Origin of the sequence: Achromobacter sp. UBA2119, from assembly GCF_002331005.1 — a bacterium.
Taxonomy (GTDB): Bacteria; Pseudomonadota; Gammaproteobacteria; order Burkholderiales; family Burkholderiaceae_B; genus Achromobacter; species Achromobacter animicus.
Genome location: NZ_DCYD01000018.1, coordinates 1 through 110,792, shown reverse-complemented (window position 1 = coordinate 110,792; position 110,792 = coordinate 1). Strand labels below are relative to the sequence as shown.

The 110,792-nt window shown below is 65.6% G+C and carries 112 protein-coding genes and 1 tRNA gene (1 of these 113 running past the window's edge); 55 read left to right on the top strand and 58 right to left on the bottom strand.

The window, feature by feature from the left end:
• From B3098_RS21360 to B3098_RS21320, 10 genes are all read left to right on the top strand, one after another.
• On the top strand, positions 1-408 hold the 3' portion of the coding sequence (locus B3098_RS21360) for a hypothetical protein (protein WP_286898834.1). Its footprint begins 84 nt before the window's first position; the window shows 408 of its 492 coding nt (coding positions 85-492); the start codon falls outside the window, past its left edge; the stop codon is at positions 406-408.
• Positions 405-548, top strand: a complete 144-nt coding sequence (locus tag B3098_RS21355; RefSeq protein ID WP_286898832.1) for a hypothetical protein — start codon at positions 405-407, stop codon at positions 546-548. Before B3098_RS21360 ends, B3098_RS21355 begins: the two co-directional genes overlap by 4 nt.
• A gap of 2 nt (positions 549-550) precedes the next feature.
• Complete coding sequence (locus B3098_RS21350; RefSeq protein ID WP_286898830.1) at positions 551-2,437, top strand: DNA cytosine methyltransferase; 1,887 nt, start codon at positions 551-553, stop codon at positions 2,435-2,437.
• Entirely contained in the window at positions 2,434-2,613 is a 180-nt protein-coding gene (locus tag B3098_RS21345) for a hypothetical protein (RefSeq protein ID WP_286898829.1), read from the top strand. The genes B3098_RS21350 and B3098_RS21345 overlap by 4 nt, the downstream gene beginning before the upstream one ends.
• A complete protein-coding gene (locus B3098_RS21340) occupies positions 2,610-3,125 on the top strand; it encodes a hypothetical protein (RefSeq protein WP_286898828.1) in 516 nt (171 codons plus the stop codon). The genes B3098_RS21345 and B3098_RS21340 overlap by 4 nt, the downstream gene beginning before the upstream one ends.
• A complete protein-coding gene (locus tag B3098_RS21335) occupies positions 3,115-3,471 on the top strand; it encodes a hypothetical protein (protein ID WP_286898827.1) in 357 nt (118 codons plus the stop codon). Before B3098_RS21340 ends, B3098_RS21335 begins: the two co-directional genes overlap by 11 nt.
• Positions 3,464-3,688, top strand: coding sequence for a hypothetical protein (locus tag B3098_RS21330; protein WP_286898826.1), 225 nt, complete (start codon positions 3,464-3,466; stop codon positions 3,686-3,688). The genes B3098_RS21335 and B3098_RS21330 overlap by 8 nt, the downstream gene beginning before the upstream one ends.
• Entirely contained in the window at positions 3,681-4,028 is a 348-nt protein-coding gene (locus B3098_RS21325; protein ID WP_286898825.1) for a hypothetical protein, read from the top strand. The genes B3098_RS21330 and B3098_RS21325 overlap by 8 nt, the downstream gene beginning before the upstream one ends.
• 338 nt (positions 4,029-4,366) lie before the next feature.
• Positions 4,367-4,651 carry a DUF4224 domain-containing protein gene (locus tag B3098_RS29190; RefSeq protein ID WP_414631299.1) on the top strand — a complete coding sequence of 95 codons (285 nt, stop codon included), beginning with the start codon at positions 4,367-4,369 and terminating at the stop codon, positions 4,649-4,651.
• Positions 4,539-5,687, top strand: a complete 1,149-nt coding sequence (locus tag B3098_RS21320; RefSeq protein WP_286898823.1) for a hypothetical protein — start codon at positions 4,539-4,541, stop codon at positions 5,685-5,687. Before B3098_RS29190 ends, B3098_RS21320 begins: the two co-directional genes overlap by 113 nt.
• 86 nt (positions 5,688-5,773) lie before the next feature.
• On the opposite strand, the gene B3098_RS21315 is transcribed toward B3098_RS21320, so the two are convergent.
• From B3098_RS21315 to B3098_RS21285, 7 genes are all read right to left on the bottom strand, one after another.
• Positions 5,774-5,850: transfer RNA gene (locus tag B3098_RS21315), tRNA-Arg, on the bottom strand.
• Between the two features lie 117 nt (positions 5,851-5,967).
• Positions 5,968-6,552, bottom strand: coding sequence for a helix-turn-helix domain-containing protein (locus B3098_RS21310; protein ID WP_175124382.1), 585 nt, complete (start codon positions 6,550-6,552; stop codon positions 5,968-5,970).
• 85 nt (positions 6,553-6,637) lie between these two features.
• Positions 6,638-7,930, bottom strand: coding sequence for an NAD(P)/FAD-dependent oxidoreductase (locus B3098_RS21305; RefSeq protein WP_175124383.1), 1,293 nt, complete (start codon positions 7,928-7,930; stop codon positions 6,638-6,640).
• A gap of 9 nt (positions 7,931-7,939) precedes the next feature.
• Positions 7,940-8,629 carry an amino acid ABC transporter permease gene (locus B3098_RS21300; RefSeq protein WP_175139291.1) on the bottom strand — a complete coding sequence of 230 codons (690 nt, stop codon included), beginning with the start codon at positions 8,627-8,629 and terminating at the stop codon, positions 7,940-7,942.
• A 2-nt stretch (positions 8,630-8,631) separates the two neighbouring features.
• Entirely contained in the window at positions 8,632-9,324 is a 693-nt protein-coding gene (locus B3098_RS21295; protein WP_191579537.1) for an amino acid ABC transporter permease, read from the bottom strand.
• Positions 9,325-9,342: 18 nt separating this feature from the next.
• Entirely contained in the window at positions 9,343-10,134 is a 792-nt protein-coding gene (locus tag B3098_RS21290; RefSeq protein WP_175124386.1) for an ABC transporter substrate-binding protein, read from the bottom strand.
• Between the two features lie 86 nt (positions 10,135-10,220).
• A complete protein-coding gene (locus tag B3098_RS21285) occupies positions 10,221-10,970 on the bottom strand; it encodes an amino acid ABC transporter ATP-binding protein (protein ID WP_286899280.1) in 750 nt (249 codons plus the stop codon).
• 206 nt (positions 10,971-11,176) lie between these two features.
• On the opposite strand from B3098_RS21285, the gene B3098_RS21280 reads away from it, so the two are divergent.
• The 8 genes from B3098_RS21280 to cynS all read left to right on the top strand — a co-directional run bounded on the left by B3098_RS21280 (position 11,177) and on the right by cynS (position 20,429).
• Positions 11,177-12,679 carry an aldehyde dehydrogenase family protein gene (locus B3098_RS21280; protein WP_286898820.1) on the top strand — a complete coding sequence of 501 codons (1,503 nt, stop codon included), beginning with the start codon at positions 11,177-11,179 and terminating at the stop codon, positions 12,677-12,679.
• A gap of 247 nt (positions 12,680-12,926) precedes the next feature.
• On the top strand, positions 12,927-14,213 hold the full coding sequence (locus B3098_RS21275; protein WP_286898819.1) for a phospholipase A: 1,287 nt from the start codon (positions 12,927-12,929) through the stop codon (positions 14,211-14,213).
• Between the two features lie 832 nt (positions 14,214-15,045).
• Entirely contained in the window at positions 15,046-16,188 is a 1,143-nt protein-coding gene (locus B3098_RS21270) for a sensor histidine kinase (RefSeq protein WP_191578795.1), read from the top strand.
• 13 nt (positions 16,189-16,201) lie between these two features.
• Positions 16,202-16,840 carry a response regulator gene (locus B3098_RS21265; RefSeq protein WP_056563872.1) on the top strand — a complete coding sequence of 213 codons (639 nt, stop codon included), beginning with the start codon at positions 16,202-16,204 and terminating at the stop codon, positions 16,838-16,840.
• Positions 16,841-16,972: 132 nt separating this feature from the next.
• On the top strand, positions 16,973-18,334 hold the full coding sequence (locus tag B3098_RS21260) for a CmpA/NrtA family ABC transporter substrate-binding protein (RefSeq protein ID WP_286898817.1): 1,362 nt from the start codon (positions 16,973-16,975) through the stop codon (positions 18,332-18,334).
• A complete protein-coding gene (ntrB, locus tag B3098_RS21255; protein ID WP_175124391.1) occupies positions 18,334-19,176 on the top strand; it encodes a nitrate ABC transporter permease in 843 nt (280 codons plus the stop codon). Before B3098_RS21260 ends, ntrB begins: the two co-directional genes overlap by 1 nt.
• A 5-nt stretch (positions 19,177-19,181) precedes the next feature.
• Entirely contained in the window at positions 19,182-19,976 is a 795-nt protein-coding gene (locus B3098_RS21250; protein ID WP_286898816.1) for an ABC transporter ATP-binding protein, read from the top strand.
• Positions 19,977-19,985: 9 nt separating this feature from the next.
• Complete coding sequence (gene cynS, locus B3098_RS21245; protein WP_056324548.1) at positions 19,986-20,429, top strand: cyanase; 444 nt, start codon at positions 19,986-19,988, stop codon at positions 20,427-20,429.
• Between the two features lie 32 nt (positions 20,430-20,461).
• Here cynS and pdxK read toward each other — a convergent pair whose 3' ends face one another.
• The 6 genes from pdxK to B3098_RS21215 all read right to left on the bottom strand — a co-directional run bounded on the left by pdxK (position 20,462) and on the right by B3098_RS21215 (position 24,829).
• Positions 20,462-21,325, bottom strand: coding sequence for a pyridoxine/pyridoxal/pyridoxamine kinase (pdxK, locus tag B3098_RS21240; RefSeq protein ID WP_286898815.1), 864 nt, complete (start codon positions 21,323-21,325; stop codon positions 20,462-20,464).
• Between the two features lie 31 nt (positions 21,326-21,356).
• Positions 21,357-21,722, bottom strand: coding sequence for a cupin domain-containing protein (locus B3098_RS21235; RefSeq protein WP_175185756.1), 366 nt, complete (start codon positions 21,720-21,722; stop codon positions 21,357-21,359).
• A 45-nt stretch (positions 21,723-21,767) separates the two neighbouring features.
• A complete protein-coding gene (locus tag B3098_RS21230) occupies positions 21,768-22,322 on the bottom strand; it encodes a helix-turn-helix domain-containing protein (protein WP_056563890.1) in 555 nt (184 codons plus the stop codon).
• 78 nt (positions 22,323-22,400) lie between these two features.
• The gene (locus B3098_RS21225; RefSeq protein ID WP_279974874.1) at positions 22,401-23,183 is read right to left on the bottom strand and encodes an aldolase; all 783 of its coding nucleotides are present in this window, start codon (positions 23,181-23,183) and stop codon (positions 22,401-22,403) included.
• Between the two features lie 10 nt (positions 23,184-23,193).
• A complete protein-coding gene (locus B3098_RS21220) occupies positions 23,194-23,838 on the bottom strand; it encodes a glutathione S-transferase family protein (protein ID WP_286898814.1) in 645 nt (214 codons plus the stop codon).
• Between the two features lie 28 nt (positions 23,839-23,866).
• Entirely contained in the window at positions 23,867-24,829 is a 963-nt protein-coding gene (locus tag B3098_RS21215; protein ID WP_286898813.1) for a Bug family tripartite tricarboxylate transporter substrate binding protein, read from the bottom strand.
• A gap of 233 nt (positions 24,830-25,062) precedes the next feature.
• Between B3098_RS21215 and B3098_RS21210 the strand changes: the two genes are divergently transcribed.
• On the top strand, positions 25,063-25,896 hold the full coding sequence (locus B3098_RS21210; protein WP_286898811.1) for a PhzF family phenazine biosynthesis protein: 834 nt from the start codon (positions 25,063-25,065) through the stop codon (positions 25,894-25,896).
• Between the two features lie 58 nt (positions 25,897-25,954).
• Here B3098_RS21210 and B3098_RS21205 read toward each other — a convergent pair whose 3' ends face one another.
• The 7 genes from B3098_RS21205 to B3098_RS21175 all read right to left on the bottom strand — a co-directional run bounded on the left by B3098_RS21205 (position 25,955) and on the right by B3098_RS21175 (position 34,159).
• A complete protein-coding gene (locus B3098_RS21205; RefSeq protein WP_286898810.1) occupies positions 25,955-27,184 on the bottom strand; it encodes an MFS transporter in 1,230 nt (409 codons plus the stop codon).
• Positions 27,185-27,325: 141 nt separating this feature from the next.
• Entirely contained in the window at positions 27,326-28,537 is a 1,212-nt protein-coding gene (locus B3098_RS21200) for a PepSY-associated TM helix domain-containing protein (RefSeq protein WP_286898809.1), read from the bottom strand.
• Between the two features lie 6 nt (positions 28,538-28,543).
• Positions 28,544-31,075 (bottom strand): TonB-dependent siderophore receptor, encoded by a 2,532-nt coding sequence (locus B3098_RS21195; RefSeq protein WP_286898808.1) that lies wholly within the window; start codon positions 31,073-31,075, stop codon positions 28,544-28,546.
• Positions 31,076-31,139: 64 nt separating this feature from the next.
• Positions 31,140-32,132 (bottom strand): FecR family protein, encoded by a 993-nt coding sequence (locus tag B3098_RS21190; protein ID WP_286898806.1) that lies wholly within the window; start codon positions 32,130-32,132, stop codon positions 31,140-31,142.
• Positions 32,120-32,641, bottom strand: coding sequence for a sigma-70 family RNA polymerase sigma factor (locus tag B3098_RS21185; RefSeq protein ID WP_286898804.1), 522 nt, complete (start codon positions 32,639-32,641; stop codon positions 32,120-32,122). Before B3098_RS21185 ends, B3098_RS21190 begins: the two co-directional genes overlap by 13 nt.
• 280 nt (positions 32,642-32,921) lie before the next feature.
• A complete protein-coding gene (locus tag B3098_RS21180; protein WP_286898803.1) occupies positions 32,922-33,506 on the bottom strand; it encodes a lysozyme inhibitor LprI family protein in 585 nt (194 codons plus the stop codon).
• Between the two features lie 215 nt (positions 33,507-33,721).
• On the bottom strand, positions 33,722-34,159 hold the full coding sequence (locus B3098_RS21175) for a rhodanese-like domain-containing protein (RefSeq protein ID WP_286898802.1): 438 nt from the start codon (positions 34,157-34,159) through the stop codon (positions 33,722-33,724).
• A gap of 124 nt (positions 34,160-34,283) precedes the next feature.
• Between B3098_RS21175 and ftrA the strand changes: the two genes are divergently transcribed.
• Positions 34,284-35,252, top strand: a complete 969-nt coding sequence (gene ftrA / locus B3098_RS21170; protein ID WP_286898800.1) for a transcriptional regulator FtrA — start codon at positions 34,284-34,286, stop codon at positions 35,250-35,252.
• 33 nt (positions 35,253-35,285) lie between these two features.
• Here ftrA and B3098_RS21165 read toward each other — a convergent pair whose 3' ends face one another.
• The 9 genes from B3098_RS21165 to B3098_RS21125 form a co-directional block, all read right to left on the bottom strand.
• Complete coding sequence (locus tag B3098_RS21165) at positions 35,286-36,023, bottom strand: hypothetical protein (RefSeq protein ID WP_286898799.1); 738 nt, start codon at positions 36,021-36,023, stop codon at positions 35,286-35,288.
• Between the two features lie 174 nt (positions 36,024-36,197).
• The gene (locus B3098_RS21160; RefSeq protein ID WP_175125286.1) at positions 36,198-36,797 is read right to left on the bottom strand and encodes a BPSL1445 family SYLF domain-containing lipoprotein; all 600 of its coding nucleotides are present in this window, start codon (positions 36,795-36,797) and stop codon (positions 36,198-36,200) included.
• Positions 36,798-36,865: 68 nt separating this feature from the next.
• The gene (locus B3098_RS21155; protein ID WP_239214211.1) at positions 36,866-37,336 is read right to left on the bottom strand and encodes a YMGG-like glycine zipper-containing protein; all 471 of its coding nucleotides are present in this window, start codon (positions 37,334-37,336) and stop codon (positions 36,866-36,868) included.
• Between the two features lie 563 nt (positions 37,337-37,899).
• Positions 37,900-38,625: an amino acid ABC transporter ATP-binding protein gene (locus B3098_RS21150; protein WP_175139317.1), complete on the bottom strand. Its 726-nt coding sequence runs from the start codon at positions 38,623-38,625 to the stop codon at positions 37,900-37,902.
• The gene (locus B3098_RS21145) at positions 38,622-39,338 is read right to left on the bottom strand and encodes an amino acid ABC transporter permease (RefSeq protein WP_286898797.1); all 717 of its coding nucleotides are present in this window, start codon (positions 39,336-39,338) and stop codon (positions 38,622-38,624) included. Before B3098_RS21145 ends, B3098_RS21150 begins: the two co-directional genes overlap by 4 nt.
• A gap of 2 nt (positions 39,339-39,340) precedes the next feature.
• Positions 39,341-40,042 carry an amino acid ABC transporter permease gene (locus B3098_RS21140; RefSeq protein WP_286898796.1) on the bottom strand — a complete coding sequence of 234 codons (702 nt, stop codon included), beginning with the start codon at positions 40,040-40,042 and terminating at the stop codon, positions 39,341-39,343.
• A 28-nt stretch (positions 40,043-40,070) separates the two neighbouring features.
• Positions 40,071-40,898 carry an ABC transporter substrate-binding protein gene (locus B3098_RS21135; RefSeq protein WP_279974864.1) on the bottom strand — a complete coding sequence of 276 codons (828 nt, stop codon included), beginning with the start codon at positions 40,896-40,898 and terminating at the stop codon, positions 40,071-40,073.
• Between the two features lie 44 nt (positions 40,899-40,942).
• Positions 40,943-42,160 (bottom strand): aminotransferase class I/II-fold pyridoxal phosphate-dependent enzyme, encoded by a 1,218-nt coding sequence (locus tag B3098_RS21130; RefSeq protein WP_286898795.1) that lies wholly within the window; start codon positions 42,158-42,160, stop codon positions 40,943-40,945.
• Positions 42,157-42,831, bottom strand: a complete 675-nt coding sequence (locus tag B3098_RS21125; RefSeq protein ID WP_286898794.1) for an RraA family protein — start codon at positions 42,829-42,831, stop codon at positions 42,157-42,159. Before B3098_RS21125 ends, B3098_RS21130 begins: the two co-directional genes overlap by 4 nt.
• Positions 42,832-43,045: 214 nt before the next feature.
• Here B3098_RS21125 and B3098_RS21120 point away from each other — a divergent pair, with 214 nt between their 5' ends.
• Entirely contained in the window at positions 43,046-43,945 is a 900-nt protein-coding gene (locus B3098_RS21120) for a LysR family transcriptional regulator (protein ID WP_175139322.1), read from the top strand.
• A gap of 151 nt (positions 43,946-44,096) precedes the next feature.
• On the opposite strand, the gene B3098_RS21115 is transcribed toward B3098_RS21120, so the two are convergent.
• Positions 44,097-45,584, bottom strand: coding sequence for an SEL1-like repeat protein (locus tag B3098_RS21115; RefSeq protein ID WP_286898793.1), 1,488 nt, complete (start codon positions 45,582-45,584; stop codon positions 44,097-44,099).
• A gap of 191 nt (positions 45,585-45,775) precedes the next feature.
• Between B3098_RS21115 and B3098_RS21110 the strand changes: the two genes are divergently transcribed.
• Complete coding sequence (locus B3098_RS21110) at positions 45,776-46,219, top strand: DUF695 domain-containing protein (protein WP_286898791.1); 444 nt, start codon at positions 45,776-45,778, stop codon at positions 46,217-46,219.
• A gap of 57 nt (positions 46,220-46,276) precedes the next feature.
• Here B3098_RS21110 and B3098_RS21105 read toward each other — a convergent pair whose 3' ends face one another.
• The 4 genes from B3098_RS21105 to B3098_RS21090 form a co-directional block, all read right to left on the bottom strand.
• Entirely contained in the window at positions 46,277-47,668 is a 1,392-nt protein-coding gene (locus tag B3098_RS21105) for an FAD-binding oxidoreductase (protein ID WP_286898789.1), read from the bottom strand.
• Between the two features lie 228 nt (positions 47,669-47,896).
• A complete protein-coding gene (locus tag B3098_RS21100; protein ID WP_175125271.1) occupies positions 47,897-48,136 on the bottom strand; it encodes a hypothetical protein in 240 nt (79 codons plus the stop codon).
• A gap of 34 nt (positions 48,137-48,170) precedes the next feature.
• Positions 48,171-48,368, bottom strand: a complete 198-nt coding sequence (locus B3098_RS21095; protein ID WP_175125320.1) for a hypothetical protein — start codon at positions 48,366-48,368, stop codon at positions 48,171-48,173.
• Between the two features lie 47 nt (positions 48,369-48,415).
• A complete protein-coding gene (locus B3098_RS21090; RefSeq protein WP_286898787.1) occupies positions 48,416-49,237 on the bottom strand; it encodes a BON domain-containing protein in 822 nt (273 codons plus the stop codon).
• Positions 49,238-49,790: 553 nt separating this feature from the next.
• On the opposite strand from B3098_RS21090, the gene B3098_RS21085 reads away from it, so the two are divergent.
• A complete protein-coding gene (locus B3098_RS21085; RefSeq protein ID WP_286898786.1) occupies positions 49,791-50,315 on the top strand; it encodes a CinA family protein in 525 nt (174 codons plus the stop codon).
• Here B3098_RS21085 and B3098_RS21080 read toward each other — a convergent pair.
• The 7 genes from B3098_RS21080 to B3098_RS21050 are packed head-to-tail and all read right to left on the bottom strand — an operon-like array spanning position 50,264 to position 58,448.
• Positions 50,264-50,995 (bottom strand): glycosyltransferase, encoded by a 732-nt coding sequence (locus B3098_RS21080; RefSeq protein WP_279975208.1) that lies wholly within the window; start codon positions 50,993-50,995, stop codon positions 50,264-50,266. The two genes, B3098_RS21085 and B3098_RS21080, sit on opposite strands and share 52 nt — an antisense overlap.
• The gene (locus B3098_RS21075) at positions 50,992-51,597 is read right to left on the bottom strand and encodes a class I SAM-dependent methyltransferase (RefSeq protein ID WP_286898785.1); all 606 of its coding nucleotides are present in this window, start codon (positions 51,595-51,597) and stop codon (positions 50,992-50,994) included. The genes B3098_RS21080 and B3098_RS21075 overlap by 4 nt, the downstream gene beginning before the upstream one ends.
• Positions 51,585-52,625, bottom strand: coding sequence for an acyl-CoA dehydrogenase (locus tag B3098_RS21070; protein ID WP_286898784.1), 1,041 nt, complete (start codon positions 52,623-52,625; stop codon positions 51,585-51,587). Before B3098_RS21070 ends, B3098_RS21075 begins: the two co-directional genes overlap by 13 nt.
• Positions 52,626-52,682: 57 nt before the next feature.
• A complete protein-coding gene (gene pdeM / locus B3098_RS21065) occupies positions 52,683-53,354 on the bottom strand; it encodes a ligase-associated DNA damage response endonuclease PdeM (protein WP_286898783.1) in 672 nt (223 codons plus the stop codon).
• Positions 53,338-55,800 carry a ligase-associated DNA damage response DEXH box helicase gene (locus tag B3098_RS21060; RefSeq protein ID WP_286898782.1) on the bottom strand — a complete coding sequence of 821 codons (2,463 nt, stop codon included), beginning with the start codon at positions 55,798-55,800 and terminating at the stop codon, positions 53,338-53,340. Before B3098_RS21060 ends, pdeM begins: the two co-directional genes overlap by 17 nt.
• Positions 55,797-57,401, bottom strand: a complete 1,605-nt coding sequence (locus B3098_RS21055; RefSeq protein WP_286898781.1) for an ATP-dependent DNA ligase — start codon at positions 57,399-57,401, stop codon at positions 55,797-55,799. The genes B3098_RS21060 and B3098_RS21055 overlap by 4 nt, the downstream gene beginning before the upstream one ends.
• Before the next feature lie 42 nt (positions 57,402-57,443).
• Positions 57,444-58,448, bottom strand: a complete 1,005-nt coding sequence (locus B3098_RS21050) for a ligase-associated DNA damage response exonuclease (protein ID WP_286898779.1) — start codon at positions 58,446-58,448, stop codon at positions 57,444-57,446.
• 300 nt (positions 58,449-58,748) lie between these two features.
• On the opposite strand from B3098_RS21050, the gene B3098_RS21045 reads away from it, so the two are divergent.
• Positions 58,749-60,152: a 3-deoxy-D-arabino-heptulosonate 7-phosphate synthase gene (locus B3098_RS21045; RefSeq protein ID WP_286898777.1), complete on the top strand. Its 1,404-nt coding sequence runs from the start codon at positions 58,749-58,751 to the stop codon at positions 60,150-60,152.
• Here B3098_RS21045 and B3098_RS21040 read toward each other — a convergent pair.
• A complete protein-coding gene (locus tag B3098_RS21040) occupies positions 60,131-61,096 on the bottom strand; it encodes a LysR family transcriptional regulator (RefSeq protein WP_286898776.1) in 966 nt (321 codons plus the stop codon). The two genes, B3098_RS21045 and B3098_RS21040, sit on opposite strands and share 22 nt — an antisense overlap.
• Before the next feature lie 104 nt (positions 61,097-61,200).
• Between B3098_RS21040 and B3098_RS21035 the strand changes: the two genes are divergently transcribed.
• From B3098_RS21035 to B3098_RS21020, 4 genes are all read left to right on the top strand, one after another.
• Positions 61,201-62,412: a CaiB/BaiF CoA transferase family protein gene (locus B3098_RS21035; protein ID WP_286898775.1), complete on the top strand. Its 1,212-nt coding sequence runs from the start codon at positions 61,201-61,203 to the stop codon at positions 62,410-62,412.
• A complete protein-coding gene (locus tag B3098_RS21030; protein WP_286898774.1) occupies positions 62,412-63,485 on the top strand; it encodes an NADPH:quinone oxidoreductase family protein in 1,074 nt (357 codons plus the stop codon). Before B3098_RS21035 ends, B3098_RS21030 begins: the two co-directional genes overlap by 1 nt.
• The gene (locus tag B3098_RS21025) at positions 63,425-64,420 is read left to right on the top strand and encodes a Bug family tripartite tricarboxylate transporter substrate binding protein (protein ID WP_286898773.1); all 996 of its coding nucleotides are present in this window, start codon (positions 63,425-63,427) and stop codon (positions 64,418-64,420) included. Before B3098_RS21030 ends, B3098_RS21025 begins: the two co-directional genes overlap by 61 nt.
• Before the next feature lie 145 nt (positions 64,421-64,565).
• Positions 64,566-65,585, top strand: a complete 1,020-nt coding sequence (locus B3098_RS21020; protein WP_286898772.1) for a histone deacetylase family protein — start codon at positions 64,566-64,568, stop codon at positions 65,583-65,585.
• Positions 65,586-65,691: 106 nt separating this feature from the next.
• Here the strand turns inward: B3098_RS21020 and B3098_RS21015 are convergent, their stop codons facing one another.
• Both B3098_RS21015 and B3098_RS21010 read right to left on the bottom strand, forming a co-directional pair.
• Positions 65,692-67,335, bottom strand: a complete 1,644-nt coding sequence (locus B3098_RS21015; RefSeq protein ID WP_286898771.1) for a GGDEF domain-containing protein — start codon at positions 67,333-67,335, stop codon at positions 65,692-65,694.
• A gap of 190 nt (positions 67,336-67,525) precedes the next feature.
• Complete coding sequence (locus B3098_RS21010; protein ID WP_286898770.1) at positions 67,526-68,074, bottom strand: GNAT family N-acetyltransferase; 549 nt, start codon at positions 68,072-68,074, stop codon at positions 67,526-67,528.
• A gap of 153 nt (positions 68,075-68,227) precedes the next feature.
• On the opposite strand from B3098_RS21010, the gene B3098_RS21005 reads away from it, so the two are divergent.
• From B3098_RS21005 to B3098_RS20995, 3 genes are all read left to right on the top strand, one after another.
• On the top strand, positions 68,228-69,361 hold the full coding sequence (locus tag B3098_RS21005) for a metallophosphoesterase (RefSeq protein WP_286898769.1): 1,134 nt from the start codon (positions 68,228-68,230) through the stop codon (positions 69,359-69,361).
• Positions 69,362-69,670: 309 nt separating this feature from the next.
• Entirely contained in the window at positions 69,671-70,546 is an 876-nt protein-coding gene (locus tag B3098_RS21000) for an RNA ligase family protein (protein WP_286898768.1), read from the top strand.
• Positions 70,543-71,679, top strand: a complete 1,137-nt coding sequence (locus B3098_RS20995) for an AAA family ATPase (RefSeq protein WP_286898767.1) — start codon at positions 70,543-70,545, stop codon at positions 71,677-71,679. Before B3098_RS21000 ends, B3098_RS20995 begins: the two co-directional genes overlap by 4 nt.
• Positions 71,680-71,695: 16 nt before the next feature.
• On the opposite strand, the gene B3098_RS20990 is transcribed toward B3098_RS20995, so the two are convergent.
• Positions 71,696-72,601, bottom strand: coding sequence for a LysR family transcriptional regulator (locus tag B3098_RS20990; RefSeq protein ID WP_286898765.1), 906 nt, complete (start codon positions 72,599-72,601; stop codon positions 71,696-71,698).
• 71 nt (positions 72,602-72,672) lie between these two features.
• Between B3098_RS20990 and B3098_RS20985 the strand changes: the two genes are divergently transcribed.
• From B3098_RS20985 to B3098_RS20975, 3 genes are all read left to right on the top strand, one after another.
• A complete protein-coding gene (locus tag B3098_RS20985) occupies positions 72,673-73,920 on the top strand; it encodes a CaiB/BaiF CoA transferase family protein (protein WP_286898763.1) in 1,248 nt (415 codons plus the stop codon).
• Complete coding sequence (locus B3098_RS20980) at positions 73,917-74,396, top strand: MaoC family dehydratase (protein WP_175125232.1); 480 nt, start codon at positions 73,917-73,919, stop codon at positions 74,394-74,396. The genes B3098_RS20985 and B3098_RS20980 overlap by 4 nt, the downstream gene beginning before the upstream one ends.
• A gap of 87 nt (positions 74,397-74,483) precedes the next feature.
• Positions 74,484-75,449, top strand: a complete 966-nt coding sequence (locus B3098_RS20975) for a Bug family tripartite tricarboxylate transporter substrate binding protein (RefSeq protein WP_175185795.1) — start codon at positions 74,484-74,486, stop codon at positions 75,447-75,449.
• 86 nt (positions 75,450-75,535) lie between these two features.
• On the opposite strand, the gene B3098_RS20970 is transcribed toward B3098_RS20975, so the two are convergent.
• The 5 genes from B3098_RS20970 to B3098_RS20950 form a co-directional block, all read right to left on the bottom strand.
• A complete protein-coding gene (locus tag B3098_RS20970; protein ID WP_286898762.1) occupies positions 75,536-75,910 on the bottom strand; it encodes a tautomerase family protein in 375 nt (124 codons plus the stop codon).
• Positions 75,911-76,035: 125 nt separating this feature from the next.
• Complete coding sequence (locus tag B3098_RS20965; RefSeq protein WP_286898761.1) at positions 76,036-77,319, bottom strand: quaternary amine ABC transporter ATP-binding protein; 1,284 nt, start codon at positions 77,317-77,319, stop codon at positions 76,036-76,038.
• Complete coding sequence (locus B3098_RS20960; RefSeq protein WP_175125230.1) at positions 77,316-78,173, bottom strand: ABC transporter permease; 858 nt, start codon at positions 78,171-78,173, stop codon at positions 77,316-77,318. The genes B3098_RS20965 and B3098_RS20960 overlap by 4 nt, the downstream gene beginning before the upstream one ends.
• 292 nt (positions 78,174-78,465) lie before the next feature.
• A complete protein-coding gene (locus tag B3098_RS20955) occupies positions 78,466-79,467 on the bottom strand; it encodes an ABC transporter substrate-binding protein (RefSeq protein WP_191578745.1) in 1,002 nt (333 codons plus the stop codon).
• 494 nt (positions 79,468-79,961) lie between these two features.
• Positions 79,962-81,227: a class I SAM-dependent methyltransferase gene (locus tag B3098_RS20950; RefSeq protein WP_286898760.1), complete on the bottom strand. Its 1,266-nt coding sequence runs from the start codon at positions 81,225-81,227 to the stop codon at positions 79,962-79,964.
• Positions 81,228-81,384: 157 nt separating this feature from the next.
• On the opposite strand from B3098_RS20950, the gene B3098_RS20945 reads away from it, so the two are divergent.
• The 6 genes from B3098_RS20945 (at position 81,385) to B3098_RS20920 (ending at position 87,415) form a co-directional block, all read left to right on the top strand.
• On the top strand, positions 81,385-82,584 hold the full coding sequence (locus B3098_RS20945; protein ID WP_191578743.1) for a Bcr/CflA family multidrug efflux MFS transporter: 1,200 nt from the start codon (positions 81,385-81,387) through the stop codon (positions 82,582-82,584).
• A 327-nt stretch (positions 82,585-82,911) separates the two neighbouring features.
• Positions 82,912-83,148, top strand: coding sequence for a 50S ribosomal protein L28 (gene rpmB, locus B3098_RS20940; RefSeq protein WP_076515521.1), 237 nt, complete (start codon positions 82,912-82,914; stop codon positions 83,146-83,148).
• A 37-nt stretch (positions 83,149-83,185) separates the two neighbouring features.
• Positions 83,186-83,353, top strand: coding sequence for a 50S ribosomal protein L33 (rpmG, locus tag B3098_RS20935; RefSeq protein WP_003810296.1), 168 nt, complete (start codon positions 83,186-83,188; stop codon positions 83,351-83,353).
• A gap of 185 nt (positions 83,354-83,538) precedes the next feature.
• On the top strand, positions 83,539-84,774 hold the full coding sequence (locus B3098_RS20930) for an ABC transporter substrate-binding protein (RefSeq protein WP_175139356.1): 1,236 nt from the start codon (positions 83,539-83,541) through the stop codon (positions 84,772-84,774).
• Positions 84,774-86,651: an ABC transporter permease gene (locus B3098_RS20925; RefSeq protein WP_286898757.1), complete on the top strand. Its 1,878-nt coding sequence runs from the start codon at positions 84,774-84,776 to the stop codon at positions 86,649-86,651. The genes B3098_RS20930 and B3098_RS20925 overlap by 1 nt, the downstream gene beginning before the upstream one ends.
• A complete protein-coding gene (locus B3098_RS20920; protein ID WP_279975232.1) occupies positions 86,648-87,415 on the top strand; it encodes an ABC transporter ATP-binding protein in 768 nt (255 codons plus the stop codon). The genes B3098_RS20925 and B3098_RS20920 overlap by 4 nt, the downstream gene beginning before the upstream one ends.
• Positions 87,416-87,486: 71 nt before the next feature.
• On the opposite strand, the gene B3098_RS20915 is transcribed toward B3098_RS20920, so the two are convergent.
• The 4 genes from B3098_RS20915 to B3098_RS20900 form a co-directional block, all read right to left on the bottom strand.
• The gene (locus tag B3098_RS20915) at positions 87,487-89,256 is read right to left on the bottom strand and encodes a SulP family inorganic anion transporter (RefSeq protein WP_286898756.1); all 1,770 of its coding nucleotides are present in this window, start codon (positions 89,254-89,256) and stop codon (positions 87,487-87,489) included.
• Positions 89,257-89,359: 103 nt separating this feature from the next.
• Positions 89,360-89,908, bottom strand: a complete 549-nt coding sequence (locus tag B3098_RS20910; protein ID WP_279975236.1) for a hemerythrin domain-containing protein — start codon at positions 89,906-89,908, stop codon at positions 89,360-89,362.
• 25 nt (positions 89,909-89,933) lie between these two features.
• Entirely contained in the window at positions 89,934-91,094 is a 1,161-nt protein-coding gene (locus B3098_RS20905; protein WP_286898753.1) for a D-alanyl-D-alanine carboxypeptidase family protein, read from the bottom strand.
• Positions 90,976-91,233, bottom strand: coding sequence for a hypothetical protein (locus tag B3098_RS20900; RefSeq protein ID WP_286899301.1), 258 nt, complete (start codon positions 91,231-91,233; stop codon positions 90,976-90,978). The genes B3098_RS20905 and B3098_RS20900 overlap by 119 nt, the downstream gene beginning before the upstream one ends.
• A 280-nt stretch (positions 91,234-91,513) precedes the next feature.
• On the opposite strand from B3098_RS20900, the gene B3098_RS20895 reads away from it, so the two are divergent.
• The 9 genes from B3098_RS20895 (at position 91,514) to B3098_RS20855 (ending at position 101,115) form a co-directional block, all read left to right on the top strand.
• Positions 91,514-91,972 (top strand): HU family DNA-binding protein, encoded by a 459-nt coding sequence (locus tag B3098_RS20895; RefSeq protein WP_063954526.1) that lies wholly within the window; start codon positions 91,514-91,516, stop codon positions 91,970-91,972.
• A gap of 176 nt (positions 91,973-92,148) precedes the next feature.
• Positions 92,149-92,661 carry a MarR family winged helix-turn-helix transcriptional regulator gene (locus B3098_RS20890; RefSeq protein WP_175125202.1) on the top strand — a complete coding sequence of 171 codons (513 nt, stop codon included), beginning with the start codon at positions 92,149-92,151 and terminating at the stop codon, positions 92,659-92,661.
• Positions 92,662-92,761: 100 nt separating this feature from the next.
• On the top strand, positions 92,762-93,922 hold the full coding sequence (locus B3098_RS20885; RefSeq protein WP_279975252.1) for an MFS transporter: 1,161 nt from the start codon (positions 92,762-92,764) through the stop codon (positions 93,920-93,922).
• A gap of 87 nt (positions 93,923-94,009) precedes the next feature.
• Entirely contained in the window at positions 94,010-96,667 is a 2,658-nt protein-coding gene (gene leuS, locus B3098_RS20880) for a leucine--tRNA ligase (protein WP_286898751.1), read from the top strand.
• A gap of 11 nt (positions 96,668-96,678) precedes the next feature.
• Positions 96,679-97,338, top strand: coding sequence for an LPS assembly lipoprotein LptE (gene lptE / locus B3098_RS20875; RefSeq protein WP_175125200.1), 660 nt, complete (start codon positions 96,679-96,681; stop codon positions 97,336-97,338).
• A gap of 3 nt (positions 97,339-97,341) precedes the next feature.
• A complete protein-coding gene (gene holA, locus B3098_RS20870) occupies positions 97,342-98,397 on the top strand; it encodes a DNA polymerase III subunit delta (RefSeq protein WP_056564119.1) in 1,056 nt (351 codons plus the stop codon).
• A 130-nt stretch (positions 98,398-98,527) separates the two neighbouring features.
• Positions 98,528-99,808 (top strand): glutamate-5-semialdehyde dehydrogenase, encoded by a 1,281-nt coding sequence (locus B3098_RS20865; RefSeq protein WP_175139363.1) that lies wholly within the window; start codon positions 98,528-98,530, stop codon positions 99,806-99,808.
• A 136-nt stretch (positions 99,809-99,944) separates the two neighbouring features.
• Positions 99,945-100,325, top strand: coding sequence for a hypothetical protein (locus B3098_RS20860; protein WP_175185805.1), 381 nt, complete (start codon positions 99,945-99,947; stop codon positions 100,323-100,325).
• Positions 100,326-100,329: 4 nt separating this feature from the next.
• Complete coding sequence (locus B3098_RS20855) at positions 100,330-101,115, top strand: 2-keto-4-pentenoate hydratase (RefSeq protein WP_286898748.1); 786 nt, start codon at positions 100,330-100,332, stop codon at positions 101,113-101,115.
• Positions 101,116-101,188: 73 nt separating this feature from the next.
• Here B3098_RS20855 and B3098_RS20850 read toward each other — a convergent pair whose 3' ends face one another.
• Together B3098_RS20850 and B3098_RS20845 are read right to left on the bottom strand one after the other, a co-directional pair.
• On the bottom strand, positions 101,189-102,604 hold the full coding sequence (locus B3098_RS20850; protein WP_286898747.1) for an amidase family protein: 1,416 nt from the start codon (positions 102,602-102,604) through the stop codon (positions 101,189-101,191).
• Between the two features lie 84 nt (positions 102,605-102,688).
• Complete coding sequence (locus B3098_RS20845) at positions 102,689-103,558, bottom strand: LysR family transcriptional regulator (RefSeq protein WP_286898746.1); 870 nt, start codon at positions 103,556-103,558, stop codon at positions 102,689-102,691.
• A gap of 118 nt (positions 103,559-103,676) precedes the next feature.
• Here B3098_RS20845 and B3098_RS20840 point away from each other — a divergent pair, with 118 nt between their 5' ends.
• Positions 103,677-105,074 carry an MFS transporter gene (locus B3098_RS20840; protein WP_286898745.1) on the top strand — a complete coding sequence of 466 codons (1,398 nt, stop codon included), beginning with the start codon at positions 103,677-103,679 and terminating at the stop codon, positions 105,072-105,074.
• Between the two features lie 20 nt (positions 105,075-105,094).
• Here the strand turns inward: B3098_RS20840 and B3098_RS20835 are convergent, their stop codons facing one another.
• Positions 105,095-105,721: a hypothetical protein gene (locus tag B3098_RS20835; protein ID WP_286898744.1), complete on the bottom strand. Its 627-nt coding sequence runs from the start codon at positions 105,719-105,721 to the stop codon at positions 105,095-105,097.
• Between the two features lie 109 nt (positions 105,722-105,830).
• Between B3098_RS20835 and B3098_RS20830 the strand changes: the two genes are divergently transcribed.
• The 3 genes from B3098_RS20830 to B3098_RS20820 all read left to right on the top strand — a co-directional run bounded on the left by B3098_RS20830 (position 105,831) and on the right by B3098_RS20820 (position 108,042).
• The gene (locus B3098_RS20830; protein WP_286898743.1) at positions 105,831-106,901 is read left to right on the top strand and encodes a 3-hydroxyacyl-CoA dehydrogenase NAD-binding domain-containing protein; all 1,071 of its coding nucleotides are present in this window, start codon (positions 105,831-105,833) and stop codon (positions 106,899-106,901) included.
• A 410-nt stretch (positions 106,902-107,311) separates the two neighbouring features.
• Positions 107,312-107,584, top strand: a complete 273-nt coding sequence (locus tag B3098_RS20825) for a GNAT family N-acetyltransferase (RefSeq protein ID WP_175139369.1) — start codon at positions 107,312-107,314, stop codon at positions 107,582-107,584.
• A 38-nt stretch (positions 107,585-107,622) separates the two neighbouring features.
• Positions 107,623-108,042 (top strand): YchJ family protein, encoded by a 420-nt coding sequence (locus B3098_RS20820; RefSeq protein ID WP_279975246.1) that lies wholly within the window; start codon positions 107,623-107,625, stop codon positions 108,040-108,042.
• A gap of 9 nt (positions 108,043-108,051) precedes the next feature.
• Here the strand turns inward: B3098_RS20820 and B3098_RS20815 are convergent, their stop codons facing one another.
• Positions 108,052-108,921, bottom strand: coding sequence for a LysR substrate-binding domain-containing protein (locus tag B3098_RS20815; protein WP_286898742.1), 870 nt, complete (start codon positions 108,919-108,921; stop codon positions 108,052-108,054).
• A gap of 151 nt (positions 108,922-109,072) precedes the next feature.
• Here B3098_RS20815 and B3098_RS20810 point away from each other — a divergent pair, with 151 nt between their 5' ends.
• Together B3098_RS20810 and B3098_RS20805 are read left to right on the top strand one after the other, a co-directional pair.
• Complete coding sequence (locus B3098_RS20810; RefSeq protein WP_279975247.1) at positions 109,073-109,783, top strand: haloacid dehalogenase type II; 711 nt, start codon at positions 109,073-109,075, stop codon at positions 109,781-109,783.
• A 30-nt stretch (positions 109,784-109,813) separates the two neighbouring features.
• A complete protein-coding gene (locus tag B3098_RS20805) occupies positions 109,814-110,554 on the top strand; it encodes an aldolase (protein WP_286898739.1) in 741 nt (246 codons plus the stop codon).
• The last annotated feature ends 238 nt before the right edge of the window (positions 110,555-110,792 follow it).

Sequence of the window (110,792 nt, the reverse complement as noted above, 5' to 3'; positions counted from 1 at the left end):
CCTGCCCGTCTGCCCATGCTCATCAAGACCCAGCAGACCCTGGCGCCGCTGGAAGCCATCATCGACCAGATCGAGCGCGACGGCACCGTGACGGTGGACGCGCGCGGCGTGCCGATCTTCCACTGCGTCGCGGACGGCGAGTGGTACGCCAGCGCGCCGGCTATCGCAGGCATGGCGGACTTCTTCGACATGTGGGCTACGCGGCACGGCAGCCCGTTCAAGGCTACAGCGCTTCGCCAGCTCGCCAAGCGGCTGGAAGTAGGCATGCCGATCGACCGGCCGCTGATGGTCGCGCTGCACGCAGAGATTCCCGCGCTGCGCCGCATCGGCGCCGGGCTGACCCAGGCCGACGCGTCCGATCTGCTGCGCCAGACGCAGATCCTGGCCGAAATGGAGGCCCGCCCGTGATCAACGACTACTGCGACCCGCTCGACGACGACGCCGAGCGCACCTTTCACCGCCGGATGCTGTGGCGCCTCGGCGCCCTGACCGCCGCCGCGCTGGCGATCGTCCTGTACTTCCTCTATCCCATCATCACCGGAGCCTGAGCATGCTGAGCCCGCAGTTTGTCCTCGGACTGAACAACAAGATTGTGGTCGACATCTTCGCCGGCGGCGGGGGCTGGTCTACCGCCTACGAACAGGCCACCGGCCAGCACGTGCACATCGCCATCAACCACAACCCCGATGCACTGAGCATGCACGAGGTGAACCACCCGCAGGCCCGGCACTACATCGCAGATGTGTGGGAAGTCTGCCCGCGCCAGGCTACCGACGGCATGCCGGTGGGCTGGCTACACCTATCCCCGGACTGCACCGACCACAGCCAAGCCAAAGGCGGGCAGCCGCGCCGCAAGAACATCCGCGCGCTGGCCTGGGTGACTGTGCGCTGGGCTGGGACCGTCACGCCCGACATCATCAGCCTGGAGAACGTGGTCCAGATCCTGAAGTGGGGCCGACTCATCGCTAAGCGCGATCCTGCGACCAGGCACGTCGTGAAGCTGGACGGCACAGTTGCCGCGCCGGGCGAGCGCGTACCGGTGGAGCAGCAATACCTGGTGCCCGACCCCAAGCAACAGGGCAAGCACTGGCACCGCCTGGTGGCGATCCTGCGCGGGATGGGCTACATCGTGGAATGGCGCGAGCTCAACGCCGCCGACTACGGCGCAGGCACGACGAGAACGCGCCTTTTCATGATGGCGCGCCGGGATGGCCTGCCGATCATCTGGCCGCAAGCGACGCACCACAAGAAGCCCGCCAAGGGCCAGCGCGGCTGGCGCCCAGCTGCGGAAGGCATTGACTGGAGCATCGAGGGCAAGACGATCTTCGGCCGAAAGAAGCCGCTGGCCGACGCCACCATGCGCCGCATCGCGCGCGGCTTGAAGCGGTACGTCCTGGATAGCGCAGACCCGTTTATCGTGCCGATCGCCAACTGGAGCCGCGACGGGTCGCATTCCACGCGGCAGCCGATCAGCACCATCACGGCAAAGCCGCGCGGCGGCGCTCATGCTGTCGTGGCGCCCGCGCTGGTGCCGGCGACGCATCACGGCGCGGACCGTGTTTACGATCTGCGTGAGCCTGCCAAGACTATTACCGCAGCTCACCGCGGCGAATTCATGCTGTCTGCACCTGTCCTGATCCAGGCCGGATACGGGGAGCGAGAAGGCCAGGCCCCCCGCGCGCTGGATCTGCATCAGCCGCTGGGCACCGTCACTGCGGGCGGCATCAAGCACGCCATGGCGTCAGGCTTTATGGTGCAGGCCAACGGCGGCTACAACGCCACACGCGCGCACGATCTGCGCCGGGCCGCGTCGACCATCACGAACAGCGGCAGTCAGCAGCAGCTCATCACTGCGCACCTGACGACGCTGCGCCGGCACAGCACCGGCACCGATGCCAGCGAGCCGCTTGCAGTCATCGCGGCGCGGGGCCTGCACCATGGCCTGGTGGCCGCGCACCTGACCGCGATGAGCCAGAACGTCATTGGCTCGGACATGCGCGAGCCGGCGCAGACTGTCTTGGCTGGCGCTGCGCGCTTTGGCCTGGTGCAGTACGACTTGGCATCTGAAGACGAGGCCGGAGCCCTCCAGGTGGCGGCGTTTCTGATGCGCTACTACGGCGAAGGCGGCCAGTGGGGCGACCTGCGCGAACCGGCCAGCACGCTGACCACCCGCGACCGCCTGGCGCTCGTCACCGTCCATATCCAGGGCACGCCTTACGTGATCGTGGACATCCGCCTGCGGATGCTCACGCCGGCCGAACTGTATGACCTGCAGGGGTTCCCCCCGGGATACATCATCACGCATGGTCACGACGGCCGCGTCTTCACGAAATCCCAGCAGGTCCACATGGTCGGCAACAGCGTCAGCCCGCCGCCTGCCGTTGCGCTGATCCAAGCCAACGCCCCGCACGAACTTCTTTTGAGGAAAGCAGCATGAATCTCACCATCCAATGGTGGTCGATCCCCGCGCTGCTGACTGTCTTGAGCGCCGTATGCCTCGTCTGGCCGTCAAGGGCCGTGAGCGTCTGGAATGAGATGGTGGCGCTCGTTGTCACCCTCTGCGTCATCGCCGTGAATCTCGCCGTATGGCTAATAGGAGCGCTGCTCAAATGACCACACCCAACACCAACGCCCCTGCAATGCATGGCGCGATCGAAGCGCTGCGCGACCTGCGCCTGGGCGTCGAAATGGACCGCCACAATCTGGACGACGGCGACGCCAAGATCCAGGCCCTCGATGCTGCTATCGAGGCGCTGTCCAAGCTGCGCGCCCCTGTAGCCGGGGAGGCGAAGCCGGTCCCAAAGTGCGAACGCTGCGGAAACTTCGGACACGAGCCGAAACGATGCACGGGACGCACCGACCATCCCGGCCCGCTCTATGCCGCGCCCCAGGCCAGCGAGGCGGTCGGCATAGAAGAAGCGTTCGCCGGGCTGGATGATCGCCTTGATGCCGCGCGCTGGCGTATGGCTGTCGGCCTGTGGCGAATAAAGCGCGTCGAGGTGTTTGATGGCGTTCATTTGTCCCACACGAGCGGCATCCCGTGGGCAGACCTGAAGCGCCAGATAGACGCCGCCCTGTCCGCGCAACCGGGCGCGCAGAAGAGCGGAGGCAGCGATGCAGAGTGACCGCGAATTGCTGGAGCTGGCGGCGAAGGCGGCTGGATATTCGGACTTTACCTACTGCGAACTGTGTGGCGGGTCTCCTGCCCTGTACCTGAAGGAAGCTCACCTTGGAATCTGGGCACCGCTCACCGACGACGGCGACGCGCTCCGGCTCGCTGTAAAGCTGCGCATAAGCGTCGCGCATTGGAAGGAAGACGTCTCGGCTTTGCATCCATCGACCAACAGAGAATTCCCCGAGGCCTGCGCGTCGTGCCCCTACGCCGCCACCCGGCGCGCCATCGTCCGGGCCGCTGCAAAGATCGGCGCCCAGGCCCACCCCGACCACAAGGACGGAGGCGCAGATGAATGAGCTGATGAAGTATGACCCGGCCACCGGCTGGAGCAAGCCCTATCCGAGCCACGCTGCCCAATGGCGAGAGCATCACGGCAAGACCGCGTGGCTGTTCAACCCATGGACCGGGGAGAGACGCACCGCCCAAGACGTAGGCTCCGACCCGTTCGGGCATCTGATCCACCCCGGCGGGGATATTGCTGCACACAAGGATGGAGGGAACGTGTATGGCTGAGAAATGCAAATGCACGTTCGCGATCCTCATGGCCGGCGATGGCTGCCGGTACTGCCAGCCTCAGACGTATATCGACCACCTAGAGATGACAGCAAAGGACTACCAGGAATACACAGACGGCTTGGTAACGCAGCGGGATCGCGCTCTAGCCCAGCTGCGCGAGTGCGCCGAAACCCTCGGGGCCGACCAGATCGACGAGCAGCGCGCCATGCGGGCCTATGCAGACTCGATGAAGCTGCTGGAGGAAATGCCTCATATATCGCACACTCCGAGCGGCAGTGCATCATTAAAGGAGCGCCAACGCCTCCGTGGACGGGGTAAAGTACAGCCTCCACATTAGGACGACCAACCATGATCAAAGAATTTCTATCCCAACCGACCTGGGTGCTTATGGTGTGGTGGGCCGCTCTCGGAGCGATCGGGACGGCTATTTACGACGCCCTCGGCCGTCGGCGCTTCGACCGAATCGAAAGTCTTTCCGACTTTTTGAAGTCTTGCCCCGCGTACTTGATTACAGGCCTCTTCATAGGGCCTGCGATGCTTATCCCGGGCGCTGTTCGCCTGATCATCGCAGCCAGGCGATCGCTTAGGAAAAGCTGAGTCGCAAGACCGACCAGTCCAAGTCAACAAAGTAAAAACTTAAGCCCGCCTAGTGCGGGCTTCGTTTTGGAGGACCAGATGAACGAATATCTCTCGGCGTCTGACCTGGCCGAACTGGTCGGGTGCAAGCCAAACCAGAGGGCGATGATGGCGCGCTGGCTCAGTCGCCACGGCTGGCGCTATGTCGTGGACAAAAATGGCGTCCCGCGAGTGCTGCGGGCGTATCGAGATAAGAAACTGGGAGCAGTAGATGGCCAGCAAAAAGCCGGTCTCACGTCAGGCCCGAATCGCCAAGCCTTCGCCCGCGTGGGAGAAGACGGGCGTGGCCAGGCTGTACAAACGTGTCGGCAAGCAGCGCATTAGCTGGATATACAAGCATGTGGACGGGCGGAGCCAAACCCTGGCCTCGTCCGTCGTTGGTGATCGCGCTGCGCGTTTTGACGCTGAGCGCTTGGCGACGAAGCTCGCTGTCGAGATTCAGCAAGGTGTCGTAGTGGCCGGCTCTGTGTCCGAAATGATTGAGCGGTTCGAACTCAAGGAAGATCCTACGTACTATCAGGACCAGTCGAAGGACGGGAAGAAAATTCGCACGGGCATGTACACCAACCTGACGAAATTCTTTGGCAGGATGGCGCCGTCCCAACTGACGGCTCAGCATGGCTACCAGTACCTCGAGGATCGCGCAGCCGCCGGCGCGCCGATCAAAGCCAACAAGGAGCTGAGCCAGTTCTCAGTCATCTGTCACTTCGGCGTGAGATGGGGCCTGTTGGCCGCGAATCCCTTCGTCAACATGATGAAGAATCGTTCGGATAACAAGGCGAAGATCATCGACCGACGGCAGGTGCTGCGCTTCTATTTATGGTCCGTGAAGCAGCGAGAAAACTACCGGACAATGGGCTGCGCCGCGATGTTTACCTATCTGACCGGGTTTCGCTCATCGGAGGCTCGCCCGTTTCTCAAGTCAGGCCTGACGCATGAAGGTGTGACCGTGCTGTCCACAAAGAGGAAGAAGGGCCAGCTCGAAGTCTTGAAGGTGCGCGAGTGGTCGAAGCGGCTGCGCGTGGTCGTGGCCCGTTCGCTTGACCGCAAGAACACCAGCAGCCCCTATCTGTTCGCGCCGACGAAGCGCTCTGATTCGTACACGCGACATGGCTGGGCGTCGAGTTGGAAGGACGCGCAACTGGCGTGGATTAGGACGCTTGACGAAGGCGTAACGGAGCAGACCCTGACGGAACATGCGCTCTACTTCAGCCTGCAGGATGTGCGCCCCGCTGCGATCACGACCAAGATCCAAAACCGTGACCACGATGCGTATGATTTCGCTGCTCATGCGAACCCGGCAACAACGCACAAACACTACGACCGACGGGTGGTGAAGAAGGCCTCTGCGACAGAGTGACGTTCTAACGCAGGCATTTTTATTCTAATGATTGCGTCGTTAACGAACTTCAATGTCACACAATGGCTTGATTTTCCTAGCTATTTTGGCGCGGCAGGAGGGGCTCGAACCCCCGACCTCAGGCTTAGAAGGCCCGTGCTCTATCCAGCTGAGCTACTGCCGCGCGATGTGGTGACGCCCGGAACCCGTCCGGGCCGCGCATTTTACCCTGTTGCGGAAAAAGCGGCTCGGCCCCCAGCGAGCGGCTCGCCCCAGGCGGGCCGTCCCAATAAGTCGCCCCCTACTCCTCGCCTATATCCGTATGCGTGGACACCCACAACACAATCGCATCCTCCGGACTGAGGCTGATCACCCGGTGCCCCATCCGGCTATCTATATAGAAGCTCTCACCCGCCTTCAGCCGGGCCGGTTCATAGAACTCGGTATAAAGCTGAACCTCTCCCTCCAGCACATACACAAACTCCTCCCCCCCGTGCCGGCTCCAGTCCTGGAACTCGTCAAAGGCGCGCGCCTTGACGCGGGTATGAAACGGCATCATGCGCTTGTGCGATAGCGCAGTGCATAGCAACCGATGATCGTAATACGGCGTTTCGTACTGCCGGCCTTCGCCCTGGCGGCTCAGGCTGCGACGGCCGGTGCCCATGTGGGCGTCGGAGGCAGTGAAGAGTTCGGCCACGTCCAGGTCCAGGCCCGCGGCAATCTTGATCAGGTTGTCATAGGTGGGGGACAGCAGGCTGTTCTCGATCTTTGACAGGGTGGACGCGGACACGCCGGTGGCCTCGGCCGCCTGCTTCAGAGTCCACGCGCGCGCCTGGCGCAAGGCTCGCAGCCGTTGTGCCAATGCGCTCTGTTTGTTGCCTTGCATCTGTATACCCTGTCATGCCCGCAGTAGTCAGGCCCGCAATACTCAGACCCGAACCCTCAGGCCCGAATTCTCAAGCCCGCAATAGTCAGCCCCGCGATTGACGCTCACGCCACCAATCGCGCGCCTGGTAAGACCAATAAGTCAGTTGAACCGCCGCCGTGCCCAGGCTTCCGCCGTTCCAGGCCAACCCGAACGGTTCGAAAAGCTTGTAGCGCTGCGTGTCGCCGGTAATGCCCTCGGCCACGACGCGTCCGCCCACGGACGTGGTGTTCATGCCGTGTCCGCCGAACGCAGTGCAATACCAGACATTCCGACCCAGCAGGCCGATCTGCGGCATCAGGTGCCGCGCGTAGGCCATGCGTCCTGACCACGCTGCCTCCACGCGCACCCCTTGCAATTGGGGGTAGACGCTGAGCAGTTCGCGGCGCAGGGACTCGGCCAGATCGGGCGGGTCATCGACACGGGTGGTGATTCTACTGCCCCAGCCGATGCGGCCGCCATCCAGGACGCGGTAATAGTTGCCGGCGCGCCGGTCGTCGCCGATGGCCGCATTGCTGCGGATGGCTTCGCGCACGCGGTCGCCCAGCGGTTCGGTCAGCATGATGTAGGTGGCGATGGGCAGCATTGCGCGGCGCAGGGCCGGCACGACGTCGCCCGTGTAGCCGCCGGTGGCCAGCACGACGGTGGCGGCGTCGATCTGGCCTTGTTCGGTCTTCAGGTGCTTGACCGCGCCGTCGAGCGTGGCCTGCACGACGGGCGAATCCTCGTGGATGCGCACGCCTAGCCGCACGCACTCGCGGGCCAGCGCGCGCGCGTAGTTCAGCGGATGGAAGTGAAAGGACGAGGGGTCTTCGATGCCCTGGTGGTAGACGTCGGACACCAGCCGTTCGCGAACCTGGCTGCGCGAGAGCAACCGCACGTCGCGCCCGAAGTCGCGCTGCTGGCTGTCGCACCACTGGCGCAGCGCGTCGGTGGCCTCGTAGCGTACGACGCGCAGCCGTCCGTCGACCTTGTGGGCGTCGGCGATGCGCAGGTCGCGGATGTTGTCGCGGATGATCTCGACGCCCTCCATCGACAGGCGGTAAAGCTGGCGGTAGTGGTCTTCGTCGACGTGCTTGCGGATGGCGTCGGCGCCCGCGGAAAACGCCGGCGACACCGATCCGCCGTTGCGGCCCGAGGCGCCCCAGGCGATCCGCCGCGCTTCCAGCAGAGTCACGTTGCGGCCGCGCCGGGCCAGTTCCAGCGCCGTCGACAGTCCGGCCAGCCCCGCTCCGATCACGCAGACGTCGGCGCTGGCCGCGCCCGCCAGCGGCGGATAGTAGGTGTCGCCGTCGGCGATCGTGCGCTTGTAGTAGGTGTCGATGTACTCGGAGACCATGGTGTCGGCTCAGTGCAGGCCCGCGCCTTGCAGGCCCCCGGTCAGGCGCTTTTCCAGCCAGTTGGCCAGGCGCAGGAGCGGGTAGCAGTAGATGAAGTAGATGGCGGCGATCATGCCGTAGATGAACAGCGATTTGGCCGGGAAGGTGATGATGAAGACTTCCCCCTGGCGGGTCAGTTCGGTGATGCCGACCACCGAGAGGATGGCGGTGCTTTTGATCAGCATGACGTACACGCCGCTCATGGGCTGCACGATCAGGCGCATGGCCTGCGGCAGGATCACCAGCCACAGAATCTGCAAGGGGCGCAGGCCCAGCGTCATTGCGCCTTCGGTCTGGCCGCGCGGCACGGCCTGGATGGCGCCCATGACAATTTCCGCCACGTAGCAGGACGTGTACACCGACAGCGCCACGAAGGCCGCGGTGCCGGAATCCCAGTGCAGCAGCTCGATACCCGAACTGGGCAGCACGAAGTAGACGATGTAGAGCTGCACCAGAAACGGGGTGCCGCGCAGGATGTGGATGTACAGCCCCAGGATCTGATGCACGCCACGGATGCGATAGCTGCGGATCACGCCGATCACAAAGCCCAGCAGCGAGCCGGCAATGATGGCTACAAACGAGATCTTCAGCGTCTCCCAGAAGCCCTTGAGCAGAAAAGGCAGCACGACGCCGGCGGTGGAAAGATAGGAGTCCAGCATGATTACCTCGCGTTCCAGGCCGGGCCGGCCAGCCACAGGCTGACGCCCTTGGACAGCAGCAGCATGACGCAGTAGATCAGCAGATAGCCTGCCGCGATGGTCAGGAAGGCTTCGTTGGGCACGATGCGTTCGCTGTTCATCTGCACGCCCGCGGCAACCAGTTCAAAGACCGTGATCAACGACAGCAGCGACGTGTCCTTGATGAGTACGGCGGTCTGGCCCAGCAGCGGCGGCAGCGTATTGGCGAATGCCTGCGGCAGCACCACGTAGCGCAGACGCTGGTGGTAGTTCATGCCGCAGGCCTTGGCGCCTTCGATCTGGCCGCGCGGCACGGACTCGATGCCGACGCGGATGATTTCGCTCATGTAGGCCGCGTGGTGCAGGGTCATGGCGAGGATGCCCAGCACCATCTCGCTCCAGCCCTTGGCGCCCGGCACAAGATAGGGCACCGCGTAATAGACCAGGTAGATCTGCACGAGCAGCGGCGTGGAGCGCACGAATTGCACATACGCCGCCACCGGGCGCCACACCACGCCGCGGGACGACATATGGGCAAGCGCCAGCGGAACCCCGGCCAGCACCGACAGCACCAAGCTTGCGCCCGCTGCGATCAGGGTATTGGCCAGGCCTTCGGCAAATTGGCCCGTGTACTGGCTGACGATGCGCCAGTTATAGAAATCGATCAGCCAGTCCATGGGCGGTCCCGTCTCCGATCAGTGGTCTTTCTTCCAATCGGTGGAATACCAGTACTGGACCAGTTCCGGCAGCGAGTTGTCAGCGGTCTTCAGCGTTTGCCAGTTGTCCAGCCAGAACTTCAGGCGGAACGCGTTGGGGCCGACGGCAAACGCCAGGGGCTCGCGCACCATTACGCCCTCAAGCACGCGCAGGTTGCCGAAGTCGACGAGAAACTGGTTGGCGGTGGACAGCGACATGATGCCGGCATCCAGCCGGCCGCTGGACAGCGCCTGACCAACCGGCGCGCTGCCGCCCGAGAACTCCTTGAGCGTGGCCGTGGGCAGCATCTTCTTGCCGACTTCGGCGTAGGTGCTGGCGCCCAGCGCGCCGACGGTGACGCCGGACTTGTTCAGTTCGGCGTAGTTCTTGTATGGCGAATCCTTGGGCACCACGGCGACGGTGTCGGCGTAGAACATGGGCAGCGAGAACAGCACCTGCGCGGCGCGCTGCGGCGTGGGCGTCATGTCGGCGGCCACCATGTCGGCCTTGCCCGACAGCAGCGCGGGCAAAAGGCCCTTCCATTCATAATCCTGCAGCACCAGCTTCACGCCCAGGTCGTCGGCCATGCGCTTGGCGACTTCCACGGCCAGCCCCGTGCGCTTGCCCGTCTTGTCCATGAAGCTCATCAGCGGCCCGGAGGTCTGCACCGCCACGCGCAATTCACCGCGCTTGATGATGTCGGAAAGTTCGTCCGCCTGTGCCGGCAGGGCCACGGTGGCGGCCGCCAGGGCGACGCTGGCCACGCCCAGCCATTGTTTGATTTTCAACATTGCTAACCCCTTTGGTGATTGGACCCATATCGTTCCGGGCAAGGCACATCGCGCCGGCAGCGCCCGGATAAGCCGGACCGGCGGGACTACAGAATCTTTTCCAGGAAGGCGCGGGTGCGCGCCTCTTTGGGGCGGCCGAACACTTCGTCGGGCGTACCCATCTCCACGATGCGGCCCGCGTCCATGAAGAGCGCGCGGTCGCCGACGTCGCGGGCAAAACCCATTTCGTGCGTCACCACCGCCATCGTCATGCCGTCGCGCGCCAGGGCGCGCATCAATTCGAGAATGCCGCCCACCGTCTCCGGATCGAGCGCCGACGTGGCCTCGTCGAACAGCATCAGTTGCGGGTCCATCGCCAGCGCGCGCGCGATCGCCACGCGCTGCTGCTGGCCGCCGGACAACTGGCTGGGATAACGATCACCGAATTCGGCCATGCCGACGCGGCCGAGGAGCTCGCGGGCGTAGCGTTCGGCATCGGCACGGCTGCGGCCGCGCACCACCCGCTGGGGTAGCGCCACGTTGTCGAGCGCAGTACGGTGCTGGAACAGGTTGAAGTGCTGGAACACCATGCCGACGTCGGTGCGCCAGCGGTTGACGTCGGTGGCCGGATCCGTCAGCGACGCGCCATTGACGCGGATCGTGCCGCTGTCGATGCTTTCCAGGCCGTTCAGGGTGCGCAGCAAGGTGCTTTTGCCCGAGCCGGACGGACCGACCACGACCATCACTTCGCCGCGTTCAAGCTGGCAATCGATGCCGTCCAGCGCCAGATGCGGGGGATGCCCGTCGCGCTGATAGGTCTTTTTGACTGCCTGAACAACGAGCAACGGTTCCGCCACGAATTCACCTTCAGGTGCAGTGCGCACGGGGCTGACTGAGGATCTGCCGCACGCACTGGCGTTTCAAGGAGGCCAGCAAAGGGCGCCTCAAAAATATTTCGCATTTCACGTCATAGTTTCGTATAGTAAATTTTTTTCCAGAATCGCCACTTAGGCATAACCCTTAAGCGAAGGCGCTGACTTCGCAAGGCCTCGAAGGAACCGGCATGGACACTCCTCAAGACATCCTGCGCAATCTCGGACTCACCTCCAGTGCGCTCACCGGCGGCACCCTGATCGCCCGCAGCCCGATCGATGGCGCCGAACTGGCGCAGGTGCATGAGCACACGGTGGCCCAGGCCCACGCCGCCATCACCCGCGCGCGGCAAGCCAGCCTGGCTTGGCGTGACGTCCCCGCCCCCCGCCGCGGCGAACTGATCCGCCTGTTCGGCGAAACCCTGCGCCAGCACAAACAAGAACTCGGCCGCCTCGTCAGCCTGGAAGCCGGCAAGATCGTTGCCGAAGGCGAAGGCGAAGTACAGGAAATGATCGACATCTGCGACTTCGCCGTCGGCCTGTCGCGCCAGCTCTACGGCCTGACCATCGCCTCCGAACGTCCCGGCCACCGCATGATGGAAACGTGGCATCCGCTGGGCGTCGTCGGCGTCATCAGCGCCTTCAACTTCCCCGTCGCCGTCTGGTCCTGGAACGCCGCGCTGGCGCTGGTCTGCGGCAACGCCGTCGTCTGGAAGCCTTCGGAAAAGACCCCCCTCACCGCGCTGGCCTGCCAGGCGCTCTTCGCGCAGGCCGTGCAGCGCTTTGGCGACGCGCCCGCCGGCTTGTCCGAAGTCCTGATCGGCGGCCGCGAGATCGGCGAAGCCCTGGTCGACTCGCACACCGTCGCACTGGTGTCCGCCACCGGCTCCACCCGCATGGGCCGCCAGGTCGGTCCGCGCGTTGCACAACGCTTCGGCCGCGTCCTGCTTGAACTGGGCGGCAACAATGCCATCATCGTCGGCCCCACCGCCGACCTCGACATGGCCGCCCGCGGCATCGTCTTCGGCGCCATCGGCACCGCCGGCCAGCGCTGCACCACCACCCGCCGCCTGATCGTCCACGAAAGCGTCGCCGACGAACTGGTCCAGCGCCTGCACAAGGCATACGCCAGCGCCCCCATCGGCAACCCGCTCGACAGCGGCAACCTCGTCGGCCCCCTGATCGACCGCGCCTCCTTCGACGCCATGCAGGCCGCGCTGACCGCCGCCCGCGAACAGGGCGGCAAGGTCACCGGCGGCGAACGCGTCCTGGCCGACCAATACCCCGACGCCTGGTACGTGCGCCCCGCCATCGCCGAAATGCCCGGCCAGACCGACGTCGTCTGCCACGAAACCTTCGCGCCCATCCTCTACGTCATGCGCTACAAGGACTTCGGCGACGCCCTCGCCATGCAGAACGGCGTGCCGCAAGGCCTGTCGTCCGCCATCTTCACCAACGACCTGCGCGAAGCCGAAACCTTCCTGTCCGCCGCCGGCTCCGACTGCGGCATCGCCAACGTCAACATCGGCACCTCCGGCGCCGAAATCGGCGGCGCGTTTGGCGGCGAAAAGGAAACCGGCGGCGGCCGCGAGTCCGGTTCGGACGCCTGGCGCAACTACATGCGGCGCGCGACCAACACCATCAACTACTCGCGCAATCTGCCGCTGGCACAGGGCATCAAGTTCGGGGAATAACCCCGACGCGATGCCACGCGCGGCGCTTGCAGCAAGCCCGCGCGTGGCATCGCATCGAGCCCCGCAGGCCCGGCCCGCTGGACCTCGATTCCCGCACCACAACCGGCTCAAAAAGCCCCGCGCATTGTCGACAACGCGCGGGGCTTTTCGCATTTTTTACAGCCCACACATACGATTAGTCTGATTTACAAACTGTTGCCAGAGTCGGTGCTACATTGCCTGATCACAAAAATCAGATACATCCTCAATGACCTCCCGCCGTCCTTTTCACCGCTCTCCCACCCCCCGCCTCCTTGCCGCCGTCCTGGCCCTGAGCGCGGCCGGCTCCGCCGCGGCAGGCGTGTCATACCGGCTGGACCGCCCCTCCGCGGCGCCCGGCGAAACCGTCACCATCGAGGCCGTATTCTTCAACGAAGGCGGCTCGCGCGTCGATTGGCAGGCCCCGCCCGAACTCGTCCTGCAGTGGCGCAGCCCCGACGGCCAGATCGTCCGCAGCCTCGCCAAACTGAAAAGCGGCCGTGACAACTACAGCGTGCCCGTCAACAACTTCGCGCGCATGTCCTGGTCCGCCGAAGTGCCCGCCACCGCACGCGGCCTGCAAGCCGTCTCCATCGAAGGCCAACCGTCCATGATGGCGCTCGACGCCACCGGCCGCGACAGCGGCACCCTGGCCACCACGCCCGCCCAGACGCCCGTCGTCGACCCACGCAGCGGCCAACCCGTCCCGCCCGCAGCCGTCGCCGCCGCAGGCGCCTCCCCCGAAGCCGGCCCCGCCCCCGCCGCCACCATCGAACCCACCGTCGAACAGGCCGCCTTCGACAAATTCCGAAGCGCCTTCTCCGCCTACAAGCCCGTCTACTTCGCCGTCGGCACCCGCGGCCTCACCACCGCCCGCTTCCAGATCAGCGCCAAATACCGCCTGATCAGCCCGCGCGGCGGCGAAGACACCTGGCACGACGACTTCTACCTGGGCTACACCCAGACCTCGCTGTGGGATCTGGAAAGCGACTCCAAGCCCTTCATCGACACCACGTTCAATCCCAGCGTTTTCTGGATGACCGACGACATCTGGAAATCCGAGAACCAGAACTGGCGCTTCGGCATGAACACCGGCGTCGAACACGCCTCCAACGGCAAAGACGGCGAAGACTCCCGCTCCCTCAACGACGGCTACATCGAACCGCGCTTCCACTACCGCTTCGACAGCGGCAGCACCCTCACCTTCGCCCCCAAGGTCAAGGCCTACTTCGCCGTCGCCAAGGAAAACAGCGACTACGCCGACTACGCCGGCCATGTCGACTGGCAACTGCGCTGGGCCCAGGACAACGGCGCCGTCGTCTCGGCAATGTACCGCCAGGGAGATCAGAAGCGACGCACGACGCAGCTGGATTTCGCGTGGCCGCTGCGCCGTACGTTCTTGAATTGGAACGGGTATCTGCATTTGCAGTATTTCAACGGCTACGGCGAGACGCTGCTGGGGTACAACCAGCGCAACGAAAGCCAGTTCCGCGTGGGGTTGTCGCTGATTCCGTAAGCGCTCAATGCGGCAAGCAAGCGTCAAATGAAATCGCCGGCCTGACAGGCCGGCGTTTTTCTTTGCGCGCACTTCAATGTGTCGCATCCGTCAGCGGGCCGGTGTCAGACACCCAGGTAGCAGGATCGTCAGTCCGTAAGACCGGCTCAGCGGGTGTCAGACACCTCGATTCTCGAAAAATTCAGCGAACAACCTATACGCCACGGGTGTCAGACACCTTGATTTGAAGCCGTCGACGCAAGCCCCCCGAACGCCAGATAAGGCCGCCCGCGCGGCCGACATCTGGCAGCCCCGCAAGATCTTCCGGCCACCAACAAACCTACAAAAGAAGGCCAAGCAAGCCGCCCTCCCCGCCGACCGCACGACCTCATACGACGCAGCCCGGTGCGGCGGTGGCCTGGGTGCGCGGGGCGTGTAGATGCGCCCGAGGGAATCGGAAGGCAGTCGCCGAAGGCGACAACGACGATGACGACGGGGTAGTCCGGAGCGAAGGCTCCGGACCGCAATCGTAGCCCCGCGCACCCAGGCCACCGCCGCGCCGGGCGTCTTAAGAACCCGCACCCGTCGCAACCGCACCGAGCGCCTGAAGAACCCGCATCCGTCGCCACCGCGTCGAGCGCCTAAAGTTCCCGCACCGAACCCACACTGGACGTCCTAAAAACCCTACCCGCACCGCACCTGCCCCAACCCATAACGAAGAAGGGATTTCCCTCACTCCCCCCGCAACTCCCACCCACTCCCGTAAACTCCGCGCAAAAGCGCAACCAAAAACCCGCGCACCAAGGGGATCCGGGGCAACTCCCCGGCAGATTCAACAAGCACCAGGCCATTCATGTTCGCCGACCTGAAGCACCTCTCGCACCACGCCGCCTGGCGCCGTCAGCTTGAAATGCTGCTGGAATCCGCCGGCGAAGGCATCTACGGCATCGACCTGCGCGGCAGATGCATCTTCATCAACAGCGCCGGCGCCGACATGCTCGGCTACACCCCCGATGAGCTCGTCGGCCGCAACATGCACTACCTCATCCACCACTCCCACGCCGACCGCACCCTCATGCCGGTCCACGACTGCCGCATCTTCAAAGCCTTCCGCGACGGCCGAGGCGAACGCGCCGACGACGAAGTGCTCTGGCGCCGCGATGGCACGTGCTTCGACGCGCAATACGCCTCGTACCCCATCCGCAACGACCAGGAAGTCGTAGGCGCCGTCGTCACCTTCTCCGACATCACCGCCCGCAAAGGCATCGAACGTGAGCTTCAAAACACCCAGGCCCTGCTAGAACGCCGCGTCGGCGAACGCACCGCTGAACTCAGCGCCGCCCACGAATCCCTGCGCCGCCTGTCTTCCCACCTGAGCACCCTGCGCGAAGAAGAACGCGCCCACATCGCCCGCAACATCCACGACGACCTCGGCGCCTCCTTCACCGCCCTGCAACTGGATTTGAACTGGCTGCGCCGCCAGCTAAGCGCCACCCCCGCCCTGCAGACGCACCTCGACCGCATGCTCGAGGTCACCCAGACCGCCATGGGCGCCACCCGCCGCATCCTCAACGACCTGCGCCCCGTCGTCCTTGACCATCTTGGCCTCTGGGCCGCCCTCGAAGCCCTGCTGCAAGACCTGCAAACCCGCAGCGGCCTCCAATGCCGTTACCTCTGCCCCCCCGACACCGAAAGCCTGCGCCTCGACCGCAACGCTGAAATCGCCATCTACCGGATCGTCCAGGAACTGCTTACCAACGTGCAGCGGCACGCCCGCGCACGCAGCGTCAGCGTCAGCGCCGCCTGGGGCGCCGACGGCCTCGTCCTCACCGTCGAAGACGACGGCGTCGGCATGCAGTTGCCCGAAGACCGCCACACCTTCGGCATCCTGGGGATGCGCGAGCGCGCCCGCGCCATCGGCGGCGACCTTGCGCTGGACAGCGCCCCCGGCGCCGGCATGCGCGCCCGCCTGCGCCTGAACCCACTGGCCGCATGAAGGAAACCCTCCCATGCCCCTGAACCTGCTCATCGTCGACGACCACCTCATCATCCGCCGAGGCCTCGCCCGCATCCTAGAAGAAGACCCGCGCGTCGCCCTCGTCCACGAAGCCGCCGACGGCCCCGCCGCTCTGCGCGCCCTGCGCCAGGCGCATTACGACGCCATCGTCCTGGACGTCGCCCTCGGCGAACGCGACGGCCTGGACGTGTTGAAAAGCGTGCGCGCCGACCACCCCGGACTCGGCGTCGTCATGCTGTCCGTCTACCCCGAATCCCAGTTTGCGGTCCGCGCCCTGCGCGCCGGCGCGCACGCCTACCTCAACAAAGGTTGCGAACCCGAAGAACTGCTGGCCGCGCTGACCAACGCCGCCGCCGGCAAGATGTACGTCACCCCCACCGTCGCCGAACTGCTCGCCCACACCGTCCGCCAGGACAGCTCCCGCCCACCGCACGAACTTCTGTCCAACCGCGAATTCCAGGTCCTGCAACTGCTCGTCGCCGGCCGCTCCGTCTCGGCCATCGGTGAACAGCTGGCGCTGTCCGTCAACACCATCTCCACCTACCGCAGCCGCATCTTCGAAAAGCTCAACGTCCGCACCCTGGTGGAACTGGTCTCCTACGCCAACACGCACCAGTTGGGTGCGATCTGAGCGCGCACGCACTACCGCGGCGCACCGCGCGCACCACGTAGTAAGTCCCCTACACGCGTATCGTTGAACCGGCGATACCGGCTGCCGCCACGCAGCCCCATGATGGCTCCATTCCCGATCGAAGGAGCCACCATGTCCCTCTTCAGCAATCCGTTCGACGCCAACAGCCGCCTTGCCTGCGGCTGCGGCCGCCACGCCTCGCAGGCCGAACACGAACGCGCCGCGCAAGCCGGTCTGACTGGCGACAACGCCGCCAGTGCCGTCGAGCAGGCCGTCATGCGCGCCCTGTTCCCGCAGGATGCGCTGCGCCGGCGCTTCCTGCGCGCCGTCGGCAGCGGCACCGCCATGGCAGCCATTGCGTCGATCTTTCCGCTGGCCGCCGCCAAGGAAGCCTTCGCGCAGACCGCCGGCCCGCTGGAGAAGCAGAAACTCAAGGTCGGCTTCATCCCCATCACCTGCGCCACGCCCATCATCATGGCGCACCCCATGGGCTTCTACGGCAAGCAGGGCCTGGACGTCGAAGTCGTCAAGACCGCCGGCTGGGCGCTCATCCGCGACAAAGCCATGTCCGGCGAATACGACGCCGCGCACATGCTGTCGCCCATGCCGCTTGCCATCTCGATGGGTGTCGGCGCCAGCCGCGCCGTGCCGTGGACCATGCCCGCCGTCGAAAACATCAACGGCCAGGCCATCACGCTGTCCATAAAGCACAAAGACCGGCGCGACCCGAAGGACTGGAAGGGCTTCAAGTTCGCCGTCCCCTTCGACTACTCCATGCATAACTACCTGTTGCGCTACTACCTGGCCGAGCACGGCCTGGATCCCGACACCGACGTGCAGATCCGTTCCGTGCCGCCCCCCGAAATGGTGGCCAACCTGCGCGCCGACAACATCGACGGCTTCCTGGCGCCCGATCCCGTCAACCAGCGCGCCGTGTACGACGGCGTCGGCTTCATCCACACCCTGTCCAAGGCCATCTGGGACGGCCACCCCTGCTGCGCGTTCTCCGCCAGCAAGGAGTTCGTCACCACCATGCCCAACACCTATCAGGCCCTGCTGAAAGCCATCATCGAAGCCACCGCCTACGCCCGCAATCCCGCCAACCGCAAGGAAATCGCCACCGCCATCGCTGCGCCGAACTACCTGAACCAGCCCGTCACGGTGGTGGAACAGGTGTTGACCGGCACCTACGCCGACGGCCTGGGCAAGGTGCTGACCGATCCCAACCGCATCGACTTCGATCCCATGCCATGGCAGTCGTTCGCCGTGTGGATCCTGACGCAGATGAAGCGCTGGGGCCAGGTCAAGGGTGACGTGGACTATCAGAAGATCGCCAGCGACGTCTTCCTGGCGACCGACGCCGTGCGCCTGATGCGCGAGGCCGGGCTGACCCCGCCTGCCGAAACCGGCAAGACCTTCAGCGTCATGGGCAAGCCCTTCGATCCCAGCCAGCCCGAGGCCTACCTCGCCAGCTTCAAGATCCGGAGGACCTGATGGGGTCCGTGCAACACTGGCGGGCCACGTTCCTGTCCGTCGCCCTGTTCCTGGCGTTTCTGCTGCTGTGGCACGCCGCCACCCGCCCCGATGCGGGCGAGGCGACGGTGGATCCGGCCTACGCCGCGCTGGTCGGCAATGCCGCGGCCAGCGGGTCCAAGACGCCGTTTCCCGGTCCTGCCGAGGTCGGCGCGCAGTTGTGGCAGCACCTGAAGGACCCGTTCTATGACCGCGGACCGAACGACAAGGGGATCGGCATCCAGCTGGGTTACTCCGTCGCGCGGGTGCTGACTGGCTTCGGCCTGGCCGCGCTGGTCGCGATTCCACTGGGGTTCCTGATCGGCATGTCCCGGACGGTGTACCGCGCGTTCGATCCCTTCATCCAGGTGCTCAAGCCGATCTCGCCGTTGGCGTGGATGCCGCTGGCGCTCTACACCATCAAGGACGCCAACACCTCCGCCGTCTTCGTGATCTTCATCTGCTCGCTGTGGCCCATGCTGGTGAACACGGCGTTTGGCGTGGGCGCCGTGCGGCAGGACTGGCTGAACGTGGCGCGCACGCTGGAAGTGTCGCGGCTGCGCACGGCGCTGCAGGTCATCCTGCCCGCCGCGGCGCCCACCATCATGACCGGCATGCGCATCTCGGTCGGCATCGCATGGCTGGTGATCGTCGCTGCCGAAATGCTGATCGGCGGCACGGGCATCGGTTACTTCGTCTGGAACGAGTGGAACAACCTGTCCATCTCCAACATCATCTGCGCGATCTTCTTCATCGGCCTGATCGGCATGCTGCTGGACAACCTGCTGGCGCGCGCCGCCCGGCTGGTGAGCTATCGGGAGTAACGCGCATGAGCCAATCTTTCCTGCAGGTCCAAGGGCTGGGCAAGCGCTATCCCGGACGCGATGGCCGTCCGCAGCCGCCCGTGTTCGAGAACATCAACTTCCAGATCGACAAGGGCCAGTTCGTCTGCGTCATCGGCCATTCCGGCTGCGGCAAGACCACCATCCTGAACGTGCTGGCCGGTATCGACGACAGCAACGAAGGCATCGTCATCATGGACGGTCGCGAGGTCGCGGGGCCGTCGCTTGAACGCGGCGTCGTGTTCCAGGCGCACGCGCTGCTGCCGTGGCTGACGGCGCTGCAGAACGTGGAATTCGGCGTGCGATCGCGCTGGCCGGCCTACAACCGCGAACAGGTCCGCGTGCACAGCCAGCGTTACCTCGACATGGTTGGCCTCGGTCACGCCGCCGGCAAGAAACCTTGCGAACTGTCTGGCGGCATGAAGCAGCGCGTCGGCATCGCCCGCGCCTTTGCCATCCAGCCCAAGATGCTGCTGCTTGACGAACCCTTTGGCGCCCTGGACGCACTGACGCGCGGCGCCATCCAGGACGAGTTGCGCGCCATCGTCCAGGAAACCCGCCAGACCGTCTTCATGATCACGCACGATGTCGACGAAGCCATCCTGCTGTCCGACCGCATCCTGCTCATGAGCGCGGGTCCGTACGCCCGCATCGCCGAATCCGTCACCGTGGACCTGCCGCGCGACCGCACGCGCGCCAGCCTGCATCACGAACCCCGCTATTACGACATCCGCAACCATCTCGTCGACTTCCTGGTCGACAAGGCCCATCACAAGGAGTGAACCATCATGATGTCCCGCGCTGAAGTCACCGAACTCGTCGTCACCCGCAAGCTGGAAAAAAAGCTGTCGTGGGGCGCCATCGCCGAAGCCGTCGGCCAGAGCAAGGAATGGACCACCGCCGCGCTGCTGGGCCAGATGACCATGACCGAGGAACAGGCGCAGGCCGCCGCCCGCGTACTGGATCTGCCTGCAGACGCCGTCGTGCAGTTGCAGGTCGTGCCCTACAAGGGCTCGCTGCCCAGCACCGTGCCCACCGACCCGCTGATCTACCGCTTCTATGAACTGATCAACGTCTATGGCACCACGTTCAAGGCGCTGATCAATGAAGAGTTTGGCGACGGCATCATGAGCGCCATCGACTTCAAGATGGATCTGTCGCGCGAAGCCGACCCCAAGGGTGACCGGGTGCAGATCGTGATGAGCGGCAAGTTCCTGCCGTACAAGACGTACTGAAGCGGGCAAGGCGGGACAAGTCCCGCCTGTCGCTAGCTTTCGGCGGCCAGCTCTTCCCAGCCCAGTTCGCGGGTGCGCTCCAGCGTCACCGTGACCTGGGCCGCCGCTTCGCGCACCGCCTCGATGAGGTCCAGCCCGTTCAGCAGCCGCGACGCGACGCCCGCCATGAACACGTCGCCCGTACCATGCACCGATGGCGGAATGGCGATCTCCGGGTGCGTGACCACCGTGGCGTCATCCCGCGTCACGGCCACCAATTGCAGTGTGCCGGGCGCGGCGGCCATCGGCGCGGCGCTGGTCACGACGATCCAGGTCGGCCCGCGCGCGATGAGTTCGCGCGCCGCGGCCACCACCTCGTCCACCGACGACAGCGCCCGGCCAACCAGCAATTCCAGCTCGAAATGATTGGGCGTCATGCCCTCGGCCAACGGCACCAGCAAATCGCGGTATTGCGCGACCAGCCCTTCATTGACGTAGAGCCCGTCGTTGCGGTCACCCATGACCGGATCGATGAACACGCGCAGCTCCGGACGCGCCGCGCGCACGTCCTTCAGCCATTGCGCCAGCAAGTTCGCCTGGCCCGGCTGCCCCAGATACCCGCAGACCACCGCGCGCGCCACCTGGCTCACGCGCCGTTCGTTCAACCCCTGCAGCAAGCCTTCGAACCAATCCAGCGGCACGGCCCCGCCATGCAGCGTGGGATAGTGCGGCGTGTTGCTCAGAATGACGGTGGGCAGTGCAATCGCGCGCAGCCCCGCCTTGCGGAACACCGGCATCGCGGCGTTGTTGCCGACATAGCCGTAGACGACCTGGGACTGGATCGAGACGACGTCCACCTGCGCGGTGCGGGCGGGCAGCGCTGCGCCCGGCGCGGGGGCAGCGGGAATTGCGGTCATGAGGATGGCTCCTGGGTACAGGCCGGCAGCTTCAGGCCATGCGGGTAATGAAATAGATCTTCTTGACGAACTCGTCCACTTCCCAGCGGCCGGTGTAGCCCTCAGGCATGACGAAGGCCTCGCCCACCGTCAGCTCATGCACCGTGCCGTCCGGGTCCACCAGGCGTGCCGCGCCTTCGACGATGTAGCCGAACTCGATGTAGCCGGTGGTGTTGGACTGGAACGATCCGGCCGTGCTTTCCCACACGCCGGCTTCCGCCTTGCCGGCGTTGCCTTCAAACGCGGTCACAGTACGGAAGGCGGCATCGCCCGAGATCGGACGGCGCGGCTTGCCGGGCACGGGGTTCTTCATCGGGCCGGCATCGATGCGGACGAGCCGCGATTGATCGTTTTTCATGGTTGTTCCTGTGTCATTCATGGATTCGATACGCCGCCCGCGCGCTCAGTGCGCCGCCACCACGAGCACTTCGGCCATCGCACGGCTGACAGTGCGCATGCGGTGCGGCAGTTCGGAGTCGAAATAGACGGAGTCGCCGGTTTCCAGGCGGAACTGGCGTTCGCCCACGTGGACTTCGATGGCGCCTTTGAGCACCAGCAGGAATTCCTCGCCCGGGTGGGGGAACACGGCCGCGGCGTCCGGAAATTCGCGCGGCGGATGGACGACGAACGGCTCCATCGCCTTGACCTTGCGGCGGCCGGCCAGCGACTCGTAATGATATTCGCTGCCCAGGCCACGGCGTTGCAGGGCTTCGCGGTCGGCAACCCGGACCACGCTGACCACTTCATCCTGCGCGGCGTCGTCCGCGCCCACCAGTTGTGACACGCCCACGCCATAGGCCTCTGCCAGGCGCAGCACCGTCGAGATCGAGGGCTCGCTCAGGCCCCGCTCCAGCTTCGAGAGGTAGCTCTTGGTCAATCCCGTGCGCTGCGCAAGCTGTTCCAGGGACAGGCTTTGCTGGCGGCGCAAGGTGCGTAGGCGGTGCGGCAGGTCGATCATGGGGCGGAAAGGCGCAAATACAACCGGCAAGAATGCCCCAAAAGGGCGTCGCCGTCGAGCGGCCCCGCCCCGCCCTCGTCAGCTCAGCACGTCGGCGTGCTTCCGCAGCGCCCGGCGCGCGTAGTACGAAAACCCCACCTGCGACCGCTTGGGCGTCAGGATCCAGTCGTGCGCCTCGTGCCCCAGTTCGGGCGGAATCGGCTGGATCTTGCCGGCGGCCATGGCCAGCAGCTGCATGCGCGCCGCGCGCTCGAACTGCAGCGCCAGCACGCAGGCCTCTTCCACCGTCCCGGCCGCGATCAGCATGCCGTGGTGCGACAGCAGGATGGCGCGCTTGTCGCCCAGCGCCTTGGAAATGATCACGCCTTCCTCGTTGCCCACCGGCACGCCGGGCCAGTCCTTCAGAAAGGCCACGTCGCCGTAAAGCGGACAGTTGTCCATGTGCGAGACCTCCAGCGGGACCTCCAGCATCGACAGCGACGCCACGTGCAGCGGATGCGTGTGGATGATGCAGTTAACGTCGGGACGCGCGCGGTAGATCCAGGAATGGAATCGGTTCGCCGGATTCGGCATGCCGCCGCCTTCCTGCACCACGAGGTCTTCATCGACCAGCAGCAGATTGCTGGCCGTGATCTCGTCAAAGCCCAGACCCAGGCGCTGTGTGAAATAGCGGTTGGGTTCGGGCGCGCGCGCGGTGATCTGGCCCGCCAGGCCCGAATCGTGCCCGCCGTCGAAAAGGATGCGGCAGGTCAGCGCCAGCCGCTCGCGCAACGTCCATTGCGGCGTCTCGAACTGGCGCTGCATTTCCGCCTGCGCGCGCGCGATCAGTTCGTCTTTTCCCAAGTGCATCGTATCGGCCATCATGTCTCCGTCATGCCGTTTCGATCAACGGCGTAAATCCCGGCAATGCGCGCATGCGCGCCAGCCAGGCTGTAATGTGCGCAAAGCCGGACAGGTCATAACCGCCCTCTTCAGCCATGCTCGTGTAAGGGTACAGCGCGATATCCGCGATGGTCGGCGCTGTGCCCACCAGGTAGTCACGGCCCGCCAGGTGAGCGTCCATCAGCGCGGCGGCCTTCATGCCGGTGACGCGCCACGCCACCATGTCCGGATCGTCTTTTTTAGCGGTCTGGCGCAGGTGGATCAAGAGGCGCGGCTGCGCGAAGGCGTGCATGTGCTGGGTCTGCTCGAAGCTCAGCCAACTCGACACCTGCGCTTGTGGCAGCCGGCCTTCGGGCAGCCAGGACGTCCCTTTTCCCAGATACCAGAGAATGGCTTGCGACTCCGCCAGCCACTGCCCCTCCGGCGTCAACAACGCGGGCACCTGCCGCCAAGGATTGATGCGCGCGAACGCTTCGGTTTCCAGGTCGCCCTGGACGATGTCGAACGTGCGCCGCTTGACCGGCAGGCCCATCAGCCCGCAGGCCAGCCGGATCTTCCAGGCGTTGCCCGATCGCAGCGTATCCGCCAGCTCCAGCGGCTTGCCCGCCAGCGGGTGAGTCACCCCATTGTTCATATAAGGCTCCCTTTCATATGCGCGTTGCCTAATCCATTTTGATATTGGCGCGCTTCACGATTTCGGCCCACTTGGTCTTTTCGCCGCCAATGAAGCGCTGGTACTCGTCGGGGGTTCCCGTGTACAGCTGCGTGCCCTGCGCGGCCAGCCGCTCCTTCAGCTCAGGCGACGCCAGCGTCTTCTGCAAAGCTGCATTCAACGCGGCCAACACGTCAGGCGGCGTACCCGCCGGCGCAAAGAAGGCGTTCCACGAGCTGATCCGCAGGCCCGCATCGCCCGCCTCGGTGCTGGCCGGCACAGCGGGGGCAGACGGCAACCGCTTGTCGGACGCCACGGCCAACGCACGCAATTTGCCCGACGCCACGTGCGGCATGATGACCGGACTGGCGTCCATCACCACATCCACTTGCTCGCCGATCGCCGCATTCACGGCCTCGCTGCCGCTCTTGAACGGCACGTGGACAATGTCGACGCCCGCCGTCAGCTTCAGCAACTCCAACCCCAGATGCGGCGAACTCGCGTTGCCCGCCGAGCCGAAGTTCAGCTTGGCCGGATTGGCCTTGGCATATTTGACGAATTCGGCGAACGACGCCGCAGGCACCCCCGATCGCACGGCCAGCAGGTACGGCGATCCGGACACCATGCCCACCGGCGCAAACTTGTCCGCGTCGTAACTGAGCTTGCTGTAGATCAGCGGATTCACGACCTGCGTGCCCACCGTCCCCATGAAGATCGTGTAGCCATCGGCCGGCGCCGTGGCCGCCACCTGCGCCGCGATCACGCCACCCGCGCCGGGCCGGTTCTCGATCACGATCCCCTGCCCCAACACGTCCCCCATTCCCTTGCCCACCTGCCGGGCAACGATATCCGTGATGCCGCCGGCGCCAAACGGCACCACTAACCGGATCGGGCGGTCAGGAAACGCGGCCTGCGCGCCTCCGGACATAGCTGCTGTTGTCGCCAGTGCGGCCACCAAGCTCAAGACCTTCATGCCATTCCCCTTGTGTGCGCCGTCGCGGCGCTATGACACAAAGTGTCCTATAGATCATTGATTTTCCGCAAGGGAAATTGGATTAGGGAAATCCTTACTGATTGAAGAGGAAATCCGTACGACGCTCGGCTCGAGGTCAGGCATCGCGATGGCTACACTGACTGGCCTGGCTCGACATCCTTATTCTTGCCCCCTAGACACAACTGCCCCACCGAGACAAAAGAGAAAGCCTCATGCACATTCACCGGATCGCTGCATTCACCAGCCAGGGCCAAGGCGGAAATCCCGCCGGCGTCGTTCTTGCCGATCAACTCCCCTCGCCCGACGAAATGCAAAGGGTGGCGGCCGAGGTCGGCTATTCGGAAACGGTCTTCTCTTGTCCAAACGGCGATGGTTCGTGGCGGACCCGGTACTACTCGCCTGAAGCCGAAGTCGCCTTTTGCGGGCATGCGACCATCGCGCTAGGCGCGGTGCTTGGGCAGACCGTGGGGCCGGCCCGGTATCCGCTGGCCCTGGCAAACGCCCAAATCGAAGTGTCGGCTGAAATCCAGGATGGCGAATGGGTAAGCGTGCTGCGCTCGCCGCCGACGCGCAGCGCACTCGCCAGCCCCGGGTTGTTAGCCGAGGCGCTCGAACTCTTCGGCTACGCAATGGACGACCTGGATCCCACGCTCGCGCCCTGCATGGCCAACGCGGGGATCGACCACTTGATTGTCCCGCTGGTTTCACGCGCCGCATTGGCGCGCATGAACTACGACCTCGACCACGGACGGCGGTTCATGCAAGCCCATCGCATCGGAACCATCGCGTTCGTGTTCAGCGAGAGCGATACCCTGTTCCACGCGCGCAACGCGTTTGCCATTGGCGACGTCCTGGAGGACCCGGCAACCGGCGCAGCCGCTGCGGCTTTTGCCGGAATGCTGCGCGACCTGGGCCGGAAAGAACATGGCGAAATCGTCATCCTGCAAGGCGAGGACATGGGCATGCCCTGCCGAATCGAAGTGGCGTTCACGGGGGAGCCGGGATCCCCGGTGAATGTGCAAGGCAAGTCGTCGGCAATCGGCTAGGCGCGCGGGCCGACCGGTCGCGGGACGAATAAATCCGTCACCGCGTTCAGCACGATGTTCAAGAAGGCGCTGGGGAAGTACGCCCGTCCCGGGGCAAGAAAAACAGCACCAGCAACGAGCATGCACCGGCGCAAAGGAACGCGATATCGTACCTACCGCTGAACGCCACCGTGGCCGCGAAAGCAGCGGGCGCCACGATGTTCACCAAACTGACCAATATCGAGGCCCCCGCAGCCGTTTCTGCGATCTGGTGGGCAGGCGAGCGGCGGGCGACCTCCGCAATTTGCACACCGTTCCAGCTTGCCGCAGAACACCCCGCGACCAAGGCTAGAACCATGAGAGACCAGAGCGGCCATTGCGGGGTGGTAAATCCCAAGAGGATTGTCGTGCCTGCCGAGAACAGGGCAGCAATCGATAAACTTCCGGTAGCCGACCCCAAGCGGTCAGAAAGCCAACCCAACGCAATCCTGCCGACGACTCCTCCTACCTGCATCACGGCAAATACCGCTCCCGCCAGGCTCAATGAAAAGCCCAGCCGGTCCACCAGGTAAACCACCGTGAACGCGAACCAGCAGCTCTGGGATACGGCAAACAGGCTGCCCACAATCGACATCTTCAACAAGCCGCGATTGCTTCTCAGCGACGCCAACGGCACGCTGAGCATGCGTAACGAGTGCAGCGTAGGCATCATGGACGGCCGCCGCTTCTTCGCCGAGCCCTTCACATCCAGGATCCCGCTCAATCGCCAGGTCAGCGCGGTTGGCACCAAAACAATCACCGCACAGACAACGAGGGCCAGGCGCCACCCGACTAGGGCGATGACTACCGGAATACACAGCCCCGCGATCATTCCGCCCAGTGGCACACCCGCCTGCTTGACCGAGAACATGAGATTGCGCATCTCCGGCGGCGAGAATCTCTGCAGCACCTCACTTCCGGCCGGGTTCGCGGCCCCGTTGCTCATCCCCATGGCAAAACAGGCCACCAGGGCCACGGCCATGCTCGGATAATAGAAAAGCGCCATGCTTGCCGTTCCCACAACCAGAGCAAGCTGCAAGCTGCGCGTGCCTCCAATTTGCCGAAGCATGGACGAGCCGACAACGAGAATCATCAGGCCGCCTAGCGCGTTGCTCGCAGTCAGGTAGCCGATGGAACTCCCGCTCCATCCGAACTCTTCGGACATTGCAGTCGCAACGATCGGGATAAGGCGTGAAAGAAACGCGGAGACAGTCTGTAGCGTGAAAATGGCCACGACAGGCATGACCCACGCGGTAGAAGATCTCTTCATGGCGGCAGGACTCAAAGGGGTGACGAGGGTGATCCCTCGTTGAAGCCAAGCGAAATGATACCGACTGCGGCCTGACTCGCTGCCGGCACCTGGGCATCACCGCTGCGGAGCCGTCTCTAGCTGGCGATTCCGACCTGCCTCTCAGAGGCCGCCCTGGCCCCGCCCTCCCGCACCCCGGCGCGCCTTGCGCCGCACGCGCCACACCAGAAAACCCGTCACGCACAACAACGCCACCACCAGCCCCGTCACCGCGACCAGCACCTGGCCGGGCCAGCCGAGGATGCGGCCGGTGTGCAGCGGGTACTGCCAGATCAGGAACCGATCGCCAGCCGTACCGCTGTCGTATCCCGTCATGCCGCGCAGCAAGCCGGTCTGATCGTCGATAAAAATCTGTTCATAGCGCAGGCGCAGCGCGCGCTCGCGCATGCCGTCTTCCTTGAAGGCGATGCGATAAACGCCTTTGTCCGGCAGATGGCTGGCGTACCAGGGCAGGAAGCCGAGAGCCGCTGGGGGCAGATGCTCGCGTGCGCGCGCAATCGCCGCCTGGATGCCGTACGCGGGCGGCGGTCGCGTTCCGGCATGTCGGGGCAGGCTTTGGACGGGATGCGGCGTGATCGGGGAAAACAGCCTGACGGCCGGCCGGAAGATCTCGTTGCCCAGATTGAAGTACACGCCCGAGCCCGCGAGCACGATAGCCGCGGCCAGCGTCCAAAGTCCGCCCGCACGGTGCAGATCAAAGGTGAGCCGCTGCCGGGAGGCGCCGCGTTTGATCTGCCACGCGGGCTTCCACTTCTGCCAGAACGTCCCCCTTCCCTGGACCCACCCCGGCAAGGTGAGCCACGCACCAATCAGCGACGCGAGCAACCAGACAAGCGCCAGGCCGCCCACCAGCCACATGCCCCATGGCGCAGGCAAAAGGAACGTGCGGTGCAGCTGGTTCATCCACCCCATAAGATGCGGCAGGTCCATGCGCCACGCGCCCCACTGGCGCTGCCCCAGCACCGCGCCCGTCGCGGGGTCGACGAACAGACGGTTGAACGCCAGTGAGGCGGACGCGCCCTCGGCCGACGGCCTGCGCGCCGCGACCGTAAGCTCGACGGCGTCGCCCGGGCGCGTATCGAGCGGCAGCAGTGCAACGCGCAGGCGCGGGTCGGCCGCTTCCACGCGCGCGATCAAGACGTCGGGCGGCAGCGCCACGCCTTGCCGTGGAGGAGTGAACAGCTGGGGGTTGAGCCAGCGGTCGAGCTCGTGCTGAAACGCCAAGACACTGCCGGTCACGGCGTTGACCAGCAGCAGCAGGAGCATGGTCAGGCCCAAATAACGATGAACCTGGACCCAGGCCTTGCGCGCCATGGCGGCTTACCAGCGGTGCGTATACGTCATGCTGAGCACTGCGCCCGCCGCAGGCAGGCGGCTGTTGTTGTTGCCGCTGCGCAGCAGTTGGCTGTAGAGCGGCAGGTATTGGCGATTGAAGAGGTTCTGCACGCTGAACGTGAACCAGTTCTGCTTGTCGAGATCGTAACGGGCCATCACATCGACGGTCAGGTAGCTTTTCACGTCGGCGCGCGCGAATTGCGTACGGCCATCAGAGAGGCGATAGTCGCGCGCGCCGAAGTAAGTCAGCTCCGCGCGCGTGCGCCAGCGCTCGCTGGGCTGGTATTGCGCGTAGGCGGTGAGCTTCAGGGGCGGAATGCGATAGCCCGTCATGATGCGCGTATCGCTCGCGCCCGGCGCCTTCTCCTTCCCGTACATCCACGTGAACGTGCCGCCCACGGCCAAGACGTCGTCATCGAAGTAGTGGTCCACGGTAGCTTCGACACCGTGGATGCGTTCGCGCGTCCGCGTGAGCGTGAGGCCGTTGTTGAAGGACTGCACCGCGCCAAGGTCGGAGTCGGAGCGGAACACGGCCAGCGAGGCGGCGGTGCTGGCAAAGCGTCCGCGCCAGCCGAGTTCGTAGTTGTTGGTCTTGACTGCCTGGAGCTCTGACGAGTTTATGTCGAAGCCCGCACGCGCATTGCGCAGTTGCAGGCCCACGTCAGGAAGGTCAAAACCCTGGCTGAACGAGGCGTACAGCTCATGATTGTCGGTGGGCTGGAACATCACCCCCGCGTTGTACATGAACGCGTCGTAGCTGATGCGCCCGCCTTCCACGGTGGCGGGCCGGGCCAGGCGCGACTGCGACAACGGCTGGAAATCATCGAACCAGGCGCTCGACCGCTCGTAACGCACGCCCGCCTCTGCCGACCACCGTTCATTGAAGCGGTGTTGAAGCTGCGTGAAGATACCGACGCTGCGCGTGGTGGTCCAGGGCAGATAGGTATTCGTGCCGATGCGCCGGAATTGCAGGCCGCCGCTCACGTCATAGATCTGCGGGTCGAACACGTCCAGGGGCATTTCACTGCGCTCCTGGATGAAGTCCGCCCCCCAGCTGAGCGCGGTATCGCCCGAAGCGGTCAACGGCGTGTCGATGGTAAGGCGGCCGCCAAAGATCTTGTTGTTCTGCATGACCTGGTCGACGTTGTTGCCGCGATTCACGTTGGCGCGCGAGTCCGATGGCGCGAAACGCGTGCTGCTGTCGCGGGCATAGGCCAGCGCCGAGAGGCTGCTGCCCCAAAGATCCCGGTGGTCGTAGCTCAGACTGACCAGCTTGTTCTCGACCTCGTTCTGGCGCGCGAGATCCAGGCCCCTGATGGCGCGGGCATTGGTCGAGCCGAGCGGCGTGCGGGACACGGCAGGATCGCTGGCGTAGTCCGTATCCTGCCGGGCGCGCAGGTAACTGGCGGCCAGTTGCACGCGCTGATTGGCGTCGATGCGAAAGCCCAGCTTGCCACCGATGCTGTAGGTGTTGGAGTCAAACAGATCGCCCTGGCTGGCATCCGGCGCGATGCGGTCACCATGCGCATCGTACGAGCCGCCGATGCGGCGGTACGAGAGATCCAGTTCGTAATCGACCCGGTCCTTGCTACCCGAGAAAAAGTGCTGCACCTGACCGCCCATCCCCGCTGCGCCCGGATTCGACAGCGACATGTCCATGCCGACCTTCGTCTCGGCGATGGGCTCGCCACCCGGCTGGCGAGTGGTGATCGAAATGATGCCGCCGGTGGCGCCGCTGCCGTAGATGGCGTTGCTGCCGCGCACGACTTCGATACGTTCGATGCGCCCCGGATCGACGTTGACCAGGTTGCGCGAGGAGTCGCGATTCGTGTTCATGGGAATGCCGTCCACGAGAATCAGCGCGTTCCGGCCACGCAGCGTCTGACCGAAATCGGTCAGGTTCCGGCTTGAATCCGACATGCCAGGCACCGCCTTGGTCAGCATCGTGGCCAGATTGGGCGAGTTGTCGCGCAAGTCGTCGAGCGTTTCGCCCTCGATCACGGTGACCGAGCGGGTGGGCGCCATCAGGTTGCTGGCAAGACGGTCGGTGCTCACCGAGACGACCGGCAGGGTTTGGACCTCGGGCGCGGCAGCGTCCGGGCGATTGGGCAAGCGCTGGATCGAGATGGCGCCGCTCGCGAGGCTGATCGCCTGCAGATCAGATCCCGCCAGAACGCGTTGCACGGCTTCGAATGCGGTCATGCGGCCGGAGACTGCGGGGGCCTGACGGCCAACGAGCAGCGCCGGGTCGGCGGCAATACTGCGTCCCCCCAACTGGCCGATGCGGGTAAGGCTCCCGGTCAAGGGGCCGGCGGGCAGGTTCAGGTCGATCCGGGCACCGGCTGCCGCAGCACCGGCTGCCGCAGCATCGGCTGCCGCAGCATCGGCTGCCGCAGCACCGGCCGCCGCAGCATCCGCCGCCACTGCGCTGAGGGGAAAGGTCAGCGGGGCTGCGGCGCAGGCCAGCCAACCGGCGACGGCCAGAGGCCGCAGGGGCGCTATAAATCGGTATGGCATGAAAGCTTCTCCAGGTTTCGTTTCACCCTTGTTGTGGAGCGAGAACGAAAAACCCCTCACCGATTCACGTATTTTTTTCGGGCACGTCGATCGAGATAAGCCATCCGAGCCGGCGGGACCGCAAGCCGAGGCTCGCCGACACCGCCTGGACGGCCTGCTCAGGATCATCAAGGGCGAACACGCCGAAGACCGGAAGGAGGCGTGCCGATGGCGCCACGCGCAGGACACCCACGTAGTACGCCTGCAATGCCTGGACCACGTCTTCGAGCGGGGCATTGTCGACGCTGAGCATGCCGGTTTGCCAGCTGGCCAGTGCCGTGGGATCGCCGGACAAGGGTTGCAGCCCCCTCCGGGTCAGCCGGACGCCTTGGCTGGATTGCAGCGTGGCCTGGCTACCGTCCGCGGCGGACACGCTTACCGGGCCGTCCAGCGCCACGACCCGAACGGAATCGCCGTGATGAGCCGCCATGACGCGCCCGCTGGCTGACCGCAGCGTGCCGTAGGAAGTGCCGATCGCCAGAGCCGACGCCGCGTGCGCGTGCACCCGCGCAATCAAGCCTCCCGCTCTGAGCGAGATTTGCCGGTGTGCTCCGGAGAAATCAAGGTCCACGGCTGAGCGCGCGTCGAGCATCACGTGGCTGCCGTCGGGGAGGTCGAAGCTGCGGCGTTCGCCCGTGCCCGTGCTCAGATCGGCCAGCATCTGACTGATTGGCCGCGCACGATCCAGCGCCATCAGACCCCCACCTGCCGTGCCTGCCAACACCAGCGCGCCGCGCAGCATTTGCCGCCGGCGCTTGTGCAGGAGCGCCTTGCGCGCCGCGAGCAACTGGCCATGCGACGGCCCATTGAGTTCCTGCACGACCGTGATCGGTTGCTGCAGCACGCCCGTCACGCGGCGCCACGCCTGGGCGTGGCGGGGATCGGCATCATGCCACCGTTCAAACGCGTCGCGGTCGGCGGCCGACATGCGGCCGGCTTCCAGGCTTACCTGCCAATCGACCGCCGCCTCCAACATCGTCGAGTCGGGCTGGCGCTCGTCATCTGTCAGGGTTCGCATGCCAGGCACTGCAAGAGCGCGCGCTTCATATAGCGCTCGACGGTGGCGAGCGACACCCCCAGCACCTGCGCAATCTCGGGATAGCGCATGCCATCGAGCCTGCTGTACAGGAACGCCGTCTTGACAGGAACCGGCAGTTGATCAAGCGCCCGATCTATGCGCTCGATCGCTTCAAGCAACTGGGCACGCTGCTCGGCCGAGAGCGCCACGGCCTCAGGCACTGCCATCAGGGATTGCAGATAGGCGCGCTCCAGATCCTGCCGCCGCCATAGATGAAACAGCACGCGCTTGGCGATCGTGGAGAGAAACGCACGTGGTTCGCGTAGATGCGGCGCGTCACCCGACTCCGCCAACTGCACGAACGTCTCGGCCGCGACGTCTTCCGCGTCGGCACGGTTGTGCAGGCGCGCACACAAACGGCCCAGAAGCCAGGGCTGATGGTCTCGGTACAAGGACGCTAGAAGCGAACCGTGCGGGGCGGTCGGGGGCGAGGAAACGGAGGGCGTCATCAGAGCAAGCGGGGATCATTCCGCGCCGGAACAGACGAGCCCCGGCCAAATCGTAATGTAAATAAGAGCCATTCCTGATAAATCTTACCCTGAAATGGCTTCTATTTCCGGCTGGTGCGTGAGATGAAGTTGAGGTTTCTGCGCTCAGGAAGGCAGGAAGCTCGTAGCGGCGAAGGCAACGCTGCCGATGTCCGCAGTGGAAGGCGCCGCGTGTTGGCGATAATCTTGTGCGGGTATGGCGCTTGCGCCTCAACCCGCAGACATGCATTTCGGCTATCGCTCAGCGTATCGGGAAGAACGTGCCGGCCAAGGTTCCATTCGCGCCGCAATAAGGCGGACCCGATGCACCCGCGCCGGGCGGCTGTTCCTCCACGACCAAGGCATCGCCCTGGCGCTTCAGGTTCAGTATCCAGCCCTTGGTGTCGACGCTCTTGACCTGCAGGCGCTCGCCCTTGGCCTTGCCGGAAGCCTCTACATTGCACGACCAGCTTCCGGTGCGCGGCTTGTCGGCGGATCCTTCATACAGGATGTCGCCGTCGGGCTTCTTCCAGAGCGTGATCTCGCCCGAGATGTTGCGCCATCTGCCGGTAAAGCCCTTGCGTTCAGCCAAATCCAGCGAGGCAAGGAACGCGTCCCGGTGTTTCATGCGGGTCGCGATCTCCTCGACTGGCTTGTCTTTGTCGAACGGCTGCTCGAAGGCATCGTCGCGCACCTTGGTGAAATCGCGCTGGTCGCGCAACAGCGCTTCGGCCGTGACGGCGTCCAGGGATTTACGCGCCTCGTTGTAGCGCTTGGCGATGCTCGCATCGAGCGCCGCAAGTTGCGGGTTCGCGCAGATGGCCTTTTCTGCGCCCGTGCGCGCCATGGCGCAGTCGAACGAAGGCGAAGCCTGCGGCGCCGCCGTGGCGGACAGGGAGAGAGCGCACAGCGCAGCGGCGCAGGCGGCGGGGAGCAAGTTTTTTGTCGGCATAGTGCCGTGGATGATAGCGAGAATTCAGGAGGGTAGGGTCAAAATGATCCTTGCCCTGACTGGCGCGAAACGATACCTCCGGTCCCCACGAAAGGTGCGGGATTTCAAGGCTATTTGCGCTCAGATCCTTCACCGCCCTGCCCGTCATCAATTCCCGCAAGCGGCAAACGCTCGTCGAGCCATCCCGTGATCCCGCCGCGCATCACCTTTACCGGTCGCCCCAACTGAGCAAGCCGTATCGCGCCCCGTGTCGCGCCATTGCAATGCGGACCTGCGCAGTACGTCACGAACAGCGTGTCCACGGGATAGCTCGCCAATTTCGACTCGACTATCTTTCCGTGCGGCAGATTCACCGCGCCCGGCACATGGCCCTGCGCGAACAGCGTGGGACTACGCACGTCCAGCAGCACAAAACCGGGTGAGCCGCTGGCGAACGCGCCGGCGACATCGGAACAATCGGTCTCGAATTGCAGTTCTGCTCGAAAGTGGGCGAGCGCGGATGCGCTGTCGGCGGCGGGGATGACGGTGACGGCGTTGGGGGTCGGCATGGTTGAACTCTGTGTGAATGGGCCAAAGAAGCGATGCTGGAAGATCGATCCAGGAGCCTCATTCTGACGGCGGAACGCGCGCCGGATAAGTGGCGTAAATGACAATTACCGGTAACATCACGCCATGGAAAAACACCTTGTCGTCGCGCTGGCTTATGACCGGCTGTGCACTTTCGAATTCGGCTGTGTGACCGAGCTGTTTGCGCTCGAGCGTCCCGAGCTCGACGTCGATTGGTATCGCTTCGCGGTCTGCGCAGTCGAGCCCGGCCCGCTGCGCGCGGCAGGCGGCATCACCGTGGCGGCGCCCTACTCGCTCAAGCTGCTCGATCGGGCGGATACGATCGTGGTGCCTGGCTGGCGCGATGCGGACGAGTTGCCGCCTGCGCCCTTGCTGAAAAAGCTCCGGATGGCGTACCAGCGCGGTGCGCGGCTCTGTTCGATTTGTTCAGGTGTGTTCGTGCTGGCGGCGGCGGGCGTCCTTGATGGAAAGACCGTCACCACGCACTGGCGATACGCCGCCAAGCTGCAGCAGCGCTACCCGCAAGTGCGCGTTCAGCCGGACGCGCTGTATGTCGATGAAGGGCAGCTCATCACATCGGCGGGCTCGGCAGCCGGTCTGGACATGTTGCTCCACCTGGTGCGACGCGATTATGGGGGGGCCGTGGCAAATCGGGTGGCGCAACGGCTCGTGGTGGCTCCGCACCGGGAAGGCGGGCAGGCGCAATTTGTGCCGCGCCCCATGCCGCACGATGAAATCGGGCGATTGGCCAAGCTGATGGACTGGATGCGCCTGCATCCCGCTTTGCCCCACACCCTGCGATCACTGGCAGAGCGTGCCGCCATGAGCCCGCGCACGTTGCAACGGCAGTTTCAAGACGCCACGGGAATGGCGCCGTATGAATGGCTGGTCCGCGAACGCGTGGCCGTGGCGCGTGACATGCTGGAGGCCAGAACGCCGTTGCCGATTGGCCGCATCGCCGAACTCGCCGGGTTCGGCTCCGAGGAGTCCATGCGCAGGCACTTCCGGCGCATCGTGATGACGAGTCCGGCCGCTTACCGCGATAAGTTCGGCAACGGCGCGCAGGCGTTTTGACGAGACCCGCTCAAGTCGTGGCAGCCGTCCGCCTCACCAGCGGATCTTATACGGATCGTCCCCCAACCCCCATACACCGTTTTTCCGTTCCAGCATGATGTGCCGGGTCTGCCACTCGTCAGGCTGATCCCTCGAAGCAAAGCCGCTTATCTGGGGATAGAACGCGGGGTCCGCTGCCCAATCCGCCGTGGCGCGATCCAGCCGCCATTCGAACTTCACCGCCGACACCGCGTTGGGGTTGTCGTCGAACGGATTCTTGCCCGGCTTGGAGTAGTCCAGGATCTTGCCGACCTGCAGGCCAGGGGCGCAGAACTTCGCGGTATAGACCAGCTTGGAAGCGAGGCGGACCTCGCCATCGGTGTAGTACGCACGGCCCTTTTCGGTCAGCGCCATGTGGCTGGTGGCGTCGTCGGGATCCTCATCCGGTTTTGGAGGTGAACCATCGCCGTCAGCACTGACGCGCTTGACCGTGATGAGTCCGTGTTTGATCAGCCCTTGCACGACCTTGTCCTGTTCTTCCAGGAAGACCGTGTAGACATCGGTCGGCAAGGGCCGCACACCCACCACATTGACGCAGGCGCTGCCTGGGGCATTGGTGGGCGTTTCCATGGCGGCGACCAGGATCTTGCGTATCTTGCTTTCGGTCAGGCCTGGACCCAGCGGGGATTCCTTCCAGGCATAAAACCCCACGGCTGCCGCGATGGCCAGACCCAAGGCCCAGGCCTTGCGCGGAATCCGGCGGCGTTTGGTCGTGCGCTGCTGCTGATTCATTCCCTTCCTTGCGGCTGGTGGACTCGCGATAATACCGCGCAGCGCAAGGGGCCTGCGAGCCCCGGGAGGCGACCTCAGGCGATTGCCGGCCCAGGGCATCTGCCATCGAAGCCACAGACCCGCACGAGTCACCGTCATCCTGAAAGTGACTCCGCGGGCGGTCCACTTCGGCCATCACGGCTCGTATTTCGAGATCTTCGTTCCCTCTAGCGAGACGCCAGCCATCAGGCCTCCGTTGTTCATCACGAAGCCAACAATCGGCTGCTTCGCAGTGTTCGTGTCGATGCGTCCGTTGGCGCCGATATTGACGATCGCCACCGTGGCGTCGGCGCCGACAGTCCAGCCGCTGCTGTTGCGAAACTTGTTCAAGGCGTCATCCGTCATGAACAGCAGGACCATGGCCTTTGATTGCGCGCCCGCCTGAAAGCCGATCGACCCCGACGTGGTGCGGTAGTAGCCTACCGCCGACTGCCCTACGCGCAGCACGCCTTTGCCATGCTCGGCGCCGACGATGAAACTCCCGCTGAGCACATCCGGGAACACCAGCACGCCCCTGGCGCGAGCGACCAGCTCACGGGATGACGGCGCGGCTTCGTAAAGCTTGGATAAGGTCGCGTTGGCCGCGTCGTCCAAAGCAGCCCGCGTATCAGTCTTGGGCGCAGCAGACGGTTTGGACGGCGGTGTCGTGGTACAGCCGCCAAACAGAAAGCCAGCCGCAATGATGGTGAAGAGGGCCATACCGGTCCGGCAGACTGCGGAATATTTATGAGACATGACGTACTCCTTTTGTGGTGTGTCGCACGGGAAACTGGGTAACGCATGAAAAAACACGCCCAGCGCGTTCACGGCCCGACCTGATAGCCGCGCTGCTGCATGCAAGCGGCATACGCCGACGAAGCGTTCGCACTCTGCTGCGCCTGGTTCGCACGATCCTGACGCCGGTCCTGTCGTTGGCGCGACCCGCCCACCACCATGCCCGCCGCGGCGGCGTCCTTCGCCTGGTTCTGCCGGTACGCCTGCTTGGTGTCGTCATCCATACGGTCATACACCTCTTCGTGCTGGCGCCCACGCGCGCCTGCGACGACAGCGCCCGCCGTGGCGCCGGCTGCTGCGCCACGGGCTCGTCCGCCAGCCGAAGGCGTGTCGGCGGCCGCCGCGCTCGACGTGTTGGCCGACTGCGCCTGGCACGCGGCGATGTCCTGCTGGGTCAATTCGGGAGTCTGGCCTTTGAGCGGCGTAACGGTCTGGGCGGCCGTCGACAGGCAGACGCCTGAGAGCACGATCGCCATGCAAGGGAAAATCGACTTGTTCATGAAAATCTCCAGGCCCGCATCGTTCGAATCGCCAGCGCTGGTGTCCCGATTGGCGGACACCAGCGCCGGCCCGCCACCCATGCATCCAAAGATGCAGAGATCGGTGTCATGCGGTGCGGGGGTGCTAGTTCGATCAGGCGTGGACGAACAGCGTGTTTCGCGGGCACATTGCGTAGCCCGATACGGATTCACACGCGAAGGGGCGGGCTGGATGAGACGTATCGCGGATATTCATTGCGGCCTCCGATGCATAGAACAACGGTCAATGAAAATACGTCTTGCGCGGCGCCAAAAGCGCGGCAAGTTCCGGAATGCGATTTGTCACTTGGGACTTGTTCTGGTCGGGCGCCAGGCGCATCGCACCATGCTTGATGCGAAATCTACCCGACGCCTGCGACCGTCTCAATCATCCCAAAGATGCTGATTCTGCGGATGAATATACTGCCGCGAAATAAAAACAGCATCATCGTTTTTACAGTGACGGAAGACGCCATGGCCGGATGGCAGGCGCCTTGCGGCTGACGGTCGCGCGATAGCAGGGCTGCCGCACGGCAGCCCCGGTTTCAATGCCGGATCTCCGCCAGAAATTTCTGCGCGCGGGCAGTGTGCGGCCGATTGAAGAACGCATCCGGCGTTCCGGTTTCCACGATACGACCGGCGTCCATGAACCAGACGCGATCCGCCACTTCACGGGCAAAGCCCATCTCGTGCGTCACGCACACCATGGTCATCCCATCCTTCGCCAAGCCCTTCATCACCTGCAGGACTTCGCCGACCATTTCCGGGTCCAGCGCGCTGGTCGGCTCGTCGAACAGCATGACCGGCGGATTCATGGCCAGCGCGCGGGCGATCGCCACGCGCTGCTGCTGACCGCCCGACAATTGCGAGGGATAGGCCTCTGCCTTGTGGGCCAGCCCCACTCTTTCCAAGAGTTGCATGGCACGCTCGCGCGCTTCGGGGCGGCGAGCGCGCTTCAGTTGCAGCGGCGCCAGCATCAGGTTTTCCATCACAGACAGATGCGGAAAGAGATTGAACTGCTGGAACACAAAGCCGATGTGGCTGCGCAATGCGTCCAGGTGCACGTCCTTGCCGTAGATGTCCTTGCCGTCGACTTCAATGACGCCCTTCTGGATGGGCTCCAGCCGGTTGACGGTGCGGATCAGCGTGGACTTGCCCGAGCCGGAGGGCCCGCACACCACGACCACCTCGCCCCGGTCGACCTGCGCCGTCACATCGGCCAGCGCCTGATACTCGCCATACCACTTCTGCACTTCGGAAAATCGGATCATGTGGGCACCACTTTCTGGGCAGGCGCAAGTCCGGCGCGCCGTCGGCCAATGCGGCGTTCGGTCAGGTGCACCAGGGAACTCAGGCCAAAATTCAGGACGAAATAAGTCAGCGCAAGCAGCCCAAAGACTTCGAACGGCTTGGTCAGCAATACGCTGTTGATCTGGTTGGCGGCGTACGTCAGCTCCTGGACACTGATGACATAAGCCAGCGAGGTTTCCTTCACCGTGGACACGAACTGGCTCAGCATGCTGGGCAGCATGTTGTAGAGCGCCTGCGGCAGGATGACGCGCCGCATGGTCTGCATGTACGACATGCCCAGCGCGCGGCTGGCTTCCTGCTGGCCGGGCGGCAGCGCCTGGATGCCGGCGCGGATGATCTCGGCCAGATACGCGCTTTCGTAGCAAACCAGCGCCACCACCATCGTGGTCGTGCCCGCGACAGGACGGCCGATGATGATCGGCACGAAGAAGTAGGCCCAGAAGATGAACATCAGCAGCGGCAGGCCGCGCACCAGGTAGACCACGGCCGACGAAGGCCAATAGAAGATCCGGTAGGGGCTGATGCGGCCCAGCGCCAGCAGCACGCCGCACGGCAGCGCCAGGGCGAGGCTGATGGCAGCCAGACCCAAGGTCGCGGCCAGGCCGCCGATCGGACCATGCGGATACTGGCCGATCAGAAGCAGCAACCAATTGTCTTTAAGGATGTCCCACATGGTCAGCGCACTCCCAGCGGACGATAGCGTCGCTGCAGCATCGCGCCGCCGCCCATGATCAGGAACGAGAGCACGAGATAGATCACCGTCACCACGGCATAGGCCTCAAACGTTCGAAACGTGTTGTTCTCGATTTCGCGAGCGGCCGCAGTCAGCTCGGTCACGCCGATGGCCATCGCCAGACTCGTGTTCTTGAGTAGCAACAGGGTCTGGTTGAGCAACGGCGGGATCGCAATGCGAAAGGCCTGGGGAAGCACCACCTTGCGCATGGTCTTCAGAAAGCTCAGGCCCAACGCGCGGGCAGCCTCGACCTGGCCGGCAGGAATGCCGCGCACCGCACTGCGCAGGTCTTCGCAGACATAGGCCGACATCACCAGCCCGATTGCGATGCAGGAAAGGGTGAATTCACTGCCGTGGCTGTTGAGCCAGTCGGTGACGGCGAACGGCAGCAGCGCGGGTACGCCGAAGTACCAGAACATGATGTGCACCAGCATGGGCACGTTGCGGTGGAACGCGACATACGTCGCGACCAATCCATTGGCGACAGGCGAGCCCGTCAGGCGGATCACCGCCAGCAGGCTGCCCACGAAGAACGCCAGAATCCAGGAAAGCCCGGCCAGCGCCAGGGTGGTGATCAACCCCCTGAGCAGCCAGTCCGGATACTCGCCCTGAAAAATGGCGCTGAAGTCGAAGATGTAATGCATCGAACCAGGCTCCAGCGCGCGCGGCGCATCAACCCTTGATTTCTTCGATGCGGAAGTCGCGCTTGATGTTGAACTGGGTGCCGGCGCCAAACCACTTGTCAAAGGTCTTGGCAGCCTGTCCGGACGCTTCCATGCCGTCCAGCACCTTGTTCACCTGATTCAGCATTGCCGTGTCGCCCTTGCGCACGCCGACGCCCCACGGTTCGATGAACAGCGCGGGCTCCAGGATCTTGACCGGCACGGCGCTCGAGGCGGCCTGGTGCTGCAGCTTGACCAGCATCAGTTCCGAACCGACGAAACCGCTGACCTTGCCCTGCTGCAACGCCAGGAATGCGCCGCTGGGATCCTTGAACGTGACCGGATCGACATTCGGGATGTTCTTGCGCGCGCCCTGCTCCGACGACGAACCGCGCACGGCGCTGACCCGCTTGCCGGCGAGATCGGCGGGCGCCTTCAGATCCTTGTCCGATTCGCGCGACAGGATTTTTTGCGGGCTGACGAAATGCTGGTGCGAATAATCGATCTGCTTGGCGCGCTCGGGCGTCCAGCCCAGATTGGCGGCCACCACGTCGACGCGGCCGGCGATCAGTTCAGGAATGCGCGCCTCGACGGCAATCAGCTTGAGTTCAAGCGGCACACCCAGGCTGTCGGCCAACGCCTGGCACACGTCGACTTCATAGCCGACGATGCCGCGCGTCTTCGGATCCTGGAAGCTGAACGGCTCGGCCGTGCCCATCGTGCCGCAGATGAACTTGCCGCGCGCCTTGATGTCCTGCAGCGTGTCGGCATTGGCGGCGGGGGCCAGCGTTGCGGCCAGGCCAACGATGGCGGCGAAGGAGGAGATGAACGTCTTCATGGAATTCCCTTGGTATGTAGGTATGGGTGCTGCAAAAAAAGGCTTCATGCCAGGCGCGCGCATGCATCGCGAATGCGGCGGCAGCCCTCTTCGATGTTTTCCATCGAGGTCGCGAAGCTCAGCCGCAGATACGGCGACAGCCCATAAGCCGCGCCGTCCAGACAAGCCACGCCCGCCTCGTCCAGCAGATACATCACGACGTCGAGGTCGCTGCCCAGCTTGTGGCCGGCCGGCGTGGTTCTGCCCAGCAGGCCTTCGACCGACGGATACACGTAGAACGCGCCTTCCGGGACCGGGCAACGAATGCCGGGCACCTCGTTCAGCAACGCCACGATGCGATCGCGGCGGTCATGGAACAACGCATTGGCGTCACGCACGCACTGCTGGTCGGCCGTCAGTGCGACGCGCGCAGCCGACTGGCTGATCGCGCTGACGCAGCTGGTGCTTTGCGAGATCAACGTGGCCATGGCCTTGATCAGCGCCTTGGGACCGCCGGCATATCCCAGGCGCCAGCCCGTCATCGCGTAGGCCTTCGACACGCCGTTGATGGTCAGCGTGCGCGCGGCCAGTTCGGGCGCCACCGCAGCCGGGGACTGATGCCGCGCTTCGCCATAGGCCAGATGCTCGTAGATCTCGTCGGTCAGCAGCCAGACGTGCGGATAGCGTGCCAGCACTGCTGCCAACGCACGCAACTCGTCCGCGCCGTACATCGCGCCGGTGGGATTGCTGGGCGTGTTCAGCAGCAACCACTTCGTGCGCGGCGTGATGGCGCGTTCCAAGACGTCCGGGGTCAGCTTGAAGCCATCCGATTCGGGGCAGACCACCACGACCGGCGTGCCGTCATTGACCAGCACCATGTCGGGATACGAGACCCAGTACGGCGCCGGGATGATGACCTCGTCCCCTGCCTGCACAGTGGCGGCCAGCGCGGTGAAGATCAGTTGCTTGGCGCCCACGCCGACGATGAGTTCGTCCGTGCCATATTCCAGCCCGTTCTCATGCTTGAATTTGGCGCGCACCGCTTCCAGCAGCGGTTTGGCGCCGACGGACGACGTGTAGCGGATGTCGCCGCTGTTGAGCGTGTCGATGCCTGCCTGGACGATGTGCCCCGGCGTGGGCAGGTCCGGTTCGCCGACGGTGAAATCCACGATGTCGCGGCCCTGGGCGCGCAATTGGTCGACCCGGCTCTTGGCCATCATGCTGGGCGAAGGTTTGATGGCGCGGGTGCGTTCGGCCAGGAAATCTGCGGTGACGGCGTTCATGCGAGCCCCTTCGCGGCAAACGCGGCCTGCATCCAGCTCTGGCTTTTCTCGCCCGTGGCAATTTCAGCCATGATGCGCGCTTCCTTGTCGGCATGCGCACGCGCGGCGGCGATCAGCGCCTCGGCGTCCGACGCCGCGAAGCTGACCAGCCCGTCTTCGTCGCCCACCAGGATGTCGCCCGGGTTGATGACCTGCCCGCCGATCGACACCGGCACGTTGACCTCGCCGGGGCCGTCCTTGTAGGGTCCGCGGTGGATATGGCCGCGCGCATAGCAGGGGAAACTGTCGGCTTCGAAGGCCGCAACGTCGCGAATGGCGCCGTCCACGACAACGCCCGCGCAGCCATGGATCTGAAGATAGCGCTTCATGATTTCGCCAAGCACGGCATTGGATAGATCGCCGCCGGCGTCGACAACCAGCACGTGTCCCGGCTGGATCTGCATCATTGCCTTGTAGATCATCAGGTTGTCGCCGGGACGGGTCTTGACCGTCAGCGCGGTGCCGACCAGCTTGCCGCTTCCGTTGTAACGGCGCAGTCCGGTGATGCCCTCACGGCGCGCGAGGTTGTCGCTAAGGTGCGGGGTGACGATGCCTGCCAGCGCTTGCAATATGGCAGTGGGCGCAACGGGAGAGGCGGGCAATTGGCGCGCGCCGGTGGAAATGGAAGCCATGTCGGTCTGCTTGTCCTGAGTCGAAGGACGCTCCGTTTTTCGCGCTGTCGCTTGCGAGGCGGGGCGGCCGGTAATGAGTCAGACCAAATGGTGCGAGCTTTTGCGATTCCAAAAAAGGGATTAAATTTCAGCGAACTTCATCACTTTTCAGAATATAGGGGTTACCCCTTATCGGAACTTTCGGAATGAACCTCAAGATCTGCCGGGCACGCACATGCTGACTTTCAAACAGATCGAGGCCCTTTATTGGACAGTCCGGCTGGGGACATTTTCTGCGTCGGCGCAGAAGCTGCATACCACGCAATCGGCCATCACCAAGCGTATCCAGGAACTGGAAGCCGACTTCGACATCGCCCTCTTTGACCGGTCGGGCCACCGGGCAGAACTGACGGCCCGGGGGCATGAAATCTACGCCTTGGCCGAGCAGATGCTGGGCCACCGCGACCGTCTGCTGGCTCGCCTGAAGGGACAACACACGTTGACGGGCACGTTCCGCTTCGGCATCACCGAGATCACCGCGATGACGTGGCTACCCGCCCTGATCCGCCTGCTGCGCGCCCACTATCCGCGCATCACGCTGGAACCACATATCGATCTGGGCGCGGACCTGCTCAAGCGTCTGCAGGCCGGGCAATTGGACATGGCATTTCTGCACGGCGAGTTTGCCGAACCGAATCTCCAGGTCGTCGCGCTGCAGCGCCTGGAGTTTGCCTGGATGGGCAGTCCGGACCTGATCGACGCCAGCCACATCTACACCCCGGCCGACATTGCCAAGCTGCCGCTGCTTCGGCAGAGCCGCGAGTCCGGGTTGAACATGATCTACGACGGTTGGCTGCGTCCGCACACGGCGGCGAGCAACATCTTTACCATCAACAGTCTCATCGCGATGGCCGGATTGACCGCCGCGGGCTTTGGTGTGAGCTGCCTGCCCCGCGACTACTTCGCAGACATGGTCAGCACGCGGCAACTCGTCATCGCGCGCACCACCGTCGCGCCGCCACAGTCGGTGTACAGCGCGATGTTCCGCCGGGATGCGGATGTGGCGTTTTGCGAGAGCGTGGCGGAATTGGCGGAAAGCTGCTGCGAGTTTTCAACGGGCTGGCGTTTGCGTTGAGGCGCTCGCGCGCATCGGAACCCCGTCAACCCTTCCGGCAATCGACCTGCGCGCCCGACTGCCTGGCGGAGATGCAGGTGCCGGAGGGGATTGCCCGGCTTCGGCTCAGCCCGCCTCACTTTCCAGGAACGGAAAGAGCGGGTTGCCGGCGTTATTTCGCGAACATCCCTTCCGCGACCAGATCCGCTTGCCGGCCATTCACGAGCCCGGTCGCTTCCGTGATCCGGTAGTCGGCCTGAAAATCGCAGAATTCCTGGGTCTTCATCGGCAACAAGGTGCTTGAACTGAACGAATCCCATGCCCGGCCATCCAGGCCTTCGTTCATCGTGTTCATGCCAAACGGACTGAACGCCAGGGTGCGCAGCGTCGTCGCGCCCTGGTCATTCTTCAATTCGACCGTCACCCGCAGATTGGCGATTTCACCCAGCTTGTCGGTGGTGACGACAAAATGCGGTTCGCAAGCCAAGGCGCCGCCGTTGCCGCCGTGATACGTCGACTTGTGCTGCAGGCGCAGCGTGGGCGCCGCTTTGCCCGCCTGTTTGCGCTGGTCCAGATCGCTTTTGCATTGGCCCAGGAATTTGGCGTCGTCCTGCGGATCCGGCTGATGGTTGCGCCGCTCCTGGCGGTATTGCAGGGCTTTTTGGCAATCGGTCTTTACCGACTGGCCGTTGTAGTAGATCCAGCTCAGGAATCTTGGTGCACGGGCGGAGCCCTGCTCAATCGCCTCTTCAAACAGGGAACGCGCCCGGGCGTAATCAACTGGAACGATCTCGCCCAGGTAGTAGATTTCGCCCAGATTGACCAACGCATCCCGGTCGCTTTGCGCGGCCGCGCGCTCGAACCATGACACGGCGACGGGCGGATCCTGATCCACGCCCCACTTGCCTTGCAAGTAGGCAAGGCCCAACAGGTTCTGCGATTGCGGCTCGCCGGCTTCTGCCGCGCGTTGCCACCACTTGAAGGCCTCGGCGTCCTTCTTCTCGACGTGCGAGTAGCCAAAGTTGTAGAAGCTGCCAACACGGAACAGCATCTCGGGTTCTTTGTCCCGCTCTGCCCAGACGCGCGCCAACCGCAGGGTGTCCAGCTTGGTGAAGCCGATTCGCGCCATCATCGCGCGGGCATCAGAGGAGGCCGACCCGACGTGACGTTCTAGGTATTCGATGACCGGCAGCCGCATTTCGACGTCCGTCTCGGCTGCGGCCTTGCCCTCGTAAACGATGTGGCGCTGGCGCTCCAGCTCTTTCATGTCGTCGATGTTGTCGATGTCGTCCTTGGCGATGAGCCCGATGTAGCGTTCAGCGATGCTGGCGTCTTTGTCGACACCGATGCCGTACTCGAAGAAGTACGCGGCGTTGGCACACCCGTATTGACCGCCCTGATGGCATGCCAACGCGTAGTTGGCGATGGCCAATTTGACGTCGCGGCTGACGCCCACGCCGTGCTCATACATGAAACCCAGCGCCATGAGCGCTTCGGGATCGTTGTCCTTGGCGAGGTCCTGAAGCGCCTTCAGCGCCCCGGCGTCTTGCTGGACGGCGCGGTCGTAGAGGCGTTCGGCCTGGTGGTCTTGTTGGGCGAAGGCCGAAAAGGCGGATCCCACCAGCACCGCGGCGGCGGCGAGCTTCAAATACGTGTACATCTACTGCTTCCCTGTAAACAACGGCTGTCGCTGCGGTGCAAACGACCGGGCGATTGTATCTGCGCCATGTGGCATGGCGGTTCCTCGCAGATCAAGACGAACGCATTGATCCCGCACTCAGCCTGACCGCGCGATGCGTTGCGATAGACTCCCGGCTTGTTCGGCACTTGAATCAGCAGGAGTTACACGCAATGAGCAGCCTATTTCCAGGCGATATGTGGGCAGTGGGCGAAGCCCAGATCAACGGCCTGCCGGTCGTCGTTCGCTTTCGCACCGGTCTGCCGTCCGAGTCCGATCGTCAGGTCAACGAGAACCTGATCATCATCACCTGGGCGTATCAGGGCATCGAGACGGGCATGCCGAACGACGAAGACAAGCAGCGCACCAATGCGTTTGAAGAAGCCATCGAACAGGGCTTCGAGAATTCGGACGCCGGTGTGCAGGTGGCTTGCCTGACGGGCAATCATCAGAAGGAGTGGCGGTACTACACGCCGAATGTCGAAGCGTTCCTGGATGCGTTCAACGCATGCCTTGCGGGGCATCCGGTCTATCCGGTCGAGCTGCGCATGTTCAAGGATCCGGACTGGAATGCCTTGGCGGGATTGCAACCGAAGGGGTCGGATCAGTTGCATTGAAGCGGGGCCGGTTCCATGCTGCATCCCCGGCCCCCGCTGACGCGTCGCTCCACGACATCAGGGCGCGGCCGGCTTGATGTTCTGGTTATGCCGAAACAGATTGTGCGGATCGTAGCGGGTCTTCACCTGCACCAGCCGGTCGAAGTTCTCGCCATAGGCCGCTCCCACGCGCGCGGTTTCGTCCTGCGTCAGGAAGTTCACATACACGCCGCCTTGCGACCAGGGCTCAGTCGCCTTGAAGATGTCACGCGCCCAGGCGATGCACCGTTCATCGTCCTTCGGATCGTCCCAGCGCCCGTGCACATTCATGGCGAACTGCGCCGCCCGGTGCGGATACGCGGTGGCGGACACCGGCACCTGCATCGCCGCGCCGGCGATGTGACCAAAGAAGATCTCGCATTGCGGCGACGGCACGTTCTGTACCGCTGACACGACGGCGTCGATCAGACCGTCCTCCAACTCCCCAATGTTGTGAGACTTCCAGTAGTTGCGCGCGCCGGGCGTCAGCAATGGATCGAACGCCTTCTGCCAGGCCGCATAGGGCATCGGCCCAAGGTGTTCACCGTAGGGGTCGCCCAGACCACGCACCACTTGCAGGGCGTCCGGCCCCTTGTCCACGCCGCCCGTGTAGCACGACGCGAAGGCGATGATGGGCTTGCCGTGCACGGCTGCCGGCAGGAACGGCAGCGGCGGCGCCTGGCGTAGCACCGCCCAAACGGTCAGCTCCTGAGGCATGGTCGGCAACGCATCGCGGTATCGCGCCAGCGCGTCGCGAGCCTGTTCCAGCGGTATCACCACCAGTCCGCCGTAGACCTCCGGCCCCACCGGATGAAGCTGAAACTCGAACATCGTGACCACGCCAAAATTACCGCCGCCGCCGCGCAGCGCCCAGAACAGGTCCGGGTTTTCCGAGTCGCTGGCGTGCAGCAATTGGCCGTCTGCCGTGACGACATCAGCAGACACCAGGTTGTCGACGGTCATGCCGAACCGGCGCGTCAGCCAGCCGAAACCGCCTCCCAACGTCAAGCCAGCCACGCCGGTCGTTGAATTGATGCCCAAGGGCACGGCCAGGCCGAACGCCTGCGCTTCGTGATCGAGGTCGGACAAGGTGGCGCCGGGTTCCACGTAGGCCCGAGCGCGCGCAGGATCGATGCGTACCGATTTCATGGGTGACAGATCGATCATCATCCCGTCATCGCAGACGGCGGTGCCCGCGATGTTGTGTCCGCCGCCGCGCACGGATATCACCAACTGATTTTCTCGCGCGTAATCCACGGCGCGGCGCACGTCGGCGGGACCTGCGCATCGCGCAATGACGGCGGGCCGCCGGTCCACCGTGGCGTTCCAGATCTTGCGGGCGTCGTCGTAGCCGGCATCGCCGGCGGACAGGATCTGGCCCCGGACCGCGGCGCGTAGATCTTCCAAGGTGCTGCTGGACAGTTTGTTCATCACACATCTCCTCGAAGGCGATGCATTTACAAACAGCGTCTAAAGCAAGCCGTCTATCTGCTGGGGCGCGACATGGGAGTTGCCTCCTTGAAAAAGGGGCCATGACCCTGTGCACATGAATGCCCGGCGAACGCCGCGCGGGGGGGAAGGCGGCAGACGCCCTGTGCCGTGCGCCGGAGCGTGCGTGATGGGGAAAAGTATAGGCCTTTGCCCGCGCGGACAGGAGTCCTAAGAATCGTTTTTCAGAACGCCGCGCACGTTCATGACGGCCAATCCCAGTTGCAGTGCAATAAGCGCCCACGCGTCATCGTGCAGGCCCCACGCCACCCACAGCACGTTGCTGGCGAGGAAGACCCAGAAGCCCGCGTGGCGGCGCCCGGCGCTACGCGACGCGACCAGCCAGGCGGCGGCAAGCGACGCCGCCATGGCTGGCCACTGCAGAAAGTCCCACAACGCGTCCAGGGTCATGGGTTTCCTGTCCCACTCAACTTCCTGAAAGGCGTCACGGCTTGGACCGGGCGCCCTGACCGCGGTTGCGCTGGCTCTGCTGGTCCTGACCAGTGCCGATCTGCGTGGTATGGCCCTCCTTCTTCGTGCGGTTCTGCGTGTCGCCGTGACTCGCCTGCGACTCGCGGGGCGTATCGTCCTGGCTGCGGTCGGGCGCGTCCGTTTCGTGCGTGCTGTCCTTGTGTTTGGTCATGATCTGCTCCTTTCGTCAGGGTCATCGTGTTTCGTATCGCGGACCGGTCATTCCTTCCCGGTTCCGAAGTTTTCGACGGTGCCGGTGCTGCCGGCGCCCGAGCTGCTCGCGCCTGTATTCGAGCCTCCCGCGGCTCCAACGCGGATCCGGTTCTCGACATCGTTCACGCCCGCGCACTCGACCGTGCAATCCTCGACGTAGTGTTTGGTGCGCCGGTTGGGAACAGTGCCCTCCAGCACGACATGGCCGTCCAGGACCGCGACCGAGACGTCACTCACGTCCAGGCCGCTATGGGCCAGCGCTTCGCAAACGTTCTCGCGGATGCGATCGTCCGAACGGATGTAGCCCTTGGGATCGGTCCGGCGCGATGCGCGGTCCCGCCACGCGGTCGGACCGCGGTTGTAGCCGCCGCGCTCAGCGGTTTCGAATGACATGGATTCCTCGCGCCACGCGGGGCGGTCGCCGTAGTAGCCGCCTTCGTCATCGCCGAACGACGTGGGACCGTCGTAGGCCTGATCCCGGCCGCCATAGGCACGGTCGCGGCCGCTCTGGAAGCGTCCCTGGCCGCCGGCCCCGCGGCCTTGATCGCCATATCTATTTCCTTGCGGGTCGTATCCGCGATCATCACCGCCACGGCCGCGGCCCTGCCCCTCGTAGACCTGTTGGCGCTGGAACGAGGGATCTTCATTCGAAAACCCGCCATAGCTGCTTTGGCCGGGATCGGCACTGCGGCTGCGCACCGGTTCCCGGGTCTCGCGCGTGCCGCCTTGTCGCGTGCCTTCGCCCTGGTAACCGTATGACGGCGCGGGGTCCTGCCACGGTTCCCGGTCGCCGCGATAGTTCGACGTGTTCCTCGGGTCTCTACTCATATCGTCTCTCCCGTTGCAAGTTGCGAAACAAGCAGGCCGGACTCGCGCTCAAACGTTGAAACGCGTGCCCTCGCCCGCCCGCTTGGTGTAGGCAGCAAGTGCTGTGCCGGGCGCCGATGGCGCAAGTGGGCGCAGGGTCCACGCTTTATGGCCGATAGGCCAAAGGCGGCCGCGATGCTAAGAAAGGGTCATGCGGTCAGAACGCCGTGGCAAGGCCAAACAACCGCATCCGGCAACACGACACTCGACATTCAGGAGATGAATATGGCTTCAGGATCCAGGCTGTCCGACGTAATCGTAAAACTCCCAGATCGCTCCACATGCCGCGTAGAACGGCGTTTGATCGCAAGGAGAACCCAGGAGGCCTCCAGCGTCCCCATCTATGTGTGCACCTTGCCTACCGGCGAACCTGTAACGTGGCTGGGAGGCGGTAAATATCGCTTGCCGTGCGGGTCGGTAGGTGTGGCCGTTGCGCACAAACCGCCCGAAAGATGACGGGAGGGTGGACGGCACGGAGCTTGCTGGGCCCGGGCATTCACGCAGGAGGATCGGAATGAATGCCATCGAACGGGTCGCCGCTTACATGCACGAGCATTCGCTGAAACTGGTGACGGCCGAGTCCTGCACGGCGGGGCTGATTGCGGCCACGCTTGCGGACATACCGGGCGCGGGCGCGCTGCTGGATTGCGCGTTCGTCGCCTACTCGCCTCAGGCCAAGCAGAAATGCCTGGGCGTGGCCGCGCGCACGCTGCAACGCCACAACCTCACGAGCGAAGCCGTGGCGCGGGAAATGGCGCTGGGCGCGGCGCGAAACAGCCCGGCGAATGTAGCGATCTCAAACACGGGCGTCACCGACTATACCGACCCGGAGATTCCCGCCGGCACGCAGTGCTACGCGTGGGTGTTCAAGTCGGGGCCGGCCGACGCCTCGCCCGCGATCTATACCGAGACGGCGCGCTTCGAGGGCGATCGCAATGCCATCCGCCGCGCCAGCGCCGAACACGCCCTGGCGCAGCTGATCGCCTATCACAAGCAGTGGCTGGACGGCGCCCGCCCCTCCTCGTCCCGATCAGCCTGAGCGCCGGCGCCGTCCGGCTCGGCCTCCCACCCCATCCGCAGTGCGGTGGCGAATCCGCCTTCGACGCGCGAGTATGGCCGGGCGCTCGTGGTGACGCGAGGCAGGCTAGTCCATGCAATGTGCGCGCCGCCGGCTTCCAGTTTGTCGACCAGCGCCTGATCCTCGCTGCACGTCAGCGCCGCAAACCCGCCGATGCGCCGGTACGCGTGCGCCGCGATGCCCAGGTTCGCACCATGCACATGGCGGTGACCGTCGCGATCGTGGTAGTGCGTGGCGAACGCCCGGCGTGCACGCTGCGCGAACTCGCCATGCGCATCCCATCCGGTGACCGATACGGTGCCGCAAACCACCTCGGCATTCAGGGAAAGCTGGTCGGCCAGCCACCCGGGCGACACACAGGTGTCGGCGTCGGTGAAAGCCAGCCAGCGCGCGCCGGCATTGAGCAGATGTTGAGCGCCCGCCGCGCGCGCCATGCCGACATTGCGCGCCTGGACCATCAGAAGCTGCACCGGCCAGCCTGCCGCCCGGCGCGCGGTCTCATCCTCGCAGTGATCCAGCACCACGACGATACGCACGGGTTCCCGGCCAAGACGCGGATGGCGGGATGCGCGCATGACGGCGCGCAGGCAGTCTTCGATGTGGCGCTCCTCGTTGTGCGCCGGAATGCATACGCCGATCATGAATGGCTTCCTGATTGGGGGTGTCTGCGCCAGGCATCCAGGCGGAATTCGTCTTCCACGTGATGCACGCTGCGCGACAGACCGGGCAACGCGCCGATCGCCGCGTGCAGCGCGTCCGTGTTCTGAAGACGGTCATCGAAATCCGGCCGCCAATGGCAGGCAACGATCTCGCCGTCCGGCGCCAGGGATGCATCGACGGCGCTCAGAAACCTGCACAGCGCGGCGCCGTCCAGGTAGTACGCGACTTCCGACAGCACGATGAGGTCAAAGCCAGCGGCGGGCGTCTCGGGCCACTGCCGCGGCAGGTCCAGCGTCAGGACCTGGACATGGTCCATGCCTTCGCCGGCCACACGGGCGCTGCAACGCGCGGTTGCGGCCGGCGCGGCGTCGACCGCACAGACGCGCGCGCAGCGCAGCGCAAGGCACCGCGTCAGCTCGCCCGTGCCGCAACCCGGCTCGAGGGCATGGCGATAAAACTCGCGCCCCAGCGCCGCCAGCAACAGGCCGCGTTTGCGGCGTTCGTACCACGCGCTGGCCACGCGCCACGGATCGGGATCCGCCCGGTAGAGCCTTTCAAAATGGTCCACGGCTACAGAGCCCATGGCGTGCCTCCGTCGTTGAGCACCGCCTGTCCATGCGCGGCCTGATCACGCTCCGCATGGCTCTGCCGGATAAACACGGGCAGATCGGCCATTACCTGCGCAAAGTCCGCGTCGCGGCACAACGGACCCGCGCCCATCGCCCGCGCGGCCCGTTCCACCACCACCGACGCAGCCGCTTCCACGGCGAGCCGCGCGCGGGCGCAGGCCAACGCGCACGCCTGCCGCGGATGCGTGTCGATCTCGGCGGCGGTCTCGCGCAACACGGCCCGGGCCTGCGCCAGGGCCACGTCGATGGCGCCCAGATGCGCCAGCCGATGCGGGTCGGCGGAATGCCTGGGCAGGGCCCGGTGCAAAGTCTGTGCGATATGCAGCAATCCGCCGTACCAGCACGCTGCAATACCGGCGCCGCCGTGAAGAAAGCCAGGCCGATGCACGTACGCGCCAGGCTTGCCCACCAGCGCGCAGCGCGCGTCCCGAAAGACTACGTCCACGCTTGCCGACGCGCGCATGCCCACGGCATGCCAGCCGGCATCGGTCACCTGCACGCCGTCCTGATCCATTGCCACCGCAGCCAGACACGCCTCGCCCGCCGGATTCCAGCCGCTAACAAGCGCGTGCGTGACGGCGGCCGCGCCGGAGCACCACGCCTTGACGCCTTGCAGCACTGCAGTGCCGTCGGGCTGCAGGGTGATCTGCACGCGATGATCCGGGGGCTCCGCGCACCACACCGCCCAGCGGCTATTCGCGGGCGGGACAGGCGCCTGCAGTTCCGCCAGGATGGCGAGCGCATCGGTGTGTCCTTCGTAGAGTTTGACCAGGCTCAGGTCCGCTTCGGCCACGCGGGTCAGTGCACGCCACCGATCCAGCGTTTGGCCCGACCCCGGCAAGGGAAGTTGATCGCATCCCTGTTCCACCAGGAGGCGCAGCCAACGGCCGGAGTCCAACGGCGCATGGGCGTCGGACAGGACCTCATTTAATCGTTGGTGCGCGGACGGTGGTGGAGGTGACGGGTCGGGACGTTCAGTCATGGCGATGCGTAGGTGCTGCGTTGGGGTTATGTCCCCGGACAGCAAGCGCCGTGCCCATCACCGCACGCGCGGCGTCCAACCCAAGGGCAACGCATCGCCTTCCACGCAAGCGACCAACGAAGCCCCCTGCCCGCCCTGCACCGCATGGCCGCCGGTGAAATCGGAAAATGCCGGCAGCACGGTGATGCCTTCACGCAGCCAGAACGCGGGCCAACTGCGCGGGACGCCCGGCACACGCGTTTTCGGGTGCACGTGGCCGGCGATCACGTGCCGGCCCTGCGCGTCCGGTGTCGGCAGGTGACGGAACAGGAACGGGCCATCGGCCCACGCCTCGCCGAGCTGGCGCATGCCCAGCGCCGGGGCGTCCAGCGCGCGGTCATGGTTGCCAGCCAGCACTGCCACATCCACGTCCGGATTCGCCTCGCGCCACGCAATCCACGCATCGCGCCACGCGGCCTGCGCGGCGGGCCCGTGCAGGACGTCGCCGACAATCAAAAGCTCGGTGGCGCCCGTCGCGGCGATCAGGGCCGACAGGCGCCGCAGGTCGTCCATCGTCGCCCCGCGCGGCACGGCGATGCCCGCCTGCCGAAAGACGTGGCTCTTGCCCAGATGCAGGTCCGCGATCACCAGACGGGACCGCGCAGGCCAGTGCAACGCGCGCGCCCCCAGCAGGACGACAGGCTCGCCTGCCAGCGCCATCGCAAGTCCCGCCTCAGGCGATTCGCGCATACCGCTTCTCCAGTTGCTCGGCGGCGCGCTTGACTCGTGCCTGCCAGGTTTCGGTGCTGAGCTGCCCGCGCAGGCTTTCCGTCCACAGCGGAAACGACAGCGGCGTGAGCGCGCGCGGCTCGCACAAGGCCAGCTCGCGCCGCTGGCAGTCCTGCAGCGCCGCCAGGAGCCGCGGCGCCTCCAGTTGCAGTTCAAAGACTTCGCGCTCGGCCTGCGCCAGCAGCAGGTGATCGGGATCGTAACGGCGCAGCACGTCGTAGAGCAGCCCGCTGGAGGCCTGCACCTGCCGCAGCGAACGCGCCGCCTGCCCCGGCAGCGATGGCGTCAACAACCCCGCGACACGCGCGATCTCTCGAAACTGACGACGCGCCATTTCGCCCAGATTGACGCCTTCGCGCAGGTCATCGGCCATGCTGTCCGGGCTGAGCAGTGCGCGCAGCAGCGTGTCGTCCAGGGCTGCGGGTTCGGCCAGCGTCAGCATCAGGCCGTAATCGTTGACGGTGTAGGAGATGGTGTTGGCCTGCCGCCGGCCCCAGCGCAGGGCGACCATCGCAGCGATGCCTTCATGCACGGCCCGGCCTGCAAACGGAAACAGGAACAGATGCGAGCCACGCCGCGTCTTGATCAGTTCGGCCACCAGACGGCCGTGGTCGGGCAGTGCGCTGGCCTGTTCCTGGATGCGGAGCAGCGGGGCAACGGCGCGCATTTCCGGGTGCTCGCCAGGATGGGAGTACAGGCTTTCGACCTCGCTCGCCAATTGCGTGGACAAGGGCATGCGCCCGCCCTGCCAGGTCGCGACGGGTCCGTCTCCGCCCTTTGCCCGGCGTACGTAAGCCACCATGCCCTCGAGCCGCACCAGTTCCAGCGTGCGCCCGGCAAATTGGAACCGGTCGCCGCGCCGCAAGCGCGCCAGAAAGCCCTCCTCGACCGATCCCAGGCCGCCGCCTCGCAGATACTTCACCGCCACCGCGCCGTCGGACGTGATGGTGCCGATGGACAGCCGATGCCGGAACGCGATGCGCCGGTCATGCACGCGGTAGCAGCCGTCTTCATCGCGCACGACGCGGTGATAGTCCGGATACTTCGCGAGCGCGCGTCCGCCCTGCACGATGAAATCCAGCACGGCCTGCCAGGTCGCGGCATCCAGCGTGGCGTAGGCATGCGTGCCGCGCACCTCCTCAAACAGATCACCAGCTTCGAAGCCGCCACCCAGCGCCAGCGTCACGGCGTGCTGCGCCAGCACATCCAGGCTGCCGATGGGCGGCACGCGGGACTCGATCTGGCCGCGCGCGATCGCCTGCCGGGCAGCGGCATACTCGATCAGTTCCAGCGCCTGCGCGGGCACGCAGACCACGTTGCCGGACTCGCCGGGCCGGTGCTTGGCGCGGCCGGCGCGTTGCAACAGCCGCGCGACGCCCTTGGGGCTGCCGATCTGCAACACCTGATCCACCGCCGGAAAGTCCACGCCCAGATCCAGGCTGGACGTGGCCACGACGCAGCGCACCGAGCCGTCGCGCAGCCCTTGCTCGACCGTCGCGCGCAGTTTGGGGTCCAGCGAGCCGTGATGCAGCGCCAGCGTGCGCGGATCCTCCGGCCAGATCGACTCCAGCGCGCGGTGCCACAGCTCGGCCTGCGCCCGCGTGTTGGTAAAGAGCAGCGTCGCGCGCACATCGAACAGTCGATTGAAGACGCGTTCCAGCTGCGACAATCCCAGGTGGCCCGCCCACGGCAGCGCGCGGCTGCGTTCCGGCAGCAAGGTGGAGATCTGGATCTTGCGCGGCCTGGCGCCGGCCACCAGCGCGCTGTCGGGCGCCTGCGGCAGCAGCACGGCGCGGGCCTCATCCAGGTTGCCCAGCGTGGCGGACAACCCCCACGTTCGAGCCGCCGGCGACAGCTTGCGGACCCGCGCCAGGCACAGCTGCAGCAGCACGCCGCGCTTGTTGCCCAGCAGTTCATGCCATTCGTCGACCACGATGCAGCGCAAGGCGCGAAAGCGCATCGAGGCATCGGCGTAGGACAGCAGCAGCGCCAGCGATTCCGGTGTGATCACCAGCACGTGCGCCTTGCCCTGCCGCGCCAGCCGCTTGTCGCGCGCGCTGGCATCGCCCGTGCGCAACGCGACGGTCCAGTCGATGCCCAGTTCGGCCGCCGTCTGCGTCAAGGCCCGCGTCGTGTCCGCAGCCAATGCGCGCAACGGCGTCACCCACAAAACGCGCGGACCTTCGCCGGTGGCCGCCTTTACCGGCACGTCTTCCGAAAGCGCTTCAAGCAGCGGGCCGCCAAATGCCGCCAGCGTCTTGCCGCTGCCCGTGGGCGTGTGCAACAGGCCCGACTCGCCGTCCAGATAGCGGCGCCACGTCTCGCGTTGAAAAGGCGCGGCTTTCCAGCCGCGCGCCGCAAACCACGCGACCAGCGGCGCATCCCTGCCCCGGGCCGTGCCGCTCATCGCGCCAGCGCCTTCAGCGTGTCCAGCTGATCGGCCTGATCCGCCGGCTTGTCGTGCCGCCAGCGCAGGATGCGCGGAAAGCGCACGGCGATTCCGGACTTGTGACGCTTGGAGATGTTCACGCCTTCGAAGCCCAGTTCAAACACCTGCACCGGTTCGACCGAGCGCACCGGACCGAAGCGCTCGCGCGTGTGCGCCCGCAGCCAGCGGTCCAGTTCCAGGATCTCTTTATCGTCCAGGCCCGAGTAGGCCTTGGCAATGGGCACCAGCGCGTCGCCCTCCCACAGCCCGAAGGTGTAGTCGGTGTAGAGCGTGCTGCGGCGGCCGTGGCCGGACTGCGCGTACAGCAGCACGGCGTCGATGGTGAGCGGGTCGATCTTCCACTTCCACCAGTCGCCACGCCGCCGCCCGCTTTGGTACGGCGCGCTGCGCCGCTTGAGCATGAAGCCTTCGACGCCGCGCTCGCGCGATTCGCCGCGCAGCGCGTGGGCCTCGTCCCAGCTTGCCGGCGCGACGGCCGGCGACATCCGCAGCCGTGGGTCGGGATGGCGGCGCAGCAGCGCCTCCAGCCGGTCGCGGCGCTCGGCCTGCGGCAATTCGCGCAGGTCCTCGCCTTCAAGTTCGAGCAGGTCATACGCCAGCAACTGCACCGGCGCCTCGGCCAGCCACTTGGGACCGGGTTTCAGGCGCTGGATGCGGGTCTGCAGGGCAGAGAACGGCATGGGGTCCGTGTTGCCGTCCTGCCAGGCCAGCAGTTCCCCGTCGATGACGCAGTCGACGTCCAGCGCGGCGGCCGCCGCTTCAACTTCCGGAAAGCGGCCGTCCAGGCGCTCTTCGCCACGGGACCAGATGGACACCTCGCCACGCCGCCGGATGAGCTGCGCGCGGATGCCGTCCCACTTCCATTCCAGCAGCCATTCGTCGATGGGTCCAAGCACGGCGGGATCGCCTTCGAGCGGCGACGCCAGGAAAAACGGATACGGTTGCTGGCGGTCGCCTGGCAGTTCCTCGGCGCTGAGCAGATCGCGCAGGAACGCCGGACTGGGCGACCACGCGCCCAGCATGCGCTGCGCAATGCGGGCGATGGGCACGCCCGACATTTCGGCCAGCGCCTGCTGCACCATGCGCTGAGACACGCCGACGCGCAGCGCGCCGGTCAGCAGCTTGTTGAAGACCAGGCGTTCTGCATAGGGCAAGCCCAGCCAGGCCGAGACGACCACGTCGCGCCGCTCGATCTCGTCGCGGTTCGCGACGGGCAAGAGAATCTCTTCGATCCAGTCAGCCAGGCCGCGATCCGGCGCGGCCGCTTCCGGATCCGGGACGAGCAGCGCCAGGGTTTCGGCCAGGTCGCCGACCTGGTCATAGCAAGCGTCCAGCAGCCAGGGCGCAGTGCTGGAAGCGTCGGCCGCCCAGGCCCGCAACTCGCCAACCCCCGCGATCTTCTTACGTGTGCTGGTGATCTTGCCGCCGGCCAGCAGATACAGGGCCCAGACCGCGTCGCGCGGCGGGGCATCGCGGAAGTACGCCACCAGCGCCGCGCGCTTGTCCAAGGTGGCGGTACTGCGGTCAAGCTCCTGATACAACGCCGCGAATCGCTTCATGCCTGCGTCCGTTCCCCTGTCGATCTTCGTTCGATGGCCGCCCTAATCGTCTTCGCCATACTGCGTCATCAGCGTCTCGGCGGCGATGCCGGATTCATTCAACGTACGCACCAGCGCCTCGGTGTCGCCGTGCGTGGCGATGACCCGCTTGGCGCCGGTGTCGTGAATGGTGCGCAGCAGGTCGGGCCAATCAGCATGATCCGACACGACAAAGCCGCGGTCCATGTTGCGGCGCCGGCGGTTGCCGCGCAGCCGCATCCAGCCCGACGCAAAGCCATGCTGCGCCTTGCGGAAGCGCCGCAGCCACGCGCTGCCCGCCGCCGACGGCGGCGCCAGGATCAGCTCTCCAGCAAATCCCGTTCCCGAGGCCGCGGAGGGGCCGTCCGCGTCGATGACCAGACGCGTGTCGGCCAGCGGAACACCGGCCTTGCGATAGACGTCCACCCCCGCGGCGATCGCGCCGTGCAGGTAGACGGGCCGGTCCGCAAAGGGGATCAATTCAGCCAGCACGCGCTGCGCCTTGCCCAGGGCGTAGCAATAGAGAATGGCGGCCTCGCCGCGCGCGGCGCAGTGGTCGCGCCACTGCACGATGTCGCGCGCCACGTCCGAGGCGCTGGGCCAACGGTAGATAGGCAGGCCAAAGGTGGCCTCGGTGATGAAGGTGTCGCAAGGCACGACTTCAAACAGGCTACACGTCGGATCGGGCTGGCGCTTGTAGTCGCCGGACACGACCCAGACTTCGCCATCGACTTCGATGCGCACCTGCGCCGATCCCAACACGTGGCCCGCCGGATGCAACGACACGCGCGCGTTACCCAACGTGAAGACTTCTCCATATGCATGGACCCGATAGTCCTGGTCACCCAGCCGCCATTGCAGGATAGGCAAGCCTTCGGCGCTGGTGTGGTAGCGCCCCATGCCGGAACGTGCATGATCGCCATGACCATGCGTCAGCACGGCGACCTCGACGGGCCGCCACGGATCGATATGAAAGCCGCCGGCTGGGCAATACAGGCCTTCCGGACGCAATTGCACGATGTCGCGCATGGGACCTCCCGATCGGCGCGGCGCGACGGTTTCGCGGCCGCATGTCTTTGGTTATACCCCGCGAGGACGCAGAAAAAGTGCGCTGAAAACGCACCGCTAACATCCGATGAAAAATTAAAAGTTCAGTTGCAGACGGGGGGCAACGTAAGCCGGTAGTGTGGAGCGGTGGCTTAAAGGAGAGAATATGCGTACCAATCACATCCTCACGATTATTGTTGTGGTCGTCGTCGCTTCGATCGCCCTGTCGGTCGTTCCCTGGTAATTCCTTGGCAGCGAGGCCGGACATGACACGGAACCTTCATGCCCTCTGCTTTGCCGCATTCCCTGCTGGACCTGACGCTGCGCGCCATCCCGCGTCGCTATCGCGTGGGTCCACTGCCCGCGGCGCGCAGCGGGCTTGAAGTTTCCGACCCGGCGACGGCGCTTGCCATCGCCATCGAACAGGCCCGCGTTGCGCTCAGTGCCGACGCAGCGCCATCATCCGCCAGTGAACGCCTGTTCGTAGACGCGCTCTCGCAACTGATTCGGGACGCACTGCGCGAAAGCGGCGGAGATTCCGCGTTTCAGGCCATGGTGCTGCGGCACCAATCCCCGCTGGTGCGCGAATACGCTTCGTTGTCGGCGCACGCCCAGGCGGACCGGCGCGCGGTACGTACTGCGGTCGATGCGTTTGCGCATCCCGGCAAGCGCCGCGGGATGCCGGCCGGGCCGTTGGCGGACGCGCTGGCGTCGTTGCATGCGGCGGCGGCAGCCGAGGACTGGGCCGCATTGACGCAAGGCGCCGAACACCTGCTTGCGGCGCCGCCATTGGATGCCGCGACAAGCCCGGCGATTTCCGCGCCACTGGAACGGTTGCTGAACGATCCCGCCTTGGCGCGTCTGCGGCGCATGAAGACGTTGTCCGCGGATTCGCTGGTGCAACGCTATCAACATCTTTGGCAACGGCAAGGTCCCCGCCCCGGCACGCCGCAGGCCGCCGCGCAGGGGCTGGACGCGCGCCGCCGCGGCATTGCCGTTGAAGCGTTGGCCGAAGACGCCATTGCCGCAATGGCCACGCAGCTTGCGCAAAGGACGGGCGAAAGTTATCGGGTGGTCACGTCAATGCACGTCCCGGCGTCTATCCCGGGCAACGCAGACCGCGCCAAGACCGAATGGGACGTGGCGCTGCTGCGCCAGTCGGCAGGCGACGCCGCGGCGCCGGTCTGGGATGTGTGCCTGCTCGTTGAGGCCAAGGCATCAACGGACGCGGCGACGACGGATCTGCCCCGGTTGCTGCGCGGTCTGCGGTTGCTTGCGCACGCAGACGCACAGACCACTTATGTGTTCGAGAGCCATCAGGGGCCGGTGCGGCTGCGCGGTGCGGCATTGGCGGCGCTGTCGGCGGACGACGCTGATCTTGCCGGGACGATTCTCTACTTTTCCGACGCGCCGGCGGATACCGCGCCGCGGCTGCTGAATGCCGCTGGCCGGATGCAGCTGTTGTCGGCGCAGGAAAGCCTGGACTTCGCCAGCGCGTTGGCCTCAGGCGAGGCACCGGATGCGTCGGCGCTTTCGCCGGTGTGGCAACAGTTGCTGGTTGCGCCTCGCTGGAGCGCCGTGCTGAACCAGTTCGCGCTGTTGCGGCAGGTGCGTGAGCTGATGGTGCATGTGGATGACATGCACGCTGCCATCACGCGCTTGGGTCAGGATCGCGTCGGCGCATAAGCGCAGTCGCCCGCGGCCGCTCCGCTCCAATCCGGCGCATGCCGCTCGATGTGCGCGCGGATGAAATCCGCCAGCACGCGCGTAGCCATGGACGGAAACCGGTTCGGCGCGGTCAGCAGGTAGATGGCATCGCCCACCCCCTCGGGCTCGTACGCGGGCAGCACCTGCACCAGCGTCTCGTCACGCAGCAATTCCCACACGGCATAGCGGGGCAGCAGCGCCACACCCAGGCCCGCCAGCACCGCATCGCGCAGAAACGGATAGTCGCCCGACTGCAGCCGCGGCGCGACGCGAAGGATCAGCGGGTCGCCATGCGCCTGCTTGAGCCGCAGGTCGAAGCGCCGGCCCAGCGATTGCGGCGCGATCAGGTCGCAGCGGCCCAACTGCTCCATGCGTTGCACCGGCCCGTTGCGCGCCAGGAAATCCGGCGACGCGCACAGGCACCACTGAATGTCGCACAGCCGCCGCGCCACGTGATCTTCGGGCGGAGACGAGGTGATCTTGAGGGCGATGTCGACTTCAGCGGAGATCAGGTCGCCGATCCCGTCGTTGATGTGCACACGCAGCGCAATGTCGGGATGCGCGCGCGCAAAATCCAGCAGCACGGGGGCAAGATAAAGGTGGCCCAGGCCAGTGGGCAGCCGGATGCGCACATCGCCGCGCACGGTCCCATCCAGGCTGTCGATGGCCGCCTGCACCGCGCGCATCTCGTCCAATAATCGGATGCCGTGCTGGTACAGCAACTGGCCGGCCTGCGTCAGCTCGACATGCCGGGTGGTGCGCCGGAATAGCTGCGCGCCCAGATCGAGTTCCAGCCGCTTCAGGCGGTGCGACATGTTCGACCGCGTCATGCCGCAACGCTGCGCAGCCGCGCTGAGGTTGCGCGACTCGACCATTGCGACAAACAGTCTGACGAGGTTCAGGTCCGGCTTATTGTCAATCATGATTCACCATTCCCGGCACAAACCGGTGGATTGTCCAATGCGTCGGCCGAGTCTAGCATCGTCTTCATCGCCTTCGAACCCTTGCTCCGGACCGACACCCACCCATGCCCACCCCGTTGACCGACGTTTCGAGCGGACCCTATTCCGGACTGCGTGTGCTGGACCTCAGCCAGGGCATCGCGGGCCCGTACTGCGCGCAGATGCTGTGGCAGCAAGGCGCCGACGTCGTAAAGGTGGAACCGCCAGACGGCGACTGGGGCCGGCACGTCGGTGTGCTCCGCGACGACCAGAGCGCGCTATCCATCGCCTACAACGCCGGCAAACGCGGTGTGTGCGTGGACGCGCGCCAGCCGCAAGGCAAAGTGCTGCTGGCGGACATGGCGCGGCGCGCGGATCTCGTAATCCAGAATTTCCGCCCTGGGGTCGCCGAACGCATGGGGGTGGGCTACGACAGCCTGGCCGCACGTTGCCCGGGCCTGGTCTACGTGTCCATCAGCGGCTACGGACCGGACGGCCCCTACGCCAACGCGCCCGCCTCCGACTCGGTGATGCAGGCGGATAGCGGCCTGATGTTCGCCAACCAGACACCCGCCGGCGAGCCGCGCCGCATCGGCCTTCTGATGGCGGACATCGCCACCGCGCTGTACGCCGTGCAGGCGGCCAGCGCCGCGCTCTACCAATTGGCGCGCACCGGCCGCGGCCAGCATGTGCAGCTGAATCTGCTGCAGGCCTGCGCGGCCTTGCAGGTGAACGACATCCTTGCGTACGGCATTGCGGGACAGCGGGAGGCCGTGGCGGTCAGCGCCCCCAACGGCGTCTTCGACACCGCGGATGCGCGCCTGTCCGTGCTGGCGTTGAACAACGACCAGTTCGCGCGCTTGTGCCGCGCGCTCGAACGAACCGACTGGCTGGCGGACCCCGCCCTGTCCACCAACGCAGGCCGCATGGCGCAGCGCGAGCGACTGCATCGGGAAATGGCGGAACAGTTGGCGCGGCGCCCTGCCGCGCACTGGGTGCAACGCCTGGCGCGCGAGGACGTGCTGCACGCGTACGTGCGGGACTACGACGGCCTGGCGGCGCATCCGCAGGCGGCGCATCTGGGGCTGCTGGAACCGCTGGCGCAGCCCGGCGGCCAGCCCCTGCCCTATGCGCGCGCGGCCGGGGCCTTGGCACGCCGGCCGCTCACCGCGGCGCCGGCGGTTGGCGAGCACACCGTGGATGTGTTGACCGAGTGGGGCGTCGCGCCCGCCGACATCCAGGCCATGCTGCATGCCGGCGTGCTGCGCCAGGCGGAATGCGGCAAGGAAGCCGGCTGATGCGCGCCCTGGTCTGCCATCGCCATGGTCCGGTTGAAGACGTGTTGCCCGGCGAGCTTCCCGAGGCGCCGGCGCCCGCGCCCGACGAAGTCACCATCGCCGTCGAGCATGCCAGCGTCAGCCACGCAACCAAGCTGCTCATCGAGGGACGCTATCAAAGCCGCCCGCCGCTGCCGTTTGCGCCCGGCACGGAGGCCGCGGGCCGCGTCATCGCGTGCGGCGCCAAGATCACGCGGTTCAAGCCCGGCGACAAGGTGGTGGCGCTGGCGCGCTGGGGCTGCTATGCCGAACGACTGACCTTGCCGGAATACACCGTCTATCCCGTGCCCGACGATCTGCCGCTTCTGACTGCGCTGCCCATTCCCATCTCGTACGGCACGGCATGGGGCGCGTTGTTGTGGCGCGCCGCGATGCAGCCCGGCGACACGGTGCTGGTGCTGGGTGCGGGCTCGGGCGTGGGACTGGCGGCCGTGGAGATTGCGTCGGCGCTGGGCGCGACGGTGCTGGCCTGCGCCAGCACACCGGCCAAGCGCCAGGCCGCGCTGGACGCAGGCGCGGCGCATGCGTTCGCCGCCGACGAGGCCATGCCGCAGGCCGTCAAGGCGGCCAGCGACGGGCGCGGCGCCGACGTGGTGCTGGATGCCGTGGGCGGCGACGCGTTCGAACGCAGCGTGCGCGCCGCGGCAGCCAATGCCCGCATGGTGTCGGTGGGTTTCGCCAGCGGCCGCGTCCCCGATGTGCCGCTGAACCTGCTGCTTGTGAAGAACATTGCCCTGCATGGGTTTTTCTTTGGCCGCTACATCGGCTGGACGCCCGCGGACGAACGCATCGTCCACGCCCCTGCCATGCAGCGGACCATGTCCACCCTGTTCGACTGGGCCCGCCGCCAGCGGATCCGGCCGGCTGTAACGGCGATCTATCCGATCACCGGTCTTGCCGCAGCACTCGCCGCCCTGGAAAGCCGACAAGTCGTCGGCAAGGTGGCGATCACGATAACGACGGAGACAACCCCATGCGTACCAACGACTTCCGGCGCGCCGCCCGGCCACGCCATCTTGCCGCCGCGACGCTAGCCGCCTGCTGCGCCAGCCTGCCCGTCGCCGCGGTGGCGGCCGACGCCTATCCCAGCAAACCCATCACGATGGTCGTGCCCTACCCGCCCGGCGGGCCGACCGACATCGTGGCGCGGCTGGTGGCCGCCGAGATGTCCAAGACCATCGGCCAGAACATCGTCGTCGACAACAAGCCCGGCGCCAGCGGCATGATCGGCGCGGACCTCGTGGCGCGCGCCGCGCCCGACGGCTACACGTTCCTGGCCAACGCGTCGCTGCACGTCATCAACCCGTACATCTACGCGTCGATGCGTTACGACGCCTTCAAGGACTTCGCGCCCATTACGCAGCTTGCGGACGTGCCACTCGTGCTGGTCGTGCCTGAAACGTCGAAGGTGCGCACGGTGCAGGACCTTGTGGCGCAGGGCAAGGCCCAGCCGCTGAACTTCGGATCGGCGGGTTCGGCGTCCGCGCAACAGCTTGCAGGCGAATCGTTCAAGGTGCGTTCCGGCCTGCCGATGCAGCACGTGCCTTACAAGGGCAGCGCGCCCGCGCTGACGGATCTGGTGGGCGGACAGATCCAGCTGATGTTCGATTCGATGCCGTCGGCGATGCCGTTCATCAAGTCGGGCAAGCTGCGGGCGGTGGCGGTGACGACCAGCCGCCGCGTCGATGAACTGCCCGACGTGCCCACCATGGCCGAATCCGGATTCCCGGGCTTTGACATCAGTACGTGGTACGGCCTGTGGGCGCCCAAGGGCACACCGCCGGCCATTGTGGCCAAGCTGTCCGAGCACGCGGCGCGGGCGCTCAAGCAGCCCAATGTCGTGACACAGTACGCCGGCCTGGGCGCCAAGCCGGTGGGATCCGATCCCGCCGCGTTTGCCCGTTTCAACGTGTCCGAGGGTGAAAAGTGGCGGGACATCGTCAAGGCGGCGCAGATCACGCCGCAATAGTGGAAAAGGCGGCTCAGACTGACCTCGACCCAGGCGGCGCGGGTAATCCCCCATAAGCAGCGCCACGCCGCTGGATAAGAATTCATGGTTTCCTATCCGCGGCCGCCGCGCGCATCGCGCGCCAACCAACCCCGAGGTCCCAGGCATGAAGGCGTTCTTCCACGACGATCAAAAGCTTCACCATCCGCAGACCTACTTTTCGCGCGGCAAGATGCGCACGCCGCAGGAGGTGCCGTCGCGGCTGGACGGCCTGGTGCAGGCGGCGCGCAAGCTGGGATTCGACGTCCAGGCGCCCGCCGACGACGGGGCGGGTGCGATCGCGGCGGTGCACAGCCTGGATTACCTGCGCTTCCTGCAGGACGCGCATGAGGACTGGATGAAGCTGCCCGGCGACTGGGGCGGTGAGGTCGTGTCGAACGTGTTTGTGCGCGAACGCAATGCGCTGCGCGGCGTGCTGGCCAAGGCCGGGCGTTACCTGGCGGACGGCAGTTGTCCGGTCGGCCCCAAAACCTGGCATTCGGCCTATTGGTCGGCGCAATGCGCCATCGCGGGCGCCGACGCCCTGCTGGCCGGAGACCGCAGCGCCTACGCGATATGCCGCCCGCCCGGTCACCACGCGCGGCGCGATGCCGCGGGCGGCTTCTGCTACCTGAACAACGCCGCCATCGCGGCCCAGCGGCTGACGTCCAAATTTCCGCGCGTGGCCATCCTGGACACCGACATGCATCACGGCCAGGGCATCCAGGAGATCTTCTACGAGCGCAGCGACGTCCTGTACGTGTCCATCCACGGCGATCCCGAGAATTTCTATCCGGTGGTGGCAGGCTTTGAAGACGAGCGCGGAGCCGGCGAAGGATACGGCTACAACATCAACCTGCCCATGCCGCACGGCTCGCCCGAATCCGTGTTCTTCGACCGGCTGGCGCAGGCGCGCCGCGCGATCACGTTGTTCCAGCCCGATGCGCTGGTGCTGTCGCTAGGATTCGACATCTTCGAAAAGGATCCGCAGGCCATGGTCAGCGTGTCCGAAGACGGCTTCGAGCGATTGGGCCGCGAAGTGGGCGGACTGAGTCTGCCCACGCTGATCGTGCAGGAAGGCGGGTATTACATCGAAGGCCTGGAGTCCAACGCGAAGCGGTTTTTCGCGGGCCTGGCCGGATCCTGATCCACCGATGGGGCAAGCGGGCCGTCAAAAGCTGACCGCCAGCCCCGCCGCGCCCTGGCGGTTCGAGCCGAGCTGCCCGCAGGTCGCTGGTGGCCGCCGGGCGTGTTCAAGCCTCGGCCGACGCTTCCCACATCGTCACCCTGTCCCGTCCTGACTGCTTTGATCGGTACAACGCCTGATCGGCGCATTTGATGACGGCCTGCGGCGACGCGCCGTCTTGCGGCCACAGCGCCACGCCCACAGACACGGTCACCGGACGCACGCCGTCGGGCATCGGGCGCGAAGCCACGGCCGCCCGGATCCGCTCGGCCGCCTGGGCAGCAGTCTGTGCCGCGGTACGTGCCGCCACCCGCGCGGCATCCTGCGTCGCGCCCCGCGCGTCGCCCTGCGCGTCGTCCTGCGCGCCGGGCTGCGGCAAGATCATCACGAACTCCTCTCCGCCGATGCGAAAGGCCTGATCCCCGGCGCGCACGTTCTCCTGCAGGGTCCGCGCCAGCGCGACCAGGACCTTGTCGCCCGTCGGATGGCCATACACATCATTGATCTGCTTGAAGTAGTCCAGGTCGAGCGCGATGACCGCGAACGGCGTCGCAGCGGCGACCAGCTCGTCGATCCGCGCGCGCAGGGCGCGGCGATTCATCAGGCCGGTCATGGGATCGGTCAGCGATTCCGTGTTCAAGCGGCCGACCTCGTCGCGATGGCGCGCTTGCGCGGCGGCCAACGCCTGCCGCAGCTTTTCGGCCTCGAAATACCAGGTCTTGCGCGTTGTGGCGCGCAAGGCCGTGGGGCCAACCGGCTCGTCGCTGGCGAAGGCATCAGCCAACCGTGCGAGCGGCCGCGCGATCGCGTAGGCGCATGCACTGACTAGCAACAAGGTCAGCACCACGGCCGGAATGGCGAACTGCAGCGACGCGCCCAACAGGTCCTTGAGGGGCGACAGCGCGCTGTCGAGCGGACGCTGCACCACGACCGCCCAATTGCCCTTGATCAGCGGCGCGTATCCCGCGATCACCGCCGCGCCGGAAGCGTCCATGACTTGCTCGACGCCCGGCCCCGTGGCGGGCGACAAGCGCGCCTGGACCGCGCTCGCAATGTCCGCGTCCGCGCCATGCCGGTACAGCATCTGACCCTCGCCATTGACCAGATACACGGAGGTGCCGTCGGCGTACGCATGCTGGCCGACGAGCCGGTCCAGGCCGCCGCCATGCTCCAGGACGACGATGGCGGCGAGATAGCCTGAAACCGCGTTCTGCGGACCCGGCACAGGTTCCACCAGCGTCAGCGTCGCAAAGCGCGCGCCCGGCAGGCAGCATGGCCGAGCCCATTGTCCCGCGCGCAGCTCCCGTACGCCCAGTTCGTCCAGTTGCTTGATGGCGGCCAGCGGCGACGGACTGTCCTTGGACCGGCTGGTGATCCGGCCACCGGGATCGGCCAGCAGTACCGCCGTTACGCCTTCGATCGTGCCGGCCAGATCCGACAGTTCAGCCTGCAGCGCGCCGGGCGCATCCGCCAGCCGCGGGATGCGGTTTGCCCCGGCGGTAAGCTGCCGGTCACCCGTCTGGATATACAGGTTGATGATGTCCGCCAGCTTCTGCGCGTAGGCCAGATTGGCGTCGAGCGTGTTCTTGACGACCTGCGTCTTCTGCGCCTGGTAGCCCGCGTACATGGCATTGAAAAAGCCGACCGCCACGCTGAGCACCGCCAGCGCAATAAGCACGGTCAACAAGCGCACCCTGCGTTCTCTTGCCATGTCGCTCCTGAGGGGAGAGCACCGCGAATCGCCCGGATCGGCGTAGCTGCCGGATGCGCGCGCCACGGAGGACGACTGCGCAGTCACCGGCGCGGACTGGCGCACCGGGATAACGCAGAATACCGAACTATTTTTGGGTAATCCAGCGGTCGCCAACCGCAGTTCGGCACGCCCAAACGCGGCGCTTGGGCTATGCGTCCGGTGCCCGCTGCAGGCGCATCGCCATGCGCCGCTCAACCGGCAGCCCGTGGCTGGCCTCGGCCGCCAGAACCGCATGCAGCCGTGAGCCGGGCATTGCCTGCACTTCGCGGAATCCGAGCCGCGCATACCACGGCGCATTCCATGCCAGGTCGCGAAAGGTCGTCAGGGTGACCGCAGCCAGGCCCGCTGCCCAGGCATGGCCGCACGCGGCCTGCACGAGGGCGCGGCCAATTCCCATCCGCTGATGACCGGCATCGACCGCAAGCTCCCGCAGGTGCAACGCGTCTTCGAAGCGCTCGGCGCAAAGGAATCCGCACAGTTGGTCCGACGCTTGCGCCACCCATGACGTGCCCTGCGCGATCAGGCGCAGATGGTCGGCCTCAGACATCACCGCGTCGTCCGCGATCCATTCCAGGCCGGGCGCGGCGCGAAACAACGCGCCCGCGGACCGTTCGATCGCGGGCAACAGCGCAGCATCCTCGGGACGGGCGGGGCGGATAAGCGTGGACAAGGCAACTCCAGATTGCGGCAGGCGCATGCGATTCTACGACCCGCCATCAACGCGCGCCATGTTTCAGGCGCCGCGCAGAATCCAGTGTTTTAATCGGCGCTCCCTCGCGGGAAATTTCGTCCGATCGGCAGCGAGACGCCGGGCCGGGCGATTCCAACAACAAGATTCAGGATTTCGCACGTGTTTCATGTCATCACAGGGCTTATCGCGCTCTACGTCATCTGGCGCTTCGTCTGGCAATTGAAGTGGCCCGCCCCCGGACGAGTACTGCTGTCGGTATTGGTCATGCTGGCCGCTGAGCACCATCTCATCACCCGCAACTTCTTCGGCACCATGGCGTCGCCCGAGGTGCCCGCTGCGGTGCTGATGACGCTGGGCTGGGCGTTTGGCGCGCTCATTCTGCTGGCCGCCTTCCTGTTCGTCACGGATGTGGCGGGGCTCGTCATATCGCTGTTCTCGCGGGGACGCGGACGCGCGCTGCTGGGCTGCACGCGTCTGCGCGCCGGGTCCGCCGTGGCCGCGCTTGCGCTGTCCGCCGTTGGCGTCTGGCAGGCCGTGCGCGTGCCGGAGGTCGAGACGATCGAGGTCGCCTTGCCCAACCTGCCGCAAGCGTATGAGGGCTTTCGCATCGTGCACCTGACCGACCTGCACGCCAGCCGCCTGCTGCAGGGCGACTGGATGCAGGCCGTCGTGGCGCGCACCAATGCGCTCAAGCCGGACCTGACGCTCATCACCGGCGATCTGGTCGACGGCACGCCTGCGGCGCGCGCCGCCGACGTGCAACCGCTGGCCGATCTGCGCGCGCAATATGGCTTGGTGGCGATTCCGGGCAACCACGAGTATTACGCCGAGTACCTGGGCTGGATCGAGGCCTTCAGGAAACTCGGCCTGCGCATGCTGCTCAATGAACACATGACAATTGAACGCGACGGCCAGCCGCTGGTCCTTGCGGGCATCACCGACAGCGTGGCGGCGCGCGTGAACCAGCCGCTGCCTGACATCGACGCGGCCATGAAGGGCGTGCCGCCGTCGTCGGCGGTGATCCTGCTTAGCCACCGGCCCGTGGGCGCTGAGCGCCACGCGCAAGCCGGCGCCGGCCTGCAGCTGTCGGGCCATACGCACGGCGGCCAGATTCTGGGTCCGCATTTCATCACCCAACTGGCCAACGAAGGCTATGTGTCGGGCATGTACCAGGTCGGCAACATGCAGCTCTACGTGAGCAACGGCGCGGGCCTGTGGCCGGGCTTTCCGATCCGGCTTGGCCGCCCATCGGAGATCACGCAGATCGTGCTGCGCGCCGCGCCGCCCGCCTGACGCGGCCCTGCCACACACGGGGCGGCGCATTGACAAGCGCCGCCGCGCTGACTTAGCATTCGGCCCTGCTTTTTCAACGCCTTTCGCATTTTGGGTGCAACCGTGTCTGCCATTCGTCAATTCGCCTGAACGCCGACGAGTACCGTCCTGGTACCGCGGTCAGCCTGCCCGCATTCGCTGCTCGACGCCATGTAATGAGCACACCCCCGCCCGGCAGGCGCGGATCCAGGAAGCGCAGCACCTCCCATCCCCGCTTCCCCTCCCGTAAAGACTGTGTCGTCGGCTTTTCCCATTTGCTGGAGAAGACCCATGACGCTGGATTTCTGCGCCTACGCGCAATCGCTAGACCTGTTCCGATATCCCCGAACGCCCCACCTTGAAGGCTCGCGCCTGCAGGACGGGGACGAAGGCCATGACCACGTGCCCTATCGCACGCTGGCCGGCCAGACGCTCGTCGTCGAAGAAAAGCTGGACGGCGCCAACACCGGCATCAGCTTCAGCCCGTCGGGCGAACTGCTGCTGCAATCCCGCGGCCAGTACCTGGTGGGCGGCGGCCGCGAGCGGCAGTTCAGCTTCGTCAAGGCCTGGGCCGCCGCGCACGCGGACTGGCTGCTGGAGCGGCTGGAAGATCGCTATGTGATGTACGGCGAAACGCTGTCGAAGAAGCACTCCGTGTTCTACGACGCCCTGCCGCATCACTTCTTTGAATTCGACGTGCTGGACCGGCGCACCGGCGAGTTCCTGTCGACCGGCGCGCGCCGCGCGTTGCTGGCCGATGGTCCGGTGCTGTCGGTGCCCGTGTTGTACGAAGGCCCCGCGCCCGCGCGGCTGGCCGAACTGAAGGCCATGCTCAAGCCGTCGCTTGCCAAGACGGCTGGCTGGCGCGATGCCTTCGAGGCCACCGTGCTGCGCGAAGGCCTGGACCTGGCTCGCGCGTGGAAGCAGTGCGACAAGTCGGATCTGTCGGAAGGCCTGTATATCAAGGCCGAAGCGGACGGCAAGACCATCGCCCGCTACAAGTGGGTGCGCCGCGACTTCGTACAGGCCATTCTGGATTCGGACATGCACCATTCGGAGCAGCCGTTCATCCCCAACCAGCTCGCCGACGGCGTCGACCTGTACGCGCCGCGCTTTGCTGTCGACTGGGACACGTTGCGCGGCATTCGCACGGCAGAGACATCATGAATTACGAACAGATCCGGGCCCTCGTACCCCAGCCGGGGCGCGGCGTGGACTATGCGGCTTGCCTGGCCGCCTTTCCCGCGCTGGAGCTGGCCAAGACCACGCCGCAGGACCCCCGCTATCACGGCGAGGGCGATGTATGGACGCATACGCAGATGGTGGTGGACGCGCTGCTCGCGCTGCCGCAATACCAAGCTGCGTCCCGCGCCGATCAGGAGATCGTATTCCTGGCCGCCCTGCTGCACGACGTGGCCAAGCACAGCACCACGGTGATCGACCCGGTCACCGGCGCCATCGGCCAGCCCGGCCATTCGCGCAAGGGCGCCATCGACGCCCGCATCGCGTTGTGGGACGCCGGCGTGCCGTTCGCGGTGCGCGAAGCGATATGCCGGCTGATCGCCACGCACCAGGTGCCGTTCTTCGCGCTGGAAGGCTCGCGCCGCGGCCGCTCGCCGGAGTTCATCGTGCGCGAGCTGTCCTGGCACGTGTCCCTGCCGCTGCTCGCGATGCTGGCCGAAGCCGACATGCGCGGCCGCATCTGCGCCGACGCCGGCCGCGTGCTGGACAACATCGCGCTCTTCTGCGAGCTGGCGCGCGACGAGCAGTGCTTCGGCCAGCCCCGCGCCTTTGCCGACGCGCACACCGCCGTCAGCTATTTCCGCGGCGCCGACGTGCATCCCGATTATGCGTTGTTCCAGGAGCCGGGCACGCGGGTCATTGTCATGTCGGGGTTGCCGGCGTCCGGCAAGAACACGTGGGTGGCGGCGCATCATCCGGACCTGCCGATGGTGTCGTTCGACGACGCGCGCGAGGAACTGGGCCTGCGCCATGGCAAGAACGAGGGCATGGTCGCGCACCTGGCCATTGACCGTGCAAAGGCCCTGCTGCGCGCGAAAGCGCCCTTCGTGTGGAACGCGACCAACCTCAGCGAGCTGATGCGCAAGAAGACGCTGGACCTGCTGTATGCGTATCACGCGGACGTGGAACTGGTGTATCTGGAAAAGCCGCGTGCCGAGCTGCTGCGCCGCAATGCGCGGCGCGATACCTCGCTGTCCAACAAGACGCTGACCGGCATGCTGCACCGCTGGGACCTGCCGCTGCCCACGGAGGCGCACCGGGTGGTCTACGCGGTATAGCGCGGGGTATTGCGGGTCAGGCAGGCACTGACGTCGGCGTCAGCATGCTGTCGCGCAGGCGCAGCACGGATGCGCATGAGGTGTCGCGATGCGTCACCAGCGACAGCGACAGCGCGCCCTGCGCATCCGGGTCGGTCAGCGGCACAAACGCCACGTGCGGCGTCGAATACGCGCGGGTCACGCCGGGCACCAGCGCCACGCCCAAGCCGCTGGCGACCAGGCTGACCAGCGTCTGCACCTGAATGGCTTCCTGGCTGATGCGAGGCGAAAACCCCGCCTTGTGACACAGCGCCAGCGTCACGCCGTTCAACCCCGGCACCTTGGCCGGCGAATACAGCACGAAGTTTTCGGACCGCATGCGCTCGAGCGCAATCGGGCCAACGTCGGCCAGAGGATGGCGGGCCGGCACGGCCAGGATCAGGTCGTCGCGCTCGACCACCCATGAATCCAGCTCGCTGTCTTCGGCCAACGGACCGCGCACCAAACCCGCGTCGATCTCGTTGGCGCGCAGCATCGCCACCAATCCGACCGTGCTGTCTTCGCGCAGGTCCAGTTGCACATCCGGGTACTGCGCGCGGAAGGCCGGCAGGCAGCGCGGCAGCAGCATGTACGTGGCCGAGCCCACAAAGCCCAGGCGCAGCGTCCCCCATTCCCCCAACGCCACCCGGCGCGCCGCCTGGCGCGCCTGATCGGTGTGGAACAGCGCGCGGCGCGCATCGGCCATCAGGGCGTCGCCCGCGGGTGTCGTGGTGACGCCCTTGGCGCCCCGCACCAGCAGCGGCACGCCCACCGCGTGCTCCAGCTTCTGGATCGACACCGACAGCGCGGGTTGGGCGATGTGCAGCGCATCGGCGGCGCGGCGGTAACTTCCCAGCTCGGCGATCGTGACGAACTGCCGAAGCTGGCGCAAATCTATAGCCATAACAGATTCCGTATCAAGCAATACCGAAGCCATATTAGACGCGTATGTGCGGCGCCGATAGGATTTCCGCCATGACGACAACTACCCTCTCAAACGGCCCGGCGCTGGACGGCATCCGCGTCCTGGACCTGACTTCCGTCGTATTCGGCCCCTATGCCTCGCAGATCCTGGCCGACTACGGCTCGGACGTCATCAAGGTCGAAGCGCCCGGCGGCGACTCCACCCGGCAAACCGGCCCCGCGCAGGAGCCCGGCCTGTCCGCGATCTTTCTGGGTCTGAACCGCAACAAGCGCAGCATCGTGCTGGACCTGAAGCAGCCCGCCGCGCGCGAGGCGCTGCTGACGCTTGTGGACCAGGCCGACGTGCTGATGCACAGCATGCGGCCGGCCAAGATGGCGGCGCTGGGGCTGGACCCCGCCACGCTGTGCGCGCGCAACCCGCGGCTGGTCTATGCCGGCCTGTATGGCTTCGGTGAAGGCGGCGCGTACGACGGCCGCCCAGCCTACGACGACATCATCCAGGGCCTGTCGGGGTTCGCGGATCTTGTCGGCCGCCAGACCGGCGCGCCGCGCTACCTGCCCACCGTCGCCGCCGACAAGACGTGCGGTCTGGTCGCCGCGCACGCCATTCTTGCGGCGCTGTTCCAGCGCGCGCGTACCGGACAGGGACAGCAGCTGGAAGTGCCCATGTTCGAAAGCATGGCGTCCTTTGCGCTGGTCGAGCACTACTACGGCCGGCATCTGGCGGACGAGCCGGGCGACGCCGGTTATCCGCGCGTGCTCACGCCCTGGCGCCGGCCCTGCCAGACCGCAGACGGGCACGTCTGCCTGATGCCCTACACCGACGCGCATTGGCGCGACTTCTTCAACGCGGCCGGCCGCCCCGATCTGGCGCAGGATCCGCGCTTTGCCGACATCTCGGCGCGCACGCGGCACATCGAGACCCTGTATGAATTGCAGGCCGGCCTCGTCGCGGCCCATGACACGGCGTACTGGCTGGCGCTGTGTGAGCGGCTGCAGATCCCGGCCGCACCCGTGAACCGGCTGGAAGATCTGGAGACCGACCCACATCTGGCCAGCGTGGACTTCTTCGTGCCGCTGGAAAGCGCGTCCGGCAGTCACTACCGCTTTCCGCGTAACCCCGTGCGTTTGCAGCATTCCCACGTGCCGCCCGCCATGCCGCCGCGCCTGGGCGAGCACACGCGCAACGTGCTGGCCGAAGCGGGCCTCTCGCCGGCAGCCGTTGACGCGCTGCTGGCCACCGGCGCCGCCCGCCAAGCCAACGCCCTCCTTTCTGAAAACGCCAAGGACCCCGCATGACCCAAGACCGCGACACCTCGCCCGCCATCCAACTCGGCCAAGGTTTTTACTGGCAGGACCTGACGGTGGGCCAGCGCTTCCAGACATTTCGCCGCACGGTGACCGAGACCGACATCGTCAACTTCATCAGCGTCACCGGCATGCTGGAGACCATCTTCATCGACGCCACCTACACCCACGGCGCCATCCAGGGCCGCCCCGCGCCGGGCGCGCTGACCTATGGCCTGATCGAAGGCCTGATCATGCAGGGCATGGTGCAGGGAACGGGTCTGGCGCTGCTGGAGGTTCACAAGAAGATGATTGCGCCGGTGGTGGCCGGCGACACCATCTGGGCCGAGATCGAAGTGACCGGCGTGCGCCCGACCTCGCAGCACAACCGCGCGGTCGTCACGTCCGCCATCGACGTGCGCAACCAGCACGGCAAGCCGGTGATGGCCTACACGGCCGTGCGCATGCTGGCCGGCAGACCGCGCTGACCAGGCTGACCGCTATCAGCGGCAGGCATCCCGCAGAGGACGCCGCCGCCCATCCGCAGTACCCATAACAGCCCAAGGAGACAACCCATGAAAAAAGCACTGCTGGCGACCACGCTGGCCCTTCTGGCGCTGGGAGGCGCCGCCAGCGCCCAGGCCGCGTGGCCCGACCGCCCGATCACGATGGTGGTGCCCTTCCCGCCCGGCGGTCCGACTGATCTGGTGGCGCGCGTGCTGGCCAAGCAATTGACGGACCAGCTGGGCCAGACCGTCGTCGTCGAAAACAAGGGCGGCGCCAACGGCAACATCGGCATGCAGTACGCGGCCGCGGCCAAGCCCGACGGCTACACGGTGCTGTACAACACCTCGTCCATCGCGCTCAGCCCCAACCTGTATCGCTCGCTGGCCTTCGACCCGGTCAAGGACTTTGCGCCGGTGTCCACCACGGCCGTCATTCCGCTCGTCCTGCTTGTGCATCCGTCGGTCCCCGCCGATACGGCGCCGGCCTTCGTGGACTATGCGCGCAAGCATCCCGGCAAGCTGTCGTACGGCTCTGCCGGCGCCGGCAACGTCACGCATCTGGGCGCGCTCCTGCTTTTGCGGTCGCTGGATATCGATGCGGTCCACGTGCCCTATCGCGGCAGCGCCCCGGCCATGACGGACCTGGTTGGCGGACAGGTCCAGGTGATGACCAACACGCTGAACGATTCGCTGGGCTTCATCCGCGAAGGCAAGCTGCGTGCGCTGGCGGTGACCAGCGAGACGCGCAGCGACCAACTGCCCAACGTGCCGACGGTGGCGGAAACCGTGGCGCCGGGTTTTGGGATGGGGGCTTGGCAAGGCGTGGTGGTGCCGGCCGGCACGCCCGCGCCTGTGATCGACAAGCTCAATGCCGAGATCCTGCGCGCCCTGAAATCCCCTGAGATGCAGAAGCAGCTGAAGGTGCAAGGCGCGCAGGCGCTGGGGTCGACGCCGCAGGAATATGCCGCCTACATCAAGAGCGAGATCGCGCGATGGGGCGAGGTGGTGAAGGCGGCGAACGTGAAGCTGGATTGAACGCAATTGCGCCTACGCGTCACTCGCCAAGACAAACGCCCGCGTGAAGCGGGCGTTTTCAATACTGCTTTGGTAAGCCGGGCGACTTAACGTCCCGCGGCCTTGGCGCTCAGGCCATTTGCCACGCCCATGTCGGTCTTGGGCACGTCGCGCAGGATCACGCGGACGTCTTCGCCAGAGATGTCGAGACTGGCGCACACGGCCTGGTTCAGCGCCGCGATCAGGGCGGCCTTCTTGGCTTCGTCGCGGCCTTCGATCAGACCCACGTCCACGCGCGCCATGCGCTTGCCGATTTCCCCCGCGACGATCACGTGTTCGGCCGGGACTTCGTGCAGCACGGCGCGCACGCTGGACAGCGGCGCCGCGATGCTTTCGACCACCGCGTTGGACGCGGCTTTGAGCAGGTCGGCTTTCTGGGCGGCCGTGTGGCCTTGCATGATCTGGACGTTCAAGAGGGGCATGACGATTCCGATGTTCCGATAAAAGGAAAACCGGTCAAGCCGACCGGCAAGCCATCATATCGTGACTGCGCCCGCGTGCAAGCAACTGCACGCGGGCGCAAGGGGTCATGCGGGGAACGCCGGAATCAGGCGGCGGCCTTGCCTTCGCGTTCCAGTTCCGATTGGACGTTCGACGCGTCTGCATCCGCCGTAGCCGGGGTATCCGTCAGGGTTTCAGCCGACACCGGCGGCTCGGTCAGGGCCGGCGTCACCAGCTCCACGACCTTTTTGCGGGACAGCATGCCCAGGAACTCGTCGTCCTCGCCCGTCACGGCGACCGGCTGATCGCTGTGCACCAGTTGCGCGAGCACTTCGCCCAGGCCCGCCGTGGCAGGCACCGACGCCAGGTCCTCGACAAAGCGGGACACATCGCGCGCGCCTTCCTGCATGGCCTTCGCGGCTGCCTCGGCGGTCAGCACGCCGGCGAGGCGCTTGCCGTCCAGCACCGGCGCGTACTCGTAGTTCAGCGCACTCATGCGGTCCACCGCATGCGCGGGGCGCGAGCGCATGGTCAGCGTCAGGCGCGCCGGATTCACGGCGTGCGTGGCGTTGAGCACCTTGGTGCGGTTCACGTCCTGCAGGAACGACTGCACGTAATCGTTGGCCGGGTTCAGCAAAATGTCTTCCGGCGTGCCTTCCTGCACCAGTTCGCCGTCCTTCAGGATGGCAATGCGGTTGCCCAGGCGCAGCGCTTCGTCCAGATCGTGCGTGATGAAGACGATGGTCTTGTTGAGCTTGGCCTGTAGTTGCAGCAGCTGATCCTGCATTTCGCGGCGGATCAGCGGGTCCAGCGCGGAGAACGCTTCGTCCATCAGCAGGATTTCGGCGTCGGTAGCCAGCGCGCGCGCCAGGCCGACACGCTGCTGCATGCCGCCGGAAAGCTGATGCGGGTACTGGTTCTCGAAGCCCGACAGGCCCACCTGTTCCAGCCATTCGCGGGCGCGCTGCTCGCGCTCGGCCTTGCCCACGCCTTGCACGGTCAGGCCGTACGCGGCGTTGTCCAGCACCGTGCGGTGCGGGAACAGGCCAAAGCGCTGGAACACCATGCTCATCTTCTTTTGACGGAAGACTTCCAGATCGCGCTTGTTCAGGCTGACCACGTCCACGCCATCGACCAGGATATGGCCCGCGCTGGGCTCGATCAGGCGGTTGAAGTGGCGGATCAGGGTCGACTTGCCCGATCCGGACAAGCCCATGATGACGTAGATGCTGCCTTCTTCGATGGACAGGCTGATGTCGCGCAGACCCAGCGTGTGGCCGCTTTTGGCCAGCAGCTCTTCTTTGCTCATGCCGCCCTGCGCGGCTTCCAGCCACTTCTTCGGATGCGCTCCGAAGATCTTGTAGATGTTCTTGACTTCGATCTTGCTCATCGCTGGCCTCCCATGCGCATGCGCTGTCCATACGATTGCGTGATCCGGTCGAACAGCACGGCCAGCACCACGATACCCAGGCCTGCCAACAGGCCCCGGCCCACTTCCAGGCGGTTGATGCCCAGCAGCACTTCATAACCCAGGCCGCGCGCGCCGATCATCGACGCAATGACGACCATCGACAGCGCCATCATCGTGGTCTGGTTGATGCCAGCCATGATGTTGGGCAGCGCCAGGGGCAACTGCACGCCGAACAGCTGCTGGCGCGGATTGGCGCCAAAGGCGCGCGACGCTTCCAGCACTTCGCGGTCGACCAGGCGGATGCCCAGGTCGGTCAGGCGGATGAGCGGCGGCACGGCGTAGATGACGGTTGCGATGATGGCGGGAATCTTCCCCAGGCCAAACAGCATGACGACGGGAATCAGGTACACGAAGCTGGGCATCGTCTGCATCACGTCCAGTACGGGCAGCATGCCCGAACGCAGCCAGTTCACCCGCGCCATCAGCACGCCCAGCGGGATGCCAATCAGCACGGACAGGCCGGCCGCCATGATCATCAGCGCCAGCGTCTGCATGCCGGCGTCCCACAGTCCCAGCACGCCGATCACGCACAGCAGCGCGCCCATCGCCAGGCTCAGCCCGACGCGGCGGCTCACGCCATAGGCGATCGCGATGGTGACGGCGACAACCGCCCACCAGGGCGAGTTGCGCAAAAGTTGCTCCAACCACACCAACGCATGCAGCACGGGCTGGGACAACGTCTCCAGCGTGTCGGCGTAGTTGGTGACCAGATGATCGACAAAGCCGTCGATCGCCCCCCGTACCTGACGGGCGGGAATAATTTCAGGAAACATCGTTTTGACTCCATTCTGGCGCGCTCGCCGCCCGTGTCGCCACCGGGCGCGCCGGCGCAGCGGAAAACGACGAGACTGAGACGGGTGCCTGGCACCTGGACGGATGATGGATCGCGCAGATCACATCCGCATCGGTGCCCTGCACCGGTATCACTGCCACCGCGGGTGGCGGCACAAGCACGCTTGCCGGGCCGGACGCTTGCGTCCGGCCGGCGGCCATCCCGGCAAAGAGGTCCGGTCCCATCGGGGGCCGGTACGCGCCACCGCGGCGCGCAGCCAGGATCACAGTGCTTTACAGCGCGCTTTGGACGCGCCCGGCGACGTCGGCGGGGACCCACTTGGTCCAGACGTCGGGTTTGTTCTTCAGGAACCACTTGGCCACGGCGTTCGATTCATCGCCGGACTCTTCCATGTGGGCCAGGGTTTCGTTGATGACCGGCAGCGGCACCGAGACCTTGGACAGGAATTCGGTCAGCTTGGGCGCATCTTCGGAGAACTTGGTGTTCACCGCGGTGAAGACGGGATTGTCGGGATAGGCGCTGGGCTCAGGCTTGGCGCACTTGGGCGACGTCAGGCACTTGTGCTTTTCGGCGTCGTAGGGCGGCAGATCCAGCTTGACCAGATCCATCGCGCCGACCAGCGGCGTGGGGGACCAGTAGTAGAAGACAACGTTCTGCTTGCGCTTGTAGGCCGACATCAGGGCCGCCTTCTGCGCCGCGCCCGTGCCGGGCGAGTACAGCGTGTAGGAGTCGTCAAGCTTCAGGGCATGGAACAGGTTGTTGCTGGTGATTTCGCAACCCCAGCCTGCCGGGCAGCCGTAGAAACGGCCCTTGTTGGGCTCTTCCGGATCCTTGAATTCATCCTTGAACTTGGGCAGGTCGGCTGCGGACTTCAGTTCGGGCAGGCGTTCGGCCGTGTACTTGGGGATGTACCAGCCTTCGGCGCCCATGAACACGTCACCGATGCGCTTGACCTTGCCGGTCTTCTCGGCGCGGGCCCAGGGGTCGGCCACGCTGTTCAGCCAGATTTCGGTATTGATGTCCAGATCGCCGCGCTCGAGGGCGGCCAGGGCGGGCAGGGTCTCGGTGGGCAGGGTTTCGGTCTTGCAACCGTAGCCCTTTTCCATGATGAATCGTTCGACGTCAACCAGGACCAGATTGGATTCCCAATTCATGCCGCCGAAGGTCACCGGGCGCTTGAGCTCGCATTGCGGGGCGTCGGCGGCTTGGGCCGCACCGGCAAACGCAAACATAACGGCCGCGGCGGCCAGGGTCTTGACAGGGGTAAAACGCATTGGCTTTTGCCTCCATAGGTTCAGGCACGCACGCCGGGAACAAGCCCGGGAGGCACCGTGGAGCTAAGGGGGTTGTGCGGAAGACGGGCAGAACCGCCAATACAAACCGACACTAGCAACAAGACGGCCCGCGAGGGACGCGGCGTCTTGCAAGACAGGGAGCTTCAAAAACGGGTTTTTGAGAACTCAGAGAAAGAGAACAAACTGAACGAAGAAGGCGGCATCTTAAACGAAATTGAGATGCAGACCAACCCCGAGGGTGAATGAAACAGATACATTCATCCGATTTTCATTAAGGGATAACCCGAGTGTTTCAGGGGAAAAACGCGATTTCCTCCTAGGCAAATCACAATCGCAAGGTCAGATACATCTAGTTAACATTCCGCGCGTATTTATACGTTCAACCGGTTCCAAAACCGGCGAAGAACCATCTATTGGCCCATTCAGGAATGGAATATTCCACGCGGCCATGTGGAACCAATCTTCCGCAACCATTACTCGGATCGCGTGGCGTACATATAGTCCCGCCGCCACGGATACGACAGATCGGCGGGAAGATCCAGTTCATCCGCGCGCCCCGTCGCGGGATGCTGCGCAAGAATCTGATGCAGCGCGATCCACCCATGCTCGAAGGCCATCGCGCAACCGGCCAGATACAGCCGGTAGGCGCGCAGTGAGCGCTCGCCCTGTTCCGCGCCCAGAATGCGCGCCGCGTCCGGCAACCGCGCTTCCAGCCGATCGCTCCACGCCCACAGCGTGCGCGCATAGTGCGGACGCAGGTTCTCCACGTCCAGGTCTTCCAGGCCGCCGTTGGCCAATGTCTGCATCACGACGCTGACGTGCGTCAGCTCGCCGCCCGGGAAGATGTACTTCTCGATGAACTCGCCCATGCCGTTGCCGAGTTCCGCGTTATCCACGCCGGCGGCGGTGATGCCGTGGTTCATGATGAGCCCGCCCGGCTTGAGCAGGCGGCGCAGCGTGGCGAAGTAGCTTTCCAGTTGCGCGCGACCTACGTGCTCGAACATGCCCACCGACGCAATCTTGTCGTAGGGTTGTGACGCGTCCAGCTTGCGGTAGTCCAGCAATTCGATGCGCACGCGGTCTGACAGGCCTTTTTCCTGGATCAGCCGGCTGACGTGCGCATGCTGGTTGCGCGACAGCGTGATGCCGGTGGCGTCCACGCCATAGTGTTCGGCCGCCCACAGCAACAGCCCGCCCCACCCCGCCCCCACATCCAGGAAGCGCTCGCCCGACGCCAGGCGCAGCTTGCGGCAGATGAGATCCAGTTTGGCTTCCTGCGCCTGCGCGAGCGTCATGCCCGGTTCGCGGAAGTACGCGCAGGAATACACGCGGCGCGGATCCAGCCACAGCGCGTAGAAGTCGTCGGACAGGTCGTAGTGAAATTCGATCTGCCGGGCGTCGCGCTCGATGGAATGGCGCCACACCGACATCACCTTGCGCACCAGGTCAGTCAGCCAGCCGCCGCGCGCCGCGTCCATCGGAGAGCCGGGCAGCAGCGCCGCGGCCGCCGCCATCACATCGCGCATGCTGCCCTCGATATCGATACGGCCTTCGACATAGTCCTGGCCCAGCACGCCAACGGCCCCTTCGGCCAGATGCGCCAACGCGGTCTTGTCATGCGTCACGAACCGCACGCGCGGGTCGGATGGGCCGAGCACGGCGCCATCGGGCAGCACAAGCTGAACGGAAACAGGCAAGGCCTGAAGTTTGTGCTCCACGACAGATAGCAAAGGATTCACGGCTTATCCTCCGGATGCATAGGGACACCAGGGACGCTAACGGAAAATGCCCGCAATCTTCCTGTAAGCCCGCCCATGATAAAGTCCCCGGCTTGGCGCGGCCAATACAGCCTCTGCACTGCCACGCGCCCTGTCCCTGCGTTTTACCGCGATCTACATGCCCCCAATGCAAACATCCCGCAGCAGCCTGCCCGGTTGGCTCATTCTCATGGGCGCGCTGACGGCCATCGGCCCGTTCGCCATCGACATGTATCTGCCCGCGTTCCCCACGATCGCGGCGAACCTTGGCGTGGCCCGCGGCGATGTCGAACGCACGCTGGCGGCGTACCTGATCGGCCTGGCGCTGGCGCAGGTGTTCTACGGCCCGATGGCGGACCGCTACGGCCGCAAGCCGCCGCTGCTGGTGGGCCTGACGCTGTTCATGATCGCCTCGCTGGGGTGCGCGCTGTCGGGTTCGGTCGAAGCCCTGACCGGCTGGCGCGTCGTGCAGGCCATGGGCGGCGCGGCCGGCATCGTGATCCCGCGCGCGGTCATCCGCGACCATTACGAAACCCATGAAGCCGCGCGCGCGATGTCGCTGCTGATGCTCATCATGGGCCTCGCGCCCATCCTCGCGCCGCTGATCGGCGGCCAGCTACTGGCCATCACCTCGTGGCGCAGCCTGTTCTGGGTGATGCTGGCGGGCGGTGCGATGTTGATGGCCGCGGTCATCATGATCATGAAGGAATCCCTTACGCCGGACCGCGTGGTGCCACTGCGCTGGAGCACCATCCTGCAGAACTACCGCGGCCTCTTCGCGCACCGCGGCTTCATGTCGCACAGCCTGGCGGGCGGGTTCGGGCAGGCGGGTATGTTTGCGTACATCATCGGTTCGCCCCGCGTCTTCATCGAACTCTACGGCGTGCCGCCGCAGTACTACGGTCTGCTGTTCGGCACCAACGCGCTGTCTCTCATCATCTGCTCGCAGATCAGCGCCCGCCTGCTGCGCACCCACACGCCGCGCCAATTGCAGCGCCGTGCGCTGGTCACGCTGGCGTGCGCCAGCCTCGTCGCCGTCGCCCTGACACTGGCCGGTTTGATGACGCTGCCGCTGCTGATGCTGTGCCTGATCGCCTACATGGGCAGCCAGGGCTTCGTGAACCCCAACTCGGCGGCGCTCGCGCTGTCCGACCAAGGCAAGCGCCTGGGCGCAGCGTCGGCCCTATTGGGGACGCTTCAATTGTCGTGCGGCGCCCTGGCGGGTTTTGCCGTCAGCGCCTGGCAGGCCGACACCGCCCTGCCCCTGACGACCACCCTGGCGGCGTGCGCCTGCCTGTCCTGGACAGCCGGCCGTGTGGCGCGTTCGCACACGACTTAGTCCTTTGGCTTGATTTATTTAAGAATTCCGTATTAGAATCGCGGTCTTCACATGAAGTTTCCCGTGCGGGACTACTATGCTTTGTAGTTCAGCACTCTGACCCCCAACCGCGTGTTGTGAATTCAAAGCGTGAATTCAAAGCTTGAATTCAAGCGGGTGGCAGGCAGCGGGTATAAGCACTGGGGTGAAATCACTTTCCCCCTCATCCACTAAGACTGGGTGGCCGGCCAAGGCAGCGCACAGCGCAGCCCACACAGCCCGGCGGCTAAACCCCCGTCTACCCCCCGAAGCGATGCGCGGCAAGAACGACACTAAAGAGGTGCATCCATGGCACGCGTATGCCAAGTGACCGGCAAAGGCCCGATGGTGGGCAACAATGTTTCGCACGCGAACAACAAGACCAAGCGCCGCTTCCTGCCCAACCTGCAATCGCGCCGGTTCTGGGTTGAAAGCGAAAACCGCTGGGTTCGCCTGCGTGTTTCGGCCAAGGCCATCCGCACGATCGACAAGAACGGCATCGAAGCCGTGCTGGCCGACATGCGTGCCCGCGGCGAACTGGCCTAATCGGCCGCCCCGCCAATCTACATACTAGGAGCACGACATGGCCAAAGGTATCCGCGAAAAGATCAAACTCGAGTCGACCGCCGGCACGGGTCATTTCTACACGACCACCAAGAACAAGCGCAACATGCCCGAGAAGATGCTGATCAAGAAATTTGATCCGGTCGCTCGCAAGCACGTCGACTACAAGGAAACCAAGCTGAAGTAATTCAGCCGGTATCCCGCAAGAAAGGCCCTGTCATGCAGGGCCTTTTTTATTGCCGTTATTTTCTTGCCATTCGTTTTCCACCATCATTTGCCGCCGCGCTGAAGGCCATGTTTCAATTAGGCCGCACCCGCGGCGCCCCAGGCGCGCGCAGGGGCCCGATTCATTCAACGCTGCGATAACCCGCCATGATCCGTCCCTGCCTCACCCTGCTGCGCCGCGCCGTTGCGCCCGCTCTCATCGCCCTGGCGCTGGCGCCGGCCGCCCCCGCCGCCGCGAAAGACAAGGAACCGCCGATCCGCATCGGCGAGATCAACAGCTACAAGGCCATTCCCGCCTTTCTGGGCCCGTACAAGAAGGGTTGGCAGTTGGCGCTTGAAGAAGTCAACGCCGCGGGCGGCGTGCTGGGCAGAAAGCTCGAGGTCATCTCGCGCGACGATAACGGCAACCCCGGCGACTCGGTCCGCGCCGCGCAGGAATTGCTGGCGCGCGAAAAAGTCGAGCTGCTGTTCGGCGGCTTTCTTTCCAACACGGGTCTCGCACTGACCGACTTCGCCAAGCAGCAAGAGGTGTTCTTTCTGGCCGCCGAACCGTTGACCGACAAGATCACCTGGCAGGAAGGCAACCGCTATACCTACCGCCTGCGTCCCTCCACCTGGATGCACGTGGCGGCGCTGGCCCCCAAGGCGCTCGCGCTGCGCAAAAAGCGCTGGGCCATCGTCTATCCCAATTACGAATACGGCCAATCCGCCGTGGCCACGTTCAAGGCCATGATGCAGTCGTTCCAGTCCGACGTCGAATTCGTCGCCGAACAGGCTGTGCCCCTGGGCAAGGTGGATGCCGGCGCGGTCGTGCAGGCATTGGCCGACGCCAAGCCCGACGCCATCTTCAACGTGCTGTTCGCCGCCGATCTGACCCGCTTCGTGCGCGAAGGCAACACGCGCGGCCTGTTTGAAAACATGCCCGTCGTGTCGCTCTTGTCCGGCGAACCCGAGTACCTGGAACCGCTGGGCGCCGACACGCCCACCGGCTGGATCGTCACCGGCTACCCCTGGTACGCCATCGACACCCCGGCCAACAAGACCTTCGTCGAAGCCTATAAAAAACGCTTCAACGAGACGCCCAAGGTCGGTTCCGTGGTGGGCTATGCGTCGCTGATGTCCATTGCGCAGGGCCTGAAGGCCGCCGGTTCCGTCGACACGGAAAAGCTCGTCGATGCCTTTGCCGGCCTGAAGGTGGACACGCCCTATGGCCCCATCCAGTACCGCAAGATCGACCATCAGTCGACGATGGGCGTCTATGTGGGCGTGACGGCGGTCGAAGACGGCAAGGGCATCATGAAGGATTTCGCCTACATCGACGGCGCCCGCCTGCAACCGCCTGACGAGCAGGTGCGCAAGATGCGGCCGGCGCCTGCCCGCTGATGAATGTATCCGGGCTGCTGCTGCAGCTACTCAATGGCCTGGCCGACGCCAGCGCGCTGTTTCTGGTCGCCGCCGGGCTGTCGCTGATCTTTGGCGTGACGCGCGTGGTCAACTTCGCGCACGGCTCGTTCTACATGCTGGGCGTGTATCTGGCCTGGACCTTCACCAGCCACTTCGGCGGCGGCGCGGGCTACTGGTTCGGGCTGCTGCTGGCGGCGCTGGCCACCGGCCTGATCGGCGCCGCGGCCGAGCTGCTGGTGCTCAAGCGCCTGTACCGCGCCCCCGAGCTCTTCCAGTTGCTGGCCACTTTCGCGCTGGTGCTCATCATCGGCGACGTGGCCCTGGCGGTCTGGGGCCCCGAAGACCTCTTCTCCGCCCGCGCACCGGGCCTGTCGGGCGCCGTGCAAATCCTGGGCCGGCGCTACCCCGAATACGACCTGCTGCTGATCGCCGCCGGTCCCATCGTGCTGGGCCTGCTGTGGCTGCTGCTCATGCGCACGCGCTGGGGCCGGTTGCTGCGCGCCGCCGCTGAAAACCGCACGATGCTCGCGGCCCTGGGCGTGAATCAGGCCTGGCTGTTCACGTCGGCCTTCACGCTGGGCGCCTTCCTTGCCGGCCTGGGCGGGGCGCTGGCCGCGCCGCGCGTGCCCGCCACGCTGGGCCTGGACCTGGAGATCATCGCCAGCGCCTTCGTAGTGGTGGTCGTGGGCGGGCTCGGATCGATACCGGGCGCGTTCCTGGCGGCCGTCCTGATCTGTTCGGTCAAGGCGCTGTTCGTGTTCCTGGGCCAGGTCGCCATCGGCCCCTGGGTATTCAACCTGTCCAAGCTCACGCTGCTGGCTGAATTCGCGGTGATGGCCGTGGTGCTGGTCGTGCGGCCGTGGGGCCTGATGGGCAAGCAGCCCGCGCCGGCCTCGCACGCCGGTCCGCCCGAACGCCCCATCGCCCCCGCCGGGCCACGGCTGCGTCTGGCCTACGCCGCGCTGCTGGTTCTGTTGGCGCTGGTGCCCGTCGCCACGCTGTACTGGCCCTATCTCAGCATCCTGATGACCGAGATCCTGATCGCCGCGCTGTTTGCCGCCAGCCTGCACTTTCTGACCGGACTGGCGGGCATGACCTCGTTCGGCCACGCCGCGTGGTTCGGGCTGGGCGCCTACGGCGCCGCGCTGCTGCTGAAACTGGCCGCCATCCCCATGGAAGCGGCGCTGCTGCTCGGCCCGTTCGCCGCAGCCCTTGGCGCGCTGGTGTTCGGCTGGTTCTGTGTGCGCCTGTCCGGCGTGTACCTGGCCATGCTGACGCTGGCCGTCGCGCAGATCCTGTGGGCGCTCACCTATCAATGGGATGACGTGACCGGCGGCAGCAACGGGCTGACCGGCTTGTGGCCCTCGGCATGGCTCTCGCAAGGACCGTGGTTCTATTACCTGTCGCTGGTGCTGTGCGCGGCCGGGGTCTGGTGGCTGCGGCGGCTGGCGTTTTCCCCGCTGGGCTTTGCGCTGCGCGGCGTGCGCGATTCGTCCTTGCGCGCCGAAGCGCTGGGCATGGACACGCGCCGCATCCAGTGGGCCGGATTTGTGGCCGCCTCGTTCGCGGCGGGCCTTGCCGGATCGCTCTACGCATTTTCCAAGGGCAGCATCGCGCCCGACGTGCTGGCGGTAAGCCGCTCGGTGGACGGGCTGGTCATGGTGCTGCTGGGCGGCATCCAGACGCTGGCCGGTCCCCTCGTTGGCGCGGCGTCGTACACCTGGCTGCAGGATGCTGCGGCGCGCAGCACCGAATACTGGCACGCAGTGCTGGGCCTGGCCATCCTGGCGCTGGTCATGGCCTTCCCTGAAGGGCTGGCCGGCGCGGCGGCCCGCCTGCGCAGGAGGTCCGCATGACGACGCCAGCTCCCCTGCTGCAGGTGCGCAACCTGCGCAAATCCTTCGGCGGCATCGACGCGCTGGCCGACGTGTCGTTCGACCTGCAAGCCGGACACATGCTGGCCTTGATCGGCCCGAACGGCGCGGGCAAGTCGACATGCTTCAACGTGCTGGGCGGGCAGTTGCGCCCGGATTCGGGTTCGGTTCGGCTGGACGGGCAGGAGCTTGTTGGCCTGTCGGCCGGCAAGATCTGCCGGCTGGGCGTGGGCCGCAGCTTCCAGACCGCGGCCACATTCCGGTCGATGACCGTGCTTGAAAACGTGCAGACGGCCCTACTGTCCCGCGACCGGCTGCTCTTCAACCCTTGGCGGCGCGCCGCTCGCCATGCCGCTGATGAAGCCAGGACCCTTCTGTCGCAAGTGCAGATGGCGGACAAGGCTGACGAGGCCTGCGGCACGCTGGCCTATGGCGACGTCAAACGGGTGGAACTTGCGATGGCGTTGGCGCACCAGCCGCGCCTGTTGCTGATGGACGAGCCCACGGCCGGCATGGCCACCAACGAACGACACGCGCTGATGCGCCTTACCCGCCAGCTGGCGGACACGCAACGCATTGCCGTCCTGTTCACGGAACACAGCCTGGACGTCGTGTTCAAGCACGCAGATCGCATCGCGGTGCTGGTGCGCGGCGGCCTGCTGGCCGAAGGCGCTCCCGCCGCCATCGCGGCTGACGAGCGGGTCAAGGCCGCTTATCTGGGCACCGAGGCGCCGCAAGGCGCCTGACGTCAACGCGGGCCGCGGACCGTCAGGACCGCGATGGCGCCTGCGTCAACAAGCCCGCCGCAACCATCGCATCACCCATCCCGCTGCGGGCTGTCCGGCTGGCATTCCCAGAAAATCCGGGCCGTGCATCCCGCGCAAATGTTCCGGTCCAGCTTCGCGTAGATCGCATGCAATGCCGTCGCCTTGTCCGGAAAGATGTGATCGGCGCCCAGCCGTTCCAGGAATCCGGTGCGGCGCCACATGTCCATGACCTCTGGCCGAGGCCGGTGGAAATAAAGGTCGCCGCCCATCGCGCGCCGGGCCGCCAGTTCGTCGTCCCAGACCTGCGCACCGGCCAGGTCGATGAAATTCATGCTCTTGGCCATGACCAGCAGATGGCGAGGCGCGCCGGGCGCCGAGCGCAGATCGTGCAGCCGCTGCGCCACGTGCGCCGCCGCGCCGAAATAGACCGACCCCTCCATGCGCAGCAGCTTCAGTTGGGGACATTCCGGCAACGCGTCCGGCTGATGCTCCAGCACGACGAAGCGGCGATCCAGCCCGCGCGAATCAAATCCCATCGTGCGCATCGCCGGCCGCGACGTGCGGTGTAGATACACCATCAGCGACAGCACCGTGCCCAGCAGGATTGCCACTTCCATGCGGATGGCGATCGTCGCGGCCAGCGTGGCGCCGGCGATGGCGCATTCGCCAGGCTGTGTGCGCAGCAGGTGCCGCCAGCGCGGCACGTCCAGCAGCGTCCAGGCCACCAGCAACAGCAACCCCGAGATCGCGGCATGCGGAATCAACGCCAGCAACGGCGCGGACACCGCCACCAGCAGCATCAGCAACAACGCGGAAAACACGGACGCCAGCGGCGTTTTCGCCCCGGCCTCGAAGTTGGGGATGGACCGATTGAGCGATCCGCAGGACAGGTAACAGGAAAAGAACCCGCCGACGACGTTGGACAGACCCTGCCCCACAAACTCGCGGTTCGCGTCGATGCGCTGCCCGGACCGCGTCGCCACCGCCTTGGCGATGGAAATGGACTGCGCCAGCGCCACGATGGTCAGGGCGAACGCCAGGCTCAACAGATCGGGAAGCGCGCGCCAATCGACGCTGGGCACGTGAAACGGCGGCCACGGCTGCGCGATGGCGCCCAGCACGGGAACCGGCGCGCTTGCGGGCGCCACGACCCACGTATTGAAAACCCATGCCGCGAATGTCCCCGCGGCCAGGCCCAGCAGCATGTAAGGTTTGCGCTTGTCCAGCCTGCGTGCCAGCAACGCCGTGACCAGGGTGACCAGCGTCACCAGCAAAGCATCCGGATGCACCTGCCCGAGATGCGTGGCGACGCTTTCCAGCACCGCCCCCGCGCCGTGCGCTTCTGGCGACGGCAGGCCCAGCGCGTCCTTCAACGCATGCACCGCGATCAGCACGGCCGCGCCGCTGGTAAAGCCGAACAACGCCGACGGTGATATGAAGTGCGCCAGCGATCCCAGCCGCAAGACACCCACCAGCCACTGCATGACGCCGACCAGCACGGTCACGGCAAGCGCAAGCTGGATGTAGGCGGGGCTGCCCGCAGCCGCCAGCGGCGCCAGCACGGCAAAGAGCGCCAGCGAATTCGCGTTGGTCGGGCCCGACATCACATGGCGGCTGGAGCCGAACAACGCCGCCACGATACAGGGCACGATGGCCGAATACAGGCCGTATTCCGGCGGCAGGCCCGCCAGCGTGGCAAACGCAACGCCCTGCGGCAGCACCAGCAACGCCCCCAACAGGCCCGCCGCCAGATCAGCGCGCAGCGTCAACCGGTTGACGTCGTCCACCCACGAGCCGAAAAGCCGGCGCGCGACGTTCATTCCCCCCTGCATCATCCTGTCTTGTTCCCTGGGCATCGGCGTTCACGCCGGTCCGGCTAGGGTAAACGCTCGACCTTGACCACGCAACGCGGGAATCAGCGGATCAGCCCGCTTCACCGCCGCGGCGCGCCTTCATGGCCTGGCCGATCGCGGCCAGCGCATCGTCAGGAATCAGCCGCGCCGCCATCGGCAGCAGCTCGTCCTCTTCGCGCCGGATGTGCGCGTTGTAGGCGTCGGTGAAGGCCTGGACCTGCTGCGCCGGCAATTGCGCCGGTCGACCCGCCGCGATCTCGGACAGCGTCTCGCGCAGGGGTTCCCACAGTCCGGCCAAATGCCGATGATCAGCCATCAGACCGTCAACCAGCGCGTGCAGGCACACCGCGTCGGACCCCGCCATGGAATCGATCAGGGCGGGAAACAGGTCCTCTTCTTCGTCTTCGTGGTGATGGGCTGCGGCGGTGTCGAAATACCGGCGCACACTGGTGGCGGCGGTTTGCGCCGCCGCGTCGCTGCCATGCGCGGGCAGGTGCGCCGCCAGCCGCGCCAGCGTGGCGCATTGGCGCGCGATGCGTCCGTGGCACGCCGACAGCAGCGCCAGCGGATCGTCAGGGCCCGGCGCCGCGGCCGGTCCGCCTGGAAAGCTCACTGCCATCGCCTACCTCCGAAATCGTGTTGCGTTATCCCTGCGTGCCGCGCCACCACAAACGGATGGAGTCCCACGCGCGGCCGGCAATGCCCGCCTCGGCCACCGGCTCCAGCGCGACAACCGGGAAGTGCATGGCGGGCTTGCCGTCGACCGTCACCCGCAGTTCGCCCACCGTCGATTGCGCGGCGATCGGCGCAACCAGCGGCGCCTGCGGCGCCCAGACCGATTCGACCTTCGCGCCGGCGGGCACGGTGACGTACGCGTCCCGCGAGAAGCCGACCTTCATGCTGTCCGCCTCGCCCTTCCAGACCTCCGGCGTCGCGACGGTTTGGCCGCTCGCGTAGAGCTTGATGGTATTGAACCCCTGGAAGCCCCATTCCAGCAACTCGCGGCTTTCCTGCGTGCGCAGCTTGTCAGACGCAGTGCCGACCACCACCGTGATCAGCCGCCGCTGATCGCTGCCATTGGGCCGGCGCGCCGAGGCAATGATGCAATAGCCGGCCGATGCCGTATGTCCGGTCTTCAATCCATCAACGCTGGGATCCAGCCACAGCAGCCGGTTGCGGTTGGGCTGCGTGATCTTGTTGAAGGTGAACTGTTTGGCCGAATCGTAGGTCTTGTAGAGCTGAGGAAAATCGCGGATGAAGCGGGTGGCCAGGATCGACAGGTCGCTCGCGGTGGAATACGTATTCGGATCCGGCAGCCCGTGCGGACTGGCGAAACGCGTAGCGTGCAAGCCCAGACGCGCGGCGGTGTCGTTCATGCGTTCGACAAAGGCTTCGACGCTGCCCGACACGGCCTCGGCCAGCGCGACGGCCGCGTCATTGCCCGACTGGATCATCAACCCGCGCAGCAGGTCGTCCACCGACACCTTGGTGTTTGGCTCCAGGAACATCTTTGAACTTCCCGCCGGCACCTTCCAGGCCCGCGTCGAGATCGTGACGAGCTGGTTCGCCGTCAGTTCTTTCTTGGTCAACGCCTCGAACACCACATAGGCCGTCATGATCTTGGTCAGGGACGCCGGCTCGATGCGCGTCGTGGCCGCGTGCGACGCAATGACCTGGCCGCTGGTTTCATCCAGCAGCAGCCAGGCCTTGGCCGACAGCGCTGGCGCGGGCATCGATTGCGCCATTGCGCTGGATATACAAGCGGTCGCAACGAGCAGGCTCGCCGCCAACTTCTTCATCAACATATAGCTGCTTCACTTCCATGTTCTGGTTTTCTTCGGGTGCGCGCGATTGCAAGGGAAAGGCCTGATTCCAGGCACTTTCCGCGCCTGCCTGCCGCGCGCGCCGCCCGCAATTGGAACATGCGCCGCCAGATAGGTTCATCCGCATGCCTCGCGACGGCGTCTGACCGCGCGCCTTCGCAGCGTTTTCCATCGCGCGCGCGGCCTGCGGCTATGGCCCGCGAAAACGCCGGCGAATGTCACGACATCTTGCGAAACCCCTTGCAGAAAGCACTTTTCTGCGTCGAAAACAACAAACAGTGGCTTAAAACCCGTTGGAAAGCCGCTTTTACCGCCACTCTTCCGCTATCATCGGGCGCGTAGCGTCAAATGCCGATATCCGGCACGCGCTGCTCCATGTCCTCAACATACGGATTTTGACCATGGCCACGAAAGCTAAAGCTCCTGCCAAGAAAGTCACCAAGACCGCCGTCAAGGCGCCCGCAAAGAAGGCGACTGCCGCCAAGCCCGCCGTGAAGCCGGCTGCCAAGAAGGCCGTCGCCGCCAAGAAGGTCGCTGCCGCCCCCAAGGCCATCAAGGCCGCGATGAACAAGACCCAGCTCATCGCCTACATCGTTGAGCAATCGGGCGTCGAAGCCAAGTCGGTCAAGGCCGTCCTGGCCAGCCTGGAAACTTCGGTGCTGGGTTCCGTGGACAAGAAGGGCGCTGGCGAATTCACGCTGCCCGGCCTGTTCAAGGTTGCCGTGCAAAAGGTTCCCGCCAAGGCCAAGCGCTTCGGCAAGGATCCGTTCACGGGCGAAGAGCGCTGGTTCCCCGCCAAGCCGGCTTCGGTCAAGGTGAAGGTTCGCCCGCTCAAGAAGCTGAAGGACGCCGCGCAGTAATTTAATTACGCGCAGTCTCCGGTCAAGCCGGAAAGGCCCGCCTCGCAAGAGGCGGGCCTTTCTTTTTTCGCGCGCGCTTTGCGTTATGCCGCCCGCGCTTTGCGTTGATCCCGAGCCGCTGCTAGAATTTTGTCTTTACGTGAAGATACTTCACATTAAAACAACAGCCACTCGCCATGAATGACCTCGTCGATCTCGTGATTTCGCAGTGGGCCAAAGAGTGCCCGTCGCAAGACTTCTCCGCCATGTCGGTCGTTGCGCGTCTCTTCCGCCTGAATGCCTTCGCGGCCCGCAACGTCAACCGCACCTTTCGCCAATACAACCTGCACCAAGGCGAATTCGACGTGCTCGCCACGCTCTACCGCACTGGCGCTCCCCACGCCATGAATCCGCAAAAGCTTGTCGAAGCCCTGTTGCTCACGTCCGGCGCCATGACCAATCGCCTGGACAGACTGGAACAGGCCGGGCTGCTCGTGCGCAGCCCCAATCCCGAGGACCGGCGCGGCGTCATCGTGTCGCTCACCGCCGAAGGACTGCGCGTCATCAAGGTCGTGCTCAAGGACTATCTGGCCGATCTGAATGAGTTTCTCGAACCGCTGTCGGCGGCCGAGCGCCGCCAATTGGCCGGTCTGCTGAAGAAACTGCTGCTCAAGCAGGACCAGGACACGCCCGGCAGCGTCGGTGCGTAACCCGTAGCGACCGCTTCATCTTCAATACCACTTGCGCTTCAGATCAGTGACTTCCCCCGAACAAACCACCCCGACCCTCACCGCCCCCATCATCCTCCTGATGTCGGTGGCGACCGGCCTGGCCGTCGCCAGCAACTATTACGCGCAGCCCCTCTTGCACACCATCGGCCAGCAGTTCTCGATTTCGAACGCAACGGCCGGCACGATCGTCACCACCGCGCAGCTCAGCTACGCCGTGGGGCTGATGCTGCTGGTGCCGCTGGGCGACATGTTCGAGCGCCGTTCGCTGATCGTGCTGATGAACCTGCTGTCGGCGGGCGGCCTGCTGATTTCCGCCTTCTCCACCAGCATCTCGATGCTCATCATCGGCACCGCGCTGACCGGCATGCTGTCCGTCGTCGCCCAGATCCTCGTGCCGTTCGCGGCCACGCTGGCGGCGCCCCACGAGCGCGGCAAGGCCGTGGGCACGGTCATGAGCGGGCTGCTGCTGGGCATCCTGCTGGCCCGCACCGCGGCGGGCGCGCTGGCCGACGTGGGCAGCTGGCGCACGGTGTATTGGGTCGCCGCCATCCTGATGCTGTGCATGTCCGCCGTCCTGTGGCGCGTATTGCCTCGCTACCAGAGCCCCACGGCAATGAGCTATCCGCAGCTGCTGGGCTCCATCCTGCGCATGTTCGTCGAGGAACCCCTGTTCCGCGCCCGGTCCCTCATCGGCGGGCTGCTGTTCGCCGCCTTCAGCATGCTGTGGACGCCGCTGACCTTCCTTCTGGCTGGCCCGCCCTATGAATACAGCAACACCACCATCGGCCTGTTTGGCTTGGCGGGCGCCGCCGGGGCCTATGCTGCCAACCGCTTCGGGCGCCTCGCCGACCGCGGTCTGGGCAACCTCGCCACCCGCGTTGGCCTGCTGCTTCTGCTGGGTTCCTGGGGACTGATGGCCTTCGGGCAGGTGTCGGTGCTTGCTCTGCTGGCCGGCATCCTGGTGCAGGATCTGGCGATCCAGGGCGTACACGTCACCAACACCAGCTCCATCTACCGCCTGCGGCCCGAGGCGCGCAGCCGCCTGACCGCCGGTTACGTCACCTGCTACTTCATCGGCGGCGCGTCGGGTTCGCTGGTTTCGTCCTGGCTGTACGCCCATTTCGGCTGGCCCGCGGTGGTGATCGCGGGCGCCGTTCTGGCGGCCCTCACGCTGGCTTATGGCGCGCTTGCGCCCAGTGCGCGCATCCCCGAAATGCCCTCGCCCCCTGCCAGCGCCTAGCACCTCCTATAATCAGGGGTTTTGACCGCCACCGCGCCCCGGCGCGATGGGGCGGCTCACCCCTTTTTTGCCACCGCGCACGAGCCCATGCAGGAACGCTACCTCCCCACTACCGTCGAAGCGGCCGCCCAACAAGACTGGCAGGCCCGCGACGTCTATCTGGTCCACGAACACGCCAAGAACCCCGACGGCTCCGAAAAGCCCAAGTTCTACGCCTGCTCCATGCTGCCCTATCCCAGCGGCAAGCTGCACATGGGCCACGTGCGCAACTACACCATCAACGACATGATGGCCCGCCAGCTGCGCATGCGCGGCTACAACGTGCTCATGCCCATGGGCTGGGACGCCTTCGGCATGCCGGCGGAAAACGCCGCCATCAAGTCCAAGGTGCCGCCCGCCAAGTGGACCTACGACAACATCGCCTACATGAAGAAGCAGATGAAGGCGATGGGTCTGGCAATCGATTGGACGCGCGAAATGTGCGCCTGCGATCCGCAGTACTACAAGTGGAACCAGTGGCTGTTCCTGAAGATGCTCGAAAAGGGCGTGGCCTACCGCAAGACCCAGGTCGTCAACTGGGATCCGGTCGACCAGACCGTGCTGGCCAACGAACAGGTCATCGACGGCCGCGGCTGGCGTTCCGGCGCCCTCGTCGAAAAGCGCGAGATCCCCGGTTACTACCTGCGCATCACCGATTACGCCGACGAACTGCTCGGCGCCGTTCAGAACGACCTGCCGGGCTGGCCCGAGCGCGTGCGCCTGATGCAGGAAAACTGGATCGGCAAGTCCGAAGGCCTGCGCTTTGCCTTCCCGCACCAGATCGCCGGCCAGGACGGCCAGCTGATCCAGGACGGCAAGCTGTACGTCTTCACCACCCGCGCCGACACGATCATGGGCGTGACGTTCTGCGCCGTGGCGCCCGAACACCCGCTGGCCTCGCACGCGGCGGCCAACAATGCGCCGCTGGCCGCGTTCATCGAACAATGCAAGCTTGGCGGCACCACCGAGGCCGAAATGGCCACGCGTGAAAAAGAAGGCATGCCCACGGGCCTGTTCGTCACGCACCCCATCACGGGCGCGCAGGTCGAAGTCTGGGTCGGCAACTACGTGCTCATGACCTACGGCGACGGCGCCGTCATGGGCGTGCCGTCGCACGACGAGCGGGACTTCGCCTTCGCCAAGAAATACAACCTGCCCATCGTGCAGGTCGTGGACGTGCCCGGCAAGGACTACTCCACCGACGCCTGGCAGGAATGGTACGGCGACAAGCAATCGGGCCGCACCATCAATTCCGGCAAGTACGACGGCCTGTCCTACAAGGAAGCCGTGGACGCCATCGCGGCCGACCTCGGCGAAAAGGGCCTGGGCGAAAAGCAGACCACGTGGCGCCTGCGCGACTGGGGCATTTCGCGCCAGCGCTACTGGGGCACCCCGATCCCGATCATCCACTGCGAAGACTGCGGCCCGGTGCCGGTCCCGGAAAAGGACCTGCCCGTGGTCCTGCCCGACGACCTCATCCCCGATGGCAGCGGCAATCCGCTGGCCAAGAACGAGGCCTTCCTGTCCTGCGCGTGCCCCAAGTGCGGCAAGCCCGCGCGCCGCGAAACGGACACGATGGACACGTTCGTGGACTCGTCCTGGTACTTCATGCGCTACACCTCGCCCGGCAACGACAACGCCATGGTCGACCAGCGCAATGACTACTGGATGCCGATGGACCAGTACATCGGCGGCATCGAGCACGCCGTGCTGCACCTCCTGTACGCGCGCTTCTGGACCAAGGTCATGCGCGACATGGGCCTGCTCAACTTCGACGAACCCTTCACCAAGCTGCTGTGCCAGGGCATGGTGCTGAACCACATCTACTCGCGCAAGACGCCCCAGGGCGGCATCGAGTATTTCTGGCCTGAAGACGTCGACAACGTCTACGACGATCGCGGCGCCATCATCGGCGCCAAGCTGAAGTCGGACGGCTCGGCCATCCACTACGGCGGCGTGGGCACGATGTCCAAGTCCAAGAACAACGGCGTCGATCCGCAATCCCTGATCGACACGCTGGGCGCCGACACGGCCCGCCTGTTCGTCATGTTCGCCAGCCCGCCCGAGCAGACCCTCGAATGGTCCGACTCCGGCGTCGAAGGTTCCAACCGCTTCCTGCGCCGCCTCTGGTCCATCAGCTACGGCCATCGCGAAGCCATCGCTCGCGGCCTGGCCCAAGGTACGGACTGGACGCAGGCGCCCGCCGCCGTCAAAGATCTGCGCCGCGAGGTCTACGGGCTCCTCAAGCAGGCCGACTACGACTACCAGCGCATCCAGTACAACACCGTCGTGTCCGCCTGCATGAAGATGCTGAACGCCATCGACGACGCCAAGCTGCCGGAAGGCGCCGAGGCCGACGCAGCCTATGCCGAAACCGTCGGCGTCCTGCTGCGCGTGCTGTACCCGGTCGTGCCGCACGTCACCTGGCACCTGTGGCAGGATCTGGGCTACGCCAAGGAACTCGGCGACCTGCTCGATGCGCCGTGGCCGCACGTGGACGAAGCCGCCCTCGTCGCCGACGAGATCGAACTGATGCTCCAGGTCAACGGCAAGCTGCGCGGTTCCATCCGCGTGGCCGCCAAGGCCCCCAAGGAAGACATCGAAAAACTGGCCGCCAGCCAGGAAGAGGTCGCCCGATTCCTGGAAGGCCGTCCGCCCAAGCGTGTCATCGTGGTTCCGGGCAAACTGGTCAACGTCGTAGGCTGATGAGGTCAAGCATGTACTTCGCCGGGCAACAATCGCAACTCTCCCGCCAATCCTGGCTGCTGCGCGGCGCCTGCCTGGCGCTGTTCATGCTGCTCACCGCCTGCGGTTTCGCGCTGCGCGGCGTGACCCCGATGCCGTTCGAACGCCTGTACGTAGGCATCCCCGATACCACCCAGTTCGGCGCGGACGTGCGCCGCGCGCTGCGCGCGGCCTCGCCCGACACCAAGCTGGTCGACACGCCCAAGGAAGCGCAGGCGATCCTCCAGCAGGTCAATGACTCGCGCACGCTGCGCGAGGTCTCGCTCAACGCTCAGGGCCGTGTGGAATCCTACGAACTCGGCATCAACTACACGTTCCGCCTGATCGACGCCCAGGGCCGCGCGCTGGTCCCGGACACGACGCTGTCCATCTACCGGGAAATGCCGTACGACGATCAGGTCGTGCAGGCCAAGCAGGGCCAGATCGACACCCTGTTCAAGGCCATGCAACGCGATCTGGTCTCGCGCGTGCTGCGCCGCATCACCGCGCCTGACGTGCACAAGGCATTCGAAGCCGCGCAGGAAGGCGACGACGAAAACACGCCGCTGTTCAACCCGAACGAACCGCAGCGGCCGCGCGTGCCCACTCCCTGGCAGACGCCGTCCGTCACCGACCCGACCAACGTCCGCTAGCCCATGGCACAGCCTCTGGACGCGGATCGGCTGGCCGAACACCTGCAGCGGCCCGGCAATCGGCTGGCGCCGCTGTACACGGTCTCCGGCGACGAACCGCTGCTGGTGACCGAAGCCGTCGACGCGTTGCGCGCTGCCGCGCGCAACGCCGGCTACACCGAGCGCCTGTCCATGGTGATGGACGCGCGAAGCGACTGGAGCGCGGTCCTTGCCGCCACCCAGAGCGTGTCGCTGTTCGGCGACCGCCGCATCCTTGAAATCAAGATCCCCACCGGCAAGCCGGGCAAATCCGGCGCCGACACCCTGACCAAGCTGGCCGAACAGGCCGAAAAGCAGCCCGAGGCCGATACGCTCGTCTTGATCGCCTTGCCGCGCCTGGACAAGGCCACCCGCGAAAGCCGCTGGATGCAAGCGCTGGTGCGCGCCGGCATGGCCGTCGACATCGCCAACATCGAACGCGGCCGCCTGCCCGCCTGGGTCGGCATGCGTCTCGCGCGCCAAAACCAGCGCGCCGACAGCGCTACGCTGCAATGGATGGCGGACAAGGTGGAAGGCAATCTGCTGGCCGCCCACCAGGAAATCCAGAAGCTCGGTCTGCTCTACCCCGAGGGCCAGCTCGCCCCCGAGGACGTGGAGCGCGCCGTGCTAAACGTCGCCCGCTACGACGTCTTCGGCCTGCGCGACGCCATGCTGGCCGGCGACATCGGACGCACCATCCGCATGATCGATGGCTTGCGCGCCGAAGGCGAAGCCCTGCCGCTGGTGCTGTGGGCGGTCGGCGAAGAAATCCGCCTGCTTGCCCGTATTGCCGAGGCGCGCGCGTTGGGACAGGATGCCAACGGCCTCATGCGCCGCCTGCGCATCTTCGGCGCCCACGAACGCTTGGCGCTGCAGGCCCTGAATCGGGTCCAGCCCGGCGTCTGGCCCGCCGCCGTGCAGCACGCCCACGAAGTCGACCGCCTCATCAAGGGCCTCTCGGTGCCCGGCCGCCTCTCGGATCCCTGGGAAGAAATGACCCGGCTGGCCCTGCGCGTGGCCGCCGCCGGCGGACGACCGTGAAGGCGGCCTCGCCGCCGCCTTCGCCTCGTCCCCCTTGCGCTCCCACACCCGGTCCCCAGACCGGATCTCGCCCGGCCCGATAGCCGGATATACACTGAATCTCCAGGCGGCGCCCGCGCCGCCCCATCACATGATCGACGCCGCCATGTCCTCGTCCTCCATCGAACAAGCCATGCTCACCCTGGGCGAAAACGCCCGCCGCGCCTCGCGCGCCATGATGCGCGCTGACAGCGCCGCCAAAAACCAGGCGCTGATCGCCATGGCCGACGCCCTGGCCGCCAGCCACGACGAACTGAAAGCCGCCAACGAGAAAGACGTGGCCGCTGCCCGCGCCAATGGGCTGGAACCCGCGCTGCTGGACCGCCTGACGCTGTCGGACAAGACGCTGGCGCACATGGCAGAAGGCCTGCGCCAGATCGCCGCGCTGCCCGATCCGATCGGCAGCATCACCGCCACCACCGTCCGGCCAAATGGCATGCGCGTCGCCCAGATGCGCGTGCCATTAGGCGTGATCGGCATCATTTACGAATCGCGCCCCAACGTCACCATCGACGCCGCGGCCCTGTGCCTGAAGTCCGGCAACGCCGCCATCCTGCGCGGCGGCAGCGAGGCGCTGCACTCCAACGTGGCGCTCGGCCGCATCGTGCAAACGGGCCTGGCCGCCGCCGGCCTGCCGCAGGATGCGGTGCAGGTCGTCGCCACCGCCGACCGCGCGGCCGTGGGCGCGCTCATCACCATGACCGAACACATCGACGTGATCGTGCCGCGCGGCGGCAAGGGCCTCATCGCCCGCCTGTCCCAAGAGGCGCGCGTGCCGCTCATCAAGCACCTGGACGGCAACTGCCATATCTACATCGACGCCGCGGCGGATCCGGACAAGGCTCACGCCATCGCCCTGAACGCCAAGACCTACCGCTACGGCATCTGCGGCGCCATGGAGACGCTGCTGATCGACGCCGTGGCCGCTGTGTCCATCCTGCCCAGCCTGGCCGCCGCCTTCACCGAACACGGCGTGGAACTGCGGGGCTGCCCGCGCACACTGGCGCTGCTGCCCCACGCCACGCCCGCCACCGAAGAAGACTGGGCCACCGAATACCTGGCGCCCATCCTGGCCGTGCGCATCGTCGACACGCTGGACGACGCCATCGAACACATCGCACGCTACGGCTCGGGCCACACCGACGCGATCGTCACGCAAGACCTGTCGGCGGCGCAGCGCTTTCAGCGCGAGGTCGACTCCAGCTCGGTCTACGTCAACCTTCCGACCTGCTTTGCGGACGGCTTCGAGTACGGCCTGGGCGCCGAGATCGGCATCTCCACGAACCGTCTGCATGCGCGCGGCCCCGTGGGCCTGGAGGGCCTGACCACGCTCAAGTGGGTGCTGAACGGCGAAGGCCAGACCCGCGGCTGACAGCCCCGGGCGCGCCCGCGCTCGTACTGACGCGGCCCTGAACACGGGGCCGCGCCAAGCCCTCTACAATAGGGCCAGCTTTTTTGCCTGAATTTGTCCATCCCACGCGGCCCGGCCGCGCATCCTTGAGATCCCCATGCATTCACCCGTCATGGCCATGGCCTTCAGCCTTTTCGTGCTCTGTTTCATCACCTGCACGATCAGCGGCATCGTGCTGTTCTTCGTCAAGACCAAGCAGGTCAACGCGGCGCTCAAGCACCCGTACCTGCAGCACCGGCCGTTCAAGCAGTTTCCGCTGGCGATCCAGGCCGCGATCATGCTGGATTACTTCTTCCGCCTGATGTTTCCGGGCACGCGTTTCTGGCTGATCGGCAACGCCAACGACCTGCTGTCCCACGTCGAACCCAAGAAGATCCCGCTCGCCCTGAAATGGCCGATCGTCGGTTTCTGGGGCTCGTGCTGGCTGGGTCTGATTGCCATGATCGTGTTGTGGATCATGCTGTTCCTTGGAGTCTGAACGCATGCAGATCAAGTTTGAAGACTATCCCGGCAGCGTCGATGCGGCGCGCTTCCTGATTGCCGCGCGCCAGTCGGGCATCGCCGGCCCGCGCCTGCCCGCCGAATGCCGCCCGCAGTCCTTGGGCCAGGCATTTGCGGTGCAGCAGCGCACGGCCGAACTGCTGCGCGAGACTCGCCTGGACAGCATCGCCGCCTGGAAAAGCGCGCTGCCGTCTCCGGAAAAAACCGTCGTGGCGCCCATCTACGCATCAGGCACGGCGGACGCCGCGGCCGGCCCCATCGCCGCCGGCAGCGACATCGTGCGCATTGAGCCCGAAATCGCATTTGAGCTTGCCCGCGACCTGCCGCCGCGCGACACGCCGTACACCGAAGCCGAGATCGACGCCGCGGTGGGCGGCGCCCGCCTGGCGCTGGAAGTCCTGGGCTGTCGCTACGCGTCCCCGGAACACGCCAGCCTGCCCGAACTGCTGGCGGACCACATGTTCAATCAGGGACTGGTGCTTGGCCCTCGCATTTCGTCGCCCGATGCGGCGCCGGGCTGCATGACCATCACGCTCAAGGTCGACGGCGTCGAAGTCGAGCAGCACGCCGGCATCCACCCCAACGATCGTCCCAAAGCCGGTCTGTATTGGCTGGCCAATTTCCTGCGAGAGCAAGGGCTGGGTCTGACGGCCGGCCAGCATGTCATCACCGGTTCGTACGCCGGCTTCCTGGACGTCCCCGCGAATAAGGACGTCGAACTGACGTACGGCGATCTGGGCGTGCTGAAGGTGCGCTTCGGCGGTTGAACACGCACGCCAGTGGATGAAGATGCGCTCGGGCGGCGCCCGCCGCCCGTGACGCTGTTGGCCCGTGACACCGTTATCGAAGCGCCGGCTCCGCGATGCCGACCGCCTCGCCGCCCGCCTCGATGATTTCACCGGCTGCCAGGCACAGGTCCTCTCGGAACCGCCCCGCCACCACCTGCACACCCACGGGACTGGGCCCCGCGCTGCTCATCGCGCTGCCCATGGCCACGGACAGTCCGGGCAGGCCCATGAACGGCAGCCCGATCTGGGTCAGCTGCGCGCGCCAGACCCGCGCGTAGGCCGCGTCGCCCTGCAGGTCGAGGTTGTCGGGGAACGGCAATTCGGCCGATACCGGCAGCAATAGCACCGGGTACTCGGCGAAAAACACCTCCCACAGGCGCGTGAGCGTCGCACGGCGCGTCAACACTGCCGAAAAGCTTGTCAGATCGGCGCTTGCCGCCTTGTCGCGCTGCCCGGCCAGCGCCACCAACGCGCCTCGGTCGCCCTCTTTTTCCGCTGCCGCCACCATGGCGTCATAGCCGTCGGCCATCCACATGCGGATCTGCAGGTCGGCGGCCTCCTGCATCGGGGGTATCGCTTCCAGCGTATCGACCGTCCAGCCTGCTTCGCTCAGCCGCCGCGCCGCTTCCTGCAATGCCTTCACGATGGCCGGATCGGTGTCCATGCCGTCGGGGTTCAAACACAGCGCGGCGCGCTTCGGCACTTCCGGGCCGGTCAGCGGCGCGGGCACCCACCACGGATCACGCGGATCCGGCGCGGCCAGCACGGCCAGCCCCAACCGGATATCGGCAATGGTGCGCCCCAACGGCCCCGACACCGCCGTGATCTGACCGCCAATCGACCGCTCCGGCAGCGCCGCGTTATACGCCGCCACCCGGCCCAGCGACGGACGCAGGCCATGCACGCCGCACGCGTATGCCGGATAACGGATCGAACCGGCGATGTCCGTGCCATGCGCCAGATGCCCGATGCCGGCCGCCACCGCAGACGCGGCGCCGCCCGACGAGCCGCCCGGCGTCAACGCCGGATTACGGGGATTGCGCGTATCGCCATGCAGCGCGTTGCCGGTAAACCAGCGCAGCGAAAACGCCGGCGTATTGGTCCTGCCCACGATCACCGCACCGGCGCGCCGCAAGTTGTCGACGACAGGACTGTTCCGTTCGGCGATCAGGTCCTTCTGCAGGCGCACGCCGTTGGTCGTGGCAAAGCCCGCCTGATCCACGTTGACCTTCACGGTGACGGGCACACCCGCCAGCAGGCCGGGATCTTCCCCGCGCGCGAGCGCCGCGTCCACCTCTGCGGCCTGCGCCAGCACGTCCTCGGGCCGGTGATCCACCACCGCGTTGATCGCGGGATTGACGGCATCGAGCCGTTGCAGCGCGCTTTGCGCAGCCTGCACGGCGGACACCTCACGCTTGCGGACAAGGGAGGCAAGCTCAACTGCGGACAAACGCCAAAGATCGGACACGCGCGACTCCTGAAAATGTGGATTTTTCTGCGGGCCAGCAAACCTTAGCGCCAGTCTCGCCGCACCACAACCCTCGGCTTGCCGCTAATTGCTCTCTTCGAAGACGTCGACAATCGCGTCCGCCACCGCCCGCACGCGCGCGGTGCGGTTCAGGTCGCCATGCATCACCAGCCACAGGTCATAGGCCTCGCTGCGGGCTGGCCAGATCCGCACCAGTTCGGGATGGTCCGGCGCCATGTGGGTCGGCAACTCGCCGATGCCCAGTCCCGCCACCACCGCGTCGATAATCATCAGCCCGGAATTCACCTCGACGCCGATGCGGCCGTTGCGGGTGGGCTCGCCGCATAGCGAGTCCGACCAGCCGGGCAGCACGGCCTGCTGATACGCGATCAGGGTGTGCCCCGCGAACGCGGTGCCGGGCTTGGGTTCGCCATGCGCGGCCAGGTACGCCCGCGACGCGTACAACCCCACCTCCTTGCGCGCCAGATGGCGATGGATCAGGTCGGGGTTGTCGGGCTTGATGTTGCGGATGGCCAGATCGGCCTCGCGGCGCGTCAGATTGCTGATCTGAATGCCGGTGGACAGCACCACTCGGATATCCGGGTGCTCGGCATGGACCCGCTTGATGGCCTCCATGATGAAGTAGCGGGCCACCGTCTCCGAAGTCGCGACACGGACCACACCGGACAGCCGGTGATCCAGCCCCTGCATCTGGCGCTGAAGCTGGTCAGCCGCCTGCTCCATGCGCTCGGCGGCGGCAAACGCAAGCTCGCCCGCCGCCGTGGGCACGTACCCGCTGGGCGTGCGCAGGAAAAGACGCGCGTCCAACGACGCTTCCAATGCCGCCAAACGCCGGCCGGCAGTGGCCTGGTCGATCTGCAGAACCGCCGCAGCGCCGCGCAGCGTTCCCACGCGGTGGATCGCCAGAAATACCCGTGCGTTATCCCAATCCATTTCAAGCCCTTGATGCAATTCTGCATGACTATAAAGCAGTAATTCGGCTTTTTTGCATCAAAGGATCCGCCTAAGCTTTGCCCTCTCCGCGCGTTGCGCCATCAGAAAGAAACTTGCCATGTCCTCCGCCTGCCGCCCCGTCGTTTCAATGGACGTGCCGCCCGCTCCCGCCACGGGATGGGTGCCTTTGATCACTTTGGCCGTCGGCTTCGTCATGGCCATGCTCGACGTGACGGTGGTCAATGTCGCAATCCCCAGCATCGCGCTCCAGTTCACCGTGCCGCTCACGGACCTCGTCTGGATCGTCGACGGCTACACCCTGACCTTCGCCGCGTTGCTTCTGGTTGCCGGCGCGCTGGCCGACCGCTATGGCGCCAAGACCCTCTACCTGACCGGGCTGGGCGTGTTCACCGCCGCGTCCCTGCTTTGCGGGCTGGCGCCGAACGCCGACATGCTAATCGCGGCGCGGATGCTGCAGGGCGTTGGCGCAGCGCTCTTCATGCCCAGCTCGCTCAGCCTGCTCACGCACGCCTATGCCGACGAAAACGTGCGCAACCGCATGCTGGCCGCATGGTCAGCCATTGTGGCCGTCGCTGGCGCATCCGGCCCGTTGCTTGGCGGCGCGCTCATCCACCAGTTCGGCTGGCGCAGCATCTTCCTCATCAACATCCCGCTGGGTCTGGCCGGCCTGTGGCTCGCCCGCCGCCGCATCGCAACCGCGCCGCGGCGTCCCCGCGCGCTCAACCCCTTGAGCCACCTGCTCGGCGTCGTCGCGCTGTCTTCCTTGTGCTTCGTCCTGATCCAGGGCAACGCGTATGGCTGGACCTCCCCGTCGATCGCTGCCACGGCGCTGCTGAGCCTCGCCGCCACGGCGCTGCTCGTGCACCGCGAACGCCGGCACGCCCAGCCCATCATCCCGCGTGCGCTCTTCGCCACCCGTCAATTCGCCGCCGCCAACGGCGTGGGCTTTCTCATCAACCTCGCCTCATATGGCCAGTTGTTCCTGCTGAGCCTGTTCCTGCAACACGCGCGCGGCGCCGATGCGTTGCAGACGGGCATCGAACTCGTGCCGATGCTGGCGGTGTTCTCCATCGGCAATCTCATCTCGGGCCGCGTGTCGTCGCGGTGGAGCGTGTCGGCCTCGCTGCTGGGCGGCGTCTCGCTCGCGGCGGTGATGAGCGCCATCGGCATCGCCACCTTTACACCCGGCGTCGCCTACTGGCCCTTCGCCGTTGTCGTCGCCCTGGCCAACCTGGGCGTCGGCATCGCGGTGCCTGCGATGACCAGCATCGTCATGCAGGTCACTGGCAGCAAGCACGCCAACAGCGCAGCGGCAGCCTTGAACGCCAATCGCCAATCCGGCGCGTTGGTCGGCGTTGCAGTCATGGGCACCATCCTGCATCTCTTGCCGGACTGGCATGCCAGCCTGCCCGCGGCCTACAGCGTGATCACGGTCAGCTACGTCATCACCGTCGTGCTGACCGTGCGCTTCCTGCGCCGCGCCCGCAACGCCTGAGCGCGCGGCGGTATGTTGCTTTAGCCGCCCGCCATAATCGCGACGCCGCGCCCAGCGTAGAACCTGTCGAAATCCGACAGCGGCAGCTCCACATCCGCTTGCGAACCCGGCTCGCCCGACGGGTTGTGAAACCTCACAGACGTGGTCGTGGCGCGCGTCACCAGCACCAGATGTCCGCCTTTTTTCGGTGGCTCCCTGTCGGGCCACCGAATCCAGGGGTGGACCGACGCCATGAAGAAATCCGACTGCGCCATCAGATCCGGCAGGTCCGAGGCGGGCAAATCGACGCACACCTGCGCATGCAAACCGAAAACGTCGGCGACATATCGCACGAACGGCGCATAGATCAGGCCCTTGATGTTTCCGTCCGCTTCCTCGATGTAGGCGCCATACGGCAAGCTGCCGCGGGCGAGCGCCAAGGTCGGATGAACGCGCCCGGTCCGCGCCGCCAGCACCATCTTCAAACACGCCATCCCGCAGACATGGCTGGCCCAGCGCACATACTCGTCCAAATCTCGTGCGCCGGAATCGCGCCATGCGGGGTCGTGCGCCAGATCCAGCTCCTTGCGAATGATTTCGCCCGCCCGATGCGCGGACTCCCATTGGCAGAAATACGGAACGGTTTCGCGCGCGGGCGTCGGACTCATGCAAGGCTCCCGAGAGGTCGGAAAGCCCTTATGTTGCCGCCGCACTGCCCGCGTGGCAACGGCCCTTGCTTTGCTTCACAATGCAGCAAACCCAACAAAGGAGACCTGCATGTCCAGCATTGCGCCGTCTAGTTCTGCTTCGTCCGGTTCTGTTTCGTCCGGTCCTGCTTCGTCCGGTCCTGCTTCGTCCAGCTCTGCCTCGCCCGGTCCTGTTTCGTCCAGTTCCGTTCCGCCCAGTTCTATTTCTTCCAGCCCCGGCCCCATCCGCCGCGTCGCCATCGTCGGCGCCGGCACCATCGGCGCCAGTTGGGCCGCGTTGTTCCTCGCGCACGGACTGGAAGTCGTCGTCAGCGACCCCGGCCCGCATGCACAGGCCCAGACCCTTGCCCGCGTGCAGGCGGCATGGCCGGTCCTGGCCGAGCTCGGCCACGTGCGCCCCGGCGCCACCGCCGACGCGTTGCGCTTCGACCCCGACCTGCAAACCGCGCTGGCTGGCGTCGACTTCGTTCAGGAAAACGCGCCCGAGCGCGAAGATTTCAAAACCGACCTCTTCGCCCGCATCGACGCCATCCTGCCCCCGCACGTCATCGTCGCTTCCAGTTCGTCCGGCCTCATCATGAGCCGTCTGCAATCGCGCTGCCGCCATCCCCAGCGTTTCGTGATCGGCCACCCCTTCAATCCGCCCCACCTCATTCCGCTGGTCGAAGTCGTCGGCGGCGATCAGACTTCCGCCGACACCATGGACCGCGCCATCGACTTCTACCGCAGCATGGGCAAACACCCCATCCGGCTGAACAAGGAAGTCCCGGGCCACATCGCCAACCGCCTGCAAGCCGCCCTATGGCGAGAGGCCATCCACCTGGCCGCCGAAAACGTCGCCAGCGTCGCGGACATCGACGCCGCCGTCTCCCAAGGCCCCGGCCTGCGCTGGGCCCTGTTCGGCCCCCACATGACGTTCAACCTGGGCGGCGGCGAAGGCGGCCTCGCCCACTTCATGCACCACTTGCTAGGACCCGTGCAGACCTGGTGGGATGACCTCGGCACCCCCGAGGTCACGCCAGCACTGCAACAACGCCTGATAGAAGGCGTCAACGCCGAGGCCGGCCACCAAAGCATCGCAGACCTCGTCGAAGCCCGCGACGCGCAACTCACTGCACTGATCAAAGTGTTGCACCGGTGAGACCCTCGGAAAGGGACGCCGGGGAGTTCAGTTCGGCGGCGCTAACATCGGGGAGTTCCGACATCGAACGTCGGCAGCCAAAGCCAATCCAAGCGCCGCATGGCGGGGCGACCGAGGGTGCGCCGCGATTTATGTACGAAGCCGATATTGGAGAATCTTGCTCAAACGTCATGCGCTATGGGCTGGCGCGCTTTTGCGCCGGCATGCTTTTCCACCGGCATGCTTTTCCACCGGCGACGCTATTGACAACGCCTCTCCACCGGCGACGCTTTGCGCAGGTCCGAAACTTGCTCTGCTTTTAAGTGCCTGATCGTGAGACGGGTGCCCGGTCGTGAGACAGGAACCTGCTCTCGGCAAGAAATGCGTTCTCTATCCGACCGTCTTCGTCACCTACGAAGGAGTTTTCTCGAATGATTTCCGTAATTCACGACACCGACCGTTCCCGCTTCACCGCCACCGTCGACGGCGTACTCTGCGTCCTGGACTATCAGCTCGAAAACGGCGCCATGGCCATCACGCACACGGGCGTGCCCAGTGCGGTCGGCGGCCGCGGCATCGCCGCCGAACTGACCCGCCAGGCACTGCTCACCGCGCGCGAAAACGGCTGGAAGGTCCGCCCCTACTGCTCCTACGCCGACGCCTACATCCGCCGACATCCCGAATACACTGACCTGTTGGCGTAATCCTCTCTCGCAAGACAACTCACTTCAACTCCCCCGCCGTGCCGAAGCAAACAAGTCACACCAAAGCGCCTTGCCCCTGCGGCAGTCCTCGTTCCTACACCGACTGCTGCGGCCGCTGGCACGACGGCCCGCAATCGCTTCAAGCCCCCACTGCCGAAGCCCTCATGCGCTCGCGATACAGCGCCTTCGTGCTGGACAAGCTGCCCTACCTGCTGGCCACTTGGCATCCCACCACGCGCCCCGCGTCACTCGAGTCCAATTCGCCCGGTTTGAAATGGCTTGGCCTGCAGATCAAGGCCGCAGCCGACCAGGACGCCGAACACGCCACCGTCGAATTTGTAGCCAGAAGCCGCCTGGACGGCCGCGCCAGCCGCATGCACGAGACCAGCCGCTTCGTGCGCGAGAACGGGCAATGGTTCTACCTCGACGGCGACGTGCGCGGATCCCAGCGCAGCTAATTGCCAGCGTTAAGGCGCGTACGGTGCCAAGTCCCCGTCAATGGCCTGCTTCAGCGCATCCAGCAGATCGATCCCCATGGCGCCAAGCCCGCGCGCGTCGCCCACGATCGCCAGCTCGGTCGGCGGCACATCGGCAAATCCGTCTGCAGCGGCCAGTTCAACGTGCGTCTCCAGCCGCGCCGAGGTCGGCAACAGACTGATCCCCAACCCCGCCGCGACCGCTGCCTGCACGCCGGCCAGACTATGGCTGTGGTACGCGATATGCCACGGCTGCCCCGCGCTTTCCAGCGCATAAATCATCCGCTTGCGATACACACATCCCTGCGGAAATAGGACCAACGACACCACCGCTGCCTTCTCATTGCGCTGTCGACCGCCCACCCACACCAGGCGTTCCGGCCATGCCGCAATGCAAGGACCATCGCCAGGCTCCCGCTTGACCAGCGCCAGCTCCAGCTCGCCCGACGCCAGCCCGGCGCGAAGATCCGTGCTCATGCCGCTAAGCGTTTCCAACCGCACCTGCGCGTGGCGCGCGGCAAATTCCGCCAGCAGCACTGTCAACCGCGACACATCGAAGTCCTCCGGCACACCCAGCCGTATCACCCGCGCGGTCCGCGGCGCTGACAGCACGTGCTCCGCCTCCCCTGCAATCGCCAGCAAGCGTCGCGCATAGGCCAACATCAGCTCGCCGTCCTCGGTCGCCGACACATTGCCGCCGGCACGGTCCCGAAGCAGCAACGTCTTGCCCACGCTCTGCTCCAGCTTGCGCACCTGCTGACTGACGGTCGACTGCGTGCGATGCACCCGGTTGGCGGCACGGGTGAAACTGCCTTCGTCCACGACGCAGACCAACGTCTTCAATAGTTCAAGATCCAGCATCTGGTTCAACTCGTATTGGACAGCGCCCGCCATGACCTTCACGCAGGACAGGCTTATTTATCAATCAACTGAGCGCGTGGCTTTTATTAATTTTACAACTGCGCCAATAGGATCTTACGCTGTAGATTCCACCATCGCTGAAGGAACCGACATGCCCCTCGATCACACCCGACCCCAATGGCTCACCTTTGACTGCTACGGCACGCTCATTCAATGGGACGAAGGCCTGCAGGCCGCAGTGGCAAAGGTCCTCGAGGCCCACCCCGGGTCCACGCCACGGCCCTCCGCTGCGCAGTTCCTGCATGAGTACGACGATCACGAGCACCGCCTCGAGCGCACCTTGCCCTACCGCAACTTCGCTGACGTAACCCGCGAATCGTTGCGGCTCACCATGGCGCATTTTGGCCTTCCGTACCGGCCCGAAGACGCAACGATGCTCACGAGCAGCATCTCCCGCATGCCACCGTTTCCCGAAGTCGTCGACACGCTCGCCAAGCTCAAGCAAGCCGGTTTCCGCCTTTGCATCATTTCCAATACGGACGACGACATCATCGCCGGCAACGTCGCCCAACTGGGCGGCCATATCGACCGCGTCATCACGGCCGAGCAGGCCCACGCCTACAAGCCGTCACGCGCCATCTTCGCTCACGCCCATCAAGCGCTGGGGGTCACCCCAGCAGACGTCGTGCACATCTGCGCCAGCCCGCACCTGGACCTCGTCGCGGCCCGGGACATCGGCTTCCGATGCGTCTGGATCGACCGCGGCACTGGCCGCAAGCCCTTGCCTGACTACCGCCCTGAAGCTACCGTAGCAACTCTGGATCGTGTGCCTGACCTGTTCCGCGACGCCGGCTGGCTCTGATCCCCCTCTCATCTTTTTTTGAAGGTTGCCATGAACCAGGAACCCGGTTTCGCCGACGCTCTCTTCCATGCCGATCCCGTAACCGCCCTGCGCACGGATCTGGCGCTGGCACTACGTGCGGCGGCAGCTCACGGCTTGGGCGAAGGCGTCTGCAACCACTTCAGCGTCGCGTTGCCCGGCGACCCCGATCATTTCCTTCTCAACCCTCGAGGCCTGATGTGGAACGAGGTCCAGGCGGAAGACATCGTGCTCGTCGACGCGTATGGCAACAAACTCGCCGGCCGGCACGAGGTTGAACCGACAGCCATGTTCATCCACGCTGCGATCCATCGCATCGCCGGCAAGGCCTGTGTGCTGCACACCCACATGCCCTACGCCACCGCGCTCACCCTAACTTCCGATCGCGGTCTGGACACCACCCTGTCCCAAAACGCCATGCGCTTCCATGGCCGGCTTGCCATCGACGCGGAATACAACGGACTCGCGTTGGACGTGACCGAAGGCGAACGCATCGCCCACGCCATGCAGGGCGCCGACATCGTCTTTCTGGGCAATCATGGCGTCGTCGTCTGCGGGGAACGACTCGATTACGCGTACGACGACCTCTTCTTCCTCGAACGCGCCTGTACCGCGCAAGTCCTCGCGCAATCCACCGGGCGTGCGCTCGAACCCGTCAACGCGGAAATCGCAGCGAAGGTCGCCGCACAGATTCAAAGCGAACGCTTGCAGTCCGAACTGTTCTTCGAAGCCCTGCGCCGCCAGCTGCCCTAACCTCGAAAACATCGAACCCAAACAAAAACCCCTCGCGGCGCCAGCCGCGAGGGGTTTCTTAATTAAAGCGATATACCAAGGAGGTTTTGAGGCAAGCAGCGCATAGCCGCGCCCCGCGCCGACGTATTAGCGCCCCGCGCCCGACCTGCTTCTGTTGTCAGGCTTAGGCACCGCTCGCCACGCGCCAGCAAGCTGGGCACTCATTTCCGACGCCACGAAGACAAAACCCCGCAGGGGA

Excerpts from the sequence above, each read along its gene's own strand:
- B3098_RS21350 (WP_286898830.1), top strand. The coding sequence starts at position 551 with ATGCTGAGCCCGCAGTTTGTCCTCGGACTGAACAACAAGATTGTGGTC.
- B3098_RS21345 (WP_286898829.1), top strand. The coding sequence starts at position 2,434 with ATGAATCTCACCATCCAATGGTGGTCGATCCCCGCGCTGCTGACTGTC.
- B3098_RS21340 (WP_286898828.1), top strand. The coding sequence starts at position 2,610 with ATGACCACACCCAACACCAACGCCCCTGCAATGCATGGCGCGATCGAA.
- B3098_RS21335 (WP_286898827.1), top strand. The coding sequence starts at position 3,115 with ATGCAGAGTGACCGCGAATTGCTGGAGCTGGCGGCGAAGGCGGCTGGA.
- B3098_RS21330 (WP_286898826.1), top strand. The coding sequence starts at position 3,464 with ATGAATGAGCTGATGAAGTATGACCCGGCCACCGGCTGGAGCAAGCCC.
- B3098_RS21325 (WP_286898825.1), top strand. The coding sequence starts at position 3,681 with ATGGCTGAGAAATGCAAATGCACGTTCGCGATCCTCATGGCCGGCGAT.
- B3098_RS29190 (WP_414631299.1), top strand. The coding sequence starts at position 4,367 with ATGAACGAATATCTCTCGGCGTCTGACCTGGCCGAACTGGTCGGGTGC.
- B3098_RS21320 (WP_286898823.1), top strand. The coding sequence starts at position 4,539 with ATGGCCAGCAAAAAGCCGGTCTCACGTCAGGCCCGAATCGCCAAGCCT.
- B3098_RS21310 (WP_175124382.1), bottom strand. The coding sequence starts at position 6,552 with ATGCAAGGCAACAAACAGAGCGCATTGGCACAACGGCTGCGAGCCTTG.
- B3098_RS21305 (WP_175124383.1), bottom strand. The coding sequence starts at position 7,930 with ATGGTCTCCGAGTACATCGACACCTACTACAAGCGCACGATCGCCGAC.
- B3098_RS21300 (WP_175139291.1), bottom strand. The coding sequence starts at position 8,629 with ATGCTGGACTCCTATCTTTCCACCGCCGGCGTCGTGCTGCCTTTTCTG.
- B3098_RS21295 (WP_191579537.1), bottom strand. The coding sequence starts at position 9,324 with ATGGACTGGCTGATCGATTTCTATAACTGGCGCATCGTCAGCCAGTAC.
- B3098_RS21290 (WP_175124386.1), bottom strand. The coding sequence starts at position 10,134 with ATGTTGAAAATCAAACAATGGCTGGGCGTGGCCAGCGTCGCCCTGGCG.
- B3098_RS21280 (WP_286898820.1), top strand. The coding sequence starts at position 11,177 with ATGGACACTCCTCAAGACATCCTGCGCAATCTCGGACTCACCTCCAGT.
- B3098_RS21275 (WP_286898819.1), top strand. The coding sequence starts at position 12,927 with ATGACCTCCCGCCGTCCTTTTCACCGCTCTCCCACCCCCCGCCTCCTT.
- B3098_RS21270 (WP_191578795.1), top strand. The coding sequence starts at position 15,046 with ATGTTCGCCGACCTGAAGCACCTCTCGCACCACGCCGCCTGGCGCCGT.
- B3098_RS21265 (WP_056563872.1), top strand. The coding sequence starts at position 16,202 with ATGCCCCTGAACCTGCTCATCGTCGACGACCACCTCATCATCCGCCGA.
- B3098_RS21260 (WP_286898817.1), top strand. The coding sequence starts at position 16,973 with ATGTCCCTCTTCAGCAATCCGTTCGACGCCAACAGCCGCCTTGCCTGC.
- ntrB (WP_175124391.1), top strand. The coding sequence starts at position 18,334 with ATGGGGTCCGTGCAACACTGGCGGGCCACGTTCCTGTCCGTCGCCCTG.
- B3098_RS21250 (WP_286898816.1), top strand. The coding sequence starts at position 19,182 with ATGAGCCAATCTTTCCTGCAGGTCCAAGGGCTGGGCAAGCGCTATCCC.
- cynS (WP_056324548.1), top strand. The coding sequence starts at position 19,986 with ATGTCCCGCGCTGAAGTCACCGAACTCGTCGTCACCCGCAAGCTGGAA.
- pdxK (WP_286898815.1), bottom strand. The coding sequence starts at position 21,325 with ATGACCGCAATTCCCGCTGCCCCCGCGCCGGGCGCAGCGCTGCCCGCC.
- B3098_RS21235 (WP_175185756.1), bottom strand. The coding sequence starts at position 21,722 with ATGAAAAACGATCAATCGCGGCTCGTCCGCATCGATGCCGGCCCGATG.
- B3098_RS21230 (WP_056563890.1), bottom strand. The coding sequence starts at position 22,322 with ATGATCGACCTGCCGCACCGCCTACGCACCTTGCGCCGCCAGCAAAGC.
- B3098_RS21225 (WP_279974874.1), bottom strand. The coding sequence starts at position 23,183 with ATGGCCGATACGATGCACTTGGGAAAAGACGAACTGATCGCGCGCGCG.
- B3098_RS21220 (WP_286898814.1), bottom strand. The coding sequence starts at position 23,838 with ATGAACAATGGGGTGACTCACCCGCTGGCGGGCAAGCCGCTGGAGCTG.
- B3098_RS21215 (WP_286898813.1), bottom strand. The coding sequence starts at position 24,829 with ATGAAGGTCTTGAGCTTGGTGGCCGCACTGGCGACAACAGCAGCTATG.
- B3098_RS21210 (WP_286898811.1), top strand. The coding sequence starts at position 25,063 with ATGCACATTCACCGGATCGCTGCATTCACCAGCCAGGGCCAAGGCGGA.
- B3098_RS21205 (WP_286898810.1), bottom strand. The coding sequence starts at position 27,184 with ATGAAGAGATCTTCTACCGCGTGGGTCATGCCTGTCGTGGCCATTTTC.
- B3098_RS21200 (WP_286898809.1), bottom strand. The coding sequence starts at position 28,537 with ATGGCGCGCAAGGCCTGGGTCCAGGTTCATCGTTATTTGGGCCTGACC.
- B3098_RS21195 (WP_286898808.1), bottom strand. The coding sequence starts at position 31,075 with ATGCCATACCGATTTATAGCGCCCCTGCGGCCTCTGGCCGTCGCCGGT.
- B3098_RS21190 (WP_286898806.1), bottom strand. The coding sequence starts at position 32,132 with ATGCGAACCCTGACAGATGACGAGCGCCAGCCCGACTCGACGATGTTG.
- B3098_RS21185 (WP_286898804.1), bottom strand. The coding sequence starts at position 32,641 with ATGACGCCCTCCGTTTCCTCGCCCCCGACCGCCCCGCACGGTTCGCTT.
- B3098_RS21180 (WP_286898803.1), bottom strand. The coding sequence starts at position 33,506 with ATGGCGCGCACGGGCGCAGAAAAGGCCATCTGCGCGAACCCGCAACTT.
- B3098_RS21175 (WP_286898802.1), bottom strand. The coding sequence starts at position 34,159 with ATGCCGACCCCCAACGCCGTCACCGTCATCCCCGCCGCCGACAGCGCA.
- ftrA (WP_286898800.1), top strand. The coding sequence starts at position 34,284 with ATGGAAAAACACCTTGTCGTCGCGCTGGCTTATGACCGGCTGTGCACT.
- B3098_RS21165 (WP_286898799.1), bottom strand. The coding sequence starts at position 36,023 with ATGAATCAGCAGCAGCGCACGACCAAACGCCGCCGGATTCCGCGCAAG.
- B3098_RS21160 (WP_175125286.1), bottom strand. The coding sequence starts at position 36,797 with ATGTCTCATAAATATTCCGCAGTCTGCCGGACCGGTATGGCCCTCTTC.
- B3098_RS21155 (WP_239214211.1), bottom strand. The coding sequence starts at position 37,336 with ATGAACAAGTCGATTTTCCCTTGCATGGCGATCGTGCTCTCAGGCGTC.
- B3098_RS21150 (WP_175139317.1), bottom strand. The coding sequence starts at position 38,625 with ATGATCCGATTTTCCGAAGTGCAGAAGTGGTATGGCGAGTATCAGGCG.
- B3098_RS21145 (WP_286898797.1), bottom strand. The coding sequence starts at position 39,338 with ATGTGGGACATCCTTAAAGACAATTGGTTGCTGCTTCTGATCGGCCAG.
- B3098_RS21140 (WP_286898796.1), bottom strand. The coding sequence starts at position 40,042 with ATGCATTACATCTTCGACTTCAGCGCCATTTTTCAGGGCGAGTATCCG.
- B3098_RS21135 (WP_279974864.1), bottom strand. The coding sequence starts at position 40,898 with ATGAAGACGTTCATCTCCTCCTTCGCCGCCATCGTTGGCCTGGCCGCA.
- B3098_RS21130 (WP_286898795.1), bottom strand. The coding sequence starts at position 42,160 with ATGAACGCCGTCACCGCAGATTTCCTGGCCGAACGCACCCGCGCCATC.
- B3098_RS21125 (WP_286898794.1), bottom strand. The coding sequence starts at position 42,831 with ATGGCTTCCATTTCCACCGGCGCGCGCCAATTGCCCGCCTCTCCCGTT.
- B3098_RS21120 (WP_175139322.1), top strand. The coding sequence starts at position 43,046 with ATGCTGACTTTCAAACAGATCGAGGCCCTTTATTGGACAGTCCGGCTG.
- B3098_RS21115 (WP_286898793.1), bottom strand. The coding sequence starts at position 45,584 with ATGTACACGTATTTGAAGCTCGCCGCCGCCGCGGTGCTGGTGGGATCC.
- B3098_RS21110 (WP_286898791.1), top strand. The coding sequence starts at position 45,776 with ATGAGCAGCCTATTTCCAGGCGATATGTGGGCAGTGGGCGAAGCCCAG.
- B3098_RS21105 (WP_286898789.1), bottom strand. The coding sequence starts at position 47,668 with ATGAACAAACTGTCCAGCAGCACCTTGGAAGATCTACGCGCCGCGGTC.
- B3098_RS21100 (WP_175125271.1), bottom strand. The coding sequence starts at position 48,136 with ATGACCCTGGACGCGTTGTGGGACTTTCTGCAGTGGCCAGCCATGGCG.
- B3098_RS21095 (WP_175125320.1), bottom strand. The coding sequence starts at position 48,368 with ATGACCAAACACAAGGACAGCACGCACGAAACGGACGCGCCCGACCGC.
- B3098_RS21090 (WP_286898787.1), bottom strand. The coding sequence starts at position 49,237 with ATGAGTAGAGACCCGAGGAACACGTCGAACTATCGCGGCGACCGGGAA.
- B3098_RS21085 (WP_286898786.1), top strand. The coding sequence starts at position 49,791 with ATGAATGCCATCGAACGGGTCGCCGCTTACATGCACGAGCATTCGCTG.
- B3098_RS21080 (WP_279975208.1), bottom strand. The coding sequence starts at position 50,995 with ATGATCGGCGTATGCATTCCGGCGCACAACGAGGAGCGCCACATCGAA.
- B3098_RS21075 (WP_286898785.1), bottom strand. The coding sequence starts at position 51,597 with ATGGGCTCTGTAGCCGTGGACCATTTTGAAAGGCTCTACCGGGCGGAT.
- B3098_RS21070 (WP_286898784.1), bottom strand. The coding sequence starts at position 52,625 with ATGACTGAACGTCCCGACCCGTCACCTCCACCACCGTCCGCGCACCAA.
- pdeM (WP_286898783.1), bottom strand. The coding sequence starts at position 53,354 with ATGCGCGAATCGCCTGAGGCGGGACTTGCGATGGCGCTGGCAGGCGAG.
- B3098_RS21060 (WP_286898782.1), bottom strand. The coding sequence starts at position 55,800 with ATGAGCGGCACGGCCCGGGGCAGGGATGCGCCGCTGGTCGCGTGGTTT.
- B3098_RS21055 (WP_286898781.1), bottom strand. The coding sequence starts at position 57,401 with ATGAAGCGATTCGCGGCGTTGTATCAGGAGCTTGACCGCAGTACCGCC.
- B3098_RS21050 (WP_286898779.1), bottom strand. The coding sequence starts at position 58,448 with ATGCGCGACATCGTGCAATTGCGTCCGGAAGGCCTGTATTGCCCAGCC.
- B3098_RS21045 (WP_286898777.1), top strand. The coding sequence starts at position 58,749 with ATGCCCTCTGCTTTGCCGCATTCCCTGCTGGACCTGACGCTGCGCGCC.
- B3098_RS21040 (WP_286898776.1), bottom strand. The coding sequence starts at position 61,096 with ATGATTGACAATAAGCCGGACCTGAACCTCGTCAGACTGTTTGTCGCA.
- B3098_RS21035 (WP_286898775.1), top strand. The coding sequence starts at position 61,201 with ATGCCCACCCCGTTGACCGACGTTTCGAGCGGACCCTATTCCGGACTG.
- B3098_RS21030 (WP_286898774.1), top strand. The coding sequence starts at position 62,412 with ATGCGCGCCCTGGTCTGCCATCGCCATGGTCCGGTTGAAGACGTGTTG.
- B3098_RS21025 (WP_286898773.1), top strand. The coding sequence starts at position 63,425 with ATGCGTACCAACGACTTCCGGCGCGCCGCCCGGCCACGCCATCTTGCC.
- B3098_RS21020 (WP_286898772.1), top strand. The coding sequence starts at position 64,566 with ATGAAGGCGTTCTTCCACGACGATCAAAAGCTTCACCATCCGCAGACC.
- B3098_RS21015 (WP_286898771.1), bottom strand. The coding sequence starts at position 67,335 with ATGGCAAGAGAACGCAGGGTGCGCTTGTTGACCGTGCTTATTGCGCTG.
- B3098_RS21010 (WP_286898770.1), bottom strand. The coding sequence starts at position 68,074 with ATGCGCCTGCCGCAATCTGGAGTTGCCTTGTCCACGCTTATCCGCCCC.
- B3098_RS21000 (WP_286898768.1), top strand. The coding sequence starts at position 69,671 with ATGACGCTGGATTTCTGCGCCTACGCGCAATCGCTAGACCTGTTCCGA.
- B3098_RS20995 (WP_286898767.1), top strand. The coding sequence starts at position 70,543 with ATGAATTACGAACAGATCCGGGCCCTCGTACCCCAGCCGGGGCGCGGC.
- B3098_RS20990 (WP_286898765.1), bottom strand. The coding sequence starts at position 72,601 with ATGGCTATAGATTTGCGCCAGCTTCGGCAGTTCGTCACGATCGCCGAG.
- B3098_RS20985 (WP_286898763.1), top strand. The coding sequence starts at position 72,673 with ATGACGACAACTACCCTCTCAAACGGCCCGGCGCTGGACGGCATCCGC.
- B3098_RS20980 (WP_175125232.1), top strand. The coding sequence starts at position 73,917 with ATGACCCAAGACCGCGACACCTCGCCCGCCATCCAACTCGGCCAAGGT.
- B3098_RS20975 (WP_175185795.1), top strand. The coding sequence starts at position 74,484 with ATGAAAAAAGCACTGCTGGCGACCACGCTGGCCCTTCTGGCGCTGGGA.
- B3098_RS20970 (WP_286898762.1), bottom strand. The coding sequence starts at position 75,910 with ATGCCCCTCTTGAACGTCCAGATCATGCAAGGCCACACGGCCGCCCAG.
- B3098_RS20965 (WP_286898761.1), bottom strand. The coding sequence starts at position 77,319 with ATGAGCAAGATCGAAGTCAAGAACATCTACAAGATCTTCGGAGCGCAT.
- B3098_RS20960 (WP_175125230.1), bottom strand. The coding sequence starts at position 78,173 with ATGTTTCCTGAAATTATTCCCGCCCGTCAGGTACGGGGGGCGATCGAC.
- B3098_RS20955 (WP_191578745.1), bottom strand. The coding sequence starts at position 79,467 with ATGCGTTTTACCCCTGTCAAGACCCTGGCCGCCGCGGCCGTTATGTTT.
- B3098_RS20945 (WP_191578743.1), top strand. The coding sequence starts at position 81,385 with ATGCCCCCAATGCAAACATCCCGCAGCAGCCTGCCCGGTTGGCTCATT.
- rpmB (WP_076515521.1), top strand. The coding sequence starts at position 82,912 with ATGGCACGCGTATGCCAAGTGACCGGCAAAGGCCCGATGGTGGGCAAC.
- rpmG (WP_003810296.1), top strand. The coding sequence starts at position 83,186 with ATGGCCAAAGGTATCCGCGAAAAGATCAAACTCGAGTCGACCGCCGGC.
- B3098_RS20930 (WP_175139356.1), top strand. The coding sequence starts at position 83,539 with ATGATCCGTCCCTGCCTCACCCTGCTGCGCCGCGCCGTTGCGCCCGCT.
- B3098_RS20925 (WP_286898757.1), top strand. The coding sequence starts at position 84,774 with ATGAATGTATCCGGGCTGCTGCTGCAGCTACTCAATGGCCTGGCCGAC.
- B3098_RS20920 (WP_279975232.1), top strand. The coding sequence starts at position 86,648 with ATGACGACGCCAGCTCCCCTGCTGCAGGTGCGCAACCTGCGCAAATCC.
- B3098_RS20915 (WP_286898756.1), bottom strand. The coding sequence starts at position 89,256 with ATGAACGTCGCGCGCCGGCTTTTCGGCTCGTGGGTGGACGACGTCAAC.
- B3098_RS20910 (WP_279975236.1), bottom strand. The coding sequence starts at position 89,908 with ATGGCAGTGAGCTTTCCAGGCGGACCGGCCGCGGCGCCGGGCCCTGAC.
- B3098_RS20905 (WP_286898753.1), bottom strand. The coding sequence starts at position 91,094 with ATGTTGATGAAGAAGTTGGCGGCGAGCCTGCTCGTTGCGACCGCTTGT.
- B3098_RS20900 (WP_286899301.1), bottom strand. The coding sequence starts at position 91,233 with ATGAACCTATCTGGCGGCGCATGTTCCAATTGCGGGCGGCGCGCGCGG.
- B3098_RS20895 (WP_063954526.1), top strand. The coding sequence starts at position 91,514 with ATGGCCACGAAAGCTAAAGCTCCTGCCAAGAAAGTCACCAAGACCGCC.
- B3098_RS20890 (WP_175125202.1), top strand. The coding sequence starts at position 92,149 with ATGAATGACCTCGTCGATCTCGTGATTTCGCAGTGGGCCAAAGAGTGC.
- B3098_RS20885 (WP_279975252.1), top strand. The coding sequence starts at position 92,762 with ATGTCGGTGGCGACCGGCCTGGCCGTCGCCAGCAACTATTACGCGCAG.
- leuS (WP_286898751.1), top strand. The coding sequence starts at position 94,010 with ATGCAGGAACGCTACCTCCCCACTACCGTCGAAGCGGCCGCCCAACAA.
- lptE (WP_175125200.1), top strand. The coding sequence starts at position 96,679 with ATGTACTTCGCCGGGCAACAATCGCAACTCTCCCGCCAATCCTGGCTG.
- holA (WP_056564119.1), top strand. The coding sequence starts at position 97,342 with ATGGCACAGCCTCTGGACGCGGATCGGCTGGCCGAACACCTGCAGCGG.
- B3098_RS20865 (WP_175139363.1), top strand. The coding sequence starts at position 98,528 with ATGATCGACGCCGCCATGTCCTCGTCCTCCATCGAACAAGCCATGCTC.
- B3098_RS20860 (WP_175185805.1), top strand. The coding sequence starts at position 99,945 with ATGCATTCACCCGTCATGGCCATGGCCTTCAGCCTTTTCGTGCTCTGT.
- B3098_RS20855 (WP_286898748.1), top strand. The coding sequence starts at position 100,330 with ATGCAGATCAAGTTTGAAGACTATCCCGGCAGCGTCGATGCGGCGCGC.
- B3098_RS20845 (WP_286898746.1), bottom strand. The coding sequence starts at position 103,558 with ATGGATTGGGATAACGCACGGGTATTTCTGGCGATCCACCGCGTGGGA.
- B3098_RS20840 (WP_286898745.1), top strand. The coding sequence starts at position 103,677 with ATGTCCTCCGCCTGCCGCCCCGTCGTTTCAATGGACGTGCCGCCCGCT.
- B3098_RS20835 (WP_286898744.1), bottom strand. The coding sequence starts at position 105,721 with ATGAGTCCGACGCCCGCGCGCGAAACCGTTCCGTATTTCTGCCAATGG.
- B3098_RS20830 (WP_286898743.1), top strand. The coding sequence starts at position 105,831 with ATGTCCAGCATTGCGCCGTCTAGTTCTGCTTCGTCCGGTTCTGTTTCG.
- B3098_RS20825 (WP_175139369.1), top strand. The coding sequence starts at position 107,312 with ATGATTTCCGTAATTCACGACACCGACCGTTCCCGCTTCACCGCCACC.
- B3098_RS20815 (WP_286898742.1), bottom strand. The coding sequence starts at position 108,921 with ATGCTGGATCTTGAACTATTGAAGACGTTGGTCTGCGTCGTGGACGAA.
- B3098_RS20810 (WP_279975247.1), top strand. The coding sequence starts at position 109,073 with ATGCCCCTCGATCACACCCGACCCCAATGGCTCACCTTTGACTGCTAC.
- B3098_RS20805 (WP_286898739.1), top strand. The coding sequence starts at position 109,814 with ATGAACCAGGAACCCGGTTTCGCCGACGCTCTCTTCCATGCCGATCCC.